Origin of the sequence: Microvirga terricola (assembly GCF_011777495.1) — a bacterium.
GTDB classification, from domain to species: Bacteria; Pseudomonadota; Alphaproteobacteria; order Rhizobiales; family Beijerinckiaceae; genus Microvirga; species Microvirga terricola.
This window is the reverse complement of record NZ_JAATJS010000006.1, coordinates 56782-172124: the sequence shown is the minus strand read 5'-3', so window position 1 is coordinate 172124 and position 115343 is coordinate 56782. Positions and strand designations below refer to the sequence as shown.

Annotated in this window: 100 protein-coding genes, 2 tRNA genes and 2 pseudogenes (2 of these 104 only partly in view); 56 read left to right on the top strand and 48 right to left on the bottom strand. The window is 60.9% G+C overall.

The window, feature by feature from the left end; genetic code table 11:
• On the top strand, positions 1-1296 hold the 3' portion of the coding sequence (locus HB375_RS16370) for a lysine--tRNA ligase (protein ID WP_167674082.1). 429 nt of this gene lie to the left of the window's left edge; only the last 1296 of its 1725 coding nucleotides appear in the window; its start codon lies beyond the left edge, outside the window; it ends in the stop codon at positions 1294-1296.
• 4 nt (positions 1297-1300) lie between these two features.
• On the opposite strand, the gene HB375_RS16365 is transcribed toward HB375_RS16370, so the two are convergent.
• Positions 1301-1933 carry a S24 family peptidase gene (locus HB375_RS16365; protein ID WP_167674081.1) on the bottom strand — a complete coding sequence of 211 codons (633 nt, stop codon included), beginning with the start codon at positions 1931-1933 and terminating at the stop codon, positions 1301-1303.
• Positions 1934-2091: 158 nt separating this feature from the next.
• Between HB375_RS16365 and HB375_RS16360 the strand changes: the two genes are divergently transcribed.
• Positions 2092-2430: a DUF952 domain-containing protein gene (locus HB375_RS16360; RefSeq protein ID WP_167674080.1), complete on the top strand. Its 339-nt coding sequence runs from the start codon at positions 2092-2094 to the stop codon at positions 2428-2430.
• A 2-nt stretch (positions 2431-2432) separates the two neighbouring features.
• Positions 2433-3518, top strand: coding sequence for a quinone-dependent dihydroorotate dehydrogenase (locus tag HB375_RS16355; RefSeq protein ID WP_167674079.1), 1086 nt, complete (start codon positions 2433-2435; stop codon positions 3516-3518).
• On the opposite strand, the gene HB375_RS16350 is transcribed toward HB375_RS16355, so the two are convergent.
• Both HB375_RS16350 and HB375_RS16345 read right to left on the bottom strand, forming a co-directional pair.
• Positions 3515-4849, bottom strand: a complete 1335-nt coding sequence (locus HB375_RS16350) for an MATE family efflux transporter (RefSeq protein ID WP_167674078.1) — start codon at positions 4847-4849, stop codon at positions 3515-3517. The genes HB375_RS16355 and HB375_RS16350 overlap by 4 nt on opposite strands.
• Positions 4850-4861: 12 nt before the next feature.
• Positions 4862-5122, bottom strand: a complete 261-nt coding sequence (locus tag HB375_RS16345) for a DUF6460 domain-containing protein (protein ID WP_167674077.1) — start codon at positions 5120-5122, stop codon at positions 4862-4864.
• A 195-nt stretch (positions 5123-5317) separates the two neighbouring features.
• Between HB375_RS16345 and HB375_RS16340 the strand changes: the two genes are divergently transcribed.
• Positions 5318-6259 carry an alpha/beta hydrolase gene (locus HB375_RS16340; protein ID WP_167674076.1) on the top strand — a complete coding sequence of 314 codons (942 nt, stop codon included), beginning with the start codon at positions 5318-5320 and terminating at the stop codon, positions 6257-6259.
• Between the two features lie 10 nt (positions 6260-6269).
• Here the strand turns inward: HB375_RS16340 and HB375_RS16335 are convergent, their stop codons facing one another.
• From HB375_RS16335 to HB375_RS16315, 5 genes are all read right to left on the bottom strand, one after another.
• A complete protein-coding gene (locus HB375_RS16335; RefSeq protein ID WP_167674075.1) occupies positions 6270-6533 on the bottom strand; it encodes a MafI family immunity protein in 264 nt (87 codons plus the stop codon).
• Positions 6534-6605: 72 nt separating this feature from the next.
• Positions 6606-7316 carry a response regulator gene (locus tag HB375_RS16330; protein WP_167674093.1) on the bottom strand — a complete coding sequence of 237 codons (711 nt, stop codon included), beginning with the start codon at positions 7314-7316 and terminating at the stop codon, positions 6606-6608.
• A 72-nt stretch (positions 7317-7388) separates the two neighbouring features.
• Positions 7389-7841, bottom strand: coding sequence for a secondary thiamine-phosphate synthase enzyme YjbQ (locus HB375_RS16325; RefSeq protein ID WP_167674092.1), 453 nt, complete (start codon positions 7839-7841; stop codon positions 7389-7391).
• A 2-nt stretch (positions 7842-7843) separates the two neighbouring features.
• Positions 7844-9571: a cisplatin damage response ATP-dependent DNA ligase gene (locus HB375_RS16320; RefSeq protein WP_167674074.1), complete on the bottom strand. Its 1728-nt coding sequence runs from the start codon at positions 9569-9571 to the stop codon at positions 7844-7846.
• Complete coding sequence (locus HB375_RS16315; RefSeq protein ID WP_167674073.1) at positions 9568-10599, bottom strand: ligase-associated DNA damage response exonuclease; 1032 nt, start codon at positions 10597-10599, stop codon at positions 9568-9570. Before HB375_RS16315 ends, HB375_RS16320 begins: the two co-directional genes overlap by 4 nt.
• 159 nt (positions 10600-10758) lie before the next feature.
• Between HB375_RS16315 and HB375_RS16310 the strand changes: the two genes are divergently transcribed.
• Entirely contained in the window at positions 10759-11688 is a 930-nt protein-coding gene (locus tag HB375_RS16310; protein ID WP_167674072.1) for a class I SAM-dependent DNA methyltransferase, read from the top strand.
• A gap of 3 nt (positions 11689-11691) precedes the next feature.
• On the opposite strand, the gene HB375_RS16305 is transcribed toward HB375_RS16310, so the two are convergent.
• On the bottom strand, positions 11692-12513 hold the full coding sequence (locus HB375_RS16305; RefSeq protein ID WP_167674071.1) for an SDR family oxidoreductase: 822 nt from the start codon (positions 12511-12513) through the stop codon (positions 11692-11694).
• A gap of 171 nt (positions 12514-12684) precedes the next feature.
• Here HB375_RS16305 and HB375_RS16300 point away from each other — a divergent pair, with 171 nt between their 5' ends.
• Complete coding sequence (locus HB375_RS16300) at positions 12685-15213, top strand: ligase-associated DNA damage response DEXH box helicase (protein WP_167674070.1); 2529 nt, start codon at positions 12685-12687, stop codon at positions 15211-15213.
• Positions 15210-15911: a ligase-associated DNA damage response endonuclease PdeM gene (gene pdeM, locus HB375_RS16295; RefSeq protein WP_167674069.1), complete on the top strand. Its 702-nt coding sequence runs from the start codon at positions 15210-15212 to the stop codon at positions 15909-15911. Before HB375_RS16300 ends, pdeM begins: the two co-directional genes overlap by 4 nt.
• A gap of 3 nt (positions 15912-15914) precedes the next feature.
• On the opposite strand, the gene HB375_RS16290 is transcribed toward pdeM, so the two are convergent.
• The 3 genes from HB375_RS16290 to HB375_RS16280 form a co-directional block, all read right to left on the bottom strand.
• Complete coding sequence (locus HB375_RS16290; protein WP_167674068.1) at positions 15915-16676, bottom strand: TIGR02186 family protein; 762 nt, start codon at positions 16674-16676, stop codon at positions 15915-15917.
• Positions 16673-17602, bottom strand: a complete 930-nt coding sequence (locus HB375_RS16285; RefSeq protein ID WP_167674067.1) for a TSUP family transporter — start codon at positions 17600-17602, stop codon at positions 16673-16675. Before HB375_RS16285 ends, HB375_RS16290 begins: the two co-directional genes overlap by 4 nt.
• 106 nt (positions 17603-17708) lie before the next feature.
• Positions 17709-20870 carry an SEL1-like repeat protein gene (locus HB375_RS16280; protein ID WP_167674066.1) on the bottom strand — a complete coding sequence of 1054 codons (3162 nt, stop codon included), beginning with the start codon at positions 20868-20870 and terminating at the stop codon, positions 17709-17711.
• 380 nt (positions 20871-21250) lie between these two features.
• Between HB375_RS16280 and HB375_RS16275 the strand changes: the two genes are divergently transcribed.
• The 7 genes from HB375_RS16275 to HB375_RS16245 all read left to right on the top strand — a co-directional run bounded on the left by HB375_RS16275 (position 21251) and on the right by HB375_RS16245 (position 28934).
• Positions 21251-21667 (top strand): MerR family transcriptional regulator, encoded by a 417-nt coding sequence (locus tag HB375_RS16275; protein WP_167674065.1) that lies wholly within the window; start codon positions 21251-21253, stop codon positions 21665-21667.
• Positions 21668-21757: 90 nt separating this feature from the next.
• A complete protein-coding gene (locus HB375_RS16270; protein ID WP_167674064.1) occupies positions 21758-22084 on the top strand; it encodes a YnfA family protein in 327 nt (108 codons plus the stop codon).
• A gap of 241 nt (positions 22085-22325) precedes the next feature.
• A complete protein-coding gene (locus tag HB375_RS16265) occupies positions 22326-24119 on the top strand; it encodes an acyl-CoA dehydrogenase C-terminal domain-containing protein (protein ID WP_167674063.1) in 1794 nt (597 codons plus the stop codon).
• A gap of 59 nt (positions 24120-24178) precedes the next feature.
• Positions 24179-25387, top strand: a complete 1209-nt coding sequence (locus HB375_RS16260) for an acetyl-CoA C-acetyltransferase (protein WP_167674062.1) — start codon at positions 24179-24181, stop codon at positions 25385-25387.
• A gap of 20 nt (positions 25388-25407) precedes the next feature.
• Entirely contained in the window at positions 25408-27615 is a 2208-nt protein-coding gene (locus HB375_RS16255) for a 3-hydroxyacyl-CoA dehydrogenase NAD-binding domain-containing protein (RefSeq protein WP_167674061.1), read from the top strand.
• Positions 27616-27692: 77 nt separating this feature from the next.
• The gene (locus HB375_RS16250; protein ID WP_167674060.1) at positions 27693-28241 is read left to right on the top strand and encodes a thioesterase family protein; all 549 of its coding nucleotides are present in this window, start codon (positions 27693-27695) and stop codon (positions 28239-28241) included.
• Positions 28242-28298: 57 nt separating this feature from the next.
• Entirely contained in the window at positions 28299-28934 is a 636-nt protein-coding gene (locus HB375_RS16245; RefSeq protein ID WP_167674059.1) for a 2-hydroxychromene-2-carboxylate isomerase, read from the top strand.
• Positions 28935-28954: 20 nt separating this feature from the next.
• Here the strand turns inward: HB375_RS16245 and HB375_RS16240 are convergent, their stop codons facing one another.
• A complete protein-coding gene (locus HB375_RS16240; protein WP_167674058.1) occupies positions 28955-32464 on the bottom strand; it encodes a hybrid sensor histidine kinase/response regulator in 3510 nt (1169 codons plus the stop codon).
• Positions 32465-32547: 83 nt separating this feature from the next.
• Positions 32548-33462 carry a LysR family transcriptional regulator gene (locus tag HB375_RS16235; protein WP_167674057.1) on the bottom strand — a complete coding sequence of 305 codons (915 nt, stop codon included), beginning with the start codon at positions 33460-33462 and terminating at the stop codon, positions 32548-32550.
• A 105-nt stretch (positions 33463-33567) separates the two neighbouring features.
• Between HB375_RS16235 and HB375_RS16230 the strand changes: the two genes are divergently transcribed.
• The 5 genes and pseudogenes from HB375_RS16230 to HB375_RS16210 all read left to right on the top strand — a co-directional run bounded on the left by HB375_RS16230 (position 33568) and on the right by HB375_RS16210 (position 37495).
• Positions 33568-34002, top strand: coding sequence for a DoxX family protein (locus HB375_RS16230; RefSeq protein ID WP_167674056.1), 435 nt, complete (start codon positions 33568-33570; stop codon positions 34000-34002).
• Between the two features lie 11 nt (positions 34003-34013).
• Entirely contained in the window at positions 34014-34544 is a 531-nt protein-coding gene (locus tag HB375_RS16225; RefSeq protein ID WP_167674055.1) for a VOC family protein, read from the top strand.
• A gap of 57 nt (positions 34545-34601) precedes the next feature.
• Positions 34602-35027: a large conductance mechanosensitive channel protein MscL gene (gene mscL, locus HB375_RS16220; protein ID WP_167674054.1), complete on the top strand. Its 426-nt coding sequence runs from the start codon at positions 34602-34604 to the stop codon at positions 35025-35027.
• A gap of 105 nt (positions 35028-35132) precedes the next feature.
• Positions 35133-36334, top strand: a pseudogene (locus tag HB375_RS18605) (pyridoxal phosphate-dependent aminotransferase).
• Positions 36335-36445: 111 nt separating this feature from the next.
• Complete coding sequence (locus HB375_RS16210; protein ID WP_167674053.1) at positions 36446-37495, top strand: AbrB family transcriptional regulator; 1050 nt, start codon at positions 36446-36448, stop codon at positions 37493-37495.
• Positions 37496-37498: 3 nt separating this feature from the next.
• On the opposite strand, the gene HB375_RS16205 is transcribed toward HB375_RS16210, so the two are convergent.
• Entirely contained in the window at positions 37499-38371 is an 873-nt protein-coding gene (locus tag HB375_RS16205; RefSeq protein ID WP_167674052.1) for a MurR/RpiR family transcriptional regulator, read from the bottom strand.
• Between the two features lie 138 nt (positions 38372-38509).
• On the opposite strand from HB375_RS16205, the gene HB375_RS16200 reads away from it, so the two are divergent.
• The 5 genes from HB375_RS16200 to HB375_RS16180 all read left to right on the top strand — a co-directional run bounded on the left by HB375_RS16200 (position 38510) and on the right by HB375_RS16180 (position 45011).
• Entirely contained in the window at positions 38510-39286 is a 777-nt protein-coding gene (locus HB375_RS16200; RefSeq protein ID WP_167674051.1) for an N-formylglutamate amidohydrolase, read from the top strand.
• Between the two features lie 65 nt (positions 39287-39351).
• Positions 39352-40884, top strand: a complete 1533-nt coding sequence (locus HB375_RS16195) for an amino acid permease (protein WP_167674050.1) — start codon at positions 39352-39354, stop codon at positions 40882-40884.
• Between the two features lie 60 nt (positions 40885-40944).
• Entirely contained in the window at positions 40945-42336 is a 1392-nt protein-coding gene (locus HB375_RS16190) for a glutamine synthetase family protein (RefSeq protein ID WP_246728543.1), read from the top strand.
• Between the two features lie 108 nt (positions 42337-42444).
• Positions 42445-43836 carry an aldehyde dehydrogenase family protein gene (locus tag HB375_RS16185; RefSeq protein WP_167674049.1) on the top strand — a complete coding sequence of 464 codons (1392 nt, stop codon included), beginning with the start codon at positions 42445-42447 and terminating at the stop codon, positions 43834-43836.
• 11 nt (positions 43837-43847) lie between these two features.
• Positions 43848-45011: an iron-containing alcohol dehydrogenase gene (locus tag HB375_RS16180; RefSeq protein WP_167674048.1), complete on the top strand. Its 1164-nt coding sequence runs from the start codon at positions 43848-43850 to the stop codon at positions 45009-45011.
• A 62-nt stretch (positions 45012-45073) separates the two neighbouring features.
• On the opposite strand, the gene HB375_RS16175 is transcribed toward HB375_RS16180, so the two are convergent.
• The 3 genes from HB375_RS16175 to HB375_RS16165 all read right to left on the bottom strand — a co-directional run bounded on the left by HB375_RS16175 (position 45074) and on the right by HB375_RS16165 (position 47271).
• Positions 45074-46225 carry a nickel/cobalt efflux transporter gene (locus tag HB375_RS16175; protein ID WP_167674047.1) on the bottom strand — a complete coding sequence of 384 codons (1152 nt, stop codon included), beginning with the start codon at positions 46223-46225 and terminating at the stop codon, positions 45074-45076.
• Between the two features lie 12 nt (positions 46226-46237).
• Complete coding sequence (locus HB375_RS16170) at positions 46238-46513, bottom strand: metal-sensing transcriptional repressor (protein WP_167674046.1); 276 nt, start codon at positions 46511-46513, stop codon at positions 46238-46240.
• Between the two features lie 155 nt (positions 46514-46668).
• Entirely contained in the window at positions 46669-47271 is a 603-nt protein-coding gene (locus HB375_RS16165; RefSeq protein ID WP_167674045.1) for an NADPH-dependent FMN reductase, read from the bottom strand.
• A gap of 104 nt (positions 47272-47375) precedes the next feature.
• Between HB375_RS16165 and HB375_RS16160 the strand changes: the two genes are divergently transcribed.
• Entirely contained in the window at positions 47376-47774 is a 399-nt protein-coding gene (locus HB375_RS16160) for a winged helix-turn-helix transcriptional regulator (protein ID WP_167674044.1), read from the top strand.
• Between the two features lie 3 nt (positions 47775-47777).
• Here HB375_RS16160 and HB375_RS16155 read toward each other — a convergent pair whose 3' ends face one another.
• From HB375_RS16155 to HB375_RS16135, 5 genes are all read right to left on the bottom strand, one after another.
• On the bottom strand, positions 47778-48440 hold the full coding sequence (locus tag HB375_RS16155; RefSeq protein WP_167674043.1) for an HAD family hydrolase: 663 nt from the start codon (positions 48438-48440) through the stop codon (positions 47778-47780).
• A 116-nt stretch (positions 48441-48556) separates the two neighbouring features.
• Positions 48557-49663, bottom strand: coding sequence for an ABC transporter ATP-binding protein (locus HB375_RS16150; protein ID WP_246728542.1), 1107 nt, complete (start codon positions 49661-49663; stop codon positions 48557-48559).
• Positions 49660-51834, bottom strand: coding sequence for an ABC transporter permease (locus tag HB375_RS16145; protein WP_167674041.1), 2175 nt, complete (start codon positions 51832-51834; stop codon positions 49660-49662). The genes HB375_RS16150 and HB375_RS16145 overlap by 4 nt, the downstream gene beginning before the upstream one ends.
• A 181-nt stretch (positions 51835-52015) precedes the next feature.
• Positions 52016-53062 (bottom strand): ABC transporter substrate-binding protein, encoded by a 1047-nt coding sequence (locus tag HB375_RS16140; RefSeq protein ID WP_167674040.1) that lies wholly within the window; start codon positions 53060-53062, stop codon positions 52016-52018.
• Positions 53063-53291: 229 nt separating this feature from the next.
• Positions 53292-54086 carry an inositol monophosphatase family protein gene (locus HB375_RS16135; protein WP_167674039.1) on the bottom strand — a complete coding sequence of 265 codons (795 nt, stop codon included), beginning with the start codon at positions 54084-54086 and terminating at the stop codon, positions 53292-53294.
• A gap of 65 nt (positions 54087-54151) precedes the next feature.
• Here HB375_RS16135 and HB375_RS16130 point away from each other — a divergent pair, with 65 nt between their 5' ends.
• The 4 genes from HB375_RS16130 (at position 54152) to HB375_RS16115 (ending at position 56348) form a co-directional block, all read left to right on the top strand.
• On the top strand, positions 54152-54694 hold the full coding sequence (locus tag HB375_RS16130; RefSeq protein ID WP_343232428.1) for an NUDIX hydrolase: 543 nt from the start codon (positions 54152-54154) through the stop codon (positions 54692-54694).
• A 110-nt stretch (positions 54695-54804) separates the two neighbouring features.
• On the top strand, positions 54805-55251 hold the full coding sequence (locus HB375_RS16125; RefSeq protein WP_167674038.1) for a hypothetical protein: 447 nt from the start codon (positions 54805-54807) through the stop codon (positions 55249-55251).
• A 16-nt stretch (positions 55252-55267) separates the two neighbouring features.
• The gene (locus HB375_RS16120) at positions 55268-55720 is read left to right on the top strand and encodes a DUF488 domain-containing protein (RefSeq protein ID WP_167674037.1); all 453 of its coding nucleotides are present in this window, start codon (positions 55268-55270) and stop codon (positions 55718-55720) included.
• 85 nt (positions 55721-55805) lie between these two features.
• The gene (locus tag HB375_RS16115) at positions 55806-56348 is read left to right on the top strand and encodes an MOSC domain-containing protein (protein WP_167674036.1); all 543 of its coding nucleotides are present in this window, start codon (positions 55806-55808) and stop codon (positions 56346-56348) included.
• Between the two features lie 6 nt (positions 56349-56354).
• On the opposite strand, the gene HB375_RS16110 is transcribed toward HB375_RS16115, so the two are convergent.
• Positions 56355-56600, bottom strand: coding sequence for an antibiotic biosynthesis monooxygenase (locus HB375_RS16110; RefSeq protein WP_425515191.1), 246 nt, complete (start codon positions 56598-56600; stop codon positions 56355-56357).
• 265 nt (positions 56601-56865) lie between these two features.
• On the opposite strand from HB375_RS16110, the gene HB375_RS16105 reads away from it, so the two are divergent.
• Positions 56866-58791, top strand: a complete 1926-nt coding sequence (locus HB375_RS16105) for a calcium-binding protein (RefSeq protein WP_167674034.1) — start codon at positions 56866-56868, stop codon at positions 58789-58791.
• A gap of 270 nt (positions 58792-59061) precedes the next feature.
• Positions 59062-59391, top strand: coding sequence for a PsiF family protein (locus HB375_RS16100; RefSeq protein ID WP_167674033.1), 330 nt, complete (start codon positions 59062-59064; stop codon positions 59389-59391).
• A 114-nt stretch (positions 59392-59505) separates the two neighbouring features.
• On the opposite strand, the gene hemN is transcribed toward HB375_RS16100, so the two are convergent.
• From hemN to HB375_RS16080, 4 genes are read right to left on the bottom strand one after another with little or no spacing between them, the layout of a single operon-like run.
• Positions 59506-60843 carry an oxygen-independent coproporphyrinogen III oxidase gene (hemN, locus tag HB375_RS16095; RefSeq protein ID WP_167674032.1) on the bottom strand — a complete coding sequence of 446 codons (1338 nt, stop codon included), beginning with the start codon at positions 60841-60843 and terminating at the stop codon, positions 59506-59508.
• Positions 60843-60959, bottom strand: a complete 117-nt coding sequence (gene cydX / locus HB375_RS16090; RefSeq protein WP_167674031.1) for a cytochrome bd-I oxidase subunit CydX — start codon at positions 60957-60959, stop codon at positions 60843-60845. Before cydX ends, hemN begins: the two co-directional genes overlap by 1 nt.
• Positions 60960-60969: 10 nt before the next feature.
• On the bottom strand, positions 60970-62121 hold the full coding sequence (gene cydB / locus HB375_RS16085) for a cytochrome d ubiquinol oxidase subunit II (RefSeq protein ID WP_205800232.1): 1152 nt from the start codon (positions 62119-62121) through the stop codon (positions 60970-60972).
• A 21-nt stretch (positions 62122-62142) separates the two neighbouring features.
• A complete protein-coding gene (locus tag HB375_RS16080; protein WP_167674030.1) occupies positions 62143-63729 on the bottom strand; it encodes a cytochrome ubiquinol oxidase subunit I in 1587 nt (528 codons plus the stop codon).
• A 145-nt stretch (positions 63730-63874) separates the two neighbouring features.
• Between HB375_RS16080 and cydD the strand changes: the two genes are divergently transcribed.
• Both cydD and cydC read left to right on the top strand, forming a co-directional pair.
• Positions 63875-65641: a thiol reductant ABC exporter subunit CydD gene (gene cydD / locus HB375_RS16075; RefSeq protein WP_167674029.1), complete on the top strand. Its 1767-nt coding sequence runs from the start codon at positions 63875-63877 to the stop codon at positions 65639-65641.
• Positions 65638-67302, top strand: coding sequence for a thiol reductant ABC exporter subunit CydC (gene cydC, locus HB375_RS16070; protein WP_167674028.1), 1665 nt, complete (start codon positions 65638-65640; stop codon positions 67300-67302). Before cydD ends, cydC begins: the two co-directional genes overlap by 4 nt.
• Here cydC and HB375_RS16065 read toward each other — a convergent pair.
• Positions 67289-68005, bottom strand: a complete 717-nt coding sequence (locus HB375_RS16065) for a Crp/Fnr family transcriptional regulator (protein WP_167674027.1) — start codon at positions 68003-68005, stop codon at positions 67289-67291. The two genes, cydC and HB375_RS16065, sit on opposite strands and share 14 nt — an antisense overlap.
• Positions 68006-68192: 187 nt before the next feature.
• Between HB375_RS16065 and HB375_RS16060 the strand changes: the two genes are divergently transcribed.
• Genes HB375_RS16060 through HB375_RS16050 form a run of 3 tightly spaced genes read left to right on the top strand, consistent with a single transcriptional unit; the run spans position 68193 to position 72180 of the window.
• Positions 68193-68699, top strand: coding sequence for a GAF domain-containing protein (locus HB375_RS16060; protein WP_167674026.1), 507 nt, complete (start codon positions 68193-68195; stop codon positions 68697-68699).
• Between the two features lie 32 nt (positions 68700-68731).
• A complete protein-coding gene (locus HB375_RS16055; protein ID WP_167674025.1) occupies positions 68732-70849 on the top strand; it encodes an adenylate/guanylate cyclase domain-containing protein in 2118 nt (705 codons plus the stop codon).
• A 38-nt stretch (positions 70850-70887) separates the two neighbouring features.
• Positions 70888-72180: an NAD(P)/FAD-dependent oxidoreductase gene (locus tag HB375_RS16050; RefSeq protein ID WP_167674024.1), complete on the top strand. Its 1293-nt coding sequence runs from the start codon at positions 70888-70890 to the stop codon at positions 72178-72180.
• 124 nt (positions 72181-72304) lie between these two features.
• Here HB375_RS16050 and HB375_RS16045 read toward each other — a convergent pair whose 3' ends face one another.
• Together HB375_RS16045 and HB375_RS16040 are read right to left on the bottom strand one after the other, a co-directional pair.
• Positions 72305-72607 (bottom strand): hypothetical protein, encoded by a 303-nt coding sequence (locus tag HB375_RS16045; RefSeq protein WP_167674023.1) that lies wholly within the window; start codon positions 72605-72607, stop codon positions 72305-72307.
• A gap of 675 nt (positions 72608-73282) precedes the next feature.
• Positions 73283-76387 (bottom strand): SIR2 family protein, encoded by a 3105-nt coding sequence (locus HB375_RS16040; protein WP_167674022.1) that lies wholly within the window; start codon positions 76385-76387, stop codon positions 73283-73285.
• A gap of 525 nt (positions 76388-76912) precedes the next feature.
• Here HB375_RS16040 and HB375_RS16035 point away from each other — a divergent pair.
• The 3 genes from HB375_RS16035 (at position 76913) to HB375_RS16025 (ending at position 79472) form a co-directional block, all read left to right on the top strand.
• The gene (locus HB375_RS16035; protein WP_167674021.1) at positions 76913-77467 is read left to right on the top strand and encodes a recombinase family protein; all 555 of its coding nucleotides are present in this window, start codon (positions 76913-76915) and stop codon (positions 77465-77467) included.
• 146 nt (positions 77468-77613) lie between these two features.
• Positions 77614-78282: a hypothetical protein gene (locus HB375_RS16030; protein WP_167674020.1), complete on the top strand. Its 669-nt coding sequence runs from the start codon at positions 77614-77616 to the stop codon at positions 78280-78282.
• A complete protein-coding gene (locus HB375_RS16025; protein WP_167674019.1) occupies positions 78279-79472 on the top strand; it encodes an AAA family ATPase in 1194 nt (397 codons plus the stop codon). Before HB375_RS16030 ends, HB375_RS16025 begins: the two co-directional genes overlap by 4 nt.
• A 153-nt stretch (positions 79473-79625) precedes the next feature.
• On the opposite strand, the gene HB375_RS16020 is transcribed toward HB375_RS16025, so the two are convergent.
• The 3 genes from HB375_RS16020 to hemA all read right to left on the bottom strand — a co-directional run bounded on the left by HB375_RS16020 (position 79626) and on the right by hemA (position 82649).
• Positions 79626-81203, bottom strand: coding sequence for a DUF6538 domain-containing protein (locus HB375_RS16020; RefSeq protein WP_167674018.1), 1578 nt, complete (start codon positions 81201-81203; stop codon positions 79626-79628).
• Positions 81204-81282: 79 nt separating this feature from the next.
• Positions 81283-81357 (bottom strand) — tRNA-Thr (locus HB375_RS16015).
• Positions 81358-81422: 65 nt separating this feature from the next.
• Positions 81423-82649 carry a 5-aminolevulinate synthase gene (gene hemA / locus HB375_RS16010; protein ID WP_167674088.1) on the bottom strand — a complete coding sequence of 409 codons (1227 nt, stop codon included), beginning with the start codon at positions 82647-82649 and terminating at the stop codon, positions 81423-81425.
• Positions 82650-82802: 153 nt separating this feature from the next.
• Between hemA and HB375_RS16005 the strand changes: the two genes are divergently transcribed.
• Positions 82803-82970 (top strand): hypothetical protein, encoded by a 168-nt coding sequence (locus HB375_RS16005; RefSeq protein ID WP_167674017.1) that lies wholly within the window; start codon positions 82803-82805, stop codon positions 82968-82970.
• Between the two features lie 53 nt (positions 82971-83023).
• Positions 83024-84313 carry a UDP-N-acetylglucosamine 1-carboxyvinyltransferase gene (murA, locus tag HB375_RS16000; RefSeq protein ID WP_167674016.1) on the top strand — a complete coding sequence of 430 codons (1290 nt, stop codon included), beginning with the start codon at positions 83024-83026 and terminating at the stop codon, positions 84311-84313.
• 39 nt (positions 84314-84352) lie between these two features.
• Here murA and HB375_RS15995 read toward each other — a convergent pair whose 3' ends face one another.
• Positions 84353-84634 carry a hypothetical protein gene (locus HB375_RS15995; protein WP_167674015.1) on the bottom strand — a complete coding sequence of 94 codons (282 nt, stop codon included), beginning with the start codon at positions 84632-84634 and terminating at the stop codon, positions 84353-84355.
• Positions 84635-84762: 128 nt separating this feature from the next.
• Here HB375_RS15995 and HB375_RS15990 point away from each other — a divergent pair, with 128 nt between their 5' ends.
• The 4 genes from HB375_RS15990 to HB375_RS15975 all read left to right on the top strand — a co-directional run bounded on the left by HB375_RS15990 (position 84763) and on the right by HB375_RS15975 (position 87536).
• Positions 84763-85203: a DUF2948 family protein gene (locus HB375_RS15990; RefSeq protein ID WP_167674014.1), complete on the top strand. Its 441-nt coding sequence runs from the start codon at positions 84763-84765 to the stop codon at positions 85201-85203.
• Between the two features lie 2 nt (positions 85204-85205).
• Positions 85206-86495, top strand: a complete 1290-nt coding sequence (hisD, locus tag HB375_RS15985) for a histidinol dehydrogenase (RefSeq protein WP_167674087.1) — start codon at positions 85206-85208, stop codon at positions 86493-86495.
• Positions 86496-86573: 78 nt separating this feature from the next.
• Complete coding sequence (locus tag HB375_RS15980; protein WP_167674013.1) at positions 86574-87059, top strand: UPF0262 family protein; 486 nt, start codon at positions 86574-86576, stop codon at positions 87057-87059.
• A gap of 3 nt (positions 87060-87062) precedes the next feature.
• Complete coding sequence (locus tag HB375_RS15975) at positions 87063-87536, top strand: arsenate reductase/protein-tyrosine-phosphatase family protein (RefSeq protein WP_167674012.1); 474 nt, start codon at positions 87063-87065, stop codon at positions 87534-87536.
• Here the strand turns inward: HB375_RS15975 and HB375_RS15970 are convergent.
• The 3 genes from HB375_RS15970 to HB375_RS15960 form a co-directional block, all read right to left on the bottom strand.
• Positions 87510-87836, bottom strand: coding sequence for an AzlD family protein (locus HB375_RS15970; protein WP_167674011.1), 327 nt, complete (start codon positions 87834-87836; stop codon positions 87510-87512). The two genes, HB375_RS15975 and HB375_RS15970, sit on opposite strands and share 27 nt — an antisense overlap.
• Positions 87833-88531, bottom strand: a complete 699-nt coding sequence (locus HB375_RS15965) for an AzlC family ABC transporter permease (RefSeq protein WP_167674010.1) — start codon at positions 88529-88531, stop codon at positions 87833-87835. The genes HB375_RS15970 and HB375_RS15965 overlap by 4 nt, the downstream gene beginning before the upstream one ends.
• A 73-nt stretch (positions 88532-88604) precedes the next feature.
• Positions 88605-89345 carry a TerC family protein gene (locus tag HB375_RS15960; RefSeq protein ID WP_167674009.1) on the bottom strand — a complete coding sequence of 247 codons (741 nt, stop codon included), beginning with the start codon at positions 89343-89345 and terminating at the stop codon, positions 88605-88607.
• Positions 89346-89619: 274 nt separating this feature from the next.
• Between HB375_RS15960 and HB375_RS15955 the strand changes: the two genes are divergently transcribed.
• From HB375_RS15955 to HB375_RS15940, 4 genes are all read left to right on the top strand, one after another.
• Positions 89620-90285, top strand: coding sequence for a tripartite tricarboxylate transporter TctB family protein (locus HB375_RS15955; protein ID WP_167674008.1), 666 nt, complete (start codon positions 89620-89622; stop codon positions 90283-90285).
• Complete coding sequence (locus tag HB375_RS15950; protein ID WP_167674007.1) at positions 90285-91787, top strand: tripartite tricarboxylate transporter permease; 1503 nt, start codon at positions 90285-90287, stop codon at positions 91785-91787. Before HB375_RS15955 ends, HB375_RS15950 begins: the two co-directional genes overlap by 1 nt.
• A 62-nt stretch (positions 91788-91849) precedes the next feature.
• Positions 91850-92821, top strand: coding sequence for a tripartite tricarboxylate transporter substrate binding protein BugD (locus HB375_RS15945; RefSeq protein ID WP_167674006.1), 972 nt, complete (start codon positions 91850-91852; stop codon positions 92819-92821).
• Positions 92822-92945: 124 nt separating this feature from the next.
• Positions 92946-93022: transfer RNA gene (locus HB375_RS15940), tRNA-His, on the top strand.
• 419 nt (positions 93023-93441) lie between these two features.
• Here the strand turns inward: HB375_RS15940 and HB375_RS15935 are convergent.
• The 5 genes from HB375_RS15935 to HB375_RS15915 form a co-directional block, all read right to left on the bottom strand.
• Entirely contained in the window at positions 93442-95016 is a 1575-nt protein-coding gene (locus tag HB375_RS15935) for a nucleoside/nucleotide kinase family protein (protein WP_167674005.1), read from the bottom strand.
• 10 nt (positions 95017-95026) lie between these two features.
• Positions 95027-96529, bottom strand: a complete 1503-nt coding sequence (locus tag HB375_RS15930) for a lipopolysaccharide biosynthesis protein (protein ID WP_167674086.1) — start codon at positions 96527-96529, stop codon at positions 95027-95029.
• 93 nt (positions 96530-96622) lie between these two features.
• Entirely contained in the window at positions 96623-97399 is a 777-nt protein-coding gene (locus HB375_RS15925) for a P-loop NTPase family protein (protein ID WP_167674004.1), read from the bottom strand.
• 198 nt (positions 97400-97597) lie between these two features.
• The gene (locus HB375_RS15920) at positions 97598-99664 is read right to left on the bottom strand and encodes a Calx-beta domain-containing protein (protein ID WP_167674003.1); all 2067 of its coding nucleotides are present in this window, start codon (positions 99662-99664) and stop codon (positions 97598-97600) included.
• Between the two features lie 211 nt (positions 99665-99875).
• The gene (locus HB375_RS15915) at positions 99876-100889 is read right to left on the bottom strand and encodes a radical SAM protein (protein WP_167674002.1); all 1014 of its coding nucleotides are present in this window, start codon (positions 100887-100889) and stop codon (positions 99876-99878) included.
• Between the two features lie 851 nt (positions 100890-101740).
• Between HB375_RS15915 and HB375_RS15910 the strand changes: the two genes are divergently transcribed.
• From HB375_RS15910 to HB375_RS15880, 7 genes are all read left to right on the top strand, one after another.
• Positions 101741-102430 (top strand): sugar transferase, encoded by a 690-nt coding sequence (locus HB375_RS15910; protein WP_167674001.1) that lies wholly within the window; start codon positions 101741-101743, stop codon positions 102428-102430.
• A 178-nt stretch (positions 102431-102608) separates the two neighbouring features.
• Positions 102609-104885, top strand: coding sequence for a Wzz/FepE/Etk N-terminal domain-containing protein (locus HB375_RS15905; RefSeq protein WP_167674000.1), 2277 nt, complete (start codon positions 102609-102611; stop codon positions 104883-104885).
• 35 nt (positions 104886-104920) lie between these two features.
• Complete coding sequence (locus HB375_RS15900; RefSeq protein WP_167673999.1) at positions 104921-106333, top strand: O-antigen ligase family protein; 1413 nt, start codon at positions 104921-104923, stop codon at positions 106331-106333.
• 100 nt (positions 106334-106433) lie between these two features.
• Positions 106434-107834: a polysaccharide biosynthesis/export family protein gene (locus HB375_RS15895; protein WP_167673998.1), complete on the top strand. Its 1401-nt coding sequence runs from the start codon at positions 106434-106436 to the stop codon at positions 107832-107834.
• 57 nt (positions 107835-107891) lie between these two features.
• Positions 107892-109100, top strand: a complete 1209-nt coding sequence (locus tag HB375_RS15890; RefSeq protein WP_167673997.1) for a glycosyltransferase — start codon at positions 107892-107894, stop codon at positions 109098-109100.
• Between the two features lie 86 nt (positions 109101-109186).
• Positions 109187-111265 (top strand): DUF1565 domain-containing protein, encoded by a 2079-nt coding sequence (locus HB375_RS15885; RefSeq protein WP_167673996.1) that lies wholly within the window; start codon positions 109187-109189, stop codon positions 111263-111265.
• A gap of 185 nt (positions 111266-111450) precedes the next feature.
• The gene (locus tag HB375_RS15880) at positions 111451-112080 is read left to right on the top strand and encodes a ParB-like protein (RefSeq protein WP_167673995.1); all 630 of its coding nucleotides are present in this window, start codon (positions 111451-111453) and stop codon (positions 112078-112080) included.
• Here the strand turns inward: HB375_RS15880 and HB375_RS15875 are convergent.
• The 5 genes and pseudogenes from HB375_RS15875 to HB375_RS15855 all read right to left on the bottom strand — a co-directional run.
• On the bottom strand, positions 112077-113045 hold the full coding sequence (locus HB375_RS15875) for a DUF5996 family protein (RefSeq protein ID WP_167673994.1): 969 nt from the start codon (positions 113043-113045) through the stop codon (positions 112077-112079). The two genes, HB375_RS15880 and HB375_RS15875, sit on opposite strands and share 4 nt — an antisense overlap.
• Before the next feature lie 157 nt (positions 113046-113202).
• Positions 113203-113910, bottom strand: coding sequence for an outer membrane protein (locus HB375_RS15870; RefSeq protein ID WP_167673993.1), 708 nt, complete (start codon positions 113908-113910; stop codon positions 113203-113205).
• 295 nt (positions 113911-114205) lie between these two features.
• On the bottom strand, positions 114206-114646 hold the full coding sequence (locus tag HB375_RS15865) for an NUDIX hydrolase (protein ID WP_167673992.1): 441 nt from the start codon (positions 114644-114646) through the stop codon (positions 114206-114208).
• Between the two features lie 40 nt (positions 114647-114686).
• Positions 114687-115133: a phasin family protein gene (locus HB375_RS15860; RefSeq protein WP_167673991.1), complete on the bottom strand. Its 447-nt coding sequence runs from the start codon at positions 115131-115133 to the stop codon at positions 114687-114689.
• A gap of 51 nt (positions 115134-115184) precedes the next feature.
• Positions 115185-115343, bottom strand: a pseudogene (locus HB375_RS15855) (phasin) (its annotated part continues 204 nt past the right edge of the window); the annotation flags it as partial.

Here is a 115343-nt window from a genome sequence, read left to right as displayed (position 1 = left end):
TTCGACTATGAATTCAAGTCGGCGACCGAGTGTTACAAGGCGGGGCTCTTCGACAAGACGCTGCTGACGGTGCTTGAGCGCTACGATGCGGTGATGGCGATCATGCTGCCGTCGCTGCGCGAAGAGCGTCAGCAATCCTATTCGCCGTTCCTGCCGATCCACCCGAAGACTGGCATTGTGATGCAGGTGCCGATCGACGAGCGCAAGCTCGACGCGGGCACCATCGTGTGGCGCGATCCGGAAACTGGGGAGCGCTTTGAGACGCCCGTCACCGGTGGTCATGCGAAGCTGCAATGGAAGCCCGACTGGGCCATGCGCTGGGTCGCGCTCGGCGTCGATTACGAGATGGCCGGCAAGGACCTGATCGACAGCGTGAAGCTCTCGGGCGAAATCGCGAAGGCGCTCGGCGGCCAGTCGCCGGAAGGGTTTAACTACGAGCTCTTCCTCGACGAGAAGGGCCAGAAGATCTCCAAATCCAAGGGCAACGGCCTGACCATCGACGAGTGGCTGACCTACGGCACGTCGGACAGCCTCGCGCTGTTCATGTTCAACAAGCCGCGCGAGGCGAAGAAGCTGCACTTCGACGTCATTCCGCGTCAGGTCGACGACTATCTGACGTTCCTGGAAAAGTATCCAGCGCAGGACATCAAGGCGCGGCTCATCAACCCCGTCTGGCATCTCCATGCCGGCAATCCGCCGGCGGCGGAGCTGGTGTCGTCGAGCGGGCAGGGTGGCACGACGATCTCGTTCTCGATGCTGCTCAACCTCGTCGCCGTGGCGAACTCGGAAGATCCGGCTGTGCTGTGGGGCTTCATCCGGCGCTATGCACCGGGCGTTTCGCCTGAGACGCATCCGCGCCTCGACAGCCTCGTGAAGCGCGCGGTGCGTTACTTCGAGGATTTCGTGAAGCCGCAGAAGACCTATCGTCTGCCGGATGAGGTGGAAGCAGCGTCGCTACGCCGCCTCGCCGATGTGCTTGCCGCCTTCGAAGCGGATGCGCGCACCGCTACGGCGGAAGCAATCCAGGACGAGATCTACAATGTCGGCCGCGCCGAGCCGCGCTATCAGGATCTCAAGGCGAAGGGCGCGACGCCTGAGCGTCCGGGCGTGTCCATCGAGTGGTTCAACACGATTTATCAGGTGCTGCTCGGCGAACAGCGCGGGCCGCGCTTCGGCTCGTTTGCTGCACTCTACGGCGTGAAGGAAACACGCGCGCTGATCGAGAAGGCGCTCTCCGGCAAGCTCGTGCAGGAGCACGAGGCCTTTCTGAAAACGAAGGAAGGGCGCGCGGCTTAAAACGTTACTGGCGCGCCCACATCACCTTCGCGACCCAGGACACCTCTTCTGCGGGGATCGTGCGATCCTCGTGGTCCTTGGTGAGGGGGCCGAGTTCGAGCGCCTTGGCGGAGCGGCGCTTCAACTCCCTCGCTAACACGTCCCCGTTCGTGGTGCGGACCACCACGCGATCCCCTTTGCGCATGTTCGCGGTCGGCGACAGGATGAGGATGTCGCCGTCGCGGTAGAGGGGAGCCATGGAGTCGCCGGACACTTCCAGCGCGAACACCTTCTCCTGTCCGAAATCCGGAAAATCGATCTCGTCCCAGCCAGGGCCGCCAACCGGTAGCCCCTCTTCGGTGAAGAGCTTGCCCGCCCCCGCCTGCGCCAGACCGACCAGCGGGATCATGGAACGACGCAGCGAACCCGACGGTTCGACGAGGCGCAGGAAATCTTCGAGCGTCGCGCCGGTGGCGCGCAGGATCTTCGCAATGGATTCCGTCGAGGGCCAGCGATCCCGTCCCTCGGGACTTGTGCGCTTGGATTTATTGAAGCTCGTCGCGTCGAGACCAGCCTTGCGAGCCAGCCCCGATGCGGTCATGCCGTGGCGTGCGGCCAATGCATCGATAGCAGCCCAGACGCGGTCGTGAGACAACATGTTATGAACCTTCGCAGGATGCGAAAAACGTCCTGAACCCGAAACTATGACTAGGAATTAAGGTTGTTCTATGACTCAGGCAAGCGGCTACTTCCGCTGCGTCAACAAGCCCATATTCCTGTTGCACCCCTTCAAGCACCCGTCTACTCAGCTTGGCTATGCACGTTATCTACAAAATCTGCCCGGAATCCCTCTGGCAGGATGCTGAAAAGGTCGGCTTCTTTGCTGGAGCACCCATCGATATTCAAGATGGGTACCTCCATTTTTCAACGGAAAAACAGGTGCATGAAACTGCCGCGCGACATTTTGCCGGGCAGATTCAACTTCTGCTGATCGCAATCGACGCGGACAAACTTGGCGATGCGTTGCGATACGAGCCGTCGCGCGGTGGCGATCTGTTTCCGCATCTTTACGGGACGCTTCCGCTATCCGCCGTGCTGTGGGTGAAGCCGCTGCCGCTCGGCGCGGATGGCCGCCATGTTTTTCCGGAGCTTTGAACGTGATCGGCAATCTCTTTCCCTTCGCAAAACCCGTGCTGCACGCGCTTGATCCCGAGACGGCGCATCACCTCACCATCAAGGGATTGTCGCTCCTGCCAGCGAAGGTTCCGCCCAAAGACGGTGCTCGCCTTGCGGTTGATTGTCTGGGCTTACATTTTCCGAACCCGGTCGGTCTTGCAGCAGGCTTGGACAAGCAATGCGAAGTGCCGGATCAACTGCTGTCGCTCGGCTTCGGCTTCGTCGAACTCGGAGGCGTCGTGCCGCGCCCGCAGCCGGGTAATCCGCGCCCGCGCCTTTTCCGGTTGGTGCAGGATGAAGCGATCATCAACCGCTTCGGTCTAAACAGCGAGGGGCTCGACGCCGCACGGCGGCGGCTGATTCAACGCCAAGGACGCCCCGGCATCGTCGGCGTCAACATTGGAGCCAACAAGGACTCGACGGATCGCATCGGCGACTATGCCTTGTGCATCGCGCAGTTATGCGGCCTCGTCGATTTCCTCACCATTAACGTGTCCTCACCGAACACGCCGGGCCTGCGCGATCTGCAGGGCGAGGCGTTTCTCGATGACCTGCTGGCACGTGGCATCGAGGCGCGCGACAAGGCGGATGAGGGGCGCAAGAAAACGGCCATCCTCCTGAAGATCGCACCCGACATTTCGCTGGAGACGCTCGACGCCATCGTCGCGACCGCGTTGAAGTGCGGCATCGACGGATTGACCGTGTCCAATACGACGATTGCGCGGCCCGACAGTCTCAAGGAGAAGACGCTCGCGAAAGAAACCGGCGGCCTTTCGGGGAAGCCGCTCTTCGCGCCTTCGACCAAAGTTCTTGCGGAGACCTTTTTACGTGTTCAAGGTCGCCTGCCGCTCATCGGCGTAGGCGGCGTCGATTCTGCTGAAGCAGCATGGGCAAAGATCCGTGCAGGCGCCAGCCTTGTGCAGCTCTACTCCGCGCTCGTTTACAAGGGGCCGGGGCTCGTGAGCGACATCAAGAGTGGCCTTCTGCGTACTCTCGAACGTGAGAAGACCACGCTCGCACAGGCTGTCGGTCGGGACGCCGCTGCGATTGCGGAAGGCCGGTTCTAAGCAGCGGCGAACGTCCGTCGCGTCAGGCGGGGACAGAGCACGGCCTGGCCGATGCCGCGCGAGCCGAGGAAGGCGAGCATCGCCATCCATAGGGCGACATTGCCGAGGTTGCTGATCGCAAAAAGGATGAGCGCGAAGACCGCAAAGGCAACCACCATCAAATCGCGCATAGCCTTGGTCCAGGTCGCGCCCGTGTAGATGCCGTCGTAGGCGAAGGCGCAAGCGCCGACGAGCGGGGTCAGCGCGGCAAAGACCAAGTAATCGCGAGCATAGGCACGCACATCCGGGTTGGTCGTGACGAAGTCGATGAAAAGACCGCCTCCGACGAGGAAGATGGCGGTAATCGCAAGCCCGAAGCCCACGCTCCAGCCCACGCTGAGCGAAATGGACTGACGAAAGGCGCGCTCGTCCCGCGCGCCGACGCTCTGGCCGCAGAGCGTTTCGGCAGCGGTGGCGAAGCCGTCGAGGAAATAACCGCCGATCAGGAACATGTTGTAGAGCACGGCATTCGCCGCCAGCGTCACGTCGCCGTTGCGTGCGCCAAGCGCGCTGAAAATCGTGAAGACCAGAATGAGCGCCACATTGCGGATCATGATGTCGCGGTTGACCGCCATGGTTCGCATCATCGCGGCGCGGTCCAGAACCTCTTTCAGGGTGACCGCAAACGGGTTCGAGCCGAGGCGGCGGAGCACCACGATGCCGAGCCCGACGCCGATCACTTCCGCAATCGCGGTGCCGATGGCTGCGCCCGCAACGCCATAGTGAAAGACGAGCACGAGCGTCGCCGTGAGCGCGATGTTGGCTAGATTAATCGCGACCTGCAGAAGTAGTCCGAGATCGGTACGTCCGCGCCCAAGGGTCGAGCCGAGGATGACGTAGTTCGCAAGTGCGAACGGCGCGGACCAGATGCGCAGGAAGAAGTAGGTCGAAAGCGCGTCCGTCACGGCCTCGCTCGCGCCCACGAGCGGAAACGCGATGAGTGCGATCGGCCATTGCAGCAGCACCAGCAGAAGGCCGATCACAGCCGCGACGAGAAGCGCGCGGGCGAGCGTGCAATCGACCTGATGCGCATCGCCTGCGCCGGTCGCCTGTGCGGTCAGGCCCGCCGTCGCCATGCGCAGCGAGCCGAAGCTCCAGAACACGAAGTCGAAGATGACGGCCCCGAGTGCCACTGCGCCGAGCAGATGCGCTTCGCCTAGCCGCCCGATCACCGTCGCGTCGACGAGGCCGAGCAGCGGCGTCGTCACATGCGACAGGGTCATGGGCAGTGCCAGCATCAGCATGCGCCGATGGCTGATCTCGATGCGGCGGAGCGGATTGGAGCCGTGCATGGGGGCCTCGTGTTAGCGCTGGCTGAAAAGGCGGGTGAGCAGCCAGATCGGCACGACAATGATCGCGCCATAGACGATCCACAGGCCGACTTCCCTCACCGTATCCAGGCTGAGGTTCAACACCGAGCGGACCCAGTTCATGACGCCTTCGATCAGCCCGAACGGCGTCAGGCCGAGAAACGCCATAAAGGCTCCGACCAGAAGCGACAGAAAGATCAGCTTGGCGAGCACCGAGCCCGGCGACCCACCGAGAAACCGATTCATGTTCGACATTATCGCGTCCTTGCCCTCGTCTCGATCAAGATCCGATCCGACGGGATCGGATCTTGCTCTTTGTCTTGCCGCATTTTCCTTCGGCGAACCGGTATCCACTTCGCCGGAAAATGCCCCTAAGGTCGGCTGGACCTTGGCTGTCCTGTGTGCTTCATCGCAAGGGCAGACGATGAATGCAACCTGACCGAGACTTCCATGATCGACCCCGCCCTCTTCGACCCTTCGGCCATCAGCGATGAAATCCGCGCGCAAAACGCCGATATCGTGGCGAAGCTCTCGAAGCTGCCGGATCCGTCGTCAGTGCCGCCCGCTTTGGTGCGTGAGCGCCGCCGCCAGGGTTTGGGGCCGTTTCCGCTGATGCAGGAGAGCACGCGGGCGAAGGTCTTCACCATCGACGGGCCTGGCGGCCCGATTCCCCTGCGCATCATCGCACCGGACAATCCGCGCGGCGTCTATTTTCATATCCATGGCGGCGGCTGGACCTGGGGCACGGCCGACGAGCAGGACCCCTGGCTCGACCGTCTGGCCGAGCGCTGTGGCCTGGCTGTCGTCTCCGTCGAATACCGGCTCGCGCCGGAGGACCCGTTCCCCGCAGGCCCTGACGATTGCGAGGCGGCGGCTTTGTGGGTGATCCGGGAAATGGAAAGCCGCTTCGGCACGTCGCGCCTGTTCATCGGCGGCGAGTCGGCGGGCGCGCACCTCTCCGCTGTGACCATCCTGCGCCTGCGGGACAAGCACGGCCTCAAGCCCTTCCGGGGCGCGAACCTTTTTGCGGGCTGCTACGACCTGTCCCTGACGCCGAGCGTCGTGCGTTGGGGAGCTGAGCGGCTCATTCTGAACACCAGCGACGTCCGCTACTTCACCGACAATTTCTGCGGGCCTGACCGCGACCGCCGCAGCCCCGAGATCTCGCCGCTCTACGCGGACCTGACGGGCCTGCCGCCCGCGCTGTTCTCAGTCGGCACGCAGGACCTTTTGATGGACGACACCCTGTTTATGGCGACGCGCTGGGCGTCCTGTGGCAACAAGACGGACCTCGCCGTCTGGCCGGGCGGCTGCCACGTGTTCATCCGCTTCGACAGCGCCCTGTCGGAACAGGCGCTGTCGCGGATCGATGGTTTTATCGAGGGACTTTGACCGAGGTATCTCAACCTTGACGCCGGTGGAGATCGGCATAGCGACCGGACGATTGATCCAGCCGCATCGCCCCGGCTAGATGAATAATCTCGTCGTATTCCTCGACCACAATAGTGACTTCCTCGTCCTCGAGAAAGTCACATAACATCTCCAGAGCGAGACCACACTCGTTGTGATCGATATAGTCAATCACTTGATCGAGCCTGTCTGACGACAGGCGGCTCCGGAAACGTGCCGCAAGATGTCGTATCCGGTTTTCTAAGTTGCCTATCATAGAGAAAAGCATCCTCTGCGACACCGGAGTGGATTTAAAGCTTGCTGGCTGAAACCAAAAGGCTGATCAGATCTAATCCGCGCTGGCGGCGGAGGGGCGCTGGGTCACGCCGATCTTGGCGGCGGCGATGACGGCCTGCGTGCGGCTGTCGACACCGAGCTTGTCGAGAATGGCCGAGACATGGGCCTTCACCGTTGCCTCGGAGACGCTCAGCTCATAGGCGATCTGCTTGTTGAGCAGGCCCTCCGAGAGCATGGTCAGCACACGGACCTGCTGGGGGGTGAGGGTGCCGAGGCGGCGCACCAGATCGGCGGCTTCCTTGTCTTCAGTGGCGGTCAGGTCCACGTCGGCCGGGGTCCAGGTGTCGCCCGCGAGCACCGCTTCGATAGCCCCGCCGATGTTGTCCACATCGACCGATTTCGGGATGAAGCCCGAAGCGCCGAATTCCATGGCGCGGCGGATGACGGTCGCTTCCTCGTTCGCCGAGACGATGACGACGGGAAGCTCGGGATGCTGGGCCCTCAGCGACAGGAGGCCGGAAAAGCCCTGGACGCCGGGCATCGTCAGATCGAGGAGGATCAGGTCGACGTCCCGTTCCTGGCCGAGCGTGGCGTTCAGCTCGTCCATGCCGTTCGCCTCGACCACCCGGGCCTTCGGCATCACTGAGGCGATGGCCTGCCGCAACGCGCCGCGGAACAGAGGGTGGTCGTCAGCGATGATGATCGTGGCGGTTTGACTTTGCACTCGGTCTTCTCCCACGCAGCCCAAAAGCCTTAGCCGCATCCCTATCGACATGGCAAGGTTGTGATGAAAGCCATGAACACTCTACTTTCAACTGCATGACGCAAGGGAAGATCACGCCCCGATCAGATGAAAGACGATCTCGCGGCGATGCGGCGCATCCCGGTGCTCGACGAGATAGAGGCCCTGCCAGGTCCCCAGCACCATTTGCCCCTCCATGACCGGAATGCCGATGCTGATGCCGCTCAACATGGTCCGGATATGGGAGGGCATGTCGTCCGGCCCCTCGAGGGTGTGGATGTAGTCGCTGTCCCGGGGGGCGAGGCGGTCGAAGGCGGTCATCAGGTCCTGGCGCACGTCTGGGTCGGCGTTTTCCTGGATCAGGAGAGAGGCCGAGGTATGCCGGCAATAGACCGTGAGGAGGCCGTGCAGGATGCCGGTGCCGAAGACCCAGCGGGAGACGGCCTCGGTAATGTCGACAAAGCCCGGCCCCTTCGTTTCGACGAAGAGCCGGCCGTTGGCCTGCTGTGTCACGCTGCCTTCGGTAATGGTGTCGACGGACAGCATCGTCATGACTGTCGGCCCTCCGTTCGCTGGCCTTTCAAGGGGTGAATTTCCTTCTCGCCGCGTGCGAGGATCTTTTCCAGGGTCTCGATCCGGTCCGCCTCAGCGGGCGGCTTGTCCCAGCGAATGCGGTTGATGCGGGGGAAGCGCATGGCGACGCCGGATTTATGCCTCGTCGAGCGCTGCAATCCCTCGAACGCCACTTCCAGCACGAGGCCGCGATCCTTGCCGTATTCCACCTCCCGCACCGGCCCGAAGTGGTTGACGGTGTGGTTGCGGACATAGCGGTCGAGCTTCATCAATTCCTCGTCCGTGAAGCCATGATAAGCCTTGCCGACGGGAACGAGTTCCTCGCCCTCCGGGCCATCGCGCCAGACGCCGAAGGTGTAGTCGGAATAGAAGGACGAGCGCTTTCCGTGCCCGCGCTGGCCATACATCATGACCGCGTCGACGAGATAAGGATCGCGCTTCCACTTGTACCAATAGCCCTTGGGCCGCCCCGGCAGATAGGGACTGTCCGCGCGCTTGATCATGCAGCCTTCGATGGCGTCCGCATCAAGGCCAGCGCCGACGAAAGCGGGGTCGGAGCGGGCGGCTGCCAAGTCATCCCACGAAGCGAAGGGCACCATGGGTGAAAGATCGATGCGCGGATGGTTCAATCGCGCGACCAGCGTCTCGAGCCGCTCACGGCGCTGCATGAAAGGCAGGTCGCGCAGATCCTCGTCGCATTCGGTGAGAATGTCGTAAACGCGTAAGTGGGCCGGAAACTCGCTCATGAGTTTGGCCGTGACCGCTTTGCGGTTCAGGCGCTGTTGCAGCACGTTGAAACTCTGCACGCGCCCGTTGCGGACGATCAGTAATTCTCCGTCGATGGCGGCTTCGAAATCGAGTGCTTCGACGAGATCGGGAAAGGCGGCAGAAACATCCTCGCCGGTGCGCGAATAGATGCGCCGCGCTGGGAGTCCATGGTCGGATATTCCTGCGACAGCTTGCAGGCGGATGCCATCCCATTTCCACTCGCCGACGAAATCCGCGGCATTGAGCTTCGCCATGTCTTCGTCTTCCAGAGGATGCGCCAGCATCGGCGGGCGGAAGGGGGCAGGGTTGCCGGATTCAGGCTTGTCCGCCCGGCCTTCGACCCAGGCGAAAAGGTTCTCGTAAGGCGGCTCCAGTCCGTGCCAGATCAGCTCGATCTCGTCGGGCTCGATTTGCCCAAGTTGCGCGACGGCGGTTTTTGCAAGCCGCGCCGAGACACCGACACGCAACTCGCGCGTGATCAATTTCAACAGTGCCCATCGCCCGGTTTCATCGAGCGCATCGAGCCACGATGCCACGCGCGCGGGGAGTTCGCTTTTGCCGGTGGTGGCGAGTGCCTCGACGACTTCCGCGATGGTCGGAACCGAAGGCGGGTTGTTGTGACCGAGAAGCGCCTCTCCTCCCACTTGCGGCGAGGAGACGTGCGGCGTAGGCCAAATCAGCGCCGCCGTCTCCGCGAGATCGCCCACGTAGTGATAGGACATGCGAAACAGCACCGGATCGGTGCGCTCTTCCACGAGACCGCGGATCAGGCCGGGCTTGGCCTCCTTGAACATGAGTGCGTTCGTCAAAGCCGCGAGCGCATAGCCCCGATCAGGATCGGGCGTGTGACGGAAGTAATCCGTCATCAGCCTGAGCTTCGCGTTGCGGCCAGGCTCGTAGACCAGACGGTCGAGGAGGGCGGCGAAACGGTTCATGCGGCCGCTCCTTCCGCCTCTTCCGCTTCATCGCCATAGCCGAGCATGTGCAAGGGCCGCGCAGCGATACCATGCGGGCGGCACCAATGAACAAGTGCATCCTCCTGTCCATGTGTGACCCATACCTCGCCCGCGCCGGTCTCAATGATCGTCCGGCACAGGTCGTCCCAATCGGCGTGGTCCGAGATGACCAGCGGCAGCTCAACGCCGCGTTGTCGCGCGCGGGCCCGCACGCGCATCCAGCCGGAGGCGAAGCAGGTGACGGGATCCGGGAAACGGCGCGACCAGAGATCCTGAATGGAGGTGGGCGGGCAAATGACGATAGCGCCCGCGAATTGCGCGCGATCCGCGCTGCCGACCTTTGGCGTGTCGCCAAGGGGAATGCCTTCGCTCTTGTAGAGATCGGTCAGACTTTCCATCGCGCCGTGGAGATAAATCGGCTCGCCGTAGCCTTCCTCACGCAGCATTCCGATGACCCGCTGCGCCTTTCCAAGCGCGTAGGCCCCGACGATGTGGGTGCGCTCGGGAAAGAGGGCGACGGAGTTCAGAAGCTTTCGCACCTCGCTTCGCGCGTCGGGATGGCGGAAGACCGGCAGGCCGAAGGTCGCCTCGGTAATGAAGACGTCGCACGGCACGACCTCATAAGGAAGGCAGGTGGGGTCCTGCTCGCGCTTGTAGTCGCCGGAGACGACGATGCGGGTGCCGCCTGCTTCAAGCACGATCTGGGCCGAGCCCAGCACGTGTCCCGCCGGGCTGAAGCGCACGGTCACGTCCTTGATGCGGATGTCTTCCCGCAAAACGGCGGCTTGCGTGGTGCCCGCAAAGCCTTCGCCGTAGCGCTCGCCCATGATGAGCAGCGTCTCCCGCGTTGCGAGCACCGATTTGTGCCCCGCCCGCGCATGGTCCGAATGGCCGTGGGTGATAAGCGCGCGCTGCACCGGGCGGACCGGATCGATGTGAAAATCGCCGAGGGGGCAATAGAGCCCCTGCGAGGTCAGGGTCAGGATATCGGTGGAGCGCAGCGCCATGGTTTCAAAATATAGGATGAAAAGACGTCGATTTCAGCGAGGGTCGGTGGCGTCCGTCGCGGCTGCGCTCACTGCTTTCGGGCGGAACGCCGTGATGAATGGGCTGGTGTTGCATTTGCGTCGTTGACAGGTTGTTTCGTCTGCCTCATTGCCAAGGGAATGGCGCTGACCGCGACCCTCCGATCCTCAGGCGACCTCATAGCTGATCGCCGCTACGAATATGCCCGCGCCGCCTTCGATGAGAAGGACTTTGAGGCTGCGGCCGATCTGGCGCGGCAGGTGTTGGAGCTAGCGCCGCGTTTCGCACCCGCCCACGCGTTGCTCGGGCGGTCGCTGGCGGAGCAGGGCGCGCGGGACGAGGCGGCGGATGCGCTTCGTCAAGCTCTGAAGCTTGAGCCTCAAGATGCGCTCGGCGTCGGGCTTGATCTAGTGAAACTGGGAGCGATGGCTTCGGATCACGCGGTTACTGATGGCTATGTGCGGGCGCTCTTCGACGATTACGCGCCGCGCTTCGACAAGCACCTGACGGAAACGCTCGCCTATCGCGGTCCGGTGCTCGTCGCCGATGCACTGCGTCGCGCCTGCGCGACGAAAGGGCGTGCCGACCGCTTCGGCCTCACCCTCGATCTCGGCTGCGGCACAGGCCTCATGGCGCGGGCGCTGGAAAAGCGGATGGAATCCGTCGAAGGGGTCGATCTGTCCCCGAAGATGCTGGAGCAGGCGCGCAAGACGGGTCTCTATGCCGGGCTGCACGAGAACGAGTTGGCCGCGTTCCTCGCCGGTCGCGAAAGCGCGGAAGCCGATCTCGTCGTCGCGGCGGATGTCTTCGTCTACATGGCCTCGCTCGATGCGGTTTTTCGCGAGGCGCACCGCGTGTTGAAGCCGGGCGGGCTTTTCGCCTTCACCGTGCAGGCGCACCGGGGTGAAGGCGTCATTCTCGGAGCGGATTCCCGCTACGCCCATGGCGAGGGAATGCTCTCTCGCCTCGCCGCAGGCGTCGGGTTCAAGACCGTCCTCTTCGAGGAGGCCTCGACCCGCGAGGACCGGGGTAACCCGGTTCCCGGATTCCTCGCGGTTCTTCAGCGTTAGGATTTAGCTCTGGAAGGGCAGGGACGGGTGCGGGGTCGATTCCCAGCAGCCAAGGACCGACTGGTCGAAGTCGATGATCGAGCCGGTCATCAGGCCCGATTCAGCGCTCGTCAGGAAGGCCACGGCGCGGGCGACCTCGGCCGGGTCGAGCAAACGGCCGAAGGGCTGGCTTTTGACCGCGTTGTCAAGCCAACCGTCCTGGGCGTTGTGATAGGTCCGCATGATACGGTCTTCGCCCGGCGTGTTCATCCAGCCGATGTTGAGGCCGTTCACGCGGATGCGCCAGGGCATCAGGCTGAAGGCCGCGTTCTTGGTCAGCGTGGCGAGCGCGCCTTTCGAGCCGCAATAGGCCGAAATGAAGGGCTGGCCGCCATGGGCCGACATAGACAGGATGTTGACCATGGTGCCCTGGATCTTCTCACGGCGCATGATGGTGGCGGCGTCCTGCATCAGGAAGAAGGGCGCGCGCACGTTCACCGCGAACATGCGGTCAAACAGCTCAGGGCTCGTGTCGAAGACCGTGCCGCGGTCGGTCATGCCGGCGGCATTCACGAGCACGTCGACCCGCCCGAAGGTCTTGTCGGCGCGCTTGGCGATCTGGCGGACGTCGTCCATGTTGGCGAGGTCGGCCTGCACATATTCCGTGCGGCAGCCCTGCGCGGTGATGTCCTTGGCGACCGCCTGGCCCTTCTCGGCATTGCGGCCGCAGATGACGAGGCCGGCGGCGCCGCGCTCGGCGAGCGTGCGGGCGATGGTTTCTCCGACGCCCTGGGTGCCCCCCGTGACGATGGCGATGGCGTTCTTGAGCTGAGATGTCTGCGACATTGGCGTCACTTCTTTTTGGTTTGGCTGATAGCTCTGGATTGTTGCCCGGCTACATTTTCATTGAGATGAAGGCGAGGGATGGTGCAAGCCCGCTCAGGCGGCATCCACACCTTGAGCGTAACAAGTTCCAGCCGGCATGACGAGCGGCGAGGGAGCGCTTATGCTCGTTTCATGCCGAAAGCAGACGCCACCGCTCTCCTGCCCCCGGATTTCCGCCGCTGGTTCGAAAGCCGCGGCTGGGAGCCGCGCACGCATCAGCTCGAGCTTCTGGCGAAGGCGCGGGCGGGGCGCTCCGTCCTGCTCGTCGCGCCGACGGGCGCGGGCAAGACGCTCGCCGGGTTTCTGCCGAGCCTTATCGAGCTTTCGGGAAATGGCCGACCCGGCCGAAAGCGCCGTTCTCTTCACACTCTTTACGTCTCGCCCCTCAAGACGCTGGCAACCGACATCGCCCGCAATCTCGAAACCCCGGTGCGGGAAATGGCCCTGCCTGTCCGCATCGAGACCCGGACCGGGGATACTCCCGCCCACAAGCGCGCAAGGCAGATCGAAAGCCCGCCGGACATCCTTCTGACGACGCCGGAGCAACTAGCACTGTTGCTCGCCCATCGTGAGGCGGGCGAGCTGTTCAAGGACTTGCGCCGCGTGGTGCTGGACGAGCTGCACTCCCTCGTCACGTCCAAGCGCGGCGACCTGCTGTCGCTCGATCTTGCGCGCCTCTTCACAATCGCGCCGCACCTGACGTCGGTTGGGCTTTCCGCGACGGTGCGGGAGCCGGACGATTTGCGGCGCTATCTCGTGCCGCAACGGTCTTCACCCGCCCTTCAAGGGGAGGGTAAAAGCGCCATGGCCGATCTTGTGGTCGTGCAGGGCGGAGCCGAGCCGGATATCCGCATGCTGGAGCTGGATGAGGCGCTGCCGTTGGCAGGCCACACGGCAGCGCTTTCGATGCCGGCGATCTACGATCTCATTCGCACGCACAGGACGACGCTGGTTTTCGTCAATACGCGGCTGCAGGTGGAATACACCTTTCAGGAACTCTGGAAGCTCAACGATGATGGCCTTGCCATCGCGCTTCATCACGGCTCGCTCGACGTGTCACAGCGGCGGCGCGTCGAGGATGCAATGACGGCGGGCAAGCTGAAGGCTGTCGTGTGCACCGCGACGCTCGATCTCGGCATCGACTGGGGCGATGTGGACCTTGTGGTGAATGTCGGAGCCCCGAAAGGTGCCTCGCGCATCATGCAGCGCATCGGTCGCTCCAACCACCGCATGGATGAGCCTTCGCAGGCCTATCTCGTGCCTGCGAACCGCTTCGAGATTCTTGAATGCCGCGCTGCGCTCGATGCGGTGCATGAGGCTGCACAGGACACGCCGGATGCGCGCATCGGCGCGCTCGATGTGCTGTGCCAGCACATTCTCGGCATGGCCTGCGCCGATCCCTTTCGGCTTGAGGATCTCTATGAAGAAATCCGCTCGGCCGCACCTTATGCGTCGCTCACCTGGGAGGATTTCGAGGCCTCCGTCGCCTTCGTCGCGACGGGCGGCTATGCGCTTCGCGCTTATGAGCGCTTCGCCAAGATCGTGAAAGGAGCGGATGGACTGTGGCGCGTGCGCGATGCGCGCATCGCACAGCAATACCGCCTGAATGTCGGTACCATCGTTGAGGCGACGATGATCAAGGTGCGGCTTGGTCGGGCCTCCCGCGCGCGGCCCGGCACGGTTCTGCCGCGTGGCCGGGTGCTCGGCGACATCGAGGAATATTTCGCCGAGACGCTGACGCCCGGCGACACCTTTCTCTTCGCGGGCGAGGTGTTGCGGTTCGAGGGAATTGTCGAGGACGAGGTGTTGGTGACGCGCGCGACGGCGGGCACCGATCCCAAGATTCCATCCTATGAAGGCGGCAAGTTTCCGCTCTCGACCTTCCTTGCCGCGCGGGTGCGCGCGATCCTGGCTGATCCGTTCGAGTGGGACCGCCTGCCGCCACAGATGACGGAATGGCTGTTGCAGCAGCGCCGCCGCTCCGTCCTACCGGGTGCCAACGATCTTCTGGTCGAGACCTTTCCACGTGGCGGGCGCTTCTACATGACGTGCTTTCCCTTCGAGGGACGGTTGGCGCATCAGACGCTCGGGATGCTTTTGACGCGCCGATTGGAGCGTGCGCGGCTGAAGCCTCATGGCTTTGTCGCCAACGATTACGGCCTCGCGATCTGGGGCGCGGGCGACATCGCTGCGCGGGTCGGGCGCGAGCCGGAGTTTCTCGACGACCTCTTTGCGGAAGACATGCTCGGCGACGACCTGGAGGATTGGTTGGCGGAATCGACCCTGATGAAGCGCACCTTCCGCCAATGCGCAGTGATCGCGGGGCTGATCGAGCGCCGCTTTCCGGGCCAGCAGAAGACCGGACGGCAGGTCACCATCTCCACCGATCTCGTCTATGACATGCTGCGCAAGCATGAGCCGGACCATGTGCTGCTGCGCGCGGCGCGGGCGGATGCGGCAACGGGGCTTCTCGACGTGAAACGCTTGAGTATGCTGCTTCGGCGTATCCGGGGACGAATCGTTCACAAGGCGCTCGACCGGGTTTCTCCTTTAAGCGTGTCCGTCATGCTGGAGATCGGCCGCGAGCGCGTCTATAGGGACGATGCGGACGATATTCTGGCCGAGGCGGAAGCGGCCCTTCTCGACGAGGCTTTGGCGTGACGGCGTTGCCCCTCATCAAACAGACGGCGACCGAGATCGGGCTTCAAGACCGCGCGGCGGTGCTCGACCTGACCGGCGCGATGTGCCTTCCCGATGACGGCGTGTTGCTGGTGGCCGATCTTCATTTCGAGAAAGGTTCGTCCTTCGCGCTGCGTGGCATGATGCTGCCGCCGTACGACACCCGTGAGACCTTGAAGGCGCTGACGCGGGCAGTTGCCCGCTTCAATCCGCGCGGTGTCATCGCCCTCGGCGACAGTTTTCACGACATCGGCGGGCCGGGGCGGCTGGGCGAGGAGGAGCGCGCGACGCTCGCGCGCGTGCAGCACGGGCGCGAGTGGATCTGGGTCACCGGCAACCACGACCATCATCTGCCAGACAGCATCGGCGGCGAGGTGGTGGAGGAGATGACGCTGGGCCCCTTCACCCTGCGCCACGAGCCGCAGGAAGATGGCGCAGCCGAGATTGCGGGACATCTGCATCCCGTGGGCAAGGTGGTGATGCGTGGGCGTGCGACTCGCAGGCGGTGCTTCGTGACCGATGGCGTGCGCTGCATCATGCCCGCGCTCGGAGCTTATGCGGGCGGGTTGAATGTGTGCGATGCGGCGTTTACGCCGTACTTTCCAGATGAGTTCACCGCGCACCTCATCGGCACCGAGCGCATCTTCGCCATTGCGCGGTCGATGCTTTGCGACGATTGAGCCTCAGTCGCGCCGGAAGATGACGCTTGCGGTCCAGCCGAAAAAAACGGCGATGAGCGCGGTGAACAGGCCGTAGATCAGCCGCCAGTCACGGGCCGCTTCGCCGACCCGCTGCTCGAATCCGGTCTTGACCAGCTCGAAATGCGTGAGAGTGCGGGCCAGGATAACCGTGTCGGCAAAGAGCGCGACTTCCACGTCGTATCCCCCCGGCGGGGCGATAGCGGGGAGTGAAATGCTCGCGCGGAAAATGTTGGGCGTCAGGAATGTCGCGCCGCGTTCGTCTTCGAGATAAAGGCCCTCGCGGGCTTTCAGGCGAAGGAACGCATCGCGGAACCGCTCGTCGCTCTGCCCGCGGTCGTTGGTGAAGTCCGGTGCGTCAATGATGGCGTGAAGGCCGATCTTCTGGCGCTGGCGCAGTGCATCGGTCGTGATCTCCGAAATGGGGCGCGATGCGAGAACATTCAGATAGGCGGGGGCCATGGGAAATTTCTGCTGCTCGCGATTGAGCCAGACGGGTCCCACCCGGCTCTTCTCGCGCACCACGAGAAATTGCCGCGGCCCGCGGACCGTGACCACGACGTCATAGCCTGAGGCGCGCGCGACGGTCTGCGCATCACGCTCGATGGCCCCGAAAATGGCAATCGACGTGCCGGTATAGTTCGAGTTGATGAGAACGCGATGGTTCGACAGGGACGTAATCAGCGTTTCGGCAATGGAGGGCGTCGCGAGGCCGAGGAGGATCAGAAGCGCGGCAGCGATCCTCATGGGCGCGTCTCCTGAACTGCGATGGAGAAGCGCTCCTCCGGCTTCACTGTCAGTTCCAGCGCGAAGCGCAGGCCGACCGCCAGAAGTAGGACCGCCAGGAGGAATCGAAAGAGGTCTGCCTTTAGATTGCGCCCGGCCCGTGCGCCGAACTGCGCGCCGAACACGCCGCCGACGATGAGCAGAAGGGCCAGAACGATATCGACCGCCTGGTTCGCCACCGCGTGGAGAACAAGCGCCACGAGCGTCGTGCAGATGATCTGAAATTGCGACGTCCCGACTACGACGGTAGTGGGCACGCGGAAGATGTAAAGGAGTGCGGGAACCATGATGAACCCGCCGCCGATACCTAAGAGAGCACCGGCAAAGCCGATGAAGAGGGCAAGGCCCAGAATTGGAATGACGCTGCCGTAGAGCTTGGAGCGGTAAAAGCGCATCCGCAGCGGCCAGAAGAGATAAGGAGCGTGTTGCCCGCCGCGGCGCCGGGGACGAGTGGGGCCGCCATTGCGGTTCGTCCAGAATTCCCGAACGCTTTCCTTCAACATCAGGCCGCCGACGACCATGAACAGCGTCACGTAGGACACCACGATGACGAGATCGAGCTGGCCCGCCCGGCGGGCGGCGGCGAAGAACCAGACGCCGAGCACCGAGCCGATCAAGCCGCCGAAGACCATGACGGAGCCAAGCTTGAGATCGAGCGCATTACGCCGCACGGCCCCAAGCACGCTCGTGGTCGAGGAGGCGACGATCTGAGCCGTTTGGGTGGCCACAGCCACTGCGGGCGGAATACCGAGGAAGATCAACAGCGGCGTCATGAGAAAGCCGCCGCCGATGCCGAACATGCCCGAAATGAAGCCGACCGCCGCGCCCATCGCGAGGATGAGAAGAACGTTCACGGGCATTTCAGCGATTGGCAGGTAAATTTGCACCCCGGTTCCCCTATGGCCGGTGCAGCCATGTTCTCGTTAATGGCGTCGCTCAATGCGACCTTAGAATTGCCGTTCTGAACGAAGGCTGACGGAACCGACCGAAGGGTCAGCTCCGGCTGGCGAAAATCCTGTTCAGGGCGGCGGTTTGACCTTCTTTTGCGGGCGGCACGTCGTTTGCGGTCGGATCGACGGCTCGCGGACGCCACTGCTCGACCAAGGTTTTTGCGGTGGACAGATCGGCGGCGCTGAGCTTGGCTGCCACTTCGTCCCGCTTCTTGGCCGCGTCGGTGTCGCCAAGCGCGGCGGCGAGCGCGAACCACTTGTAAGCCTTCGCGAGATCGGGACGGATGCCGAGCCCGCGGGCGAGCAGGATGCCCATGTTGAACTGACTGTCACGGATTCCGGCCTCTGCCGCCTCGCTGTACCAGCGCAGGGCCGCCGCATAGTCGGGCTTGCCGTTCGCGCCCGAGGCGAGAAGGGTTGCAAGGTTGTGCATGGCGCGGGCGTTGCCGCCCAGAGCCGCCCGCTCATACCAGGTTGCCGCAAGCCTGGCATCGCGCGCCACGCCGAGCCCCTTGTCATGCAGCATTGCCAGACGCTCCTGCGCCGGCACGAAACCGGCTTGTGCGGCCCGCTCATACAAGCGCGCGGCGAGCGCCATGTCCTGCGGAATGCCACGGCCTTCCATGGCGCGGGCTGCGATCTCGTAAATCGCCGTCGCATCACCAGACGAGGCGGCAGAGATTAGAGAAGCGGGAAGCTGCGCCGGCAGTTCCCCGACCGTGGCCGGGTCCACGCCGAATTTCGGCGCAGCGGGTATCATCAGGCTTGCCGACCGGAACAACGCTACGCTGTCCGGCGGCACAGCGGCGTTGAGCGCGCTGACCGCCACCTGCGCAATGGCGGCCTCTGCCTGCGCTTGGGCGGCGATTTCGGGTTGCACCTTGGCCGTGACGCGCTGCGCGGGCTGCCCGCTCGACAGGATCTGCGCCGTTCCAGCGGCCAGGATGAGGAAGGCAAGGCCGAACAACAGGGGGCGGCGATGCGACTCGAAAGACCGGCGGAGGCGTTCGATCAGCGAAGGCGGGGAGAGATCCTGCTCTTCATCGTCGTAGGACACATCGTCGGTCCGCGTCTCCGTAAGCTCCTCCAGTGCATCGACAGGCGCCGTCGATGTCGGCTCTGTCTGCGAAGCGCGGCGCGCCGCGGCGATGAAGGTCGCGCGGACCTGACTGAGGTTCGAATCCGGGGACGGAAATCCCGATGCAGGCGTGCTCTCCGGTTCCGGACCGCGCGCTGTCTCGGCAGAGACTTCCTCCATCTGCGACAGAGCAGCCGCGTGCAGCCTGCGAACCGCCGCTTCAAGTCGGTCGGCAGGCGCGACCTCATCGGCAGGTTGCGCGAACGACGGGTGACGCTGCATCGGCACGTGTTCCGGGAACCGGGACACGAGCGTTTCCAGGGCGTCGTGCACCGCACGCAACGTCTGCTGCGTCTTCGTCTCGGAACGGGTCTGAAGCGCCTTCAGCTCGACGAAGCCTTGCTTGAGCGCATCAAGATCGTTGTTTGCCGGGTTAGGCTGAACTTCTTTCAACGCGGCGCGCACGGCGCGTTCCGCAATGACATCCGCCTCGCTCTGAAGGGTCTTCAGATGCGCTGTGGCCTGAGCGACAACATCGCGTAGCGGTTCCGCAGGTGCGTTTGACCACTGATCTGCAAGCGTCATGAGGCGCTTTTCGAGAGCAGCGAAGGCCGCTGTCGATACGGGTTGTTCCTCCAGCCGTGTGCTGATGGTGCGCAGCATCAGCTCAACGCTCGTCGTGTCGGCCTGCTGGCCGATGCGGCGCATTTCATCCTCAAGCTGGTCGAAGCGCCTGAGCACCGGCTCCTGCGACGGCACAGACTCGGCCACCGATTGAACCTGAGACGACAGTCGAGACATCATCGCGCTCAGCGCATCGTGCTGCTCCTGGCGGCGGTCGCTGACGTTCGCCATGCGCTCAGTTAGAAGCGCCAGCTGTTCGGCGATAGGGTCTAGATTGGCGGGCTCGGGCTCCGGGCGACTCGCCAGAATGTCGATGCGGCGGCTCAAGTCCTGGATTTTTCCCGGTACGTCGTTCGCGTCCTGCGCGGCCACCGTGCGTTCGAGGGCGGAGCAAACATTTTGAAGCGACGTTTTCAGCGTAGCGAAATCGGTGCGCCCCACCTGATGTTCGCGCAACTCCGCGATCTGCCTGCTGAGGGCGGCGACATCGCCGGTCAGGCGCTCGATCTGCTGTGGCTCGGCACGGCGGGCGAGATCGTGACGCATATCGACGATCTGGCTGCTCAAGAAATCAATCACCGTGCGGTCGACACCCGTTTCGGCGATGCCATCGACCTTACGCTTGATGAGATCGATCTCGGCTCCAAGCCGCTTGTGAACGCCCTCGCCCAGATCCTCGGAAAGACCCTGGATCTGCCGCGAGAGCGAGGCCACCGCCCGCGCGATGGTCAGCATGTCCTTAGCAGAAGGGCCTTGGTCCATCTCACCCGCGATGGTGCGCAGGTTGTGGTCGAGTGCGGCGATTTCCTCGCGCGTCGCGAGGCTCCCAACATTCGCGCTTAATCGCTCGATCTCGCTGCGGATACCTTCCACGGCGGGCGTCCAGGCGGGGCTTGCCGGTTGATCGAGCTTTTCGGTGAGGCGCGACATGTCCGTGCGCAGACCGACCAGTGTTTCGGACAAGGGTTCGAGGGCCTTGATGGCCTCGTGCACCGGAAACTCGATCCGCGCGGGGGCCGGGGTCGGGCGCTCGGCGGCGGCCTGCTCGACCGCGTCAAGGCGATCCTTCAGGGCGGAGAGGGCCTGGGACAGGGCGGAGGCGATCCGGTCATGATGGTCTGCGGAGGTGCGGGTGGTCTCGTTCAGGCGCTCTTCCGCGTGTTCGATCCAGCCGGCCATGGATTCGAGTGCGACGGCCGTCCGTTCTGCCTGATCGCGCGCTTTGCGCTCGTTCTGGGCCGCGACCGCGCCCATGAGGACCTCATAGTCGTCCCGGGGGGGCTTGGAGGCGGTTCGCGTGATGCGCGCGACGATGCTCTCGAGATCCTGGAAGGCATGGCGGCGGGTCTGCTGCGGCGCCGGTTCAGGCTCCTCCGCCCGGCTGGCCAGCGTCGCGGCCAGCCACTCTTCCAGGCTCAGTCCTGCCCGGCGCGCGGCGATTTCCGCAACCTCCCGCGCATCGCGATTCAGATCGTCAGGTGTCGGGAGAACGTGTCGTCTCATGGCCGCGCCTGTGGGAAACCCAACAAGAACGAGCCTGTCCCCACGCCGGGATCCCGTCCTGACGGTTCAAAAGGGACGTGCGGCGAATCATGAAAAACCGCCGCCGGATCCTCGAACCGACGGCGCAGTTTTTGGCGAACGTAGTAAAAAAGCCGTTAAGGCGAGGGCGCTTAGCACCGGTGGCACCTCTTGAGGTGAAGTCGCCACCTTCCCCTTCGTCGCCCGCAAAGGAGAGTGCCCCTTCTATCCTTGCGCGTGTACGTGCTGGAGCGCACTTGCTGATAGCATTGCAAACGTTCTATCATTGCAATATTGAATGAATCGACGGTTCTACCGAACCACAAACGCGACCAGTCAAGACTAAGAATACGGGGCATGGCATGAACAAAGAAATTCGGGGGGATTACGCTGTCGTCTCCGACGCTTCGGAAGGTGCTAAATTTTTTACGATCGGCGATCTCGCCCGCGAGTTCGGAGTGACGCTGAGAACCCTCCGCTTCTATGAGGACCGCGGCCTTCTCTCGCCTCGCCGCGACGGCACAGCCCGTATCTATGATGTCCGCGACCGTGATCGTCTCTCGGTCATCCTCAAGGGTAAGCAGCTCGGTTTCACCCTCACCGAAATCCGCGCCATGCTGGCCGAGGATCGGCTGAATGGCGTGCCTGCCGCCAATCTCAAGCTTTCGCTCGACCAGATTGAGGATCAGATCCGCCATCTGGAGCAGCAGAAAGAAGAGATCGAGCAGGCTCTGATCGAGCTGAAGTCTCGCCGTGCGAGCCTGGCCGCCGCGGCGTAAAGCCGGGGGCGCCCTGACGACTTCTTCCGGCGGCAGACCGGTCGGGCTCATTGGCTTGACGCGGTCTCGGCCGACCGGCAGGAGTGGGCCATGAAGACAGTGGCCGCTTATTGCCTTGCAGCGCTGGCGGAAATCGCCGGCTGTTTTTCTTTCTGGGCCTATCTGCGCCAGGGAGCATCACCCTGGCTGTTGCTGCCCGGCCTTGTGGCCCTCTCTCTTTTCGCCTTCCTCCTGACTCTCGCCGACAGTCCCGCCGCTGGGCGGGCCTATGCCGCCTATGGCGGCATTTACATTGCCGCGTCGCTTTTCTGGCTTTGGGGGATGGAGAGCGTGCGCCCCGACCGCTGGGACCTCGCGGGTGCGGCCTTCTGCCTTGTCGGCACCTGCCTCATCCTGTTTGGCCCGCGCCCGGCCTGAAGTCGCATTACCAAGATAGAGACGAAGCCTGTTGCGTTAGGGGCCTGAGTAGGGCTCGCTCCGCGGGTTGCTTCCGCATGACCGGCGGTGGTGCAAAAGGCGCTCTCCCGTGTTCCGATCAACATTTCGCGCCCTACCTCTTCCCCAAGGTGACCAAATAGTTTAGATATGAACCATCCATTCGCCGGCAACCTCGTTTGGAAGGTTCCGCCGGCCCGCGATCCGACCTGGGAGGAGCTCTATGCCGGTCTATAAGGCCCCCGTCGACGATGTGATGTTTCTTCTGAACGACGTCTTTCCTATCGAGCGCTACAACAACCTGCCTGGCTTTGCCGATGCGACGCCCGATGTGGTTGAGGCGATCCTCGGCGAGGGTGCCAAGCTCTGCGAGGAGGTTTTTGCGCCGTTGAACGCAACCGGCGATCAGGAAGGTTGCCGCCGCAATCCCGACGGTTCGGTGACGACGCCGAAAGGTTTCAAGGAAGCCTATGCCTCTTACACCGGCGGCGGCTGGATGGGCCTGTCAGTACCGGAGCAACATGGCGGCCAGGGCCTTCCCTCGGTGCTCAACACCGTCATGCAGGAATTCCTGTCCTCGGCGAACCTCGCACTCGCCATGTATCCCGGCCTGACGCAGGGCGCGATTGCGGCGGTTCTGGTTCACGGCTCGGACGACATCAAGAAAACCTATCTGCCGAAGATGGTCGAGGGCACCTGGACCGGCACCATGAACCTCACCGAGCCCCATTGCGGCACGGATCTCGGCCTTCTCAAGACCAAGGCCGTGCCGAACGGCGACGGCAGCTATTCGATCACTGGCACCAAGATCTTCATCTCCGCCGGCGAGCACGACATGGCGGACAACATCGTCCACCTTGTGCTGGCGCGCATCGAGGGCGCGCCTGCGGGAACGAAAGGCATCTCGCTCTTCGTCGTGCCGAAAATTTTGGTGAACGGCGACGGTTCGCTCGGCGCGCATAACGGGGTGTCCTGCGGCTCCATCGAGCACAAGATGGGCATTCACGGCAATGCCACCTGCGTCATGAACTACGATGGTGCGAGAGGCTGGCTCATCGGCGAGGAAAATCGCGGCCTCAACGCCATGTTCGTGATGATGAACGAGGCGCGCATGGCGGTGGGCGTGCAGGGACTTTCGCAATCGGAAGTCGCCTACCAGAACGCCGTCGCCTACGCGAAGGAACGCCTTCAGGGACGCGCGCTGACTGGATCGAAATTCCCCGACAAACCGGCTGATCCCATCATCGTGCATCCGGACGTGCGCCGCACGCTGATGTCCGTCAAAGCCTTCAACGAGGCGGCGCGCGCGCTGCTGATCTGGACCGCGCTCAAGAGCGATGTGGCGCATCGCTCGTCCGACGCGGCGGAGCGCCAGTCCGCCGACGACCATATGGGTCTTTTGACGCCGGTGGTGAAAGGCGTCCTCACTGATCTCGGGTTCGAGAATGCGGTCAGGGCGCAGCAGATGTTCGGTGGCCACGGCTACGTCGAGGAATCGGGCATGTCGCAATTCGTGCGCGATGCCCGCATCACGATGATCTATGAGGGCGCCAACGGCATCCAGGCCATGGACCTTGTGGGCCGCAAGCTCGCGAAGGATGGCGGCCGCGCCGTCATGGCCTTCTTCAACGAGGTCGGTACCTTCTGTCAGGAGAATGCCAACGACGAGAGCCTGAAGGCCTTCGTCATGCCGCTGCAAAAGGGCTTGGCGGATCTCCAGCAAGCCACCATGTGGTTCATGAACAATGCCATGGCGAAGCCGGACAATGCCGGTGCCGGTGCCACCGACTACATGCATCTCTTCGGTATTGTGGCGATGGGCTACATGTGGGCCAAGATGGCGAAGGCCGCGAATACGAAGAAAGCGCAAGGCAACGGCGCAGCCGACAAAATGGACGCCAAGCTGATGACGGGTCGCTTCTTCATGGAGCGCATGATGCCGGAAACGGCGACACGCCTTGCCTGCATCTCGACCGGCGCGGACTCGACCATGGCAATGCCGGCGGAAATGTTCTGATACCGATCCCGGGGCCGGCATCGCCGCCTCGGGCGCTCGAAGGACTGAGGGAGAACACCATGTCTGAGGCTTTTATCTACGACGCGGTCCGCACACCGCGTGGACGCGGCAAGCCGGACGGCTCGCTGCATGAGGTGCCGACAGTGGATCTCGCCGTGACGGCGCTCAATGCCATTCGCCAGCGCAACAACCTTGATCCGAAATTGGTTGAGGACGTGGTGCTTGGCTGTGTAGATCCGGTTGGCGAAGCTGGTGGCGACGTTGCCCGCGCCGCGGTTCTGAAGGCAGGCTTCGGCAAAGAGGTGCCGGGGGTACAGATCAACCGCTTCTGCGCGTCGGGCCTCGATGCCGTCATGCTCGCGGCTTCGCAGGTCATGGCTGGAATGAAGGACATCACCATCGGCGGCGGCGTCGAATCCATGAGCCGCGTCGGTATGGGTGCATCGGGTGGCGCATGGCCGGTGGACCCTGGTCTCGCGATTGCGAACTATTTCCTGCCGCAGGGCATTTCGGCCGACCTCATTGCGACGAAATACGGCTTCTCGCGCGACGATGTGGACGCTTTCGCGGTTGAATCGCAGAAGCGCGCGGCCAAGGCGTGGGATGAAGGGCGGTTTAAAAAGTCCATCATTCCGGTGAAGGATATCAACGGCCTCACCATGCTCGCCAAGGACGAGCACATGCGCCCGTCCACCGACATGCAGTCGCTCGGTCAACTGAAGGCTTCTTTCACGCAAATGGGAGAGATGGGCGGCTTCGATGCGGTGGCGATCTACGCGCACCCGGATGTGGAAACGATCAACCATGTGCACCACGCCGGCAACTCATCCGGCATCGTCGACGGCGCGTCCGCTGTTCTCGTCGGCTCGAAGGAAGGCGGCGCAAAGGCTGGCCTGAAGCCGCGGGCTCGCATCAAGGCCTTCGCTTCGCTCGGCTCCGATCTCGCGCTGATGCTCACTGGCCCCATCGAGGTGTCGCAGCTCGTCTTGAAGAAGGCGGGCATGACGACCAAGGACATCGATCTCTTTGAGATTAACGAAGCCTTCTCCGCTGTCGTGCTGCGCTACCTGCAGGTGATGGAGCTTGATCCCGCCAAGGTCAACGTCAATGGCGGCGCCATCGCCATGGGCCACCCGCTCGGTGCAACCGGCGGCATGCTCTTGGGAACGGCGCTCGATGAGTTGGAGCGGACGGGCAAGCAGACGGCTCTTGTCACGCTGTGTGTCGCGGCGGGCATGGGCACGGCGGCGATCATCGAGCGCGTTTGAGAGCGGGACGGGAGGACACCATGACGAATTTCACCAACTTCCGTTTCGAAGTCGATAGCGACGGCATCGCGCTCGCGACCTGGGACATGCCGGATCGCTCCATGAACGTCATCACCCCGCAGGTGATGGAGGAGCTGTCGCAGATCGTCGAGAAAGTCGCAGGCGACGCCGCGATCAAAGGTTGCGTCATCACCTCGGGCAAGGAAACCTTTTCCGGTGGCGCGGATCTGACCATGCTGCAAGGCCTTGGCGCACAATATGCCAAGCTCGTAAAGGAGAAGGGGGAAGAGGAGGCGATGAGCTTCTTCTTCGAGGAGTCGCGCAAGCTCTCGCTGCTTTATCGCCGTCTCGAGACCTGCGGCAAGCCGTTCGCAGCGGCGGTGAACGGCGTGTGTCTTGGCGGCGCGTTCGAAATGGCGCTCGCCTGCCATTTCCGTGTGCTGTCGGATTCGGATGCCACCCGCGTCGGCCTGCCTGAGATCAAGGTCGGGCTCTTTCCAGGAGCCGGCGGCTCGCAGCGCGTCTCGCGCCTGATGCAGACGGGCGATGCGCTTCAGATGCTATTCAAGGGCGAGCAGATCCGTCCGCTCATGGCCCGCAACATGGGCCTTGCCCACGCCGTCGCGCCGCGTGACGAGATCGTCAAGACCGCGAAGGAGTGGATCAAGAGCGGCGGCTCGGCGGAAGCACCGTGGGACAACAAGAACTTCAAGCTGCCGTCGAACAAGGTCTATTCTGCCGCCGGCATGCAGATCTGGCCCGCCGCGAACGCGATCTATCGCCGCGAGACGCAAGGCAATTATCCGGCAGCCTATGCCATTCTTGAAGCCGTCTATCAGGGCCTGCAGCTGCCCATGGACCAGGCGCTCAAGGTGGAATCGCGCTGGTTTGCCAAGATCCTGCGCTCGAAGGAAGCGGCGGCGATGATCCGCACGCTGTTCGTGTCCATGCAGGAGCTGAATAAGGGTGCGCGCCGTCCGAAAAAGGTGCCGCCAACCCATCTCAAGAAGGTCGGTGTCGTCGGCGCAGGCTTCATGGGCGCCAGCATCGCGTATGTCACCGCCAATGCCGGACTCGAGCTCGTGCTCATCGACCGCGACGTGGAGACGGCGGAGAAGGGCAAGGCTTACTCGCACAAGCTCATGTCCGACCAGATCATGAAGGGCCGCGCCAAGACGGCGGACCGTGATGCGTTGTTGTCGCGTATCAAGACCACAGCGGATTACAGTGACTTGGGCGATTGCGACCTTGTGATCGAGGCCGTGTTCGAGGATCCCAAGATCAAGGCCGAGGTGATCGAAAAGGTCGAGGCCGCGATCCGGCCTGATTGCATCTTCGCCTCCAACACCTCAACGCTGCCGATCTCCGGCCTCGCCAAGTCGTCGAAGCGGCCGGACGAGTTCATCGGCATTCATTTCTTCTCGCCGGTCGAGAAGATGATGCTGGTCGAAGTGATCGTCGGCAAGCAGACGGGCGACAAGGCGCTTGCGACCGCGCTCGATTATGTTCGCCTTATCAAGAAGACGCCGATCCTCGTCAACGACTCGCGCGGCTTCTTCGCCAATCGCTGCGTTCTAGCCTACATCCTCGAGGGGCACCTGATGCTGATCGAAGGCGTGCCGCCCGCGATGATCGAGAATGCGGGTAAGCAGGCGGGCATGCCGGTCGGCCCCCTTTCACTTAACGACGAAGTCGGCGTCGATCTCGGGTTGAAGATCCTGAAAGCGACGAAAGCTCAACTTGGTGATGCCGCCATCATCCCGCAGCAGGAAGCGCTGCTGATGACTCTCGTGGAAAAGGAAGGCCGCTTCGGCCGCAAGAACCGCAAGGGGTTTTACGATTATCCCGAAAGCGGCCCGAAGTATCTCTGGCCGGGCTTGAAGGATCTGCAGCCGAAGCATCTCGATCCGGAGACGCTCGGTATGCAGGAGATGAAGCAACGCCTTCTCGTGACACAAGCGCTGGAAGCCGCGCGCACGGTGGAGGAAGGCGTCATCACTGATCCGCGCGAGGCCGATGTCGGCTCCATCCTCGGCTTCGGCTTCGCGCCCTTCACGGGCGGCGCGCTGTCCTACATCGACTTCATGGGCGCGAAGAACTTTGTGGAGTTGTGCAAGGCGCTGCAGGCCAAGCACGGCGACCGCTTCGCGCCGCCGCGCATTCTTCTCGACATGGCAGCCTCCGGCGAGACCTTCTATGGTCGGGCCGGGGCCAAGAAAGCGGCGTGAGCATAGCAGATGCTGCGAGAACCCCGGTGCCATGCGCCGGGGTTTTGGCTTGGAGCTGGTGAGGCTTTGGACATCCCATGAACCTGTGGCTGCGCGTTCTGCATCTGATCGTCGCCTCATTCTTCCGGGCGCGGCTCGACCCCGCGCGGGACGTCTCGCACCTGTCCTTCCGTGTCTGGCCGCACGATCTCGACACCTCGCTGCACATGAACAACGGCCGCTACTGGACTCTGATGGATCTCGGCCGCGCCGATCTCATGATCCGTTCAGGGCTATGGCGCTCCATTCTGAAGCATAGCTGGCTGCCGGTGGTGAGCGCGGGGCAGATCCGGTTTCGCCGTGAGATGAAGCTCTTCCAGCCCTTCGCACTCGAAACTCGCATCCTCACCTGGTTCGAGGGCCAGATCGTGATCGAGCATCGGCTGATCTCGAAGGCCAAGGACGGCGCTCCTGTTCTCAGCGCGGTCGCTCTCGTCCGCGTCGGGCTCTATGACCGCAGGGCCAAAAACTTCGTCAGCGTCGAGCAGATGTTCGACGAAATCGGGATTCACGCTCCTGCCCCTCCCGTTCCGCCGGAGGTCGAAGCCTTCCTGGCGGCGGAAGAGACGTTGAAGCGGGCCGCTTGATGGTCCAAGCTGGCGCGGTACCTTTCTCTCGCCCGCCACAACCGTGAAGCTGATTCCATGGCCCGTACTATCGATTATTACTTCTCGCTGCTGAGCCCCTGGGCCTATATCGGCCATGCGCCGTTCATGGGAATCGCTCGGCGGCATGGGGTCGAGGTCAATTACAAGCCGGTCTTCCTTGGTCGGGTCTTTGCGGAAACGGGCGGCTTGCCGCTCGCCCAGCGCCACCCGGTGCGCCAGCGCTACCGTATGGTGGAGTTGCAGCGGTGGCGCGAGAAGCGGGGGCTCTCGTTCAATCTGCAGCCGAAGCACTGGCCCTTTGATGTGAATCTGCCAGATCGGTTCGTGATCGCGATTTCCGTTTCGGGCCAGAACCCCGATCCCTTCCTGCGCCGCGTCTTCGCGGCCATTTGGGAAGAGGAGCGCGACGTTGGCAACCCGGCAGTACTGGCCGAGATCGCGGAATCGGTCGGGCTCGATGGCTCTTCCCTGATGAACCTCGCGACCGGCAGCTCGACGGAAGCGATCTATGCGCTGAACCTGGAAAATGCCGTCGCGGGCGATGTCTTCGGCTCTCCGGCCTACGTGCTCGACGGCGAGGTCTTTTGGGGACAGGACCGGCTCGACCTGCTCGACGACGCTTTGCAGAGCGGACGGCAGGCCTATCGCTCCGAGGTCGCGGAATCGAAGTGACGCCGCCCGCCGTCTAAAACCTATTCCGCCGCCACCCGCGTCGCGCGCCATTGTGTCAGCAGGGCTCGCAGCGCTGCAGGTTTCACTGGTTTGTTCAGAATGTGAACGTGCATCGCCATGGCGGCGTCGCGCACGGTTGGCGTGCGGTCGGCGGTCACGAGTACGGCTGGCGTGTCGACCTGCGTCTTCCAGCGCAGGTTCTTGATAAGATCGAGGCCGTCGCCTTCATCGAGATGGTAATCCGCGATGATCGCATCAGGCGGCGTCTTATGCGATTTGAGCGTTTGCAGGGCCCCGTTGAGGTCGGAAGCCGTCCACACTTCGCAGCCCCAATTGGCAAGAAGCAGCCGCATGCCTTCGAGAATTGCGGGCTCGTTGTCGACCACGAGGATGCGCAGGCCCGACAGCAGCGTCACCGGCGGTTGCGGCGCTTCGGGCGCGGCAGCGGTTTCAGGTAGTGCCGCGACGACCGGTACCTCCACGCGGAACACGGACCCGCGGCCCGCTTCCGATTTCAGTGCAACGGGATGGCCGAGAACGCGGCCGATGCGCTCCACGATGGAGAGGCCAAGGCCGAGGCCTCGCGCCGCTTTCGCGCCTTGATCGAGACGCTGGAACTCGCGGAACACGATCCGCTGTTTAGACGGAGGAATGCCGAGGCCTGTGTCCCACACTTCGATGACGAGGTGCAGTCCATTGCGACGCCCGCCGACGATGACGCGTCCCGCCATCGTATATTTGATTGCGTTGGAGACGAGGTTCTGCAGCAAGCGGCGCAGCAGTCGTCGGTCGGAGCGCACGGTGAGAGAGGAGGGGACGAAGGTGAGCTCCAAGCCCTTGGCACGTGCGATGGGGTCGAACTCACGCTGAAGTTGGCGGAACAACTCGTCGATGCGGAAGCTCGACCATTGCGGCTTCATCGCGCCCGTATCGAGACGGGAGATGTCGAGAATGGCGGTGAGAATTTCCTCGACCGCGTCGAGGGCCGCGTCGATGTTTTCCGCAAGGCTCGAGTCGCCGGCCTCTCGATCGCGCTCCACGAGCGAGGTCGCATAAAGACGCGCGGCATTGAGCGGTTGCAGAATGTCGTGGCTGGCGGCGGCGAGAAAGCGCGTCTTGGAAATGTTTGCTTCGTCCGCTTCCGCCTTGGCGCTGGTCAGCGCTTCATTGAGACGGGTCAGTTCTTCCGTGCGTTCGCGGACACGCCGCTCCAGCGTCTCATTGGCGCGGCGGCTTTCTTCTTCCGCCTCCACCGCTTCGGTGACGTCCGTGTAGGTCGTGACGAGACCGCCATCGGGCAGTTGGTTCGAACGGATCTCGATCACCTTGCCCGAGGGCTGCAACCGTAGGCGCACCGGCTCGAGATCGTGCAGGAAGGAATGGATGCGCGCGGCAATCAGTTGGTTGGTGTCGCCCGGTCCGTAAGATCCGCGCTGCGCGTTGAAGGAGAAAATCGCGTCCATGCCGATGCCGACGCGTACGAGATCGGGCGGAAGCTCGTAGAGATCGACGAAGGCCTGATTCCACGCGAGCAGGTTCAAGTCGCGGTCGAGCACGGTGATGCCCTGTTTCGCGTAGTTGATTGCGTGTTGCAGCAGGTCGCGGCTGTGCTGGATGGCGGCGGAGGCATCGTCGAGGAGCTTAAGCGCCGCCTTGGTGGAAACGGTGCGGCGACGCAGGAGAAGCGACAGGGCCAGGCGCGATGACGCTGTGCCGATGGCGGAGGCGAGCAGGTGCTCGGCATAGCGCAAGAGATGGACATCGGCCTCTGCGCGGGTCTCGAGCGCCTGCCCGCGACTATGGGCGAAGCCTTCGAACGACCGTGTCGTGCGTTCCTCGCCGAGATAGCGCGCGACGGTGGCGCGCAATTCATCGACGGTCACACTCGCCCGAAAGAGCCGGAAGCTCGGAGCGGCGGAGAAATCGGGCTCGCCGACGAAGATCGTGGACTGAATCCGCTCAAGCGCTGTCACCGGCTTCCATAGCGAGCAACCGATATAGGTCAGGATGTTGAGCGTCAGGCTCCACACTACGCCGTGGGTCAGCTGCGGCAGATCAACCCCGAACAAAGCCGTCGGCTTCAGCGCCGAAATGCCGAAGGGGCCGGTAATCACCACGTCCGACCAGAACACGCCATCCCAGACGAGGCTCGGCAGAAGGAGCGTGTAACCCCAGGTAACGAAGCCGACGATAAGCGCGGCGCTTGCGCCGAAGGCGGTGCCGCGCGACCAGATCAACCCGCCGAGAAATGCCGGTGCCACCTGCGCAATAGCGGCGAAGGACAGCAAGCCGATGGAGGCGAGCGCTGCTTCGCCGGACAGGCGATAGTAGACATAGGCCAGAAGGATCACGAGGACGATGGCGGCCCGGCGCATGCCGAGCACGAAGCCGCCGAGATCGACGCCGGAGAAGGCGCGCCGCCGCAGAACGATGGGCATGACGAGATGATTGGAGATCATCACGGCGACAGCGACCGAATCCACGATGACCATGGCGGTTGCCGCCGAGAACCCGCCGAGAAACGCGATGATGGCGATGATGCCGGCATTGTCGTGGAGCGGTAGCGCCAGCACGGTCATGTCGCGGTCGATCGTGCCCTCATTAAAGATCGCGAGCCCGCCGAGTGCGATGGGAACGACGAAGATGTTGATGAGAACGAGATAGAGCGGGAAGAGCCAGGCTGCGCGCTTCACGTCGCCGATGGCACGGTTCTCGACCACCGTCACATGAAACTGGCGCGGCAGCAGAATGGCGGCGCAGCTCGAGAGAAGAATGAGCGTGATGTAGCTGCCAAATCCTGAGGTGCGATCCAGCAGGCTCGCGTCGATCCCCTTGGCGGATAGGCGCTGGGCAATGTCGCCAAAGCCGCCGAACATGATGAAAGTGATATAGCCGCCGACGACGAGAAACGCGATCAGCTTGACGACGGATTCAAGCGAGATCGCCATCATCAGGCCGTCCTGGTGCTCGGTCGCATCCGTGTGGCGCGTGCCGAAGGCGACCGCGAAACCAGCGAGCACGAAGGCGACGATCAGCGCGAGATCGCCGAAGATCGGAATCTGCGGATGGGTGGTGCCGTTCGTTGCGGACAAAAACACGTCGAGTGAGGACGAAACCGCTTTGAGCTGTAGGGCGATATAGGGAATGGAGCCGACGACCGCGATCACGCTCACAATGGCGGCGACGCGCTCGCTCTTGCCATAGCGGGCGGCGACGAAGTCGGCGATGGACGAGATGTTTTGGGTTTTGGCGATCCGCACGATCCGCGCGATCAGTGCGTGGCCGAGGCCGATGACGAGGATCGGCCCGATATAGATGGTGAGAAAGTCGAGTCCGGAGCGGCTGGCGAGCCCGACCGAGCCGAGGAAGGTCCAGGACGTGCAATAGACCGCGAGCGACAGAGCCGCGATGGTGGAGCGCGCGGGCCCTTGGAGGATCCGCCGACCCTCGTTGTCGCCCCAGTGAGCAACCAGGAACAGCAGGCAGAGATAGACCAGCGCCGATAGAATAACCGCCCAGCTGGCGACCATATGCGATCCTCGCGAGAAACTTGCCGAAAAGGTTTAGCCGGTCGGAAGAGCGAATGCCACTGCCGGTTGACCGTCCGCGGTCCTCATAAGTCCCGGTCCCAGGCCGGTTCCGGGGCGAAGCGGTCGGCGAGAAATTCGGTGAAGGCGCGAACCTTGGCCGGAGCCTGGCGGCCGGAGGGCAGCACCGCGTGAACGCCGAGCTCTTGGTTCGGATAATCGGTCAGCACGCGCACGAGACTGCCGTTACGCAGGCTGTCACCCACGAGGAAGGTGGGTTGGCAGATCAGGCCCTGTCCCGCCAGCGCTGCTGCGAGCAAGGCATCCCCGTTGTTGGCACGCAAGGTCCCCTTCACCGGAACGACGATGTCGCCGTCCTTTCCGAAGAGCCAACGGTTGGCATTTGCGGCGCTAGGCAGGGTGTAGCCGAGGCAGTTGTGGTTGCTGAGATCGTCGAGGGTTTTCGGCGTGCCATGCGCCTCAAGGTAGGATGGAGCGCCGCAGACCGCGATGCGGCAGGGCGCCAGACGCCGCACCACGAGGCTTGAATCCTTCAGTCGCCCGATCCGGATCGCGAGGTCCCAGCCTTCTTCGATCAGGTCCACATAGCGGTCGGCGAGGCCCAGATCGACGGTGAGGGCGGGGTAGTGGCTGCTGAACTCGGCGAGCGCCGGCACGATCTGGCGGAAACCGAAGGTCAGCGGCACATTGAGCCGCAGCGTGCCGCGCGGCTCGATGCGGTCGAGGCTGGCGGTGGCCTCCGCCTCTTCGATCTCGGCAAGAATTCGCTCGCAGGCGGCGAGATAGTCGCGGCCGCCCTCGGTCAGGGTCAGGCTCCTCGTCGAGCGGTGCAGGAGCTTGACGCCGAGGCGGCTCTCCAGCGCCGCGACATGCTTCGTCACCATGGTTTGCGACAAATGCAGCGCCCGCGCGGCGGCGGAGAAGCTGCCAAGCGCGGCGACGCGCACGAAAACCTGCATGCTGGTAACGCGATCGAGCATGACTTTTATTTCACTCTCATGGTGTGAGCTGATATTCCGATGCCGTGCTTATCACATCAAGGGTTTGAGGTCATAACGGTGCAGATTTTTCTTTTGGAGATCATCATGATCGATACCCGCACCGCTCCCTATGCCGCCCTGGTCCTCCGCGTGACTCTCGGCGTTCTCTTCCTCGCCCATGCCGGCCTCAAGATCTTCGTCTTCACGCCCGCCGGCACGGCGCAGTTCTTCGGCAGCCTCGGCCTGCCCCCGGCGCTCGCCTACCTCGTCATCCTCGCAGAGGCCGCCGGCGGCGCGGCGCTGATCCTTGGCTTCCTGACGCGCTGGGCGGCTCTGGCCTTGATCCCGATCCTCCTCGGGGCGATCTTTACGGTGCATGGCCCGGCCGGCTTCTTCTTCAACAACCCGAACGGCGGCTGGGAGTTCTTGGCGTTCTGGATTGCGGCGCTCGTCGCCCAGGCTCTGCTCGGTAGCGGCGCTTATGCGCTCAGCACCGGCTCGGCAAAGGCTTCCGGCTCACTTTCGGCTCGCTCGGCTTAAACGGAAAGACCATGAGTGCAACCGTCACCTCATCGGACGCCGCCGGAACTCCGACGACACGTCCCATTCATCCCGGTACACGCATCGGCCACGTTCACCTGAAGGTGGCCGACCTCGACCGGTCTCTCGCCTTCTATTGCGGTGTTCTCGGCTTCGAGCTGATCCAGCGCTATGGCACGCAGGCCGCGTTCATCTCGGCAGGCGGGTACCACCATCACCTGGGGCTCAACACCTGGGAAAGCCTGGGCGGTTCGCCGCCGCCTCCCGGCACGACGGGGCTCTACCACACCGCGATCCTCTACCCGACGCGCGCCGCTTTGGCTGATGCCCTTTATCGGTTGGCCGAGGCCGGCATCCCGCTCGAAGGTGCAAGCGACCACGGCGTGAGCGAGGCGCTTTACTTGAGCGATCCCGACCGGAACGGTGTCGAACTCTATTGGGACCGTCCGCAAGAGCAATGGCCTCGCACGCCTGACGGCAAGCTGCAGATGTTCACCAAGCGTCTGGACATCCAGAACCTTCTCGCTAGCCGCGAGGCTTGACTAAATCCCTCGTTCAGCCAGCTTAATCCTAACTTAACTGGCGGACGAGGGTCGACCATGCTCAACGAGTTCAAGAAATTCGCCCTGCGCGGCAACGTGATGGATCTCGCCATCGGCGTCATCATCGGCGCGGCGTTCGGGCGGATCGTGGATTCTCTCGTCGGCGACATCTTCATGCCGGTCATCGGCGCGATCACCGGCGGTCTCGACTTCTCAAATCATTTCACCGCTCTTTCGAGCAACGTCACCGCTGCCGCCCTGGCCGATGCGAAGAAGCAGGGCGCGGTGCTGGCCTGGGGCAATTTCATTACGATTGCCCTCAACTTCCTCATCATCGCTTTCGTGCTCTTCCTCGTGGTGCGAGCCATCAACAAGCTGCAACGGACCGAAGCGGTGAAGGCTGAAAAGGCGCCGGAAACTCCTGAGGACGTGAAGCTTCTTTCTGAGATCCGCGATCTTCTGAAGAATAGACCATCGGTGTGAGATTCATCACCGGATTCGATCGGTCACTCTCCTTCTTTTCATGGAGACGTTGGGACTGCTTGCATTAAAACCAAGGGGCTCTCCCGTTTGCTCAGGGACGTTTCCATGGATGCTTCCGTCGCGAGTCGTTCGCTCTTGAAACTGCGCCCTGAAGCCGAGGGGGCTCCGGCTAGCGGGATCGTCGACGTTGCGAATTTCGGGCGCGGACGGCCCGGTATCATTCCGCTCTGGGTCGGCGAAGGCGACCTGCCGACGCCGGCTTTCATCTGCGAGGCGGCGACACGCTCGCTGGTGGAAGGAGAGACCTTCTACACCTGGCAGCGCGGCATTCCTGACCTGCGCAGCGCTCTCGCCCGATACCATGAGCGCGTTTACGGCGGCTCCTTCGACCCCGAGCGTTTCTTCGTCACATCGGGCGGCATGCCCGCGTTGCAGATCGCGGTCCGCATGATTGCGGGCGCGGGCGACGAGGTTCTGATTCCCACGCCCGCATGGCCGAACTTCATCGGCGCCATCACCATCGCAGGCGCGCGCACCGTTGAAGTGCCGATGGGCATCGACGCGCGCGGCTGGAGCCTCGATCTGGAGCGGCTCGAAAAGGCGATCACGCCCCCACTCGCGCCATCATCATCAATTCACCCTCCAACCCCACCGGCTGGACCGCGAGCGAGAGCGACCTACGCGCCATCCTGGCATTCGCCCGACGGCACGGACTGTGGATCATCGCGGACGAGATCTACAGCCGCTTCGTCTATGATCCGGCTCTCACAACGGGTGGTCGGTCGCCCTCGTTCAGGGATGTGATGGATGAAGAGGATCGCGTTCTCTTCATCCAGACTTTTTCCAAGAACTGGGCGATGACTGGATGGCGGCTCGGCTGGATCGAGGCCTCGCCCGCTCTTGGAACGGTAATCGAAAATCTGGTCCAGTATCAGACGTCGGGGACGCCGGTTTTCATACAGCGGGCTGGCATTGCGGCGCTGGAGCAGGGCGAGAGTTTTCTCGCCGAGCAGATCGCGCGGGCGCGAGCGGGTCGCGAGATCGTGCAGCGGCTTGCCGCGACGGAGCTTGTCGAGTTGCCTGCTCCAAGCGGAGCCTTCTACGCCTTTCTCAAGATTCGAGGGACTGAGAGCGCGAAGGACATCGCCTTCCGCTTGATCGAGGAAGCCAATGTGGGTCTCGCGCCCGGCGCGGCTTTCGGCGAAGCGGGCCGGGGATATCTGCGCCTGTGCTACCTGCGCAAGACCGAGGACATCGACGAGGCCGTGCGACGCATCGCAGAGGCCTTGCCGCGGATCACCTCTTGAATCCTGCCGTACCGTTGCCTCGCAATGAGCGCATGCCTCGCTCGCGCTTCAGGCAATTGACCTCGGCGCAGTGGGCGTCCATGGAGCGGGCGAGGGGCTTGTTGTCCGGTTATGCGTCTGATCTTCGCTCATTGCGCCCAAATCCTGATTGCCGGTTTGGGCGGGTTGCTCTTTCACGTGCTCGGCGTGCCTGCGGCGTGGCTCTCCGGCGCTGCCATCGCCATCACGCTGTGGGGGCGGACCCGCTGGGCCGTGCCCATGCCCCGCGCTCTTGCCGATGCAGCAATGCTGGTTTCCGGCGCCTCGATGGGGGCTGCCGTGACGCCAGAGGCGCTTGCCGCAATGGCTCGTTATCCGTCGAGCCTCATTCTTCTCATCGTCGCAGTCATTGCGATTTCCTCCGCCTCCACCTGGTGGCTGACGCAAGTTTCCGGTTGGCGCAAGGATGACGCGGTTCTGGCCTCAGTGCCGGGCGCTCTCTCGACGGTTCTTGCCATTGCGGTCGATCGCCGGGCGGAGGTCACCGCCATCGCCGTCGTCCAGAATATTCGCCTCTTTGTGCTGATCGCACTCCTGCCCAGCGCCATCGTCCTAGCGGGAGAGGGCGGAAGCGGCGCCGCGCTCCTCGGACAGGGCCTGCCGGTCGAGACGCCTGCCGGAATGGCCTTCGTGTTCGGTGGCGGGTTGCTGTTGGGGGCGTTGTTCAAACGCCTCAAGGTTGCCGCACCGATCCTCCTGGGCGCGACCGTTGTCAGCACGATCAGCCACGGCACGGAAATGGTGACGGGTGTCATCCCGCCCGTCATCGCGACCGGCGGCCTCGTTCTCATCGGCATTTTCATCGCCGAGCGCTTCCGCGACGTGCGACTCTCAAGCCTGAAGGCGACGCTCGTTGCCGCTCTTGGGTCTCTCGCCATCGGTATGCTGGTGGCAATTGCCTTCGCGATCCTTGCCGCATGGCTTGCCGGGGTCAGCTTCGCCAACGGCCTCATCGCCTTTGCGCCGGGCGGGTTGGAGGCGATGACGGTGCTTGCCCTCATCCTCGGGCTCGACCCGCTCTATGTTGGAAGCCACCATCTGGTGCGCTTCCTCAGCATCGGATTTGTCGTTCCGTTCGTGGTCGCATGGCTGCAGAGAGGCGATCCGCCGAGGGCGGAATAGCCGTTACGGCTCGCCGTTGCGCAGCCGCTCCACCGCCTCCATGCGCGGCTTCGCCGTCTCCCACAGACGCTTCGTCACTGCAGAGACGAGCGCTTCCGTCAGCAGCAGCAGACCCGCGGAGGAATCCCAGTTGGACGGCGCGGTGATGTGCGCCGGCAGAACATGGCGCGCCACCCGCGCTATGGGCGAGAGCCACGGGTCGGTGAGAAGCACGATAGTCGCGCCCTGCCGCGCGGCGGTTTCGCAGAGCGCCGTCACGTCTTCCTGATAGCGGCGGATGTCGAAGGCGACGACCACGTCTTTGCGGCCGATCTCGATCATTCGGTCGCGCCACAGAGCAGGCTGCCCCTCGATGAAATCGACGTGGCTGCGGACGATCCTGAAATGGCTTTCCGCATAACGCGCTAGCGCGCCGGTAAAGCGTCCGCCGGTGAAATGGATGTTACGGCGCTGATCGCTCAACAGGGCGACCACGGCATCGAATTCTGCCGGAGCGATGTTTTCGACGGTCGCCGTGAGGTTTCCGATCACCGCCTGCGCGAAGGCCGCGAGCGCCGGGGCGCCCTGTCCCGGTTCGACCGGTCCTGATTTGGCAAGGGGGGAGAGGAGCTGCGCCTCCAGTTCCTCGCGCAGGTGCTTCTGGAAGTCCGGAAAGCCGCTGAATCCGAGCCTCGTCACAAAGCGCAGGGCGGAGGGAGCAGAGATGCCCGCGCGGGAGGCGAATTCCGCCACCGTATCGAGACCCGCGAAGGGGTAATGACTCAGGAGAAGGTGGGCGGCCCGCTTCTCGCTGGGCGTGAAGGAATCCATGTCATGGCGGATACGCTCCGCGAGACTGGGCTGTTCGGCACTTGGGGGGACGATGTCGTTACGCATGCCAGATCGATCCACACCCCTCCTTGACGAGTCGGAAAAGCTGTATCAAAAATTTCAAAACAATAAAATTACGAATGAACGTACCAAGCGTTCAACAGTGGGAATAAGGCTCGCAAGGGCGAGCCAACGGAGGGCCGCATGACGAATGCGAGTCGCACGGGTGCGCAGGCCGAGGCCGTCGAGGCTGTCGCTCGCGTTGAGAATGCGCAAGGGCGCTCCCCCCTTCTGCTGATTTGCGAGCACGCTTCGCGCCATCTCCCGTCCCGCTACGGCACGCTGGGGCTTGGCCCCGCGGAGCTCGAGAGCCACATCGCGTGGGATCCGGGTGCACTCGGGGTGGCCATGGGCCTGTCGCGGCTGCTCGACGCGCCTTTGATCCATGCGACCGTGTCGCGCCTTGTGCTCGATCTCAACCGGCACCCTTCGGCGCCGGATTCGATTACGACGTTGAGCGAGCTGACCTCGGTTCCCGGCAATCAGGATCTCACCCCTGCCGAGCGCGGGCGACGTGCCGCGGAGGTGTACGAGCCGTTTCACAGTGCCGCCGACGAATTCATCGAGGCGCGCAAAGCGGCGGGGCACGTCACCGCCGTCATTTCGATTCATTCCTTCACCCCGATCTACAAGGGCGTCTCGCGCCCTTGGGAGATCGGTCTCATCTTCGATGAAGACGCGCGCTATGCGCGACACGTGGAAGCTGGCCTGAAGCGCGATGCGTCGCTTAACGTGGGCATGAATCAACCTTACTCTCCCGCGGACCGGGTGTTCCACACTCTCGACCGCCATGCAGTGCGGCGCGGCCTTGCGCCCCTCATGATCGAAATCCGCAACGACCTGATCCGCACGGAAGACGGACAGGCGTCGTGGTCTAACCGTCTTGCGCCTCTTTTGAGGGAGGGGGCGCAGACGCTGTGACGACGGCCACGGCGCGTGGTGTGCCGTAGCTCAGAGGACAGACTTACTTCTTGGAGGAAGAGTCGATGTCAGTCGGACAAGGGAGTACGGGGGCGCAGGCTCCTGCCGGAGCGCAAGGCGCTGCCGGCATTACCTACACTAAAGTAGATGCCAGCTATTTCGAGGCCCGCAAGCTCAAGCGCTATGCACGCGTTTGGTCGCTGTGGGCGCTCGGCGTTGGTGCGGTGATCTCGGGCCATTATTCCGGATGGAATCTCGGCTTGGCGCAGGGCTACGGCTCGATGCTGTTCGCCACCATCATCATCGCCGTCATGTATCTCGGCCTCACGTTCTCGCTGGCCGAAATGTCGCCGGCGCTGCCGCATACAGGTGGTGCGTATTCCTTCGCTCGTACGTCGATGGGGCCCTGGGCGGGCTACATTACGGGCATCGCGGAAAACATCGAGTTCGTGCTGACGCCGGCCGTCATCGTGTTCTTCATCAGCTCGTACCTTTCGGCCATCTTCGGCACGCCGCCTGAGTTCCAGCCGATTTACTGGGTCCTCTCATACGCGCTGTTCGTTGGCCTCAACATCGTGGGCGTGGAATTATCATTCCGCGTAACCGTCACGGTAACCGTGATGGCGCTGGCCGTTCTCGTCGTCTTCTATCTCTCCGTTCTGTTCTCCGGAAAGATCGACTTCGCTCGCTGGGCGCTGAACGTCGGTGCAGATGGTGCAGAACTGGCGAATGGCGGCGGACCGTTCCTTCCGCTCGGCATCAAGGGCATCTTCATGACCATGCCGTTCGCAGTGTGGCTGTTCCTCGCTATCGAACAGTTGCCGCTGGCGGCGGAGGAGTCGCACGATCCGCAGGCGGATATGCCGAAGGGCATCATTCTCGGCATCATGACCCTCATCGTCTCCGCGTTCCTCGTGACCTTCCTGAACACGAGCATCGCGCCGGGCGCTGCGGGCCTTGCCAAATCGGGCGAGCCTCTGCTCGACGGTTTCCGCACCCTCTTCGGTTCGGATATCGCGAAGATCCTTGCGGCCGTCGCAGTGATCGGCCTGATCGCGTCGTTCCACACCATCATCTTCGCGTTCGGGCGGCAGATCTATTCGCTCTCGCGCGCGGGTTACTTCCCGCGGTTCCTGTCCGTGACACACGGCAGCCGCAAGACCCCGCACGTGGCGTTGATCGCGGGCGCGGTTCTGGGCCTGCTGGTGATGCTCATCATCTGGTTCTCGGTTGGTGCCGAGGCGGGTGCGAATATCATCGGCGGTACGCTGCTCAATATGGCGGTCGCGGGTGCGATGCTGGCTTACTTCATGCAGGGCATGTCCTACATCACCTTGAAGAAGAAGTTCCCGAACATTCACCGGCCCTACAAGAGCCCGTTCGGGATCGCGGGCGCGGTCGTCTGCATGGTGATCGCGGCCATCACGCTCTACTTTCAGTTCACGGATCCCGTGTTCCAGAACGGCGTGCTTGGCGTTGCGATCTACTACGCGGTGATGATGGCCTACTTCCTCATCCACGGTCGCCACAAGCTCATTCTCTCCCCCGAGGAAGAGTTCGCCCTCACCAAGGGCGAGAGCGATTACAAGACCCATTGACCGTTCGGGGAGCGGGCATCCGCGCGCTCCCTTCCCCTTCTTTTCGGTTAGGTTTTCGGCATGAACGCCCCCAAACTCCGTATGGATATCCCTAAGATCAAGACGGCCGCCGATGCCGCGGCTTATGTGCGCAGCCGTGACCTGCCCTTCGTGAAGATCGGTATCGTCGATGTCGACGGCATCATGCGCGGCAAATACATGGCGCGCGACAAGTTCGAATCCGCCCTCGAAAAGGGCTTCGGCATGTGTGACGTCGTGCTCGGCTGGGACTCGAACGACCAGCTTTACGACAACACCACGCTGACCGGATGGCACACCGCCTATCCCGATGCGACCGCGCGCATCCTTCCCGAGACGATGCGTCTCATTCCTTTCGAGAACGACCTGCCGTTCTTCCTTGCGGAATTTGAAGGCTATGCGGAAGCCGCCTGCCCGCGCGGCGTCCTGCGGCGTGTGCTGAAGAAAGCCGAGGACATGGGCTATGCTGTGTCGGCCGCGGCGGAATTCGAGTTCTTCATGTTCGAGGAAACGCCACATTCCGTGCGCGAGAAGAACTATCGCGACCTCAAAAACCTGACGCCCGGCTTCTTCGGCTATTCGGTGCTGCGTTCGGGCGTGCACTCGGAATTCTATCACGATCTGCTCGACCTCGGCGCGAAGATGGATTTCGAGATCGAGGGCTTGCACACCGAAACCGGCCCCGGCGTTCTCGAAGCCGCGATCCGCGTGGACGATGCGCTGAAAGCTGCCGACAAGGCCGCGCTCTTCAAGACTTACACCAAGATTTTAGCGCAGCGCCGTGGTCTTATGGCGACTTTCATGGCCAAGTGGTCGCGTGACTGGCCAGGCCAGTCGGGCCACCTGCATTCGTCGCTACGCGATGTGAAGTCCGGCAAGGGCGTGTTCTACGACGCCAAGAAGCCGCACAACATGTCGGACACCATGCGCTGGTATGTGGGCGGTCAGCAGCAGCTGATGCCGGAACTGCTCGCCATGGTGGCCTGCACGGTCAACAGCTACACCCGTCTCATCCCGGGTTACTGGGCGCCGACCGATTCCGCTTGGGGCGTGGAAAATCGCACCACGGCTTTGCGCGTCATTCCGGGTTCGGAGAAGTCGCAGCGCGTCGAGTATCGCGTGGCCGCCGCCGACATCAATCCGTACATTGCGTTGGCCGCCGCCATCGGCTCGGGCCTCTGGGGCATCGAGAACAAGATCGAGCCGGGCGATCCGATCCAAGGCAATGCTTATGCGGTAAAGCATCCGAAGAAACGCGCGCTGCCGCGTTCGCTCGGCGAAGCAGCGGACCGCCTGAAGGCTTCGAAGCCTGCCCGCCAGCTTTTTGGCGACACCTTTGTTGACCACTACGCGGCAACGCGCGAATGGGAGGAGCGGGAGGCCCGAAAGGCCATCACCGACTGGCAGCTCGCCCGCTACTTCGAGATCATCTGATACATGAAAATCGGAGAGACGGCCGCCGCCTCTCCGAAGATATTTTCGACACTTTCCGAGGAGAAGGCTATGGTCCCTTTCGGGATCATCGTCGTTCAAGAGAGCATCATGGCCGAGACCGATATCGTCTGTATTTCCCCCATCGATGGGCGCGAACTCGTGCGCCGTCCGATCATGTCCGAGAGCGCCATCGACGCCGCGATCAAGGCGGCGCGCGAGGCGCAAGCCAAGTGGCGGCATGTGCCACTGGCTGAGCGCGCCGCGAAGGTGCTCGGCATGCTCGATGCGCTGGTTGCCATGAACCAGGAAGTGGTGCCGGAAATCGCGCAGCAGATGGGCCGCCCCGTGCGCTACGGAGGCGAGTTCCGTGGTGTCGAGGAACGCGCGCGCTATATGGTCCGCATCGCGGAGCAAAGCCTGAAGGCCATTCCCGCTGATGATCCGAAGGATGGCTTCCGCCGCATGATCAAGCGCGAGCCGGTGGGCGTCGTGCTCGTCGTCGCGCCGTGGAACTATCCGTATCTCACCGCCATCAACACCATCGCGCCGGCTCTCATGGCGGGCAACGCGGTTCTCTTGAAGCATGCTTCGCAGACCATTCTTGCCGGCGAGCGCTTCCAGATGGCGGCGGATCGCGCTGGTCTACCGAAGGGCCTGTTCCAGAATCTCGTTCTCAGCCACGACCAGACGAGCCGCATTCTCGGGCAGGGCCTCGTCAATCACTGCAACTTCACGGGTTCAGTCTCCGGCGGCAAGGCCATCGAGCGTGCGGCGGCCGGCTCGTTTACCTCGCTTGGCCTCGAGCTCGGCGGCAAGGATCCGGCTTATGTGCGTGCGGACGCGAATGTAGAGAACGCCATCGAGAATCTCGTCGACGGTGCGTTCTTCAACTCGGGCCAGTGCTGCTGCGGCATCGAGCGCATCTATGTGCACGAGAGCCACTATGACCGCTTCGTCGAGGGCGCAATCGACCTCGTGAACAAGTATGTCCTCGGCAACCCGCTCGATGAGGCGACCACGCTCGGCCCGATGGCGCACAAGCGCTTCGCGGATCTGGTGCGCCAGCAGAATGCGGAAGCGGTGGCGAAAGGCGCGAAGGCGCATATCGATGCCAAGCGCGTCGCGGCGGATGTCGGCAACACCGCCTATCTTGCGCCGCAGGTGCTGACGAATGTGGATCACTCCATGAGCGTCATGCGCGAGGAGAGTTTTGGTCCGACCGTCGGCATCATGAAGGTGAAGAACGACGAGGAGGCGATCCGCCTCATGAACGACTCGCCTTATGGCCTCTCCGCCGCGATCTGGACCTCCGACATCGAGGCTGCGGAATCCATCGGCGACCGGCTGGAGACGGGCACCGTCTTCATGAATCGCTGCGACTATCTCGATCCCGCGCTTGCCTGGACCGGCGTGAAGGATACGGGCCGCGGCGCGAGCCTGTCGAAGCTGGCCTATGAGTCCCTTACCCGTCCGAAATCCTTCCACCTCCGTCAGATCTGAGTGACCTTGATATGACTGCTTCTCCCCGCTCCAACTGGAATTACCCCACCGCTGTCCGCTTTGGCGCGGGCCGCATTTCCGAACTTGCCGAGGCATGCAAGTCGGTCGGCATGAGCGCGCCGCTCATCGTCACCGATCCGTTCCTCGCCACGCAGCCGATGACCAAGAATGCGCTGGAGGCTTTGAAGGCTGCAGGGCTCAAGGCCGCGATGTTTTCGGAGATCAAACCGAACCCGGTCGAGACCAATGTCTACAAGGGCCTTGAAGCGCTGAAAGCTGGCGGTCACGATGGCGTCGTCGCCTTCGGCGGTGGCTCGGCACTCGATGCAGGCAAGGTCATCGCCTTCATGAAGGGCCAGACGCGCCCCATGTGGGATTTTGAGGACATCGGAGATTGGTGGACCCGCGCGGATCCCAAGGGCATCGCGCCGATCATCGCCGTGCCGACGACGGCGGGTACGGGCTCGGAAGTCGGTCGTGCGGGCGTCATCACGCAGGAAGCGACCCACACCAAGAAGGTCATCTTCCATCCGCTCATGATGCCCAAGATCGTCATCTGCGATCCGGAACTCACCGTCGGCATGCCGCCCCACATCACGGCCGGAACGGGCCTCGACGCGCTGGCGCACTGCATCGAAGCCTATTGCGCGCCGGGCTATCACCCGATGGCCGACGGCATCGCAGTGGAAGGCATCCGCCTCGTGAAGGAATATCTGCCGCGCGCCTACAAGGACGGCAAGGACATCGAGGCCCGCGCGCAGATGATGTCCGCCGCCGCCATGGGCGCGACCGCGTTCCAGAAGGGCCTGGGCGCCATCCACGCGCTCTCGCACCCGACGGGCGCGCTCTACGACACCCATCACGGCCTCACCAACGCGGTCTTCATGCCCTACGTGCTGGTTTATAACCGCGCGGTGATCGAGAAGAGGATCGAGCGTCTCGCGGCCTATATCGGCCTGCAGCCGTCGTTCCAGGCATTCCTCGACTGGGTGCTGCAACTGCGCAAGGACCTTGGGGTTCCGCACACCCTCGCTGGCCTGAAGGTGGACAGCGCCCGCTTCGACGAAATGTCGGAAATGGCGCCGAACGATCCGACCGCCGGCGGCAATCCGGTGCCCCTCACCAAGGAAAGCGCGCGCAAGCTTTTCGAGAATACCCTGGCCGGCGTGCTTTAAGACGCGACGCCAACGCTGAAAAATTGATGGCGCCTCTGAGAAGTCAGAGGTGCCGTTTCTTTTTAGGAGCTTAGTGCCTGCACGCCCCACCAGCCATGAAGGCCCACATAGAGCCCAACCAAGGCGATCAGCCCGCCGGAGAGATACGGCGCACGCTGCGCTGCCGCATTGAACCACGATGTGCGCTGTGATGCGTAGCGCACGCTCAACGCTGCGGCGGCCCCGACGGAGACAAGGGTGATCGCGAGTCCGATGCTGAAGCACAGGACGAGCACGACGCCGAGCGGGATCTGCTTGAGCTGCAGACAGATCAGCAGCACCGTAATCGCGGCGGGGCAGGGGATGAGACCACCGGTGAGGCCGAAGAGAACAATCTGCCACGTCGTCACGCTGCGGCCTGCGAAGCGGCGGCGGATGTCGTTAGCATGCGCGAGCTCATGCGCGTCCTGATAACCATCGGTCGCCAGTTGCAGCCCCTCCACCTCTTCATGGAGCGGGTCGTGGCCGTGGCCTTCGACGAAGGACACGTCGTAGCGATGGGCGTGGTCGCCATGCGACAGTTTGAGCCGCGCCATGAATTCGTGCGGCTCGGGAATCTCTTCGGCGGATTCCAGACAACCGTTCTTCTGCACGAATGAGAAGGCTTGCACGGTGCCATCGGGGCGTTCGGTTTCGAGCGCCACATTCCCGGCGGCCCACGCGTGCCCGCTCAAAGCCCGGATTCGCCAACGCGGTTTCTCGGCATCCTCGGCGATTTCGAGAGCCAGAACGCCGTGCCCGGTGTCGATATGCCGGACGTCATCGTGATGATGGTGGTCATGGTCATGATGGTGGTGATGATGATGGCCGTCCATCGCGTCTGCGAAACGCCGGTCGCGCCATGTCCGCCAGATCATCCAGGCCGCGACAGCGATGATGATGCCGCCGGACGCGAGCTGGAAATAGGGCTCTGTCGTTTCCGCATTCACATCCCGCCAGAGATACATGCCGGTAAGCGCGATGCCCCAGACCACGACGGTGTGCGAGATCGTCGCCGCGAGGCCGAGCAGAATGGCCTGCCACACGGTGCCGCGTACGGCGATGATGAAGGCCGCCATCAGCGTCTTGGAATGGCCCGGCTCAAGTCCATGCAGCGCACCCAGCGCAATGGCACTCGGAACGAACAGCCAGGCATGGGCGGCGCTCTGCTGGATCAGGTCGGCAAAGGATGGCATCGGCTTCGTCTCTTAAAGATACTTGGTAATGGCCTTGAACTCGTCGATCGATTGGCGCTGCGAGCGCGGCAATTGGCCGACGGTGTTTTCAAGGCAATGGTCCAGATGATCCTGGATCAGCGTTTTCTTCGCCTGCACGATGGCCTTTTCGACGGCGTGAAGCTGCTGCGCGACGTCGAGGCACGGCCTGCCGGATTCAATCATCTCGATGACGCTGCGAAGGTGGCCCTCCGCACGTTTCAAGCGCTTGGCGATCTCGGGGTGGCTTTGATGGGCATGGTTGCTCATACCCAACACCTATCCCCCGGGAGGGGATGAGTCAAATGGGCGGAGGCCTTTGGGGCGGCTTATACGCAATCGGTGCGGGGCTCACGCCCCGGTTGAGGTGCATTCAAGAAAAAAGCCGCCGGTCGAGCCGGCGGCTTTTTTCTGGTTCTGCTTTCTTACGCCGCCGCTTTTGTCGATGCAGGGGCTTTGACGGGGGCACGAAGGGGCTGGAGCACCTCGGCCCAACGGTGCAGCTCATCGAGCATGGCCTTGGCTGACGTGCGATGAATGTCTTCCGCCTTGAAATTCTTCTGTTCGTCGAGCTGGCCAAAAACCATCGGCAGCGGCACACCTTCCGGGATTGCCATCATCTTGAGCGTGCTCACCAGCGGCTTGATGGCTTGGGCAGAGCGAAGACCCCCGGAAATACCGCCGTAGCTCACAAAGCCCACCGGCGCGTAGTGCCATTCGAGCACGAGATAGTTCAGCGCGTTCACAAGCGACGGAGGCGGGCCGTAGTTGTATTCCGGTATCACGAACACGAAGGCGTCCGCCGACTTCACGCTCTCGGACCAGGACTTGGTGTGATCCTTGGTGTATTGCTGCAGTCGCGGATGCGCGGGCTCGTCGAGGATCGGCAGGTTGAAATCAGCCAAGTCTACCAGCTTGGGATCGAATTTACCGTGCTCGCCGACATAGTCGTTGAACCACTTCGCGATGCCGGGGCCGACGCGGCCCGGGCGTGTGCTGGCGATCACGGTGTGAAGCTTGAGCGACATCGGAACTCCTGACATTTGCACTCGGGCGGAACAGTTCTTAAGTTCCGCTTTGTAACCGAGGCTCATTAGGTAACTTTCAGAGCGAGCCGCAAGGAGGCACTTTCTTGTCACCCAGTCACACCCATGTGCCTAGCAATTGCCGGACCGTGACCGAAATTCTCTCACGCGTTGGAGACAAGTGGAGCGTCCAGGTTGTCGCGCAGCTTGGCGACGGGCCTAAGCGCTTCAATGAGTTGCGCCGCCTCGTCGCGGGAATCTCTCAGCGAATGCTCACCCTGACGGTGCGTAGTCTCGAGCGTGACGGCCTCGTGACGCGCACGGTCTATCCCACCATTCCGCCGCGGGTGGATTACCAGCTCACAGGGCTGGGTTGCTCTCTGCTCAAGACCGTGCGTGAACTCGGGGCCTGGGCCATCACAAATCGCGACCAGATTCTGGAAGCGCGCCATCGTTTCGACGAGGCGCATGCTAGCGAGCTGGAGCGGCAATCCGACGCGGCGTGATGCTTACGCGGCGAGTCTGCGCTCCAGCACGTCCCACAACGCGCGGTCCTTGAAAGTCTCGATGGTGCTGTCCGCGCCAAGCGTCAGCAGTTCTTCGGGCGGCACGCCGGTGAGAACGCCGAAGGAAAACAAGCCTGCGCCCTTCGCCGCCTTCATGCCGGAAGGCGAATCCTCGAATGCGATGGCTTCCTCAGCGCGAATGCCGAAGCGCTCCAGAGCGGTCAGATATGGCAGCGGGTCCGGCTTGCCGCGCTCGACCTGGTCGATGGTGATCTTCACCTGAAAGCGATGTGTCAGGTTCAAAACGTCCAGCATATGCGTGGCGTTCAGAAGCGGGGCGTTGGTGACGAGGCCGATCTCGATGTCGCGCTGTTCGGCCCAGTCCAAAAGCTCGGACAGCCCCTCCAGTGGTTCCAAATCCAGGGCGAGACGCCGGAACGCGGCCTCCTTGCGGTCGGCATAGGCCTCATGCTCCGCGATCGGAAGATGCGGCAGCAGCTTGGCAAAAATCGACTCGTTCGTGTGGCCGATGATGGACGAGCGATAAAGCTCGTCAGTGATCTCGATGCCCTCGGGCCCCAGGATCTCGGCAAACGCGCGCAAGTGGACCGGATCGCTGTGCACGAGCGTTCCATCCATGTCGAAGATCAGGGCTTTGAGGGGCATGTCGCCTCGCGAAAGAGTAGGCCGGGCTGTATCGGGGATCTTCTGGGACGCAAAAACACGGACGTCAAATGAAAGCTTTGACGCCCGTTTCAACGCGAAGATGTGTTGGGTGAGCGTTACGCGCCGGGGACGATGGCGACGCCGCGCTGCGTTTCGAACGTCACGCCCACCGCCTTGCCGATTTCGATAGGTTGCGTGCGGCCATACTGGACGACGAAGAGATTGCCGATGGCGGTCTCGACATCATACTCGATCTGCGTGCCGAGATACGACGCCTTCCGGATGTGCCCGGCAATGGCGGAGGGTTGCGGTGTTTCGTTCAGCAGAATGGCATCGGGCCGCACGGCGAGCTTGACCGCACCGGGAGCCGCGCCGCGATGGGGCAGGCTGAGACTGAGCGTATCAATCTTCACCTGCGCGCTAGCGCCCTCAATGCCCGTGATGGTGCCGCCGAGAATGTTCGCATCGCCGATGAAGTCGGCCACGAACAGGTCGGCGGGTTCCTCGTAAAGCTCGCGTGGCGTGCCGGATTGGGCGATGCGCGCGTTGGACATGACGATGATGCGGTCGGAAACGGCGAGCGCTTCTTCCTGATCGTGCGTGACATAAGCCACGGTGAGGTTGAGGCTCTGTTGCAGTTCACGGATGTCTTCGCGCACCCTCCGGCGCAGCTTGGCGTCGAGGTTCGACAGAGGCTCGTCGAACAGCAACACTTGCGGCTCCAGCACCAGCGCGCGGGCGACAGCAACGCGCTGCTGTTGACCGCCCGAAAGTTCGGACGGTGCGCGGCGCTCAAGTCCTTTGAGGCCGACAAGGCCGAGCTTTTCCATCGCCATCGCCTCGGCGTCCTTGCGGGATGCGCCCTGCACGGACGGCCCGTAGGCGACGTTCTCCAGCACCGACATGTGTGGGAACAGCGCGTAGGACTGGAACACCATGCTGACATCGCGGTCGGCGGCGGAAAGGTTCGTTACATCCCGACCGCCGATGAGGATCTGTCCCTCGCTCGCCATTTCGAGGCCCGCGATCATGCGCAAGGTCGTCGTCTTGCCGCAGCCAGAGGGACCGAGCAGCGTCACGAGCTTGCCCGGCTCGATGGTGAAGGACACGCTATCCACGGCGGTTACGCCGCCATAGCGCTTCGTCACATTGCGGAATTCGACCGAGGCAGCCTGCTTCTTGGATGCGCCGGAGCGGGTGGGGGAGGTGTTCATTTGGTTCATGGCGTGGCTTGGACCGCAACAGGAGAGGTGTTGGCGCTGGCGCTGCGGCGCCCGAGGCGCCGCTCGCCGACCGCAAGCTGGATCGCGACGATGGCGAGCAGCATGACGAAGATCAGCGCGGTGGAATAGGCGATTGCGAGACCGAACTCGCCCGCCTCGACGCGACCGACGATGTAAGTCGTCGCCATGTTGTACTCGGCGGTGACGAGGAAGATCACGGCGCTGACCGCGGTCATCGCGCGCACGAAGGAATAAACCAGCGAGGCGACGATGGCCGGGCGAAGCAGCGGCAGCACCACGCGGCGCATGGTGGTGAAGGAGCGAGCGCCCAGAGTGAGCGAGGCCTCGTCCAGGCTCTTGTCGATCTGGCTCAACGTGGCGATGCCTGAGCGCACGCCGACCGGCATGTTGCGGAAGACGAAGCACATCACGAGAACGAAACCGGTGCCGGTGATCTCGATGGGTGGCACGTTGAAGGCGAGAATGTAGGACACGCCGACAACGGTGCCCGGAATGGCGAAGCTCAACAGTGTGCCGAACTCGAACGCGCGCTGGCCGGAGAAGCGCTGGCGCGTCAGGAGATAGGCGGTCAATAGGCCGATGGCGGCGGTAAGGGGGGCTGAGAGCGCGGCCACCTTCACCGTAGCGAAAAACGAGTTCCACGCCGAACCGGAGAAATAGATACCCCAATCCGCGCGCTCGACGCGGAACGCCGTAATGAAGTGGTCGAGCGTCGGCGTGTAGTCGCGGCCCATGGAGCGCACGAACGCGCCGATCACGATGATCGCATAAATCGCCACCGTGAACAGCGCCCACGGGATCGCCGTGAGATAGGACGCGGCGGCGACGCGGCGGGGGAGGGGCAGCGGAATGCCCGCGTCGCCCTTGCCGGTGACGGTGGTGTAAACCTTCTTGCCGAGCCACGCATGCTGCAGCCAGAACGCACCGAGCGTGAAGGCTAACAGGATGATGGAGAGCACGGCCGCGCGCCCCTGATCCTGCTGTGCGCCGACGACGGCGAAGAAGATCTTGGTCGACAGCACTTCATAATTGCCGCCGAGAACCAGCGGGTTGCCGAAGTCTGCGAGGCTTTCCACGAAGCCGAGGAGGAACGCGTTGGCGAGGCCGGGGCGCATCAGCGGCAACGTGACGGTAATGAAGGTCGTCCAGCTCTTGGCGCGCAGCGTTTGCGAGGCTTCCTCCAGCGTCGGGCTGATGCCCTGCACGACGCCGATGAGAACAAGGAAAGCGATGGGTGTGAAAGCAAGAAGCTGCGCGATGAAGACGCCCGGCAAGCCGTAGATCCAGCGAGAACGCGGAATGCCGAACCATTCGTAAAGCGCCGCCGATAAGGCGCCGGAGCGCCCGAACAGCAGAATCAGCGCAAGGCCGATTACGAAGGGAGGCGTGATGATGGGCAGGACGCTCATCACGCGAAGCAGCTTCTTGAATTTGAAGCCGGTGCGGGTCGCGATCAGCGCGAAGGCGAGGCCGAGCAGCGTCGTGCCGAAGGCGACGAGAATGCCGAGAAAAAGGGTGTTCCACGCCACGCCACAGCGCAGGTCGCTGGTCACGCAGTCAAGACCCCAGATCGACCGGTCAAGAAACTTCGCGACGAATTCCATTGGGGCGAAATTGCCTTTGTTGTCGGCAAATGCGCTCGCCAGAATGGTGCTCACGGGGAAGAACACGAAGACGATGATGAGTGCGAGGACGATGCCGATAGACGACGTTACGAAGGCGTCGCCGCGGCACCAGCCGCGCGCCGCAAGGCCGTGACAGAGAACGATGAGGAACGCGGTCGAGGAGAGTGCGCCACCGTAACCCATGCCGGCCTGGCGCGGCCCCGGCGCACCGAAGAGGTTTTTGAGAAGATCGAGCGTCCAGCCGTTGAGGCCGATAGTGAAGCCCTGCAGGATCACGAGGGCGAGGCCCAGAACGCCGGACGCGATGAGCCAGTCGCTCTCGGAACGAGGCGCGGAGCCGAAGGTCGGCCGCAGCGCCATCAGAAGTGGCGCGATGATCGGTAAAAGCCACCACGCGCCCTTTACTCCAAGCACAAGCCCCGATCCGGTGAGGCCGGGAACGTCGGCGCGCTCAAAACCGTACCAGGGAAGGAGGGCGTACCCGATCCAGCCCAGGACGACCCAGCCAAGTGCGGCTCGTGACATATCAATTCTCGCGTAACAGCCAGAGCGGCTTCAAATCAGAACCCGTTCTGGAATGAACCTTATGCGGAAGCGCCAGTCGGCGGCCGATAGGGCTCGCTGACAACGCCTCCTCTGACGATGCAAAAAGAGATCGGCGAACCGGATCGAAAATCCGGTTCGCCGGGAATGCAGTCGAAACCGACTATTTCGGCAGGTTCTTCACCTCGTTGTCCCACTTGGACAGGAGGCGCTTGCGCTCGTCCGACGAGCCGTACTTCGCGAAGTCGAAGTTGATCAGCTTGATCTCGCTGAGCTTCGGCGCTTCCGGCGGGACCGGCGTCGCCTTGTTGGACGGCACCTGATAGGATTTGGCTTCCGCGCCAAGCTTCTGCGCGGCCGGGGTCAGCGCCCAGTCATAGAACTTCTGCGCGTTTTCGAGGTTCTTCGCACCCTTGACGATCGACATGGAGCCGATCTCGTAGCCGGTGCCTTCGCACGGCGCGACGACCTTGATCGGGGCCTTGTCCACGACCATCGTGACGATGTCGTGCATGAAGGCGACGCCGACGGTGGTTTCACCCAGCGCCATTGCCTTCGCCGGAGCCGCGCCCGACTTGGTGTACTGGTTGACGTTCTTGTGCAGGCCCTTGAGGTATTCGAAACCCTTGTCCTCGCCCATGAGCTGAATGACCGTCGCGAGAAGCGTATAGGCCGTGCCGGACGAGTTCGGGTCCGCCATCTGCACCTCGTCCTTCAACTTCGTGTTGAGGAGGTCGGCCCAGCACTTCGGCTCCGGAACGCCCTTCGACTTGATGAGTTCGGTGTTGTAGCCGAAGCCGAGGGCGCCGGAGTAAATGCCGATGGCGCGGTTCTTCGACTGCTCCCACTGGCGCACGGCCCAGTCCTGCAACTCGCCGAGCTTGGGCGACTTGTACTCCTGGGTCAGGCCTTCCTCGGCCGCCTGCATGTGCGGGTCGCCGGTGCCGCCCCACCAGATGTCTGCACGCGGGTTGGCGGCTTCCGCCTTCACCTGCGCATAGATCTCGCCGGAGCTCTTGCGGGTCATGGCGACCTTGATGCCGGTGTCGCGCTCGAAGGCGTTCACCATGGCGCGGCACCATTCCTCCTGGACGCCGCAATACATGACGAGCGCTCCCTGAGCCTGCGCCGCACCTGCGGACAGGAATGAGAAGGCGCTCACAGCGCCCGCGAGCATCGTCGCGGCTACGAATTTCGTGCGAAGTTTCATTGTCATCCTCCCAGCGTCACAATGACTTTTCTTTTCTTGTGTCGGCTAAGCTCCATCCAATGCGCCCTCGGGTCAAGGGATTTGCGAAGGTTTCCGACACATCGTTGAAATCAAAGGATTTTTGGCGGTAGCGCTTGTGGATCGAAGCGCGCCGATCCGGCCCCGAATTTGGTGCATGGAGCGTTCCATCGTGTTCCAAATTCGGGCCGCTTCGACATTCGTGAATCGTTCACGGTTCCTTGGCGATGCCCGTCGCGGCGATCACGGCTTCCGCGAGTTCCGGCGTGCAAGCCAGCACGGGGTTGCCCTTGCGCAACCCATCCTTCGCCAGGAAGTTGTTGGCCCAGCCGCCAGCCTCTTCGATGATGAGCAGGCCTGCCAGCACGTCCCACGAATTGATGTGCAGTTCGCAATAGGCGTCAATGCGCCCGTCCGCGACATAAGCGAGGCCGAGCGTGCCCGAGCCCGCGCGGCGCACGTTGACGCCTGCAGCCTTCAGCCGATCGACGAGGGCGATGTAGGGATCGCGCGGCAGGCGGGTGGACCACCCGGCCTCGACGGTGGCCTGGCGGATGTCGGCAAGGCCGCTGACGCGGATTTTCTCGCCGTTAATGAAGGCGCCACGCCCTCGCTGCGCCGTGTAAAGCTCGTCCTGCATGACGTTGTAGACCACGCCGATCTCGGTGCGGTTGTCGCGCACGAAGGCAATGGAAATCGCGAAATGCGGGATGCCGCGTGCGAAATTCGCCGTGCCGTCGATGGGGTCCACCACCCACACATCGCGCTCGAACGAGCCGCCGCCTTCCTCTCCGAAGAACGCGTCGTTCGGCAGAAGTTCATTCAGGCGACCGCGGATGAGTTGCTCCACCTCCGCGTCGGTCGCAGTCAGAAAATCCTGCGGCCCTTTGAAGTCGGGACGTTGTGAGCGGGGCCGTTCGAGAAAGCGCTTGCGCGCCAGAACTCCCGCCTCGCGGGCAATGGCGCAAGCCGCGGCAAATCTCGTTTCCAAGCCGTCATGCATCATGGATTCCCCCATCCGGAATGCCCGCGGTCTGTCGCGTGACATTCATCTTTGTCTGTTAAAATGCAGTGGACCAAGCGCACGGAAGGCGCAAAAGCCGTCACATTGGTTCAATTGATTCTTTATTAGCCGGCTCCAATCAACTAGGCTCGACCGCTGCACACCATAAATCCCCATCTTATCGAATGCCACGGACACCAAAAGAAGAATTCAGCCAGGTTGCCGCGCTGCCTTTCCGGATCAAGGACGGAAGGATCGAAGTGCTGCTCGTGACGTCACGCGAGACGCGGCGCTGGCTGATTCCCAAGGGTTGGCCGATGAAGGGCAAAAAACCCTACAAAGCAGCGGAGCAAGAAGCTGCGGAGGAAGCAGGCGTTAAAGGCGAAATCAAGCAGGAGCCGCTCGGCTTCTATGATTATTGGAAACGCCGCTCCAAGCATTTCGACCTGTGCCGTGTCGAGGTTTATCCGCTCGAAGTCTCCAAGCAGCTCGAGTCCTGGCGCGAAAAAGGCCAGCGCCAGACGCAATGGTTCGAGGTGGAAGAAGCGGCGCATCAGGTGCTCGAACCTGCCCTCGCCGAGTTGATCCGCAGCCTGCCTGCGCGCGTTTAAAGGCGATTTTTCCGCTCCGCTGACGGAACGCAATGCTGTGTTGAAAAGTCTTCTCTCGGGAGACGGCCCGCACACAAGCTTGGCCGTGACAGCGAATCATCGGTTTCGCGATGGCTCAGATCAGCAAGGACATCTCGCGGTCGCACAAGGCGAGCCTCGTCAGTCCTCGCACCATCGGCTGGCTCAGCCTGGCGCGAGGGACAGTTGAGCTGCTCGCCGCGCGCAAGTTGGCGCGCTGGTTCGGAATGGAACGAAATGAAACGCTGATCCGCGCTTTCGGAGCGAGTCGGATCGCGGCCGGCATCGGCCTTCTGGCACGTGATGATCCGACACCCTGGATGCGCGTGCGGCTCGTAGGCGACGCGCTCGATCTCGCAGTTCTCGGCCGCGCTCTGATGGATCGGAATGCGGAGCGAGACCGCGTGGCGATTGCGTTCTACGCGGTCGCGGGCATCACGCTCGGCGACGCGTTGCGCCTGAGAAAACTAAGACGCGGCGGCTACCATCGCCACAACATCCCGAAATGGGCGACTTTGCGCGAACGCCCCAACATGTAACGGTGGTTCCCCGGCCATGAAGAAGCCGCACGTTTTTACCATCGGATACGAGGGTGCGGATCTCGACCATTTCGTCACCACGCTGAAGGATGCGGGCGTCGCGGTGCTTGTCGATGTGCGGGCGGTCGCATCGTCCCGCAAGCGCGGTTTCTCGAAATTCCTTCTGCAAGACGAATTGGCTCATCACGGCATCGGCTATCGCCACTTCATCGAACTCGGAACGCCGAAAGCGGGGCGGGAAGCGGTCCGCGCCGGACACCCGGAGCGGATGCGAAAGATCTACTGCGATGAAGTTCTTTCCACCAAGCCCGCACAGGACGCGCTTGAAGAGGTGGCGGACCTCGCAAAGCATCAGCCGATCTGCCTTTTGTGCTTCGAGCGGGACCCGACCACCTGCCATCGCCACATCATCGCCGAGCGCCTAGCAAAGCGCGGCATAATGGTGACTGACCTTTTTGTGATGCCTTGAGCGCGAGCTCACCCCACTTCTCCCGATCTCTTGTAAGGTTGCCAGCGCTTGATAGTGTTGGCGTCACGTATCGAAGGGGGCATGCATGGGTAGAATCGTGACTGCGGTAAGCGCAAGTTCCGAGCATCGGTTCAGCAAACATAACCTCGCCGAAATCAGCCTCGTCGCCGGTCTGGGCGTGGAAGGCGATGCGCATGCCGGAAGGACGGTGAAGCATCGCTCGCGCGTGGCGAAAGATCCGACGCAGCCGAATTTGCGACAGGTTCATCTCGTTCATGCCGAACTGCACGATGAACTGCAGGCTGCCGGGTTCTCAGTGTCCGCGGGTGACATGGGGGAGAACATCACGACGCGCGGGCTCGATCTTTTGGGTTTGCCGACGGGGACGCGGCTGCTGATCGGCGAGGGAGCAGAGATCGAGGTGACGGGCCTGCGCAATCCGTGCGCTCAGATCGATCGCTTTCAGGCGGGCATGATGGCGGCTGTTCTTGACCGCGACGAGCACGGCAATCTCGTTCGCAAGGCCGGCGTCATGGGCATTATTCTCGCTGGCGGTGCGATCAGGCCCGGCGATGCGATCCGCGTCGTTCTGCCACCCGAACCGCATCACACACTTCAACCGGTCTGATGTGCTCTAACCCGGAAGCTTGAAGGCCAGCACTTCCGCTTTCCGGATGTCGGGGGCGACGGCAAGCAGCTCGCCTGCTTTTGCTTTCAGCGCGGCGGCGACTTTGCCGGAGAGATGGGCATCGCGGGCGCTCTCCGTGGGAAACGCGTCGAAGATGGCAAAGCTCGTCGGGCCTAGCCGCACGCCGAACCACGCGGCCGTGCCGGGTTCGTCCTCCACCAGCGGCTGCCCCTGGCGGAGAAACTCTGCCACGGCTTCCTCCTGACCTGGCTTTGCTTCAAGGGAGACATAAAGAGCGTATTTCGGCATGGGATTGCTCGCTGCTGTCCGGCGCCCCCTATTCAAAGCGGGCGTGTCGAAATCGATCCCGGGCAGCCTACGTTGGAACGAAATCCTAGGCCAGGCAACGCAAATTTAAGATTACAATATGATATATCAGGGCTAAAAGGCTCCTTGGCTGGCATCCTGGCGGACCGGCGGCCTGCCTTCGATCTCTCACTCATCTGATGTTGTTCCCATGACCATTCTGACCCCCTGGAATTCACCATTCGCCGTCAATGCTGACAGTGCCGGCGATCAGCAGGATTCGGTGCTCCAGGCCCTCAGCGACGGAACCTTCGTTGCTGTCTGGTCGAGCGATCAGGCCATCTTCATGCGGTTCTTCGGGGCCGATGGCACGCCGAAGGGTACCGACGTCAAGGTCGAGCGGAAAACGGGGGATGGGGGAAAATACTTTCCCTCGGTCACGGCGCTGAACAACGGCAACTTCGTCCTCGCCTGGGAGGATTCCAGCGATCCCGATACCGATCCCGACCAAGGCTTGAGAGGGCAGGTCTTTACCTCGAATGGCACGAAGGTCGGCGCCGATTTCCACATCAACTCGAATGTCACTGACGCCCAAATGGAAATTTCCATCGCGGGCTTGGCCAATGGCGGCTTTGCGGTCGTTTATACGGATGTGTTCGGCGACGGCGACGGGAGCTGCGTTCGTACCCGCGTCTTCAGCAACGAGGGGGTTCGGCTGGGCACCGATGAGGACCCGATTGCAAATTCCACGAGCGCGAACGGGCAGGTCGCGCCGGCTACGATCGCGTTGAAGGATGGTCGCTACGCGATCTTCTTCCACGATTACAGCCTCAGCGACGATGACAAGAATCAGACCATCCGGGGGCGCCTTTTCAAAGCTGGTGGCACGCCGGTTGACTTGGACTTTCTGGTACCGAGTTCGGAAGGGAATAAGAGCGCCCCTGCCGCCGCCACGTTGAGCGATGGCCGGTTTGTCGTCGCTTGGACGGCGGACATTGGCGATGATTCCGGGAACTGCGTCAAGGCGCAGCTCTTCAACGCTGACGGCTCGAAAATCGGCGGCGAATTTCTCGTTAACGAGCGCGCTACGAGCGGGCTGCAGTCGGACGCTGTTGTCGCTGCCTTGCCGGATGGCGGATTCGCCATTGGCTATTTGAGCCGCGATGCGACGGAGGAGGCTCGCGTCGCGGTGTTTTCACGCGACGGCAGTTTGATCGACGACGGTTCCGTCGGCCCTGCCCCGGGAAGCGTCATGACAAGTTTCTCTGGCATGACAGTTCTGGCCGATGGCCGATTGGTGACCTCCTGGTCCGATTGGCTCGAAGAAACAGAGGACGTCGACGTTCATGCGCAGATGTTCGATCTGCGCCAAGGGCCCGTCTCCCTCGGTGGAACGAGTGCGAATGATGAATATGTCGGCACGCGGTTCAACGACTATCTGGGCGGAGCGGGCGGAAACGATCACTTGTGGGGTGGTGAAGGCCATGACGTCCTCAGCGGCGGAATCGGCGTCGATACGATGGAAGGTGGTGCGGGCAACGACACATACTATGTCGACGACTCGAACGATGTGATTGTGGAGACTGTATACGGCGGCACCGATACGGTGTTCACCAGTGTCAGCCATGCTTTACGGGCTTTCGTGGAAAACCTGACGGCAACCGGCTCCAGCTCCATCAGCCTGACCGGCAACGAGCTGGCCAATGCGATCATGGGCAACACGGGCAAGAATAAGATTTCCGGCGGGGCAGGGAACGATACCGTCAACGGCGGCCTCGCCAATGACACGCTCACCGGCGGCAGCGGTCGGGACACATTTGTTTTCGACACAAAGCCGAACGCCAAAACGAACCTGGATCGTGTCGTCGACTTCAGCGTGAAGGACGACACGATTTGGCTCGACAACAAATACATGCCGAAGATCGGCAAGGGCACGCCTGCGAAGCCCGTCCGGTTGGACAAGAAGATGTTCTGGATCGGCTCCGCAGCGCATGATGCGGACGACCGCATCATCTATGATAAGGCAAAAGGCATTCTCTACTATGACCCCGATGGTTCGGGTCGGGCGAGCCAGGTCGCTATCGCGACTCTAACGAAAAACCTTAAGCTGACGGTGGCGGATTTCTACGTCATCTGATCGAAGCCGCGAGGGGAGACGAGCTGCCTCTCGTTCTTCCGGCGGCGCCGACAAGGCGGTCGAGATTGCCCTGTTGAAGAAGTGCCTCAAGATGACCGCTGCCGAGTTTCTTCGTGATCTAGCGGTCAAGCCTGCTGATTTGCGATAAGGGCTCCTTCGGGAGCGAAGGGGCCCTTCGTTTTTCAGGGGGCTGGCGTTTCGCCGTTCTTTACGAAGCCAGTTTCGAGATTATCTCACATGGGTGGGGGCGTGTTGCGATGGGAGACTCCTATGCGGACCATCCTCGCCGTTGCCTCGGCCTTTCTCGCACTCTCACTCATGCCAGTCTCTGCGCAGACGGCGACAAGCCCGTCTAGCCACGGCCTCAGCTCCCAACAGGAACGCATGAAGTCCTGCAATACCGAGGCGGGAACTAAGAAGCTGTCTGGGGACTCGCGCAAAACTTTCATGTCCGATTGCCTATCCGGAAAAACCGGATCGGTCTCGTCCGATCAAAACATGTCGCCTCAGCAGATGAAGATGAAGGAGTGTAATGTGAAGGCGAAGACCATGAAGGGCGATGCGCGCAAGAACTTTATGAGCAATTGCCTGAAAGGCTAAACGCCATCTTCCGATTGATCCTCGCTGAAAGCGAGGAGACGCTTGAGGGCAGAGCCCTCAATAACGCAAGCCGCCGGTGAAGCACTCCGGCGGCTCAGTTTTTGCACGGCCGCGTTAGATCGCCGGGCTGAAGCGGGCGACATCGTCCGCGCGGAATTGGTCAAAAACCGCTGCTGCCACGCGGACGAACGGGCGACCTTCTTCCGTGACCGACAAGGTTCCGTCGCTCAAGGTCACGAGACCGTCTGCGATGAGGGGCCGCAACAACGCCAGCTCGTCGGCGTAAGTGGCGTTCTCGCCCAGCAAGCTCAGATCAATGCGGAAGTTGCACATCAGCGCCTCGATGATAGAGGCCCGGACGCGGTCATCGGGCTTGAGGCGATACCCACGGGCCGAGGCGAGCTTCCCTTCGCCGATGGTGCGCATGTAGGTGCCGATGTCGGCTGCGTTCTGCACGTAGCCGTCGGGCAGCTGCGAAATCGCGGATGCGCCGAAGGCGAGCAAGGTTGGCCTGCCGTCATCCGTATAGCCCTGGAAATTGCGATGCAGTTTTCCGGCGTGACTGGCGACGGCGAGCGGATCGTCGGATCTGGCGAAGTGATCGAGGCCGATGGCGACATAGCCGTTCTGCTCGAAAACCTCGGCGACCTTGCGAGCCTGAAGAAAGCGCGCATCGGAAGCGGGCAGGGTACTCTCGTCGATCAGGCGCTGATGTGCCTTGCGCCGGGGCATATGGGCATAGCCGTAGCAGGCGATGCGGTCAGGCTGCAGCGCCAGAACCTGGGTGCACGTTGCCTCGACGGAGGCGATGCTCTGGCGAGGCAGGCCATACATCAGGTCCACGTTGAGGCTCTTGATGCCGGCAGCGCGCAACATGTCGGCCGCTTTTGCGACAACCTCCAACGGCTGCACGCGTCCGATGGCGACCTGGACATCGGAATCGAGATCCTGCACACCCAGGCTGACCCGATTGACGCCGATAGAGACGAGGCCGCGCGTGAGCGTTTCATCGACGAAGCGCGGGTCGAGCTCAATGGCGTGCTCGAATCCGTCATCGAAGCTGCCGTGCCGGTCAAGCACCTCCATCACGGAGGCGAGGCCATCCGCCCCAAGGATGCTGGGTGTGCCTCCGCCCCAATGTAGACGCGCGATCTTGAACGGCCCCTGCAAATGGCGCGCAACGAGCCAGATCTCGTCTTCCAGCCTCTCCCGATAGGCCTGGATGACCTCATCGCGCCGCGCAACCTTGGTGTGGCAGCCGCAATAATGGCAGAGCTGCCGACAGTAAGGCACGTGCAGATAAACCGATACGCTGTCCCGCAGATCGAGCCGACGCAGCCACGCCTCGTGATTGGACGAGCCGACGGCCGGGGTGAACTCCGCCGCAGTCGGATAGGACGTATAGCGGGGAACCGCCAAGCCACCGTAGCGGTGGATGAGAGCATCCGACATTAGCGCGCCCTCTTTTTCTCGAGCCGGCGGTCTTCACGCATCTCAAACCACATGGCGTTGAGAATGGCGAAGGCGCATGCGAGGCCGACGCCGAGGATCCAGGAAAAATACCACATCGTTCATTCCTCAATATGCGTTGGGGTTCCGGCCGATTGTTTCCGTCGTCACCGTTCCGCGCATCACGCGATAGACCCAGGCGGTGTAGGCGACCACGATGGGCAGAAGCACGCCGGTGACGAGCAACATCGTCCACAATGTCAGCGGGCTCGACGAGGCGTCCCACACCGTAAGACTCGCGTTAGGTTGCAGCGACGACGGCAGCAGGAACGGGAAGAGCGAGAGCCCAGCGGTCGAAATGATACCGAAGATGGCAAGGCTCGTGCCGACAAGCGCGATTCTCCAGCCATTCACGGTCATGCCGAACCAGGCAAGCGCGCAGCCGGCGAAGCCGAGGGCGGGCGCAATCATCGTCCAGGGCCGCGCCGAATATCCCGCCAGCCACGCGCCAGTCGACTGAGCAACAGTCTTCAAGAGCGGGTTCGACGGGCCCGAAGGATTCTGGACGCTCGTCACGGAATATCCGGCGATGCCGTAGGCGATCCACAAGCCACCGAAGGCGAAGAGAACGGCCGCCGTCAGCGCCGCGATGCGCCCATAACGGCGCGCGCGGTCCGACGGTGCTCCTTGGGTGCGAAGGCCGATGACGGCTGCGCCATGGGCGACGATCATCGACAGGCTCAACAGTCCACAAAGCAGGGCGAAGGGTGTCAAGAGGCCGAAGAAGTTGCCCGCATAGCGCGGACGCAGCGTGTCGTCCAAGCCAAAGGGGATGCCGAGCAGCACGTTGCCGACCGCGACGCCGAGAATGAGGGACGGCACCGAACCACCAATGAACAGTGCCCAGTCCCAGACATTGCGCCACCGCAAATCGTCGATCTTGCCGCGGAATTTGAATGCGACGGGCCGCAGGATCAGCGCAACCAGAATGACGAGCATGGCGAGGTAGAAGCTGGAAAACGACACGGCATAAAGCGGAGGCCACGCAGCGAAGACTGCACCACCGCCGAGGATCAGCCACACCTGATTGCCTTCCCAGACCGGGCCGACGACGTTGATGAGCACACGCCGTTCCGCATCGGTGCGCGCGACGAAAGGCAGAAGCGTCCCGATGCCGAGATCGAAGCCATCAGTCAGTGTGAACCCGATCAGAAGAATGCCGATCAGCAGCCACCAGATCAGTCGGAGGATCTCATAGGAGAGGGGAATGAGGTCTATCATGGAAACGGTCCTCAAGCGGTGTTAGCGGTTCGCGTCGGCAGGCGCGGCCGCCGATGCGTAAGGCGCACCTGTCATATCCTCGAGAACCGACCGATCCGCCGGCCCCTTCTTGATGACGCGGATCATGAGGATCAGCTCGATGATCGCGAGCACGGTGTAGATCGCCAGGAACACACCAAGGCTGATGGCGAGATCGACGAGGGTCAGGCCGGATGCGGCGTAGAAAGTCGGCAACACGCCTTCGATGACCCAGGGCTGGCGGCCATATTCCGCGACGAGCCAGCCGAGTTCGATGGCCACCCATGGCAGCGGCAGGCTGAGCAGCGCGATCCATAGCACCATGCGGTTATTGCCGAGCGTATGCCTCGACGCGAGCCAGAAGCAGAGAGCGAAGAAGGCGATGAGGTAGAAGCCGATGCCGACCATCACCCGGAAGCTCCAGAACAGCACGGGCACGTTCGGTACAGTATCGAAGGCCGCCTTCTCGATGTCGGCATCCGTCGCCTTCGCCACATCGTCACGATAGCGCTTGAGGAGAAGCGAATAGCCGAGATCCGGCCATGTCGTGTTGAAGGTCTTCCGCGCCGTCTCATCCTGCGGGTTCGCGCGAAGGGCCTGCAGAGACTCGTAAGCCGTAATGCCATTGCGGATGCGAGTTTTCGCGTGATCAACGAGGGGCAGGATTCCCGGCACTTCCTGAGTCAGGGACCGTGTCGCGATGAGACCGAGTGCATAAGGAATTTCGATCTGAAAGCTGTTCTCACGCTTCTCCACGTTCGGGATCGCGAAAGCCATGAAGCCTGCGGGCGCGGGCTCGGTGTGCCACATCGCTTCCATCGCGGCGAGCTTCATCTTCTGATGCTCGGTCGTGACATATCCGCTCTCGTCGCCAAGCACGACGACGGAAAGTGCCGAGGCAAGGCCGAAGCTCGCGGCAACCGCCATGGAGCGGCGCGCGATGTCGAGGTGGCGCCCGCGCAGCATGTAATAGGCGCTGATCGACATGATGAACATGGCGCCGGTGACATAGCCGGCGCTGACGGTATGCACGAACTTCGCTTGCGCCACGGGGCTGAATAGCACCGCCACGAAGTCCACGACTTCCATGCGCATGGTCTGCGGATTGAAGATCGAACCGACCGGATTCTGCATCCACCCATTGGCGATGAGGATCCAAAGCGCCGAGAAATTCGCGCCGATGGCTACGAGCCAGGTCACTGCGAGATGGCTGACCTTGGAGAGTCGATCCCAGCCGAAGAAGAACAGGCCGATGAAGGTGGCCTCAAGGAAGAAGGCCATCAGGCCCTCGATGGCGAGAGGTGCGCCGAACACGTCGCCGACATAATGGCTGTAATAGGCCCAGTTCGTGCCGAACTGGAATTCCATGACGATGCCGGTGGCGACCCCCATGGCGAAGTTGATGCCGAAGCATATTCCCCAGAAGAGGGTCATGCGTCGCCAAACCTCACGCCCGGTCATCACATAGACGCTTTCCATGATGGCCATCAGGAAAGACAATCCGATCGTCAGGGGCACAAAAAGGAAGTGATACATGGCCGTCGCCGCGAATTGCAGCCTCGACAGGTCAACGACGGTGAAATCGATCATGATCGGTCGCCTTTTGGGGGCCCGCGAAGCACCGGGCCGCGTCACGGATTACGCCACGCTTGCGCCACCCGCTTTGATCGCAATCAATGCGGAAAATCGCGCCGTCACACCCTAAATAGAGCTTGAGTTTGAGGGATGTAGAGGCATGGAGAATGATGCCGCAAAGGGCATTGGCGGCCCCAGCGGGGCCCCTGACAGGCGTCAGGCGCGCTGGATGTCGGGCCTCTGGCGGCAGGCGCGCGCCCTTGTCGCAGCCTCCGTCCTCGCGCCCCTGATCGGCGGCGCGCTCCTTATCCTCCAGGCCAGTCTGCTCGCGTCCGTGCTGCATGACGCAATCATCGGGCGGGCCGACCGTGTAACTCTGCTGCCGTCGATCTTGGCTATTGGGGGCCTCATCGGCCTGCGCGCCGCTTTGGCTTTCGTCAGCGAGCGAGCGGGGGCGAGTGCGGCCGAGACTATCAAGTCCCGCTTACGGGCGGCGCTTTTCACGCGGCTCCTCGATGAAAGCCCGGCCTGGACGGCGGCGCGTCCCTCCGGGGCCATTGCCAGCATGATCGTGGATCAGGTCGAGGCGTTAGAGGGGTTCTTTGCCCGGTTCATACCCGCGCTGGTGGCCGCCGCAATCCTGCCTCTCGCCTTTGCCGTCGTCGTGCTTCCTGTCGAGCCGGTGGTCGGCCTGCTTTTCCTCGTGACCGCCCCGCTTATTCCTGTCTTTATGGCGCTTGTCGGGTGGGGGGCAGAAGCGGCGAGCCGCAGTCATGTCCGGGCCATGGCGCGATTGTCGGGCCTGTTTGCGGACCGGCTGCGAGGCATCGTGACACTCAAACTTTTCGGCCGGGCGGAGGCCGAGGCCGCGCATGTCGAGGCCGCGAGTGACGAATTGCGGCGGCGCACGCTTGGTGTGCTCAAGGTCGCGTTCCTGTCCTCGGCGGTGCTGGAATTTTTCGCCGCGCTCGGCGTTGCGGGCGTCGCGGTCTATGTCGGTTTGACCTATCTCGGGCTGATCGATTTTCGCACGACGCCACTGACCTTGCAGGCCGGTCTCTTCTGCCTACTCATGGCACCGGAAGTCTATTTCCCGCTGCGCCAGCTTGCCGTGCACTATCATGATCGCGCCGCGGCCAAGGCGGCAGTCGCGGAAATGGCGATCCTGTTCGATGCGTTGCCCGATCTGAGTGAACGCGAGGCACCGGTCAGACCCGCGGGTGATGCTGCACTCGTACAAGCCATATCGGTTGCCGTTTCCAGCCTCACGATGAAAACACCTGATGGCCGACATCTCGTGTTCGATGAAGCGGGTTTTTCGATTTCTTCTGGCGAGCAGGTTGCGATCCTGGGCCAAAGCGGCATCGGAAAATCGACCCTACTCGAAGCGCTGGCGCGCTTGCGCACCTATGAGGGAGGCATCGTTCTCGGCGTTCAGGATCTGCAGGATATCAAAGAAGAGGACTTACGAAACCGCATCGCCTTTCTCGGTCAAAGGCCGCGTCTGTTTCAAGGTTCCATCGCCGACAATATCCGCTTAGGGCGTCGCGATGCGTCCGATGAGGAGGTGCGCACTGCCGCCGAGAAGGCCCAGGTCCTCGCATTTGCCGATCTCTTGGATCAGGGCCTTGAGACCATCATCGGCGATGGCGGCGTCGGCCTGTCGGGCGGCGAGGCGCATCGCGTGGCGCTGGCGCGCATCTTCCTGCGCGATCCCGCCCTCATCCTGCTCGATGAGCCGACCGCGCATCTTGATGTGGAAACGGAGGCGCGTGTCATCGACGCGATCCGCGTTTTCGCCAAGGGCCGCACGCTGATCGTCGCGACGCATTCGCAAAAGGTCGCGGCCGTCGTGGATCGTGTGTTCCACATCGCGGATGGAAAAGTCGTTCCAGCAAAGACCGACATGCGGAGGAGCGCCGCATGAAAGCGCTTTTCTCCTTTTCGCCCTTCTTCGCCCATCGCAGTGGTGCGTTTCTGCTGGCGATCGCGTTGTCTGTGCTAACGCTTGGGGCAGGCGTGGGCTTGCTTGGCGTCTCGGGTTGGTTTCTGACCGGTGCGGCCCTTACCACTGCAGGCGTCGCCTTCAACCTCTTCGGCCCTTCGGCGCTGGTGCGCGGCTTTTCGTTCCTGCGTATCGTGTCGCGCTATGGCGAAAAACTGGTGGGTCACGACGCGACTTTGCGTCTTCTCGCGGATCTGCGGGGCTGGCAGTTCCGTCGCCTTATTCCTCGCGTTCCGCTTCAGGGCAAGGCTTGGCGACGTGGTGATCTCGTCTCGCGCCTGACCGCCGATATCGATGCACTCGACACGGTTTTTCTTTCCGCGCTCGGCCCCATCGCAACGGCACTGGTTCTAGGCACAGCGATGACGGCAGTGCTCGCGTGGTATTTGCAGGGCGCAGGCCTCGTTTATGAGCTTGGCTTTTTCGGCGCGTCTCTGGTTTTACCCGCTATTCTTGTTCTCGCCGCGATAGCGCCGGGCGAGGCAGCGGTGGGCGCATCGGCCGATCTGCGCATGGCGGTTCTCGATGGCGTCGAGGGGCACACGGACCTGCGCGCTCTTGGCGCGACCGCCTGGGCGCAGCAGACATTCACTGATGCAAGCGCCCACCTTCAACGCGCGAAGACACGGCAGGCGACTATCGCTGCCATCGGCAACGCGCTCGTGCAGCTTTTTGCTGGCGTAACGCTGGTGGGCCTCTTGTGGATTGGTCTCGATGCGCACAGCGCCGGCGCGCTTGGTGGCCCGCTGCTGGTCGGGTTGTTGCTGGCGTCGTTGGGGAGCTTCGAGGTCGCCCTCTCCATCGTCAGGAGTGCGAGCCGCTTGGGCGCAGCGCAAGCAGCGGCGCAGCGCGTGAAAGCGCTGTCGGAAACGGCACCCGCCGTTCGGGATGTGGATGCGCCGAAGGAGCTGCCTCAAGGCGGCAGCGTCACATTCGAGAATGTGTGCTTCGGCTACGTTCCTCATCGCCCCGTGCTCGACGAGGTGAATCTGCAAGTGGGCGCTGGCGAACGCGTCGCACTCATTGGTGCGAGCGGCAGCGGCAAGTCCACCATTCTCAGCCTTCTCCTCAGGCTTGCAGATGCCCAGGCTGGAACGGTGCGTGTTGCGGGCGAAAACGTCGCTCAGGTTGTGCAGGCCGATCTGCATCGGCGCGTGGCGCTGCTCAGTCAGGATACGCCGGTCTTTCTCGGCACCATCCGCGATAATCTTTTAATCGGAAAGCCTGATGCAAATTCGGAGGATTGCCGGCGCGCGCTCACGGCCGCGCGGCTCGATGCCTTCGTCAGCACGCTGCCCGATGGGCTTGAGACTTGGCTAGGGGAGGCGGGGCGTACGCTCTCGGCGGGACAAGCGCGGCGTCTCTGCCTCGCGCGGGTTCTTCTGTCGCAGGCCAGCATCATCGCGCTTGACGAGCCGACGAGTGGACTCGATCCCGAGACCGAGCGGGACTTCCTGTCCGACCTCTCGGCTGCAACGAGCGGACGGACGGTGCTGATCGCCACCCACGCGAAACTCGCGCCTGGCATGGTCGAGCGCGTCTATCGGCTGGACAATGGACGTTTGTCTCTCAGTGAAGCGTAATGCCCGCGACTGTCGCGAGCCGGGCCTTGTCGGCGATTTCGACGGAATGCGGATCGGGCAGGTGGATAAGCCCTTGCGTCTTCAGCTTCGTGAAAGTGCGACTCACCGTTTCGATGGTCAAGCCGAGATAATCCGCGATGTCGGTGCGGGTCATCGGCAGATGGACCGGGCTTTCCGGCAAGCCATGCGCGGCAGCGCGGTTCGACATGATGAGCAGGAAGGACGCGACTTTTTCAGATGGCGCGAGCCGCCCCAAAATCATTTGTGTTTCCCGTGCCTGGCGAAGGGCTGCCCGCGTCATAAGATGCAGCCGATCCTTCAGATGGGGGAACCGCTCCATCAGTTGGTCCATGTCGCGCACGGAGAAGGAGCAGAGGCCGGAGGGGATGACTGCCTCTGCGGTCTGCGAATAAGTATCATCATCGGCAAGGCCCAGAAAATCGCCGGGCATCAGGAAGCCGGTGATCTGGCGGCGGCCATCGGGCAGGGCAAGCGACAGACGCAGCATGCCGGAAGTCAGGCTGTAGACCCGGCGGCGCGGCTCGCCTTCCTCCAGCAGGATCTGGTTCGCCTCGAGCTTGACGAAGCTCATGACGCGCTCGAGTTCGCCTACCTCGTCGTCCTTCAGGGCCGAGCAGACCGCTTTGCGCCTCACATCGCAGTTCAGGCAGGCCTTACAAGGATCGCGATAGGGTAATGACATAATGGAGCCGGGCGGACGGGACTCAGAGCGGTTGGGCAGGTATCTTTTCCACTATTCGGGCCGTTCTGTCTCGCAACAAATGACCGCAGGGTCTGTTTTGCCGAGCAGAGCCGATAAACCGGCCGGTGTCAGGTATCTGCGCTTCACGCGCCTGGACAAGGCCGGGGGATCTCCATAAATCAACGGAATGTTTGCAACGACTGCCCTTCCCCTGTCCGGCAACAAGCAGGACGCCTATGCATCCCTTGCCCAGCAGCTTTCGGGGTTGCTGGAGGGAGAAACCGATCCCATCGCCAACGCCGCCAACATGTCGGCGCTGCTCTATGACCTTCTTCCGGATCTGAACTGGGCTGGGTTCTATATTCTGCGTGGGAAGGAGCTCGTTCTGGGGCCGTTCCAGGGCAAGGTCGCCTGCGTTCGTATCCCCATCGGACGCGGGGTCTGCGGCACGGCGGTGGAGCGCGAGGCGTCGGTCCTGGTGCCTGATGTCCATGCCTTTCCGGGGCACATCGCCTGTGACAGCGCCTCCCGTTCGGAACTGGTCGTGCCGCTGATCAAGCAGGGACGGACCTTGGGCGTCCTTGACCTCGACAGCCCCTCGCCATCCCGGTTCGACGAGGCCGACCGGGAGGGATGTGAAAGACTCGTGCAGATCTTTCTCGAAGCCACCGATTTTTCGGGGCATGGATTTTAGAGGTGGCCGAGACGCCACCGCATGGATGAAGAATGATGCGGCGCGCGGACGGTCAATCTTTTCGTTGGTCTCTGCAGGCGGTCGTCGCCCTTGTCTTCACTCTCGTCGTTCTGGCGATCTCGTCGGCCCTGATCGGCTTCAACCATTACCAGCTGACGAAGCTGACGGTCCGCGACGCGGAAGACGATTTCCAGCGCATCTCCAACAACGTTCGCGATGAAATCTCCGGCAGCTTGCACATTGCAGGCTCCGTCCTGGACACGGCATCGCTCACGCTCGATCCGAACCTGCCCTCCGAGCAATTGGGCGGGCTCCTCATTTCCATTCTGAAAGACCTGGACGATGCGCTTCCCGCAGCCATGGGCATCTTCATCGGCCGTGGCGACGGAAGTCATATCGTCGTCCAGAGCCTCACGGGGAAATGGCCGCACGAAATCGGCACCGGCATAGAAGGCGCTGCCTATGCCTTCATGATCATCGAGAATTCTTCGAGCCAGCACACCGCGCGCTGGGTCGTAACCGATCGTGAGGGAAAAGAGCTTCGGCGCATTCCGCCCCAGCCGTCCGAATTCGATCCGCGTCGGCGGCCCTGGTATCGGGCGAGCCTGCAAAGCCCCGGCATGATCATCACGCCGCCTTACCGCTTCGCCAGTGTGCCCGAGGTCGGCATCACGCTGGCGCGCCAGTCGCGACAGCAGGAGGATGCGGTCTTCGGCATCGATATGACGCTGGCGAGCCTCGACCTCTATCTCGAGAAGCTGCGCATCCCGGCCGAACTCGAATTGCTGGTCTTCGACAATTCCGGTGTGTTGATCGCTCATCCGAGGGGCGCGGCCTATCGAGCTGCGCTGCCGGACCGGTCGGGAAAGCTTCTGACGGTGGACGATGCCCGGTCACCACTGCTCACCGGCATGTTCAAAACCTTCCAGCAGAATCATGACAGCTTGGGCCAAAGCGCTTCCTTCTCGGTGAATGGCGACGAGTATTTCGGACGGACGGAGCGAGTCGGGGAGGGCGTCGACAACCTGTTCGTCAGTCTTGCGATCCCTTACGACATCATGATCGGTCCGGCGCAGCAGATCCGTTCGGGCCTGCTCCTCATCAGTGCGGCCTCCGTCCTTTTGGCGCTGTTGATCGTTCTTTTGGCCTCCCGGCGTCTTGCTTTGCCATTGCGCAAGGCGACTGAGGATATCGGCCGCATCATGAAGTTCGAATTCGGTCACACGCGCCGCGCCCCATCGCGCATCATTGAAGTCGGGGAATTGTCGCGGGCCATCGACACGCTTGAAATCGCGTTGATGAATTTCATGCGTTATGTGCCCGACGCCCTCGTGCGGCGCATCATCGGGCGCAAGTTCTCGGCGGATCTCGGCGGCAAGCGCCAGCCGGTCACGGTGCTATTTTCGGACGTCGCCGGTTTCACCACCATGGCGGAGGGGCTCGACCCTGAAGAGGTCATGGCCAAGACCTCGCGCTATTTCAGCGAGATCGGGAATGAGCTCGTCCGCTCCGGCGCGACCATCGATAAATATATCGGCGACAGCATCATGGCGTTCTGGAACGCGCCTGACGAGCGGCAGGATCATGTCGCCGCCGCGTGTCTCGGCGCGTTGCGGGCTTCGCACCGGCTTGAACGGCTCAATGCGAAGTTCGTGGCTGAAGGCGGAGCGCCCATGCGCACCCGCTTCGGCATGCACACGGGCGACGCGGTTGTCGGCAATGTCGGCTCGGTTGACCGGGTCAACTATACGGTGCTCGGCCACACGGTGAATATGGCCTCGCGCTTCGAAAAGCTGAACAAGCGCTACGGCACGACGATCCTCGTCAGCGAGGATGTCTGCGCGGCGGCGGGCGAAAACTATCTCTTCCGCTTCGTCGACCGCACGGTCCCGGAAGGCGCGCATCGTCCCATGGCGGTTTACGAGCTTCTCGGCGCGATGCGTCCGGACGAGCCGGAACTTGCGCCAGTCCCCGAACGTCTCGAAACCCTGGAGGCTTGGGAGGTCGTGCGCGCGCTCTGCGAAGCCGGCGATTGGCAGACGGCTTTGGGGCTCCTTGAAAAACTGGTTGAAGCCGCACCTGACGATATTCTGTTTCGCGTTTATCTCGACCGGTGTCGTGCTAATCTCGGAACGCTCCAGACCACATGAGCTTCCGTCACTCTTCACGCGCCAAAGCCATTTTTGAAATGAACGCCCCGTCTTACATCGATTGCTATTACAGCCGGACCCTCGCGACACCAGAGTCGTATCCCAGCGCCGTAGGCCGCCTCGAGGCGGATGTCTGCATCGTCGGCGGCGGCTTGGCCGGCCTGACGGCGGCGCTGAAACTCGTGCGCGCGGGGCGCTCCGTCGTACTGCTCGAGGCGCAGCGCGTCGCGTGGGGAGCCTCCGGGCGCAATGGCGGCTTCGTCTCTGCCGGCTACGCGACGGGGCTGAATGCCATCGAGCGCAAGGTCGGGCCGGATCAGGCTAAAGAGCTTTTTCGGCTCTCCATGGAAGGCGTCGACATCGTTCGCCGCCATATCGCCGATCTCGGTATCGTCGAGGCTCAGCCCGTTCCTGGTATCGCCAAGGCCCTTCGCTACGATTCGAAAGGGGCTCTTCGCGCCGCGCGCGATCGGCAGGAACGGGACTTTGGACAGACCACGCGCTATCTAACTCGCGAGGAAACGAGAGATCTTTTTGCCTCTCCGAAATATCACGAGGCTCTGCTCGATGACGGGGCGTTCCATTTCCATCCGCTGAACTACGGCCGCGCGCTTGCCCGCGAGGCGGTTCGCCTCGGCGCTGCGATCCATGAAAATTCGCCCGTCCTATCGGTGCATCTCGATGGGCCGCGCAAGATTCTGAAGACGAAGGATGCGGAGGTCGAGGCGCGGGATGTGCTGTTCACCACCGGCGGCTATACCAGCGGTATCCTGCCAGCATTGAAAGCATCCTATCTGCCGATTGCGACTTACGTGCTTCTGACCGAGTCCGCGCCGGATCTCGTGCGCAGCGCCATTCGCACCTCGGCGGCGGTGCTCGATGATCGCCGGGCAGGGGACTATTATCGTCTCGTCGATGGCGGAAACCGTATCCTCTGGGGCGGTCGGATCACCACGCGGACGACGGACCCGGCCGACATCGCCGCGCTGCTGCGGCGGGAAATGGTGACGACCTATCCGCAACTTGCCGATCTGAAGGTCGATGTCGCGTGGTCCGGCCTCATGTCCTACGCACGACATCTCATGCCGCAGATCGGGCAGTTGAAGCCGGGCGTGTGGTTCTGCACTGCCTTCGGCGGTCACGGCATGAACACGACGGCGATTGGTGGCACGGTGATTGCAGAGGGGATTGCCGGGGAGAGCGACCGCTACCGGCTCTTCAAGCCCTTCGGCCTTGCGTGGAACGGTGGAATTTTCGGGCGCGCCGCGGTGCAGTTGACGTATTGGTCGTACCAGGCGGCGGATGCGTTGAGAGAGCGGGGCTCCGCATGACAGGCTGAGGCCGTCACGTCATCGCAGACATTTTGCAGAATTCGTTTGAAAACAGTTGGTCCAATCCGGAGCCTCAGCGTGCCGGACCTCATGTCCGTACACTCTGGGTGTTCGTCCGGGGACGTTAGTTTATTTTTTTGGTCCCGCCGGCGCGTCGTAATGACGGCTGGTCGAGTTCTTTGGCTCTGAGCATCTCCGCGACTCTCTCGCGAAAATGGCGCGCGATGGCTTCAGACAACATCGCGGTTTGTTCTTCCGACGGCGTATGATCCTGCGCTGAATGGATCATGGCGATGGCGCAGACGACGCCATCATAGATTTCATGTTCATTGAGGCGAATCATGCCATCTTTCACCGAGGCGTCGAGGATTGCCTTGAAGCACCCCTCTCGGACTCGCCGTGCATAATCGTCGTCGAACTTCTTCATTAAGGCCCCCCTCCCGTGGCAAGGGCTGGCTCCAGTGTGACGCAGCGAAAGTTTTTTCTCAAGCCACGTATGGGACTCATGCACTTCATAGGATAACTATCCTCCATGCCGGGGGCTGTCAAAGGTGCGTCCCCGATCAAGAGATCGGTCAAACGCGGCAGATTCGTGTCGGGGATGGATCGCTTGGGGAGCCAGAAAGGCCGGAGGAGCGTTTGCGCAAAACGTACCGCTTCAGCCCCAGATTCTGGCGATGTTCCATGCGCTGAATTGAAGAGAGGACATTGCGGTTCCTCCTGAGAGCCCGCAATCAAGGAAAGTCGATGGTGCTGCCAGAGAGGATTGAACTCTGACGAGCAGTCACATTTCAATTGAAAAACAAAGTCTTTTTCGACCGCGCATCTCGGCTTGTGTACCAGCGGCGTGTATCAAGATCAACATCGCAATACAGGCTTCGTCAAAGGCGACGCATGCGCCGCGCCTTTCGGAACGTTAGCTAGTCTCGGACAGGAAGCCCGAGAAACTGGGTCCTGTAGGTAACGAGAGCTTACTGCCCAGGAGAGTACTCGCCACCTCCCCTGGCAAGTGATTGATTCGGCTTGTCGCCTTGACCCCTCCGGCGAGAGGTTGTGCCTCCGTCAAGCCAAAGCCAGTTCTGAGGGCTTGCATCCTGCATCTCTAGTCCGCCGACCCGCTCGGCTTGTCCTTATTGGGCTCGAAGGCTTTCTGATCTTCTAGCTGTCCAAGCACATTTTTGACGAGCTTAGCACCAGGATTGTCTTTCTTGAGGTCCCTTTTAGCACGGATGAAAGCGACAATTCTCTTCAACCGTTCTCGGTCCTGTCCTGTATTCACCTCACTATGGAATTGCCGGAATGTGGTTCCAAGCATTTTACGGAGATAATACGATGTTCTCGGTGTATTCGTTAGGATATGTTCAACGGATTCGTTCCAATTACGAGGTTTTGATCTTAGCAAACAAGTAAAATTGACATACTGCTTATAAGCAGAAACTTTATTTTCTACCCCGATTACCCTGAACACCTCGCTTAGCTTGCGGGTCCCGGTAGTATTGGCAAAGCCCTCAGCGAAGGAATGAGCCAGCGACATCAAAACAATAAAAGTTCTCTTTTCTTGATCATCTCTATCTTCAGGGCTATACTCAATCGTATTATGAAATACTATGCCGTTCCAGATGTACGTACGGTACTTTGCAATGAGAGGAGCGTACATTATTCCTACACGATAGACCACGAACATTGAATCTAGCAGAGACTCAACAGCGTGCTTTTTGAGGCTGCCATCAATAGTATCGCTATTTTTCAGTGCTTCTCTAAGTTCGCTGCAATAGGCAACTAACCTCCGTTCCATTTCATCAAATTTACGGAGGACCACTGTCTGGTCGTGTGTTCTCTTCTCTGCCAAGAGCGATCTTTTTACCTGATCTAGTTCGGCTTGGCTTGCAGGCCCCGCCTCTATCCTTGCAGCGAGCGGTTGCCAGAGCTCCTCCTCCTCCTTTGTATGTACTGGCCACACAAGCTCTTCAAACGGGTCTACATTCTCTGAGCCGTAAGTGCTGTTGAACTCCGAGATGCAGCTGTCGAGTTTAGTTACTAAATCAGTGACGAGTGCCGTATTATCAGCGCCGATTCCAGAAATCACCTCGACTAGGCTCTCTGCTGAGAGATAGGCCTCCTGTTTGATAAAATCAGCGAGGACTGTCGGCCTGTTCGCAACATAGTAACCTAAGAAATAGCTGTAGAATAGCCTGTATTTAAAATAGTAATGTGCGCCGATCTTGGTGACAACTCTAGATTGGACAAGGTCTAACAAAAGGGACTTATCGTCAAATCCCATTAGTGCTTTATTCTTGTACTTTTGGCAGAAGCTCGTCCAGTCAGCGTCGCTGAAGTACGTCTTATAATTTAGGTGCAGATCGTAGACGAATGCAGAGACGACGTCCAACTTGTTCTTGGTGTTGAAAGATTCCGCGTAGGCGTCGCTTGGCCTCCTCAACAGCTGCTGAATGTACCGCTCGATAATCTGGACACGGCTTAAGGGATGGAAATCTCCCTCATGACCCTCACGGTGCAGAATAGTGAGATACATCACCACATTGCCGGGGGTCAGGGGTATGCAGAGATCTAAGAGGTCACTGTAGACTTTGTCCACCACAGTGGAGACGAGATCTTGGTCGGAGGTATTGTATAGCGCCGAAGCCAAACTCCGTATGTCGGTACGGTCAAGATGCTCAAGAATAAGAACATCTGCCTTCATTGGGAGGGCGTCGGCAGAAGCTCCTGCCCCACTGCGCCCTCCTTGCGATTGCGAGCAAAGAATAAAGCGCCTGAAATAGTTCAGTCCAACTAACTCTTTTAGTAGTCTCTCATGCCTTTCTTGATCGAAATTATCTAAGATTAGTACAGCTTTGGGAGGCTCGTTCCCTTTTGAGCCTGAGAATTCCTCTTGAAGCTTTTTCTTATAGTTTGGAAGGCTCTCTGCGTCCCTAAGATGGGCCTCAGCCGACATAAGAAGTAGATCTTTATAAAGGCGCCGGCAGAGCGTGCTTAGACCATACTCTGGTCTGGCTGAGATCAGGTAGGAAGCATCAGACTTAAGCACATCAGCGATACTGACCGGCGCGTACTCTGCCGCTCCAGTGTCGGATGCAGCGTGTTCGGGTTTAACCAGTCTGGGCTCAACATACAGTAGTCTCCCCGACGGGGCGAAGTGTAGGTGCTGCTCGAACTCACGCCGAACATTCTGAGCAGAGGCGCTGACAGACGTTGAGCCAGATTGCACCGTTATGACTGAAGCACCCGAACCATCCGTGCCTTTCGTTTCTGCGCTTTCCAGAGACCCGCCACGGCCTACGTTCGTTAGTGCCTCCAGGATGATTTGAAGATCCGAATGATCAGTATTCTCCCCGCGCTCGCTATCACGAACTTCATAGAAGATCGGGTCAAGCCTGTATTTTCTAGCGAATTGCTTCCGGGCAAGATTGGAAATTGGCTCTTTTCCGGTATGTCCGATGATAGCAAAATGGCGAGTGTCCGTTGGAAGCCTAAGCAGTGTGTGCTCCGCAACTCGAGTCAAAAACGGATCGGCAAACCCGAACCCGATAGCCACGAGGCTCTCTGATCGCCACAACTGCTCAACGAGGGTTTGTGTGTCCTTCTCGGAATAAAAGCGGTCGTAGTCCTCAAGCGTGAAAATCATCTGATCTGGATTGGATGGAGTTCCATGCAGATGGAAGATCGGCAAGCGGCCTTCACCGAACGCTCGGTTTTGAACCCAACGTGTCAATTCGGACTTTTCATGCGCACGCATAGTCACGGGCGGTCTCGCTGTGTACTTGCTGAACGCGACATCGAGCCCATTGTCGTAGTTAGTCGTCACGATACCCTTCGCATTGAGCCGAACAATTAGTTCGTGACTGGCTGTGCATTCTTGGTCATGCCCGCGAAACATATCTGCAAGGCGAGCTCGGAAAACAGGCTTACCGAAGTAGTCTTCCAGCATGCTTGCAACATCGAGCGGCTGGGTTGGGACTTGGGCCCGAAGTTCCGCAGCCTCTGTCGGGTCCGACATGCGACCTTCGACCTGAGCTTTTGTGAGAAGCTCGCTCAGCGCAGCGGTCCACGTTGGGTAGAGCGGAGCACTGGCTCCCGCCCCAACTAGGCAGATGATGTTACCGCTAGCGCATTTTGCTTTCAGACCCGAAAAGGCAGCCCTATTTCCAGGAAACAAAGTTTCATTTAGAGCTTCTTCTATCGTTCTCATTATTAGCTTCATCTTTGCACATAGCGGGAAAGGGCCGAGTTTCTCGACCCGCAGCATCTCATGGAAGGGTAAATTCCGGTGATCAACCTTAGGATTGTTTGCCAGAGTAGCGTGCACCCGAGCCGGGAGTAAAGCGTCACCGCTGCCAGGATGTGAGTCCGCTCCGTCCTCAATGAGTGGATGAGCCCTTTTCAGATTTGTCAGAAAAATTTCTAATCCCTAACCGATGCTCGGCTTGTAGAGTTTTCCCCCCGTGGGGGAGATCCTCGGCTTTAAATTTCTGCGGCAGCTGATCGGAGTTTCGGGAGTCTAGGCGGAACGGAACGATGGGCTTTGAAGCTTCACCATTTTGATTGCTAATCCAGCATTTTGCTTCAAGCACTAAGAGGCTTCTGTCTATTAGATGACCTTGGCCTAGTGATAGGTCGTTCAATCCTGCCTACAACCTATCACATGCGTTGACTTTCCTATTTTGATAGGATCATATCTCAATGTCTATGACGATATTGATAGGGCGAGGCGCGGATGATTATCGGATATGCCAGGACAAGCACCACGGACCAGAAGGCCGGATTAGAGGCTCAGGAGCGTGATCTAAAGGCCGCTGGCGTTGAACGGCTCTATCAAGAGCAGACAAGCGCCACAGGGCCCCGCAAGGCACTGGCTGAGGCTATCGACTATGCACGAGACGGCGACACTCTGGTTGTAACAAAGCTCGACCGGCTTGCGCGTTCTGTTGCCGATCTCGTCAGCATCACCAAGCAGCTTGAAACCAAAGGCGCATCCCTACGGGTCCTCAACCTCAACCTCGATACGGAAACGCCGACCGGCAAGTTGATGCTGAATATGCTCGGCTCAATTGCTCAGTTTGAGCGTGAGCTAATGCTTGAGCGGCAACGTGAAGGCATCGCTAAGGCGAAGGGTGAGGGCAAATATAAGGGTCGTAAGCCTACGGCTAGGGCTATGGCTGACGAGATTGTACGTTTCGTTGATAAGGGCATGACCCGCGAGGCTGTAGCCAAGGAGTTGAATATAGGTGTTGCAAGTGTATATCGAGTGTTGTCATCGTTGAAATCTTAGTATGTCTTAGCAATTGAATTGGAGCTTGGCTTACAAATCGCATGGAAGCTAAGTTGAAAATTGTATATTGACTCAATTTTACTTGTCGTGGCAATCCGCGTTCGCGCCTGTTCTGTCTGTTCGGGCGTGGATACGGAAAACTGAGAATGAATTACATTTGTCGAGCGCCGGGATGCGGCTCCCGCGCTGCTTCTCGCTTCGGCGTCTATTGCTCGTCGCACAAGGCTCAACTCCGTCGACATGGAGCCATCGGGCAACGGGCGATCACCAAGGCAGACTTGAAGCTCTATCGGGCTTTGGTCGTGGCTCGCTTTGCGAAGAACCAAGGGACAGTTCTGCGAAGCCAGTTTGAAGCGCAATGGAAGGCTCTTGTCTCTCGCGCTGAGGCAATCATTCAGGCTTTCAAGGCGGGGACGCCGATGGTGCGGTTTCGCCGTGAGGCGGCGAGGGAGGTCCTCAAGCTCAACAAGGGCGTGAAAGTTGCGGACCTCATTGAGACGGTGTTGGCGATCTATGTGATGCAGGACCAAGAGCCGCGTCGCTTCAAGAACGAGAGTGCCTTTCGGACGCAGATGGTGCGGCGCGTTCGCGGACTGACGCCTCTTAACTCCGATGCTTGGACGGATTGCAAGACCGGCAAGGCGAAGCGCGTTTATCGTGACCTTGCGCCAAGGACAGTAGCAGTCATCAGCCAATGGCTTGCCGAGGCGTTGGGCGTCGCTGGCTTGCACTTTGCCAAGTTGGAGCGGCGCGACCATGAGCGGAGGCAAGAGGCGCTGAAAAACTACCGTCAAGCCTTGGGGGATATGCAATGAGCGCGGTTGCCGTGAAGCATGTTGAGCCTGAGGAAAATGGAGCGGTCCAAAGCAGTCATCCCATCGCGGTTTGGAAGAGCCGGAGGAATGAGCACAGGCTGAAAGTGCCGACGCTCGACTTGCTTCTTTCAAGCTCGTTTCCGGAGCGGCAACACCTTCTGTTTCCGTGGTTGCGCGAGCAAGAAAGCTGCATGATCTATGCCGACACTGGCGTGGGTAAGTCGCTGTTTGCGCTGTCGCTCGCCATTGCGGTTGCGGGAGGTGGAGAGTTCCTAGGCTGGAAATCAGACCAGCGTGAAACGGGAGAGCCTTGGCGTGTTCTTTATGTCGATGGCGAAATGCACATTGGAGACATTCAGGAAAGAGCAAGAGCACTCATCGAAGCTGTTCCCGGCATCGACAAAACTCAAGCCGGTAAAAACCTGTCGTTTCTCGCTCGCCAGCACCAAGACCCCGGTACGCCGTTTCCGCTCATCACTGACGAGGACGGGATGAAGTTCGTCGTCAGACAGGTCGCGGAGCGGAGGCTTGATCTTGTGATCCTCGATAACTTTTCGACGCTTGGTGAAGTGGAGGATGAGAACAGCGCGGCGAGTTTCAACGCCATTCAACAGTTTCTGCTCAACTTGAAGGTTCAAGGCGTGGCGACGATCCTCGTCCATCACGCGGGAAAAAGTGGTGACTTCCGTGGTTCATCGAAGCTTGCCGCGACGTTCGAGACCATCATCAAACTTGAGCGGATGAAAGAAGAGGCTGAGCACGGTGAAGCCCAGTTTCGTGTGACATGGGACAAGGTGCGAGCCGGTGGACCGAAGAAGCGGGTGCGCGACGTTGTGGCGAAACTCGTCAGCAGCGATGAGGAAGGCGAGCAGTCACGGCAGGAATGGGAATACGAAGCCGGAAGTCTGAGCAGGCTCGACGACATGAAAGAGCGTATGGCGAACGGGGAGTTCGTGACACAGAAGGAAATGTCGGACTGCTATGGTCTGTCCAAGACCATGATCGGCAAGGATATTGAGAAGGGTATCAGGATCGGGCTTTGGACTGACCGACAGGTGAACCAATGGCTAACGAAGGGCAAGCAGTTTCGGAAAATTGGCAAAACGTTTGCGCCTATCCCAGAGGGAGGGAGTTGGCGAGATGAGCCGGATGAAGCCTTTCAAGCCTTCGAGGAGCCGCCCGATTTTTGAGCCACTTGGCGGCCTGAGTAAACCTAGGCGAAACCCTTGTCGGGCAACGGTTTGCCGACGTTGATGAGGGCGAAGTAAACCTGTTTGTTTTACCTTTAGGTTTACTTCGTCCTCAAATCCGTTGTCCCGGTTGCATTTGTGACGGTTTACATTTCAAACTTCATACCACGGCAGCTTCCCTATCTCCGCCGAAAGCCCGGCCATATCGCCATAGACGCTCCCGAGGCCGGGAAGACGATGACCGACAATGTACTCACGCTTCTCGTGGTCCATGGAGACCGCGCGAGAAACGGTGGTGAACCTGTGCCTCCAACCGTGATTGGGCTGGACACGCGGATCATCAATGCCGAGTGAGCGTACCCACTTCGCAAGTTTCCCAGATTGAGATTCCGGGCCGCGCCCCTTTTGATCCTTCTCGCTGTAAAACAAGGGGCCGGATGAAGCTTGCCGAACGAAGTTCAACAGTCCGACAGCTTCAAGCTGCGGATGGAGCGGTACATCGCGGTAGGAACCCGTCTTCGTTCCGAAGATACGGACTACAGAAACGTCACCCTCGGATCGAAAGCTCTCCTTCCTCAGAGCAGTCACTTCTGAGACTCTGGACCCTGTGAACGCGCAAAGCCAAGGAACCCACTTCTTGGCTACCGCGAGACCTGCGCTCTCCTTCGGCGTCTTGCTGTAGGCGAGGGCGGCCTTGAGAATATGCTTGGCCTCTTGGTCATTGAATCCTCGCTCACGCTCAAGTTTTCGTTTCGCCACTCGCACAGTGAGTTCAGCCGCAGGGTTGGAGGGAAGACGCTTATTCTCTGCGGCCCAACCGAGAACGGATTTGAGAGCCGCCAGGTCGCCGTCTTTGATGGTCTTGCCTGAGATTCCCTCAGCCAGCCTCGCATCCTTGAAGCGGACAAGGTCCTCAGCCGTAATCTTCGTGGCGTCATCATGCTTGAGGAAAACACGCAGATTCGTGAAGACCGAGCGATAACGGTTAATTGTAGCCTTCGCTCGATGAAGATGCGTCGCCTCTTTCTCCCACGCATCGAACAGACCGGAAATGGTTAGGGCAGCGATTCGCCTCTGTTTCTCTGTCTGGAACTCACCGAACCGGTCAGCTTTTGGATCAGCGGTATAGTCGCCATCCGCATAGTTCTTGAGTTGATGCGCGGCCTGATCCAGCGCCTCGCCGACCTGCACCATGACGCGGTGGCGGCTCTTATCGTCAATGACCAAGCCCTTTGCACGTAACACGGCGTCCGCAATCGGCCCAAAACGACGCTCCATGGCGTAGTCGACCTTCCCAACTTCGCCGATCATCAGCGCGGTTCTCCCGTAACTGCCGGTTCTTGCCGCCTCATTGTCATCGAGCACGGTGGCCCAACGCTCGTATGATCCCGGCTCGTCCTCAAAGGCAGAGGTAAACGCGCGATAGACTTCGCCAGAGAGCGCAACGGCTTCCTTGTGGTAAAGCTTCCGTGGCCCTTTCCGAATCGACTCCCAATAAGCCGAGAGAGCCGCGTTTGCGGCGACGAAGTATGTTTTGGCCTTGCGCGGATCGCGGGTGCGCAGTGACAATTTCACCACATCAGAGGCCGTTACTGAAACCAAATCCTCGCCAACTGGGAGAGTGACGGTTTGGCCTTTGATTCGAGCGAGCAAATCAGTTGGAACGCGGACGCGGAAATAAAAGATGCCGCTCGTCTTGTCGGGGATTGGAGAAGCCATCCTGAGAACCATGTGTACCGCCCATGTGTACGAGTGGGGCGGCCTCAAAGCCTTGTTCTACAACAAGATCTTGGTTTCTCAAGGGAAATGATGGTGCTGCCAGAGAGGATTGAACTCTCGACCTCTCCCTTACCAAGGGAGTGCTCTACCACTGAGCTACGGCAGCGCGCCAACGAAGAGGGCCGCTTACTGCCACAGGGCGGACCTCGACGCAAGGTTTGAAATCGATCTTTATTCGGCCGCCTGCGCTTTTGGCCGGAGGGGCAGCCCGAGAGCGGTCCAGACCTCGACGAGGGCGGCGGCGAGCGCGTCGATATGGGCATCCGTATGGAATGGCCCGGCGGTGACCCGCAGGCGCTCCGTTCCCTTGGGAACCGTGGGATAGTTGATCGGCTGGATGTAGATGCCGTGTTTGTCGAGAAGCCGGTCGCAAGCCGCCTTGCAGGCCTCGGCGTTGCCGACCATGACCGGGATGATGTGGGTCGCCGTCTCGAGCAGAGGTAGGCCTGCACTCGCCAGGACGGCCTTGGTCCGGGCGACCTGGCGCTGCTGCTTCTGCCGCTCGACGTCGGACGCCTTCAGGTGGCGAATCGAGGCCGTGGCGGCGGCGGCGATGGCCGGGGGCAAGGCGGTGGTGAAGATAAAGCCGGGCGCGAAGCTGCGTACCGCGTCCATCACGGCCTTGGAGCCGGTGAGATAGCCGCCCATGACGCCGAAGGCCTTGCCGAGGGTGCCCTCGATCACGTCGACCCGATGCATGGCCCCGTCGCGCTCGGCGATGCCGCCGCCGCGCGGGCCGTACATGCCGACCGCGTGGACCTCGTCGAGATAGGTCATGGCGTTATAGCGCTCGGCCAGATCACAGATCGCGTGGATGGGCGAGACGTCTCCGTCCATGGAATAGACGCTCTCGAACACGATGAGCTTGGGCCGGTCTCCGGCGGCCTGAAGCAGTTCTTCCAGGTGCGCCAGGTCGTTGTGGCGGAAAATGGCCTTGTCGCAGCCGGATTGGCGAACGCCCTCGATCATCGAATTGTGGTTCAGGGCGTCCGAGAGAATCAGGCAATTCGGAATGAGCTTCGCGAGCGTGGAAATGCCAGTCTGATTCGACACATAGCCCGAGGTGAAGACGAGGCCCGCCTCCTTGCCGTGGAGGTCGGCGAGTTCGGCTTCCAATTCCACCATGGGGTGGCTGTTGCCGGAGATGTTGCGGGTGCCGCCTGCGCCCGTGCCGAGCCGCCAGGCGGTTTCCACCATGGCGCGGGTCACGTCGCGGTTCTGGCCCATGCCGAGATAATCGTTGGAGCACCAGACGGTGATGGGGAGCTGACCCTCAGGGCTGTGCCAGATCGCATCCGGGAAATGGCCTGCCAGACGCTCGATGTCCGCGAAGACGCGATAACGGCGCTCTTCCCGGAGGCGGTCGAGGGCTGACGTGAAAAAGTCTTGATATTCCATCATCTCACCGATGCGGCGACCCAATGCCCGGGATTTAGGGCGGCGGGGACCAGAGGACATTGATCCTGCTCAAAGTCTGGATCACTGATATTCTGATTGAGAGCCGATTGCGAAGCCTTTAATTGATCATGGCGACGATGGGTCGCGTGAACCATGTCCGACGTGAAATCGCAAGAGAAAGCGGACCGTCTCAAGGCGGCGCTGAAAGAAAATCTTAAACGGCGCAAGGCTCAGGCGCGCGGACGGCAGCAGGCCGGATCCGCCGCGTCTCCCACCCGCGAGCCCGGTGCCTCCTCCGACCGCGACAAGCCGTCCGACTAGCCCGGCAGGGCCGCGGCGGCATAGCTCGCGTTGATATTGCAAAGGAACGATTCATGGATCGCATTCGCATCCGGGGCGGCGCGCCTCTCAACGGCTTGATCCCGATCTCGGGCGCGAAGAACGCGGCCCTGCCGCTGATGATCGCGAGCCTTCTGACCGATGAAGCCCTGGAACTCGGCAACGTGCCGAGGCTGGCGGATATCTCCTCGCTCCTGCGCATCATGAGCAATTTCGGCGTGGACCACTCCATCGCCGGGCGCCGTCCGGGTCAGACCTCTGAGACGGGGCAGACGATTCGCCTGACCGCCCGTTCGGTCATCGACACCTGCGCGCCTTACGAGCTGGTCTCCACCATGCGAGCGAGCTTCTGGGTCATCGCCCCTCTCGTCGCCCGTTTCGGTGAGGCGCGGGTGTCCATGCCGGGCGGCTGCGCCATTGGCACGCGCCCCGTAGATCTGCTTCTCATGGCGCTGACCAAGCTCGGCGCGACCATCGAGATCGATGGCGGCTATGTGGTCGCAAAAGCCCCCAAGGGGCTCATTGGCGCGGAAATCGAGTTCCCGAAAGTGACTGTCGGTGGCACCCATGTGGCGCTGATGGCGGCGACGCTCGCCCGCGGCACGACCGTGATTCGCAACGCCGCCCGCGAGCCGGAGGTGATCGATCTCGCCGACTGCCTCATCAAGATGGGCGCGAAGATCGAAGGCGCGGGCACCTCGGAAATCGTGGTGGAAGGCGTTGCTCGCCTTGGCGGGGCCTCCCACGAGGTCCTGCCGGACCGCATCGAGACCGGCACCTACGCCATGGCCGTCGCCATGACCGGCGGCGACGTCACGCTGGAGCATACCCGGCCCGAACTTCTGCAATTCGCCCTCGACGTCCTCGGCCAGACCGGTGCGGAGGTATCCACGACCCCCGGCGGTATCCGGGTGAAACGCAATGGTAACGGCCTGACCTCCGTCGACGTGACGACCGATCCGTTCCCCGGCTTCCCGACCGATCTCCAGGCCCAGTTCATGGCTCTCATGACGCGGGCGAACGGCGTCTCGCGCATCCGCGAGACGATTTTCGAGAACCGCTTCATGCACGTGCAGGAACTGGCCCGCCTTGGCGCCAAGATCCGCCTCGATGGCGACAGTGCCTATGTGGAAGGTGTTCCGGCGCTGAAGGGCGCCCCCGTCATGGCGACGGACCTGCGAGCCTCGGTGTCTCTGGTCATCGCCGGCCTCGTCGCCGAGGGCGAAACCACGATCAACCGGGTCTATCACCTGGATCGCGGCTTCGAGGCGCTCGAGACCAAGCTCGCCCGCTGCGGAGCGGAGATCGAACGGCTGCGGGGCTGAAAAAGAAAGCGGAGGCCAAGGCCTCCGCACTCTGCAATCTCAATAAAGAATCGCCCCACGCTTCATGCCGAAGCCGGGGATATCGCACCGGCAAGGCGTGTTGATCGGGAAGTATTGCGGGTATTCGCAGCTTCCGCGCGAGGTGTAGCAGACATTCCCGACGCGCTGGCGCGGCGCGGGGCGCCGCCATTCATGGCGATAGCCCGGAGGCGGGCCGCCCCATTCCGGGGCAGGCGGCGGCGGATAGGGATTGCCATAATATTGGGCCGAGGCTGGAGCCGTGAGGGCCAGGGCCAGGGCCGCAAGGGCGATGCGTTTCATCCAAATTTCCTTCAACACCGCGACCATGGTCGGCCCCAAAAGATGAACCGGCGCTGAGCGGGAAGGTTGCGCTTGCCGCGGCGGCTCTCTACCTAGTTTTCAACGCTTAACAACAGGTTGGCAGCCCCATGGACCTCCTGAAACTCGTTGCCCTCGATCCTGACGATCTGGCCGTCGTGTCGGCTCACCTGCAGGACGCGATCTTGCATGTCGGAGACATCGTCTATCTGCCGAAGGAGCACCGCTTCGCCATCGAAGCCCGTCGCTTCGACTGGGAGGCCCCGGCGGGTTCCCCTCAGCGGCGTCTCGCCTGCATGCATTTCGAACATGTCACCGGCGTGCGCGTGAGGGGCATCGACCAGAGCAACAAGGATGCGGTGCTCAACCTCCTTGCGATCTCTTTCGAGGAACGCGATGCGCCTTCCGGCACCGCGACCTTGATCTTCGCCGATGGCGGGGCCATTCAGGTCGATCTGGAGTGCATCGAAATGCAGATGAAAGATATCGGCCCCGTCTGGGCTGCCGAAAGCCGCCCCTCTCATAACGGCCAGCCGTCGGAGCGCGGCTGATGGTGCAACGGCTCGACGCGCGGGACGCCTCGTTCCCGCAGGCTTTCGCCGATCTTCTGTCCGCGAAGCGTGAGATTTCGGAAGATGTGGACCAGGCCGTCCGCGCGATCATCGACGATGTGGTGGCGCGCGGCGACGAAGCGCTGATCGACTACACGCGCCGCTTCGACAAGCTCGAATTGAGCGCGCAGACCTTGCGCATTTCGGATGCCGAGATCAACGCGGCGGAAGCGGAATGTCCGCGTGAGGCATTGGACGCGCTGGCGCTCGCGAAGGAGCGCATCGAAGTCTATCACCGGGCGCAGCGGCCGCACGATTCCATGACGACGGATGCGCTCGGCGTCACGCTCGGCTGGCGCTGGACCGCGCTGGAATCGGTCGGCATCTATGTGCCGGGCGGCCGCGCGAGCTACCCATCTTCCGTCCTCATGAACGCTGTGCCCGCGAAGGTCGCGGGCGTGCCGCGTGTGACCATGGTGGTGCCGACCCCGCATGGGGAAACGAACCCGCTGGTGCTCGCCGCAGCGCGGTTGGCCGGTGTGGATGACGTCTTCCGTGTCGGCGGTGCGCAGGCGGTTGCGGCGCTCGCCCATGGCACTGCTTCGATGCAGCCGGTCGCCAAGATCGTCGGGCCGGGCAATGCCTATGTGGCGGCGGCGAAGCGCCGGGTCTTCGGGCAGGTCGGCATCGACATGATCGCCGGCCCTTCCGAGGTGCTGGTGATTGCGGATGGTCACGCCAATCCCGATTGGATCGCCGCTGATCTTCTGGCTCAGGCCGAGCATGATCCCGTGGCGCAGGCGATCCTCCTCACGGACAATGCCGGCCTCGCGAACGCGGTCGAGAAAGCCGTCGAGCGGCAGCTCGAAACTCTGCCCAAGGCGGAGATCGCCCGCGCGAGCTGGCAGGATTTTGGCGCGATCATTCTGGTTGAGCGCCTGGACGACGCCGTTCCTCTGGTGGACCGGCTGGCACCCGAGCACCTGGAAATCGAGACCGAAAACCCCGAGGAACTGGCCGCCAAGATCCGCAACGCCGGCGCGATCTTCCTCGGCAGCCATACGCCCGAAGCCATCGGCGATTATGTCGGCGGTCCCAATCACGTGCTGCCGACGGCCCGTTCGGCGCGTTTCTCGTCCGGCCTCGGGGTGCTTGACTTCATGAAGCGAACCTCGATCCTGAAATGCGACGCGGATGCCCTGCGGGCGCTCGGCCCGGCGGCCATTGCCCTCGGGCGGTCGGAGGGTCTGGAAGGTCATGCACGGTCTGTGGCGATCCGCTTGAATCTGTGATGGTGTGAGGTCGCATGATCTTTTCGGAAAACCGGACACCACTTTTCCGGATCATGCGCGGGTGAGGCCGAACGAGGCATGGCGAGCGAACCGAAGGAGCGCAGCAAACTGGTCGCCGTCACGCTCGACGAGACGTCGATCGGGCGCGGCAATCCCGACCAGGAACACGAGCGCGCCATCGCCATCTACGACATTCTCGAGGCGAACTCTTTCGCATTGCCCGATTATGAAGGCGGGCCTTATGCGCTGCATATCGCGCTGATCGAAAAGCGCCTCTGCTTCGAGGTGCGCACGGAAAGCGGCGCGCCGCTCATCACCCATCAGCTTTCGCTCTCACCCTTTCGCAGGGCGATCCGCGATTATGAGCTGATCTGCGACAGCTATTATCAGGCGATCCGCTCCGGCTCGCCCTCCCAGATCGAGGCCATCGACATGGGGCGGCGCGGAATGCACAACGAGGCGGCGGAGCTTTTGGTGGAGCGCCTCAAGGGGAAGATTGTGGTCGATTTCGATACGGCGCGGCGCATCTTCACGCTCATTTTCGCTCTTCACTGGCGAGGCTGACGGGTGGAAATCGCTCGCGCCAAACGGGTTCAATCGGTCCTGTTCGTCTGCGCCATGAACGCGGTGCGCTCGCCGATGGCGGAAGCGATCACGCGGCACTATTTCGGCAAGTCGATCTACGTGCAATCGGCGGGCGTGCGCCCGAGCGAGCCGAACGGATTCATCGTCTCCATCCTCGATGAAATCGGCATCGACGTGTCGAAGCACAAGCCGCGCACGTTGCACGAGTTGGAGGAATGGGAGGGCCTGAATTTCGACCTCATCATTTCACTCTCGCCCGAGGCGCATCACGCCGCACTCGAATTGACGCGAACGGTCGCGGCGGAAGTGGAATACTGGCCGACGCCGGACCCGACCTTGGTGCAGGGCGCGCGCGAGCAGGTTCTCGATGCCTATCGCCATGTGCGCGATGGTCTGGTGGAGCGCATTCTCGACAGGCTTAAAGTCGTCTCAACCGCCAAACAGGCGGATGAGTGACAGCGTCCCGAGGCCTGCCGCAAGGCCTATGAGTTCGAACCGCGTCAACGCCATGGCGACGATCGTCGCCGCAAGCGCCATGATGGCGGGCCAACCCTTGTCGATTACGACGGGTAGGATCGTTGCGAGAATGATCGAGCCCGGCAGCGCCCGTAAACCCCGCTCGACGCGCGGCGTGATGCGCACGCGGCTCATCACCACCATGCCTGCGATGCGGCACAGAAAGGTCGCTGACATCATCGCGCCGATAGCAAAGGCCGCGCCCCAAGGTCCGGCGATGACGGATTCCAAGCCGCTCATTCGATCAGCATCCCTGCGACGACGCCCGCCAGCGCACCGGCAAGAATGAAGAGATAACCCGGCACGAGCGCGTGGAAGACAAGCGACACAGCGCCCGCCACGAGCCAGGGCAGGGCAGGTCGCGGCCCTTTCCAGAGAGGCACCAGCATCGCACCGAAAAAGATCGGCATGACGAGATCGAGGCCAAAGCGCGTGGGCTCCGGTACGAGTGCGCCGGCGAAGAACCCTATGAAGGTCGCAACGAACCACACTGCCCACAGCGTTAGCCCTGAGCCGAGCAGAATGCCGACATCGCGGCCGCCGTCGCTGTGATAGCGGGTGCTGATGAGCCAGCCTGCTTCCGTGATGAGAAAGAGATTGAGCGCGGTGCGCGGCTTCGGCTCGTCCTTGAGCCAGGGATGCAAGGTTGCACCGAGGAGGATCATGCGCGAGTTCACGACCGCCGTGACCGTCATGATGGTCAGGATCGTCGTCGGCGACCACACCCTCTGCCAGATCTCGAGGCCCACCATCTGCGACGCACCGGCATAGACGAAGGCGCTGAGGCCCAACGCTTCAGCCAGCGACAATCCTTTTTGGGATGCAGCCGTGCCGAAGGCCATGGCGAACATGATGAAGCCGGGAAAAGCGGGCAACGCGGCGCGCGCGCCTTGGCCAAGGCCGGCAAGGGAGAAATGAGAGCGCAGGGCGGACATGAGCCTGTGCTCTGTGCCCGCCCTGCGCCGATGCGTCAACCGCGCAGTGGCGCGCGGTCGCTATCTTTAAGTCTTAGGCCGCTTTTGCAGACTTGCGTGACAGGACGAAGCCGACCGCGACCACGAACAACGCGCCCAAAGCGGCCGCGCTGTAGAGAACCGCGCCGATGGGCTTGATGTCGAGCGGCGGATGACCCGGATCAGGCATCACGAAATGCGGGTATTGGCCCGACAGCCAGCCGAGAACGGCCGGATCGGTGACGATCATTTCCGCGGCGATGTAGCCGAGCAGAGCAGCGCCCGCCCAGACGAAGATCGGGAAGCGCGTGATCAGGCTCGTGATGAGCGACGCACCGACCATGATCAGCGGGATCGAGAGCAGAAGACCGAAGATGAAGAGTTCCGGGTGGCCGCGCGAGGCGGCGGCGATGGCGACCACGTTGTCGAGGCTCATGACCGCGTCCGCGATGGCGATGGTGCGCACGGCTCTCCACAAGCTGGTGCTGGCCTCGACGTTGCCGTGACCTCCGTCATCCTCGCCCTGGATCAGTTTGACGGCGATCCAGAACAGCAGCAGCCCGCCGACGATGCGCAGGAAGGGGAGGCCCAGAAGCTCGGACACGAGGAAGGCGAAGACGATGCGCAGGCCGACGGCCGTGCCGGCGCCGAGCAGGATGCCGAGTTTGCGCCGGTTCTCGGGCAGCGAGCGGCACGCCATGGCGATAACCACCGCATTGTCGCCCGAGAGCAGAATGTCGAGCCAGATGACCTGAAGCAGCGAGACGAGAAATGTGGTCGAAAGAATATAGTCCATGACGGCCTTGGGAAGGTTCAGGTCGGGAATGGAGAGTCGAGCTTAAGTATATACGGCTCTCCAGAATTCAACCGCAGACGGCTGTATCTTGCGTGGAAAGTCAACTCTGCCTGTGGAGCTTCGACAAAGGTCTTAGCCGTTACGCCCACATTTTCCCGATGAACGCCTCTAATTTAGGCGTCGCTTGCTTGATCCGACCGCCGGCCTTGGGCACAACACACAGAAACAGAACAAGTCTCGGGCGCGAGGCACGCGCCCGTTCGGGAGGCCGCCTATGTCTGCTGCTCACCACCGTCCCGGCTCTCCGGGGCGACGTTGGGTTATCCGTGCGCCGCAAAATTTTGCCGGCGGCAGTTTGTTGATAGCCTTGGCCATTCTGGCCCTGTCGCTAACGCAGGGGCTCCCGCAAGGAACATTGCGTTCCATGGGCCCGGCCATGCTGCCCGATTGGCTCGCCGTCGGCGTTGGGCTCTCGGGCCTCGCGCTCGTCGCCTCCTCCTTCCTCACGGATGGAGAGCCGTTGGAGCGCTGGAGCCTGCGCGGTGTGATCTTCATTATGCTCGCGATCATTGGGTTCGCGATCACGATCAGGCCCTTCGTTCTCGGGCCCATTGCGATTCCGGGCCTCGGCCTCGTCGTGGCTGGTCCGCTCGCGATCATCGTCAGCGGCTATGCTACGAACGAGGCGCGGCTGCGCGAACTGGTGATCCTCGCGCTCAGCCTGACGCCGTTCTGCATGCTGTTGTTCGGTGATCTCCTGAATCTCCCCATTCCGATTTTTCCGCAGAGCCTCGTTGGTCTGTTTCCTGCTGACTGGTCGCAGAAGGATGTACTGCGCGCGACGGCGGTGATCATGATCGTCGCGGCGGCCGTCGTGTTTTTTGTCGGACGTCGCAAGCATGCGCAGGGCGGTGTGGCAGCTCAGGGTGGGAGCGTTTGATGGGTGATTTTGTTTCCAATCTGAGCCTCGGCTTCGGCGTCGCGCTGTCGCTGCAAAATCTCGGCCTCGCGTTCCTCGGCTGTCTTGTCGGCACGCTCATCGGCGTGCTGCCGGGCGTGGGCCCCATCGCCACCATCGCGATGCTGTTGCCGATCACCTTCGGGCTCGATCCGGTTGGCGCGCTCATCATGCTCGCGGGCATCTACTACGGTGCGCAATATGGCGGCTCGACCACGGCGATCCTCGTCAACATTCCGGGCGAAGCGACTTCGGTGGTCACAGCGCTCGACGGTCACCAGATGGCGCGCCAGGGTCGCGCCGGCGTTGCGCTCGGCATCGCCGCTATCGGCTCGTTCTTTGCCGGGACGGTGGCAACGCTGGTCATCGCCGCGCTCGGCGCGCCGTTGACCAAGCTCGCCCTGGTGTTCGGTTCGGCGGAGTACTTTTCGCTGATGGTCATGGGTCTCGTCTTTGCGGTCGTGCTGGCGCGCGGCTCCATCCTCAAGGCCATCGCGATGATCCTTGTCGGCGTTCTGCTGTCGACCGTCGGCACCGATCTCGAAACCGGCCGGGAGCGCATGACCTTCGGTCTGTCGTTCCTGTCCGACGGCATCGATTTCGCGGTTCTCGCCATGGGTATCTTCGGCATCGCTGAAATCATGCGCAATCTCGAGAGCACGGAAGCACGCGACATCGTGCACAAGGCCATCGGACGGCTTCTGCCGAACAAGGACGACTTCAAGCAATCCTATTGGGCGGTGATCCGCGGCACGGTGATCGGCGCGATCCTCGGCATTCTGCCGGGCAACGGCGCGGTGCTGGGGCCGTTTGCTTCCTATACGGTGGAAAAGAAAATCGCGAAGGATCCGCGCCGCTTCGGTCGTGGCGCCATCGAGGGTGTGGCGGGACCTGAATCCGCCAACAATGCCGGCGCGCAGACCTCGTTCATTCCGCTTCTCACCCTCGGCATTCCGCCGAATGCGGTGATGGCGCTGATGGTTGGCGCGATGACGATTCACGGCATCGTGCCCGGTCCGCAGGTGATGACCAAGAACCCCAACCTGTTCTGGGGCATGATTGCCTCCATGTGGGTCGGCAACCTGATGCTGCTCGTCATCAACCTGCCGCTGGTCGGCATGTGGGTGCGGTTGCTCAAGGTGCCTTATCGCCTGATGTTCCCGGCGATCCTGATGTTCTGCGCCATCGGCATCTATTCCATCAATTCGCTGCCGACGGACGTGATCTTCATCGCGCTGTTCGGCCTCGTCGGTTACCTGCTCATCAAGTTCGGCTTTGAGCCCGCACCGATGCTGCTGGGCTTCGTGCTCGGCAAGCTGATGGAAGAAAACCTGCGCCGCGCGCTCATCTTCTCGCGCGGGTCACTCTCGACCTTTATCGAGCGCCCGGTCAGCGCCGGCCTTCTGGCGGTGGCGGTGCTCCTCTTGGTGCTGGCGCTTCTGCCGTCGATCCGGAAGGGCAGGGACGAGGTGTTCACGGAATAGGCTTGCATTCCGACGACCTGTTCTCAAGTCTCAAGACAAGGAAATTTTTCCAGGAGGAACCAATGAAAAAGATCGTACTCGGCCTTGCGGCCCTTGGACTGGCCGTGTCGGCGGCACAGGCGCAGACCTATCCGCAGCGGCCGATCACCATGATCGTGCCCTTCGCAGCGGGTGGCCCGACGGACGTGATCGCCCGCATCGTCGGCGATCACATGTCCCGCACGCTCGGCCAGCAGATCGTGATCGAGAACGTGGCGGGCGCCGGCGGCACCACAGGCATCACCCGCGCGGCGCAGTCGCAGCCGGACGGCTACACCATCATGATGGGCCACATGGGCACGCATGGCGCTGCGCCCGCGCTCTATCCGAGCCTGAAATACGACCCGACGAAGGACTTCGCGCCCATTGGGCTCGCGGCCGGCACCCCCATCATCATCGTGGCGAAGAAGGATTTTCCCGCGAAGGATCTGAAGGGTTTCGTCGATTACATGAAGGCCAACGGTGAGAAGGTGAACATGGCCCATGCAGGCGTGGGCTCAGTCTCCCACATGACCGGCATCTTCTTCAGCTCGGTCATCAAGACCAAGCCGACCATGGTGACCTATCGCGGCACGGGGCCAGCCCTCAACGACCTGATGGCGAACTCGGTCGACTACATGACCGACCAGATCGTCAACGTCGCGCCGCAGATCCAGGGCGGCACCATCAAGGCCTTCGCCATCGCGACGCCTGAGCGCTCGCCCGCCCTGCCGAACCTGCCGACCACCAAGGAAGCCGGTCTCGACGGTTTCGAGGTCAGCGCTTGGAACGCGGTCTTCGCGCCCAAGGGCACCTCGCCGGAGATCGTCAAGAAGCTCAACGATGCGCTGGTCAAGGCTTTGGACGACGAGAACACCAAGAAGCGTCTGCTCGACCTCGGCGGCGTGATCCCGACCGGCGCCGAGCGCACCCCGGCAGCGCTGCAGAAACTCGTCGAGAGCGAGGTCGCCCGCTGGACCCCGGTCCTCAAAGCGGCGGGAGCCACGGCGGAATAAGGCTTTTTCCGGCTTTTCCGGACAAGGGTGGCGGGCCCCACGGCCCGCCATTCGCTTTTGAGAGCCCGCGGCGACAAAGAAGCCTTGAAATTGATCGCCGAGGCGATTACACCCTGCCGCGAGTGCAGCCGTAGCTCAGTTGGTTAGAGCACCAGATTGTGGATCTGGGGGTCCCCCGTTCGAGCCGGGGCGGCTGTACCATATAAAATAAGGGTTTTGGCCGAGTGAGCCCTAGCCCTGCTTCTTAGGAAGTGAAATTGGGAAGCATATGGGAAGCAGAGCTTCCAAGCTCCCCTGGTTACCTCGATAGTTATCATTTCCTACAGTCGGCTCATGCGGTTGAGTCGCATATAGGCCCTGCAGTGTTGTTGGGGATCCTTTTCGAGGGTTAGTTCATGCCTGCAATCGACAAGCGAATCCTCAACTAGAGCTTCACTTCCACGCCCAAGGCCATCAGCACAGAGGCCTGGGATCTATGTTGAGAGCTTTCCCCTGAGCAACTCTCCTGTCACTATCAATGTGACTGCCCTGTGCGTGTCAGCCATGCCAATGCTGCCTCATCTCCTCAGGACCTGGGATATCGGACATCGCCCGAGGGACACTTCCCCAAGTTAAAGCCGCTAGATTTCATCCCAGACGAGCCGTTTCGCGGCGAGAGCAACTTCGTCGAGCGGAACGTCAGTTCCAATCTCAACCACTCTTGCCGGCTCCTGGAAGCGGAAACTCTGCACGGCCTGCACGCGGCGGCGTATCTCTTCGAGACTCATCTCGGGCCGGCGACCCAGTGCAACCTCCGGCGTGACATTCAGCTTAATGACAAGGTCCGGCGGATCAAGCTTGGCGTCGGCATAGGGTTTGGCTTCCCAAACGGCCAGGGCCCGGCAGATCCGCCAACGGGAACGCCGCCAATGGGCCAGTAGAGGACCGTCGTTGAAACCCGGAATATCCGCCTGCGCAAACCGGTCGCATACGACGATCATGCCCCGATTACGAGCCCGGGTCATTCGCCGCAGCTTACCCCTTTTTTCCAAGCTAAGGGTCAGAGCCCATGGGATGAGCGCCGCCGCACGCAAAGAACTCCGGACGCGCATCCAAAGGCGCTGATGATCGAGGCCATTATCGTCAACAGATCGCGACTTCTTTCCATTGCCAATGACCGGCGATAGGAGCCGGTGTGCGAGCCGTAGGGGCAGCCGGTAGAAGGAGCTAGGGCCGTCACCGCTGCCGAAGTAAATGGGCATCACGTCGAGCTTGACTCCGAGCCAGGAGACAAGGGTTTTCGCGAGGCTGGATTTCCCCGAGCCGTCTGATCCGAGAAGGACAATGACAGTGCCGCCTCGGGGCGAGATCCGTCGCAGCGGCACTGGGCGATGGAGGTAGCGACGGTTTACTGCATCTGCGGCCCACTGCAGTTCCCGCAGCCAGGCACGCAGTGGGGCAGCCAATGGTCCATAAGTTCGGTATCGCCGCAATGCGGGTCGGACAGCTGCTGAAAAATCGGTCAGACGATTAGATATGGCTTGATCGTCGAGCAAGCGGCGCAAAGGCTCGTCAGCGATCGAGCCGAGAAATCCGTGCGCCGTTTCACACACGGCATTGTCGTCGACGCGCTCACGCAGCCATGCGAACTCGCGATGGAAATCCGCCACGGCGCCTTTGAGTCTCCTCTTTGATCTGAGGCGCAACCGATCGCGAATGCGTTGCTTCAGGGCCGCGCGGACCAGGAGAAGCACCAGCTCGGTGGCCGGATCCGCGACATAAATGCCGTATTGGGGATCCAGGATGCGCCTAGCAAGCACCTGATGCTCCCAAGGCACACGATAACCCTTGAGATGCCGCTGCCCGAGTGTGAGCTGATAGTGAAGATGAAGATGCACGAGATGCCCGGTACCGTCATCGAAGCCGAGGTAATCTTCAACCGCGGGGTAGGCGCGTAGCGGCGGGGCTGCGAAGCGCCTGAATCCGCTCTCGGCAAGGATGCGCTGCAGATCCGAGGCACGGCGCTGATCGACCAAAACGTCAAGATCTGTGAGACCTTCCACTGCCGCGCCCAGATGCTCGTTGCTCTTCCAGTGACAATAAGCGAGATCCGCTTTGTGGAGTCGCGTAAACAGGTTCTGTACGATGGGAAGCCCCTTGGGCGGGGTCGGGAGAGTCGAATAGCTGGTTTGGGTTTGAGCTTCTACATCTGACATTGTCTCTCCATCATCTGAGAGAACGGCGTTGCAGCTTCGCTGGCATCAACGCACTGAGTGCGCGAAGCAGTGATTGTGAATCCTGCCCAAGAAAGAAGGTTGGCATAAGCCAGCACAGCAACAGGCTTATTGTGGGCGCGAGAAGCGCGATTTCAAAGAGGATCACGACCGGCGAGGTTTGTTGCTCCCGAAGCCAGCCAGCCAATGCCCAGGCACCGAAACCGAGAATTGCCGCGAGCGCAATTCCCGGTAAGTGTGCCCGGCAGAATTCCGACCCGCTCATTCCAGTCAGACGGAGACTGAGGTGCGCCATCAGAACAAAGTTGAGGCCAATGGCGGAAAACACTCCGAAAGCCACTCCGCCCAATCCCCAGAGCTGTCCAATCAATGAACCGAGGACGACCGCGCCTGCAAAGACGGCTTGTCGCCAGGCTCGAGCATAGACTGCGCCGGTCGCGCGCGCGATCGAGTCGCTTAGCTTGTAGCTGGTGCGGAACAACATCCCGAATGCTAAAATCCGAAGTGGGAAGATCACGCCGGACCACGCGGGTCCAAGCAGGACCAGTACAATTTCATCCGCGACGATCCCCACGATGACACTTGCCGGCAGGATCACCAGAGCACAGGCGGAAATGCCGCTTCGATACGCGCGGGCCAGACGCTGTGGCTCAAGCTGGACGAGCGCCATTGTGGGAAACAGTACGCGGTCCAGAACCTGGCCGACGAGAACCGCTGGCGCGGCCATCAGCTGGTAGGCGTGGGTATACAGACCCAGGGCTTGGGGACCTAGCCACCGCCCTACGACGAGATTATCCCCTTGGTTGGCGAGGTAATTTCCGATCCGGGCTAGAGTGAAGCCGCCTCCGAAGTAGAGTAACTCTTTGATGGCGCGGCGTTCCAGGAGTAGCCGCTTGGAGTGTGGTTGGCCGACCAGCAGAATGATCATACGCAAGCCCTGCTGTGTCAGATAGGCACCGACCAGTGCCCATATGCCGAAGTCAAACCAGGCAAGCACCGGAGCAACGATAACGAATCCTGCGGCGAAGGCACCGGCGTCGATAGCTGCAAGCCAGCGGAAGCGCAGGTCACGCTGGGCGAGAGCTTGAGCTACCATGGATACCCCTTGAAGAGGGAACCCAAGGGAGATTGCGCGAACGACTTCAGCCAGATCAGGAATTTGGAAAAACCGCGCGATGTATGGAGCGGCAGCCCAGACCAGACCTCCCGCAACAAAGCTGAGAAGCACAGATAGCGTGAATCCGACCCGGATATGACGCTGCTTCAACGTCGGTCGCTGCACGATCGCCGGGCCGACGCCCAGCTCGGAGAAGATGGCGCAAAAGCTGGTGACGATCAGCGCCGCTGCAAACACGCCGAATTTGCTGGGTGGCAGCAGCCTCGCCAGCATGATCAGCGCAACGAGTTGCATTAGCGCCTGAGCGCCCATGGCCAGAGAAGTCCAGACCAGGCCCAGAACGGTGCGCTCAGTCAGTCCGCGGCGCATGTTGCTCATGGCTGATTCCTGCGGTGTTCTCTGCCGGAGCGGATCGCATACTGTCTCCTTTGGTTGCTCGTCCATGGGTGGCGGATCCTTGGGTGCTTAGCATCAGAGCCCACGTATTGGCGAAGCTCTCTTTTGGGGGGCGGATAACGGAGCCCCTTGCGGCCGCTCTCTCGATGCGGCTGTCTGCTCGTTCACGAACGCTATGATAATGTCGGTGACAAGCCGCGCGTTGGACGCCAATTGCTCAGGGTCATCGTTGTGAACTTTAATGATTGGCACGCCGGCGGCCTCGAATCTCAGGCTGATCTCATCGCAGTGATCTTGGGCGTGCTGTAACACCGAGTGGTTCTGTACGAGGCTTTCCAGGCGACTGATGCGTTTCTTGCGGGAGTCCAGCCGGACGCTAACTGTCTCAAAGCTCGCTTGGACCTGTATAATCAGGTCCGGTTTTGGCGTCCTTTCGGACGTAGTATTCATGTGAAGGTCAAGCCAGAGCTCTTGCTCAGCCGCGAAGCCAATCGACCAAACGGCCTGTGCGACGCCTTGATCGAGAAGGATGATTCGATCGTCGGAACGCCTGCGCGAGACGAGGGATGCCACATACAGCCAGTTGGGAATGGATTTCTTGATGTCGGCGAGTGTCGCTTGCCGTGTGGCCAGGATGCTGCTCACGTTGGACAGCGCGCAACGCGGATGCGTGCAGAGGTAGCGCGCGATATGTGCGAGCTTTATGACAGATCGCTCGAATTTTCCGAAGCGGCGATCGAGGTCGTAGGTGGTCTCCTCAACGGTATATCGGCGTTCCAAAAGGAGGTTCGCTACAAGATGCGACAGGGTCGATTTTCCGGCACCTGGCAAGCCAAGGAACTCAACCAGCATTGCATCCCCCTGGGGCAAGTTTCGAGATTCCCTCACGCCGAGGTCTGGCAATGATATCATCCGCGCGGCTGAAACCGCAGACACTTATCCTGATCATTCGGGGTAGTGTTGGGATAATCCTAGATGGTGCGGCCGGATTAGGACATCTTTTCGCAGCAGTCAGAAAAATCAGAGAGCCTCCCTCTGCCGCACCGTCGCCTACGCCCAGCTTACCCCAAGGCTAATCTCGAACAGGCGTCCGTCGGCTTTTTGATCGACGCCGTAGTCCGCTGCATAAAGGCTCAGCCGATTGCCGTCATTCGGATCGCTGCTCAGCGCCAGCTCAAGCCCTTTGATCTTGGGCTTTGACCCGGTGATTGGATTAACATAGGTGGATGCATTCAGGGTCGTGATGGTTTCCAGCACATTGCCGTCGCGATCCATCTCGAAGATCGTTCCACGCGTGGCGCCGGACGCGATGAAGAACACATCATGGCTCGAGTCATAAGCCAATGCCTCCGCATCCGTCATCACGGACGGCAGAGTGAAGGATTTGACTAGCTGACCTGTATTGGTGAGCTCGAAGAAAGTGCGCGAGAGGCCATCCAACATGTACATATGGCCGGTGACGGGATCGAACTTGGGGTCCTCCGCGTCGGTGATCCCGAGGGCTTTGACGCTGAACTCGCCAACTTTCACGGAAGGGTTAGCCGGATCGACCCAGAAGACCTTCCTTTGATCGTCATCAGTGATGTAGAGATAGCCGTTCTTGGGATTGTAGGCGACGCCCGTCGGTTCTTTGGTGAAGCTCGTCAGGCTGTATGACTGCACATGAGTACCGTCAGGTCTGATCGCAAACAGATTGGTGGGGCTGAAGTAGGGGCTCTCGTCGTGCTCGGAATCGGCGATGAACAGAAGGTTCAAACCCGGTACATAGGCCAGCCCTGACGGGTCTCCGCTGCCGTAGCCCGTCGGATCTCCAGCTTTGTACTGGGTCGTATCATGGACCCTGACAACCGTGGCATTGATTTCGGGCGGCGCGGTGGAATCATTGTCAAAGATCGTTCCGGTGGCCGTGGCGGTACCGATCGTGGCGTTGGTAGCGGAGTTGAGCCTGAGGGTGAAGGTTTCGGTGCTTTCCGCGACGGTGTCGTCCTTGAGGTTGACCGTGATGGTCGCCGTGGTTTGTCCAGCCGCGAATGTGGTGGTTCCGGATGTGATCCCGACAAAGTCGTTTGCGGCGGTGGCGGCCCCATCGAGGGTGGAGTAACTAACCACCACGTCCTGCGTTGCTGCCGTGTCGAGGGTCAGCGTGAACGTGATTTGCGCGTTCGGTCCTTCCGTCGCGGAGGCGTTTTGCATCGTGACGACAGGCAGCACAGGAGGAGGGGCATCATTGTCGAAGATGGTCACCGGGACCGGCGCGATGCTGAGGCCGTTGTACTGGGGATCTGTGCTGGAGACGGTCAGTGTGACGTTGCTGGTCTCGGTTCCTTCCACCAAGGTATCGTCTACCGCGGTCAGCGTCACGGTCTGAGGTGTCTGCCAGTTCGTGGGTGTGAAGGTCAGCGTGGCCGGTGCGCGGTCGATATCGGCATTGCCTGTGATCGTGATTATCACATTGGCCGTAGGAGCACTGGCAAGAGCCACTCTAAACGTATCGCTTGCTCCGCCCTCCGTGACGGCGGTTGAACCACCGCTTTCCGTTACCGTCACGCCAGCCGTGGGAGCGGGCAATTCGTAGGTGACGGTGAGCCTCGGCGCGACTGTTCCTTCAGACGAATTGAAATCCCAGCCATCGGGACCGGCCGGGTTGAATGCCCAACCGTAGTTGGCGGCGCCGGCTGCCCACGCCTGCAGGCTCTGCGTAACATTGAAGCTCTGGCTGCCGAGCCCCACGGCCCCAGTAATGAGGTCGGCCGTCGCGGAGGCTTCCGTGCCATCGAACTGGATGCCATTGCCGAACGAATCCCAGGTCCAGGTCGGAAGATCCGTCCAGTTGGTCAACATGCGGTGGAGAGAGACGCCGTCGCTTGACTTGTCGGAGACCTGCAGCGTGAGTGTCGCCGAGGTGATCGTCGCCCCCAGCGGAATTTGCCCAGGGCCTGAGCCAAACAAGTTTGCGAAATACAGCAGTGCCACATTGTGCTTGCCGGCAGAGTCAACGCTGTCGACATTGAGGTCCGTCGCCGTGGCATAATCCTTTGTCGGTCGACTTTCCCGCAGCATTGTGTCGACGGTGCCGCTGTAGGTGCCCACATTTTGCTGAAAAGTGACGGTCGTCATCTTCGTCTCCAAATATCGAGGCGACAGGCCGACTACACCCGAGCCAATTTACAGGAGTGCGATACCTCTCGCCAGAAATCTTTGGGGTGATCCACCTTCTGCGCCCAATGAGCGTTTCCGCCTTCGCTGGGTGCTTTCATCGCACGGCAGATGCGCAGTCCTCACCAGCCTGCTGGACCCTTGGTTCTGCGGCGAGAGTATCAAAGTCGCGCTAAAACACATCGAAGGCCGCCGTTTGAGCGGCGGGGAGTGAGGCTTGGCGGTGCGGCTGGATGATCTGGCGAAGCAGCATTTTCCTCCAGCCTATGCGGTTACAGTAATCCGCCAGCGATTCATTGCGCCAATCGAAGTCTTTGGTCCAGACGAATTCGGGACTAACAGCTCTGAGAAATGCTGTTCGATACACATGAGCAAACACATTCCCACCCTCATGAGTGGGATCGCTTACATTGGCAAGTACATGCACCCGGCGATTGGCGCCTTCGCGAATGATATCGGCCGTGATGGCTCGATATCGGTCGAGATATTTGGACAAATCGTTGTTGCGGTACTCGGTGTCAGCAAAGTCGAAGACGGGTCGCAGCTGCAGCGTCGTAAGGTTGTACGCGCCATAAACATCGAAGAAACTCTTGAGCTCCTCCAAGTTGTCCGGGTTGATGGTGAAATTGATTCGCAGCCTCGGTAGCTTGTTCAGGGATCTTACACTCGCAAGGTCGCGCAGGGTCTCGTGATGTTTCTCGAATGAGGCCCCTCTCATCAGGCGCTCATAAGTGTCCTTGTGGACGCCATGGCTTGAGATTGTGATCTCATCTAATCCTGCGGCGGCAAGTTGGCGGATGCCGTCTGACGTGAGTAGTTGTGCATTTGTCGTGAACCCGACGAAGGGTACTTTGTGCTGCTTCGCCAGCCTGACGAGCCAAGGATAATCCTTGAAGGTCGTTGGCTCCATGGAGGCTCCGAAGTGAACCTGGATCGCCAGAGGAAATAGCATCGACGCGATGCGTTCGAGTTCTGATTTCGTGAGGCGCCCTTTGGCGTGTTCCGTTCTCCAGGTTGCGCTTGAGAAGAAACACATTCCGCAGCGCAGATTGCATGCGCCAACCGGATCAACACGCACAATGGTGTGTCGGATACGGGCAATATCGGCGAGCAGCGCAGCCCCGAACTTGATTCTTTGACCGCGGACAAGTCGGTTTATGCGATGAAGCGTCTCGGAAGTTGCCATAGCTACATCCCTTTTGATCGGAGGGAATTGAGCGTCCTCGGCTGGCGTCTTGTTGGACCGACGTCGGTTAACTGAAATACGGAAATCAGAGGGCTCTATATCGTCATCAACGGAAGCGCGGGGAAGTCGCAAAGAAGAGCACTTAGGGCCTAAAAAGGAGTATGATGGTCACAGTTGCTCCGGCGTTCCCGGCCTTGGCGTTGTGATATCCATCATATCATCCAGCGGAAATCCAAGCGCCAAGTTCTTCGACGCGTCCTTTCTGGTGATGCTCGCCTTGATGAGCTTCGGCTTGAAGAGGACCACCCACCTGTAAGAGCGACCGCGAAACGCGTGGTTACGTCGAAGTTGGCGCTGAGCGCCGCGTCCAAAGCCTTGGCGATCAGTTATCGCGCCTCACGTGCTCCGTTCGCCACCTCATAATGCACAGAACATGTCACGCCAATGCGTTGCGTGATCAGCGAGTGTGCCGTGCCATAACGCGGTATCCCGAACAGACACTTCGCGGATCGCCCTAAAATTCTGCATGGGTAATACAACTTGGTGAGTTGGCGATCTCGCGAAGGTCAGATTCGCCCTTGTAATCGCATCTCGCCGGTCTGGAGTCGATATGACGGCATCTATGCCGAAAGAGGTATTTTGGCAATGAAGCTGCTGGCTAAGCTTGTATACTCTCCTCGTCGTAACTGACTTCGAGCGTTGACGTGCCGGCTAACTAAGCATAGTTTTTTGCGCTCATGGCGGCGTTAATTCAGCCACAGATTTCCAAGTCAGACATATTTTCGAACGTTGAGAGTGCGCGCTGAGGGCTCGACAGGGCTCCCTAATTTTATCGCTAGGTGGAGGGGTCCATGTCTAGTGACATTCATTTGCGTCCCGCGCTCGCGCGAGTTCAAGAAGCTCCGCGGCCATCATTCCAACATACTTCATTTGAAGGTGCATGTAAGAGAGTGCTGGATGTTAACATCGCGGCGTTGATGCTCTTTCTCCTCCTACCTCTCATGGTGTGTATCTATGGGCTGATCAGGTTTGACTCTGGAAGGCCCATCCTGTTCAGGCAGCAGCGTGTTGGATTGGGAGGGAGGTCGTTCGCATGCCTGAAGTTTCGCACGATGACTCCGAACGCGGACAAGGTACTGCAGGAACTTCTGGAAAGATCTCCGGAGGCGCGACGTGAATGGGAGCAGAGCTTCAAGCTCAGGAACGACCCGCGTGTTACGCCACTTGGGAAATTCCTGAGAAGATCGAGTCTCGACGAACTTCCGCAACTCTTCAATGTGCTCGCAGGCGACATGAGCCTTGTTGGCCCGCGCCCGATCGTGGCCGCCGAAATGTCGCGATACGGTGAGGCACTCCCCCTCTATCTCTCTGTTAGGCCGGGTCTCACGGGGTTGTGGCAAGTCAGTGGGCGCAGCGACTGTTCTTATCCAGAACGGGTAGCGCTCGATGAGCATTATGTGCAGACCTGGAGTTTGTGGAATGATGCAAAGATAGCGCTGCGAACCATCAATGCGGTCTTGAGCAGACGGGGTAGTTTCTGACCGCTCGCGTTGGAAGTCCTTGGTAGGGACTGATCTGTTTAACTTGCCGCTGTCACGTCGCTCTGTTTGTTCAATTTCGTGGTGCTGTTTGGTTCTTGTGCGAGGATCGATACACAGGTCGGGTTCCCTAGTGCCGGCTCCTACGTCAGACGGTTGATCAGTTGCAGGAAGGCCGCAGATGCTGATGATCCAACCCTCTCAAACCCCTCCGGGCGGTCCACAAGGCGAGTGGTTTGAGCCTCCGGGACGAAGCATCGATCTCTCTAGCATTCTGGCGATGACGCGTCGCCAGATCTGGGTTTTTGTGGCGGTCACTTGTCTAAGTCTCGCAGTCGGTGTGGCTTACATTCTTCTCGCGGAACCTCAGTACACCGCGGCCTCAAGTATTCTTATCGACACGCGGGCAACTCGTGCCGTAGAGGGAGCGTCGGGGCCATCCGTGCTCGGCTCTGACAAAAGCGACAATTACATCGATAACCAGGTGGAGGTCATCAAGTCCGACTCCATCGCGCTCGCTGTCGTTCGTAAGCTCGATCTCACAAACAATCGTCTGTTTCTTCAGGACAGTTTGATGGGATTGGTCATCAAGGCCGTAACTTCCGTCCTTAATCAGTGGTTCAACTTCCCGATGCCGGCTGCTCCCACGGGCGATGCGCTGAGGATGACAGTGGTCTTGCGTCTGCAAACGGGCCTCGATGTCCACCGCGTACCGAACACAAGCGTCATCGCTGTTAATTACACTCTTTCGGATCCCGCTCTCGCTGCACGCATCGCGCAGGCTTATGCGTCTGCCTACCTTGAGAACCAGTATGCCGCGAGAGAAGACACGTCGAACCGCGCCAGGGCCTGGCTCGAGGAGCGCATTGAGGAACTCAGCAGGAAATCTCTTGAAGCTGGCCTCGCCATTCAACGTTTCCGCACGGAGAACAATCTTGTCTCAGCTGGTGGTAAGCTCATAACCGATCAGCAGCTGTCTGAGTTGAATACGCAGTTGACCCTCGCCCGTGCTGAAACCGCACGCATGCAAGCACGCTATCTGCGCATTCAGGATATTCTGGATGCGGGGCGGACAGACGCGCTAGTTGGAGCGGCACTCGAGGATACTGTCATCAACGGGTTGCGCTCAAAATTCCTTGACGCTGCCAAGCGAGAGGCCGAGATATCGTCGCGCCTTGGTCCTGATCACACGCAAGCCGTCAGTCTGCGGGAGGAAATGCGGCAATACGACAAGCTGATCTTGGCGGAGCTTAAACGCATCGCGGACAGCTATCGCAACGACTTCGAGGTTGCGAAAGCTAGGGAACAGTCCCTGAAGGACGGTCTTGCAAGTTTGGCTGGCGTCAGCGCAGCGGAGAATGTTCAAACGCTTAAACTGGGAGAGCTCGAACGTCGGGAAGAGACTCTCCGCATCCTTCATAGGAGCCTTCTGCAACGCGTCCAGGAAGCCAACCAACTCGAGTCTTTCCCGATTGCGGAGGCGCGCATTATTACCGATGCAGCGACGCCCTTGATTCCCAGTTATCCGCGCAAGGTTCTGACACTGGCGGTATCCTTGATCGGAGGTGCCATGCTGGGGGCCGGCCTTGGTCTCTTGCGCGACTTCGGCGACCACAGCTTGCGGACTGGTATGCAGATCCGCGACATCGTCGGCACGGAATTTCTCGGCAACTTGCCGCAAGTGGCTCCGGCAATGGAACGTGCCCCACCTGATCGGGTTCAGTTGGCCGAAGAGCGCGAGTTTCACTCCCCGCCGATGATGCGCTACGTCGCGCAAGCTCCGCTTTCGAGTTATGCGGAGACATTGCGCGGGGTAAAGGTTGCTGCTGATCTTTCCTTGCAAGACGGAGCGTCTAAGGTGATTGGCGTCACCTCCGTTCTGACTGACGAAGGCAAATCAACCACTGCAAAGAACTTTGCGAGCCTGTTGGCCCTGCAAGGCGCGCGCACGCTTCTTATCGACGCTGATTTGCGCAATCCAGGCCTGACGAGCGCGATAACGCCTCTTGCTGAGGGCGGGCTTGTGGAAGCGCTGCTTGCAGAGGCATCCCTCAATTCGCTGATTCTGCGGGAGACAGATACAGGCCTCCTGTTCTTGCCGGCTTCCGGAAATCGTCGATTGACCGATACAAGCAATCTTCTCACCTCGGCGCGTATGCGAGATCTACTGCGCTGGGCTCGCGAGCGGTTTGACTATGTCGTGCTCGATCTGCCACCGCTCGGGCCGGTGGTCGACGTCAGAGCCGCCGCACCATTGTTGTCGGGGTTGCTTGTCGTTGTCGAATGGGGACGGACACCGCGTAAACTCGTGCGCGAGATGGTGCTGTCGGACAAGATTATTCGCGATTGTTGTCTCGGCATCGTATTCAACAAGGTGAATACGAAGATACTTTCCAAGTACGAGCAACTCGGATCTCGGCAGCGTGAGAGCTACCGAAGATACTACTACGATGCCTGAACCGTGGTTTGACAGTGCAAGGGATCGAAACAGAGATGCCATCGGCATTCGATCAAAGAGGGATTGTTAACTTTCCGACTGGAGCCGCCGGTCGCTCTCTCTATTGCGCGAAAGCTGCCTATCTGTGTCTGGGCATCACAGTCGTACTGATCTGGTTCCCCGAACCCTTGGCGTTGCCGGGAGGGATGTCGGTCGTTACGCCTTTCATGGCCGTAGCCGTTTGCATTGCGTTCAGAGGCGCGCGGTTGAGGGCCTATCCTGTTCTTGACAGGGCGTCTACCCGCTTTGTTGCGGTTGCGCTGGCTAGCAGCGCATTCGTCCTGTTCTGGTCGAACATTTCGATTCTGAATGCGCCGGAACCGCTTCGCTCCGGAAGGGTGATCGTTACGCACTTTTCCGGCGCAGCGCTTCTCGTCCTGCTCTATGCCACTTTCACAGTGGAGCGCGCCCGCAACCTTGTGGGCCTGCTTCTGATCCTTGCGTCTGTCATCTCGGCCCTGAGCTTTGTTGCGTACTTCAATAGCACTCTGTTTGCGATTCTATTCGCGGATCGAGATAGGTCGAACGGCTTCTTCAAGCACGCAAACCAGTATGGCATGGTCCTGTCAACCGTGGCTCCCGTTGGGCTCGCGCTGGCGCTATCAAGTCAACGACGCCTGTGGTGGCTTGCCATAACCGCCGCAACAGCCTTCGGATTCATTGCGGCAGGGTCAAAGACGAATCTGCTCATATTTGCGGCAAGCTCATCTCTTTTGCTTTTGTTTGCCCCCCTCCTGGAGGAGGAGGCAGCACGGAGCGTGTTTAATTTTTTCAGAAATCTCGGGATCGGCATAGGCGTGGCGATCATTGGCTTCGCTAGCCTCATCTCCTTCAATCCTAGGGCCGTTCGTCTCCTCACCCAGTTTTTTTCGGATGAGGCCGAGGTCAAGTCTTTGCTGAGTCGAAAGGCGCTTTGGGATTACAGTTTCGAGCAGTTCTATAACAACCCGATTTTCGGCCAGGGCGCAGGCCAGATGTTGAACGTTGATTTCGGTGACGGTCCTGTACCTCACAGTCACAATGTCATCATTGATTATATGCGCATGCTCGGCGTTCCTGGATTAGCCGTCTGCCTTATCTTTCTCACGGCTGCAATCATTGTCCTGTGTTCGACAATCATGCTGGCGTACCGGGCGAAGAATGCGAGCCATAGCGATCGAATGATGGCGGTCGGGCTGGCTTTGGGAGGGTTAGCGTATATCGCCGCCAATATGTCGAGCGATTCATTCGGGCCGTCGACGAGTCCGTTTTTTTGGCTTGTAACCTACCTCGCTCTGTTCATGCGCACAGTCCTTTCCCGAGATAGCCGCGCACGTTCCGTGCGACGTCCTAGGATACCGGATGGACGCCATCGGGTATCCCAGATCAGTGCATCAAAAACTTACCAACAGAGATCGCCCTCTCTTTGATGGAGCCCAGCGCACGTTCGGGGACATACAAATGCGACAGACACCTAAGCCCGTGAACCTAGCGAGGCGCAGATACGGTCCGATTCCGCAGACAGGCGACATGAGTCTGATCCAGCACATTTTTTCAAACACCCCTCGTCCGGGGAAGATGGTGGTGAAGGCAATGCGAGCCAGGGCGCATATCTGTCACGAGGGCATGCGAATAATGAGCGAGGGAGAGCGTGTACGAAAACTTTCGCGAGGATTGTTGCATCTGATTGCATTGTCGATCGTTTGTTTACTCCCGGCCGTTCCGACCTTGGCCTCTGAGTATCGTCTCGATGTTGGTGATGTCCTCGAACTGTCTATCATGGGATCGCCTGAAGTTCGGCAGCGCATTCCGATCGATCTCAATGGCGACGCGTCGTTCCCGCTTATCGGCGAGATGCAAGTGGTTGGGATGTCTTTGCCGGAATTGCGATCCCGGGTCGGGGAGCGGTTGCCCAATTTCGTTTATAAAAATCGCAGCATCAGCAGTGGTGGAGATGCTGCTCAAATCATCGAGCCCCACGAGATTTCGCTCCGCATTCTGGAGTACCGACCAGTCTACTTGAACGGGGATATAGCCCGCCAGGGAGAGATCGCTTATCGGCCCGGCCTGACGATCAGGCAGGCGATATCTATTGCCGGCGGTTACAACATAATGGGTTCCACGGCGGGGAATTCACTCTTGGAGGTCCTTGAGCTTCAGAAGCAGCGAACCACCCTTGCAATCAATTTCGCCAAAGAAAGCGCGCGTGTCTGGCGTCTCCAGAACGTGCTTGGCCGGCAAAGTGTGCTCAATCGAAACGAGCTGCTGGCTAATCTCAATCCCGAGGTCGTGAATCAGATCATCGATCTGGAGGCGGAGCATCTGAAAACTGCACTGAATGATTACGAGGTGGAAAAAGCTAATCTGCTCAACACAATTGCGCAGGCGAAGCAAAGAATCGAAAATCTTCTGGCGCAAGCAAAAAGCGAAGAAGAAGGCGCCAAGCTTGACGCCGAGGACATGGAGAGGGTGAACGAACTGTTTAAGAAGAGTCTTGTGCCTGCCAGCCGTGTGACCGATGTGCGCCGGACGGTCCTTTTGTCCTTAAGCCGCGCTCAGCAAACGAACGCCGCGGCCGACAATGCGAAAAAGGATCGCGATGAGGCAGATGCTAAGTTGCAAAGATTGCTTCTTATTCGCCGTATCGAAGCAGCACGCGAAATGGAGGAGGCAAATGCGAGGGTGGAGTCGCTGCGAGGGGAACTTGATACGATAAAAAAGAAGGTTCTTTTGGCTGGATCGACGACGACAAGCCTTCTCAAAGCGCGAAACGCCAACATGCACATCTGGATCTTCAGAAAGAATGACCGCGACCGGTCGCGTATCGTTGCTGAGGAGGATACGGAGCTCGTCCCGGGCGATGTTGTCGAAGTGAGCCTGGGTCTCAGTGATTCCGTAGGTGTGCCCCAGGCTTTGGATGTGCCGAAATAAAGCGGCTTGGTTTTGAAAGGGGGGAACGACTCAACCGGATAGAAGGGACCGTTAGCCATGCTCCAAGCCGGGAAAAAGCATCGTATGTGCGTTATGTGCACTCATAGCTTCACCCTCGCAACCCTTTACAAGGGCCTCCTCCCGTTCCTGGAGAACCACGGCTACGAAATTCACGTCGTCGTCGGGGATCGCGAATACACAGAGTTCGATTCTGCCCTTTTCGGGAACCCTCGGATTTCGGTGCTCCCGATGAAACGTCTTCCGTCTCCGTTCGATTTGATCTCATTAGTGAGAGTGGCTCACTTCTTTTTCAGAAATAGATTCGACGTCATTCATCTCTCTACTCCTAAGGCAAGTCTTTTGGGATCTGTTGCGGCCCGTCTTACGGGGAACGGCAGGATCGTGTTCGTCAATCGGCGCCGGGTCTATGAGATGATGTCAGGTCGCAAGCGACGTTTTTATGCGGCGGTCGACCGCCTCATTTGCGGATTGTGTGATGTCGTAGTGCCCGTCAGCCGAGAAATGGGCCATCAGTTGGTCGAGGAGGGCATCTGCAGCGAAAGCCAGCTGCGGATCCTCGGATATGGCTCAAGTAACGGCATCGATACGGATCGATTTTCGCCTCGTGATGAAGCGCTGAATGCCGGTCAGGAATTGCGCCGAGAACTCGGGATTCCTGCTGATGCACCCATTCTGCTCTTCATCGGAAGAATATGTAAGGAGAAAGGCGTGGATCACCTTGTACCCGTCTTCCGACGGATCAGAGATGTCGTCCCGCACGCGCATCTGATCATTCTAGGCCCGGACGACCCGCGGGATCCGATCAGCCCTCAGTCCGAAGAAACATTTGCGACGGATCCGCAGGTGCACCGGTTCGGCTTCATAAACGATCCTCGTCCATTCTATGCATGTGCCGATGTCTTCGTTTTTCCTTCCTTCTTCGAAGGGCTGCCGAACGTGCTGTTGGAAGCAGCCGCAATGGAGAGACCTGTTGTCGGCTTTGATGTTCCTGGTGTTCGCGAAGCCGTTGAAGATGGCGTTTCAGGCTTTCTTGTTCCCTGTCGCGACGATGACGCCATGGCAGATCGTACGATCCATCTCCTGAACCACACAGAAGAGCGGCTGCGCTTGGGCCGCCAAAGTCGAGAGCGAGTCATGAGGCTTTACCGCCGGGAAGTCACTTGGGAGAACCTGCTTGCTATCCTCAACGATCTCGCAACGACGTCCATCGGTTCCATCGCCAACACTAGGTATCGACGCATTTAGCATAAGCCCAGGTGGATCTCGGGCCTATGCATAATCGGCTCGAGATCTCTGCCATCCCGAACAATGGAAGCTCAAGGGTAGGGTCGATGTTTACTCGTGCATTTGAAAGGGGTCTTCAGCCGCGCGCTCGACACGGCCGGACGGTGAGGGAACTCGGCCGCCTGTGGGTCATCGGCGTTGCCATGCTCTCAGCGGCTCCAGTTGGGGCGGCCGAATACTACGTTTCCACCACAGGTAACGACTCGAACCCCGGCACTTTGAATGCCCCTTTTAAGACGATTAACCTTGCAGTCGGGAAGCTGCAGCCTAGCGACACGGTCTATCTTCGGGGCGGTACGTACTTTGAAAGCGTCAAAGTGCATGTCAGCGGAACAAAGGACGCGCCCATCACGATCCGCTCATATCCTGGGGAAATGGCTACGATCGACTCTGGGGTTCCCGACTTTCGCCAGGTCGGCAATGGCGATTGGGAGCTCATAGATGAGTCCCTCGGCGAGTATAGATCGGTTCGCACTTTTCCGGCGGCCAATCACCCATATGCTTACATCGACGGTATCCCAGGTTACGAGAACCAAAGGGTCCTTCTCGTGCCCTACAAGGATCCGCAACCTTTTCGGGCTTCCAGTGAGACCTATGTCGAGCCGACTACCTCATTTTACATAGGTCCTGGAGTCTATTACGAGCCTTCTGATGGCAGAATTCATATTCGCCTTTCAAAAACAGCGGATCTCAAGGGGGCAGAAGCCCGGTACGGACCCGTATTCAACGCGGATCGTCCCGATCCCAGGAACTACGCCATTCTTCTCTCAATGGCCCGTCACACTCTGGATGTGGCAGGGTCATACCTGACGTTTAAAGATCTCACGATCAATCAGGCGAACAGAAGCGTTGGAATTTCTGCCAGCGTTCATGATCTTCAATTCGATGGACTTACAATTTGGAACGGCGCGAAGGGCATTGTCGCTGACGCGGACAATGTGTCCAATGTGTCGATCACCCGCTCAAAGATTTATGGTGACAATCCGTATTGGATTTTTTGGAGCGATATAAAAGACGAGCCCTATCCCGCCCAGCTTATGCGGGTGACTTCACTCGATCTTCGAGGCGGAGCTCACGATTGGGAGATTTCCTACAATCACATTCGAGGCTCAGGCCAGGATCTAGTGAGCACGAACACCAACGAGGACAGGATCTTTGTCCATCATAATCGGCTTGAGAATTGCGCCGATGATGCCTTCGAGATCGAGGGTACGATCAATGTCGGCCTGATATCGATACACGACAATTACATTTCGAACTGTCTGACCGCTGCGGCTCCGGGACAAGACACGCCGAAATTCAACGGCCCTTTGCTGTTCTACCGCAATGTTGCGTCGCTTTTGCGAAATCCCCCCATAAACCGGGCCATCGGGATCAACTCCTGGAATGGCGGCAGCCGATTCGGATTTATGGAGATGTTCAAAAACAGCGACAGCTCACGCTATTCAACGAGGAACGCACATTTTTATCACAATACCCTGATCCTGCTCGGCAGTAGCAAGGGCCGAGGCATCAACATCACACCGAAACATCCCGAAGACGGCCGGATCGCCAATAACATATTGATTACAATAAATGGTCCGGTCATGGACAAATATCGATTGGGAGAAGGTCAGGTCGTCGACGGTAATCTGTATTGGAAGCTCAACACGGTTGATAGTGAGTCTCTGGCCTGGAAATTCAACACCGTTAGACAACTTTATCAAGCGAAGGGTATTGAGGCCCAGGGTATTGGAGACACGCCGCACCGAGGAACCGATCCTCGATTGACCGGGCTTGTTTTCGACTTTCTCGATAAGGGCAACTCCGTGTGGCAGTTGACGCCCGGCAGCGAGATTCGGAGGATCACTGATTTCGCATTGTGTGCCGGAAGCCCGGCCATTGGCGCCGGGATCGACATCCCACTTCACCCGGTGCTCGGCAAACTGCCGGATAGTCACTCCTCCCGCGATATAGGTGCCATACCTTTTGGGACGCCTGCCGCCGAATACAATGCGTTTCCTTTTGTTGTCGATGCTCCTTCGCAGCCACCGAGCGGAAGGGTGGGGGGATGTGGGAGCACTTCGCTGCGTGCGCAGGATGCCGCTTCGCTAGGCCGCCCGGAGTTAAGGATGCACGTTAAATGACGCAGAAGCCTCATTGCGGCGACCTAGGCTCAGGGCCATTAATTTGAGCTGAGTTGTGATTCAGAGGCCCCTTTCGAGGAGGTTCTGAATGAGTGATGGTTTGCCCCTTGGAAGTGGTCCTCCCTGATGTATCTTGTCACAACGGCTGCGGTGCCCGAATTATCGTCAACGAAGAGGGCACGAACATGCATGATGTCTTGGAACCGATCCTCAAACCGACATTGCTCACGGATCTTCGGCCGACGCAGATCACGGTCGGCATGAGGGAGGTCGAGGAGAAGCGGCGTCGGTGGCGGGAGAAAGGCACCAAGGGGAAGAAGGGTTCTGAGTTCCTTGGCACGCATATGATACCCGTCGTCATCGGGCCGAAAGGACGGGATTACATCCTCGACCATCACCATCTCGCGCTCGCTCTACATCTCGAAAAGGTCGAGCATGTTTTCGTTTCCCCCGTGGCGGACTTGAGCGCGCTGGACAAGGAGGCGTTCTGGGTTGTGCTGGGCCACAAGAACTGGATGCATGTTTACGACAGCGACGGAAAGCTGAAGACCCACCGCGACATTCCGAAATCCATCGAAGGGCTTGTTGACGATCCCTATCGTTCGCTTGCGGGAGAGCTGCGGCGAATAGGCGGGTACGCCAAGGACACGACGCTCTACAGCGAGTTTTTGTGGGCCGATTTTCTCCGCCGGAACGTGAAGAGAAAATTGGTCGAGGAGAATTTTGCGCAGGCCTCGGAACAGGCGCTCGAACTCGCCAAGAGTGCTCAGGCGGAATACCTGCCGGGCTGGTGCGGGCCGCACAGTTCCGACTAGTCACTCAACTGTCGGCAATGTCCCGGCGATCCGAAGGCGCATTCGAGAGCGTGGCGATCCCATTTCGCCGTGTCCGCGGCGGCTTGATAGGTGGATTGCAGAAACGCCATCAGCGCGTCGTCCGGCGAGGTATCGAGTCTCACCGCGTCATAGGGCAGAATGAACTCTCCCAATTGCGGATTGAACGAAGCGGCCGAAGGCAGGATCGCGCGGTCGCGGAATCCGGGCGGTTCGGGATAGGCATATGAATAGAACGCCGCCTGCGGAAACGTTGCATTGCCCGGCCAGAACCCGGCGCTGCTGACCTCGTGTGAATAGGCTTCCCGCGCCACGTCGTCCGGGAGATTTGGGACGCCGCCGGGATGAGGCGGGGCCGTGCGCCCTGAAAAGCGCGTCACGGCGAGATCGAAACTGCCCCAGAAGAAATGGACCGGGCTGCACTTTCCGATAAAGCCGGTGCGGAAGCGTTTGAGCACCCGATCTACTTGAACCAGAGCGCGCCAGAAACGTTGCGCCGCATCGGCGTCGTAGGCTCGGTGCACATGGTCGTCGGGGAAGGGGATCGCGTCTGCGATCTCGTTCGGCATCGGATCGATGGCGATGGGAAGGCCGATATCGTCCAGCGTCGAGAAGACGGCGCGATAGAAAGCGCTGATGGGCTGGGCTTTAAGCGGAATCGCGCGGCGGTCGCCCCGGCTCGTGCGGAAATGAAGCTGCTGCGAGAGAAAGTCGAACTCGATTTCGAGAACGGTTCCGTCGACATAGATCGGCGATGTCGCGAGTCCCACGGCGGAGACGTAAAGCGTGACGTGCCAGGAATGGTTGAGCCAGGGCGTGCGCGCCAGACGGATCTTGCCGACGATCTGCGTCATGAGCTGCAGCGTCGTTGCCGTGTCGTTCCACTCGCCATAAGGCAGCGCCGGCCACAACTCGGTCGCGCCAGTCGAAGTATGTTTGACGTTCATGTGCTTGCGCCGGGTTAGAGCGTGCCGAGGAGGGCAGGCCTCTCGGAAATGGGGCGAGGACACAGCGCATCAAGCGCTCATCACTCCATCGCGCGCGCATGAAAAAGCCCGGTGTTTCCACCGGGCTTCCAAAAAGTTTGTTTCGGCAGAGTCGCGATTAGTTGAACTTGTAGTTCACGCCTGCGCGGAGGACGCCGAATTCGGTGTCGCGGCGGCCGCTGTAGCGCTCACCGAGAGCGTAGTTGCTCTTGGTGTCGAGGTTGACATAGAGGCCCTCGACCTTGGCGGTGATGTTGTCCGAGACAGCGTATTCAGCGCCGGCGCCGAGCGTCCAGCCGCCGTTGGTGCCGCCGTCGCGACGATAGCCGAGGAGCTGGTCATAGGAGTTGTTGCCGCCGACGTCGCCATAAGCGAAACCGCCGGTGCCGTAGATGAGCGCGCGGTCGAAGGCGACGCCGAGACGGGCGCGGATGGTGCCGAAGTAGCCATCCGAGTTGCCCGGATAATAGGCCCTGCCGTAGGAAGCGCCCTTGTTGCCGACCGAGGCATACTGAATGTCGGTTTCGGCGCCGAGCACGAACATGCCGAACTGGTAGTTATAGCCGAGCTGTCCACCGCCGACGAAACCGCCCTTCTTGCTGCTGCCGACATAACCGAAAGCCGGGTCATAGTAGCGGCTCGTGCCAGTGCTCCAGCCGTAGCCGGCATTCGCGCCTACATAGAAGCCGGTCCAAGTGAAGGCCGGGACTGCCGCGTAAACCGGCGCCGGGCCACGGCGCGAGGGGAGGTCAGCCGCCTGGGCGGTTGAGGCGGCGACGACGAGAGCTGCGGTTCCAGCGAGCAATCCGAGAAGAGAGGTGCGCATAACTATTTTCCGTTCATAAAGGACACAAAGAGCACGAGGTCTCATGGGTCTGGCGGAGTATTTATGAGGGATGGGCAAGTCATGCAACATAATTGCTATAACGTGATACTCGTATGATTGATGATTTATGAATGTTTACTTTCCATAAACCATGAAGGGGTGGTTGAATTGACCTCAATATGGATCTCATGCGCAGATGGGTAACGCTTTATTGGCCTCCTGACCAAGGCGAGAGACAACCGAAACTTGGCCCTGCCTGGAAAGGCAGGGCTCTTTCGTTTTTGGGCCCGGCTCCTCAGGGATCCAGGCGCGCCAGGTCCTCGGCGAGGCGGGCAATTCTCTCCACGTCCGCACTCATCTCGGCTGTCTTTGTGTGAAGGTCCGCGATGGGGAACCAGCGCGCCTCGAGCGCATCGTCCGCGGCTTTCGGCACGCCGCCGCGCGACGCGCAACGCACCGCGATCAGGATGAAATGCTGGCTCGGTTCGCCTGTGGGGGAGCGCTCGATGATGTCGAGGGTGGTGATGACGCCGCGTGCTTCCCCCGTGATGGAGGTTTCCTCAAAAAGCTCGCGGAGGGCGGCGGCTTCGACGGTTTCGCCGTATTCGATCTTCCCGCCGGGAAAGCCCCAGAGGCCCGCATCGGGCGGGTTCGCGCGCCGCACGAGGAGCGTCATGCCCTCGTGAACGATCACAGCGATGACGGCGGGGATGGGGGAGGAGGCTTGGCCTGACATGACCAAGCCTTATCGCAAGGCGCCTGTCTCCGACAGGGGATCAGCGGTCCTGACGGTGCAGGGCCGATTGCAGCGGCTCAAGGCTCTTGTGGACCAACCGCGCGGTGGTTTCCGTGATGTCCTTCCAATGCGCGGAGGCCGTCTCGTAGGCTTCCCGGACGCCGCTCGTCTGCGCCAGGATCGCCTCCGAGAGGCGGGGCGCGTTCAGCGTGCGCCGCCATGTGTCGAGGACCGCATGCCCCTGGGCCTGCAGCGCGTCGAGGATCTTCTCGTTAAGTTCAAGAGCCCCGCGCGCCGCTTCGCTCACGCTCGCGCGCAGGACCTCGTTGGGGTCCTTTGCGGAAGCCTGAGCGGTCTCGGCGGCAGGAGGCGGCTCGACCGCCCTCACCGTTTCCCTTGCCTCGGCGAGGGCGGCCGGCTTGGGGGTCTTAGACTTTCGCACGCTCTTCGTACTCGTCCTGGCTCCGGCCTTCTTGGCGTCCGCCATGCATGCCTCCTCGCGAAGGTTTTTGGATCGGGCTTACTTCTTCGAGCCGGGCTGCTTCACGGCGGCCTGAGCCATGGCGCCGAGTTCCTTCATCTGGGTCTGCATCGCCTCGAACTGCGAGCGGACGAACTCGGCCTGATACTGCATGGCCTCCTGCACGTCCTTGGCGCGAACGAGCTTCTGCGCCAGGTCGAAGGCGGCGGCGATGTT

Coding starts and splice junctions, on each gene's coding strand:
- HB375_RS16365 (WP_167674081.1), bottom strand. CDS start 1,933: ATGTTGTCTCACGACCGCGTCTGGGCTGCTATCGATGCATTGGCCGCA.
- HB375_RS16360 (WP_167674080.1), top strand. CDS start 2,092: ATGCACGTTATCTACAAAATCTGCCCGGAATCCCTCTGGCAGGATGCT.
- HB375_RS16350 (WP_167674078.1), bottom strand. CDS start 4,849: ATGCACGGCTCCAATCCGCTCCGCCGCATCGAGATCAGCCATCGGCGC.
- HB375_RS16345 (WP_167674077.1), bottom strand. CDS start 5,122: ATGTCGAACATGAATCGGTTTCTCGGTGGGTCGCCGGGCTCGGTGCTC.
- HB375_RS16340 (WP_167674076.1), top strand. CDS start 5,318: ATGATCGACCCCGCCCTCTTCGACCCTTCGGCCATCAGCGATGAAATC.
- HB375_RS16335 (WP_167674075.1), bottom strand. CDS start 6,533: ATGATAGGCAACTTAGAAAACCGGATACGACATCTTGCGGCACGTTTC.
- HB375_RS16330 (WP_167674093.1), bottom strand. CDS start 7,316: ATGCGGCTAAGGCTTTTGGGCTGCGTGGGAGAAGACCGAGTGCAAAGT.
- HB375_RS16325 (WP_167674092.1), bottom strand. CDS start 7,841: ATGCTGTCCGTCGACACCATTACCGAAGGCAGCGTGACACAGCAGGCC.
- HB375_RS16320 (WP_167674074.1), bottom strand. CDS start 9,571: ATGAACCGTTTCGCCGCCCTCCTCGACCGTCTGGTCTACGAGCCTGGC.
- HB375_RS16315 (WP_167674073.1), bottom strand. CDS start 10,599: ATGGCGCTGCGCTCCACCGATATCCTGACCCTGACCTCGCAGGGGCTC.
- HB375_RS16310 (WP_167674072.1), top strand. CDS start 10,759: ATGGCGCTGACCGCGACCCTCCGATCCTCAGGCGACCTCATAGCTGAT.
- HB375_RS16305 (WP_167674071.1), bottom strand. CDS start 12,513: ATGTCGCAGACATCTCAGCTCAAGAACGCCATCGCCATCGTCACGGGG.
- HB375_RS16300 (WP_167674070.1), top strand. CDS start 12,685: ATGCCGAAAGCAGACGCCACCGCTCTCCTGCCCCCGGATTTCCGCCGC.
- HB375_RS16290 (WP_167674068.1), bottom strand. CDS start 16,676: ATGAGGATCGCTGCCGCGCTTCTGATCCTCCTCGGCCTCGCGACGCCC.
- HB375_RS16280 (WP_167674066.1), bottom strand. CDS start 20,870: ATGAGACGACACGTTCTCCCGACACCTGACGATCTGAATCGCGATGCG.
- HB375_RS16275 (WP_167674065.1), top strand. CDS start 21,251: ATGAACAAAGAAATTCGGGGGGATTACGCTGTCGTCTCCGACGCTTCG.
- HB375_RS16270 (WP_167674064.1), top strand. CDS start 21,758: ATGAAGACAGTGGCCGCTTATTGCCTTGCAGCGCTGGCGGAAATCGCC.
- HB375_RS16265 (WP_167674063.1), top strand. CDS start 22,326: ATGCCGGTCTATAAGGCCCCCGTCGACGATGTGATGTTTCTTCTGAAC.
- HB375_RS16260 (WP_167674062.1), top strand. CDS start 24,179: ATGTCTGAGGCTTTTATCTACGACGCGGTCCGCACACCGCGTGGACGC.
- HB375_RS16255 (WP_167674061.1), top strand. CDS start 25,408: ATGACGAATTTCACCAACTTCCGTTTCGAAGTCGATAGCGACGGCATC.
- HB375_RS16250 (WP_167674060.1), top strand. CDS start 27,693: ATGAACCTGTGGCTGCGCGTTCTGCATCTGATCGTCGCCTCATTCTTC.
- HB375_RS16245 (WP_167674059.1), top strand. CDS start 28,299: ATGGCCCGTACTATCGATTATTACTTCTCGCTGCTGAGCCCCTGGGCC.
- HB375_RS16240 (WP_167674058.1), bottom strand. CDS start 32,464: ATGGTCGCCAGCTGGGCGGTTATTCTATCGGCGCTGGTCTATCTCTGC.
- HB375_RS16235 (WP_167674057.1), bottom strand. CDS start 33,462: ATGCTCGATCGCGTTACCAGCATGCAGGTTTTCGTGCGCGTCGCCGCG.
- HB375_RS16230 (WP_167674056.1), top strand. CDS start 33,568: ATGATCGATACCCGCACCGCTCCCTATGCCGCCCTGGTCCTCCGCGTG.
- HB375_RS16225 (WP_167674055.1), top strand. CDS start 34,014: ATGAGTGCAACCGTCACCTCATCGGACGCCGCCGGAACTCCGACGACA.
- mscL (WP_167674054.1), top strand. CDS start 34,602: ATGCTCAACGAGTTCAAGAAATTCGCCCTGCGCGGCAACGTGATGGAT.
- HB375_RS16210 (WP_167674053.1), top strand. CDS start 36,446: ATGCGTCTGATCTTCGCTCATTGCGCCCAAATCCTGATTGCCGGTTTG.
- HB375_RS16205 (WP_167674052.1), bottom strand. CDS start 38,371: ATGCGTAACGACATCGTCCCCCCAAGTGCCGAACAGCCCAGTCTCGCG.
- HB375_RS16200 (WP_167674051.1), top strand. CDS start 38,510: ATGACGAATGCGAGTCGCACGGGTGCGCAGGCCGAGGCCGTCGAGGCT.
- HB375_RS16195 (WP_167674050.1), top strand. CDS start 39,352: ATGTCAGTCGGACAAGGGAGTACGGGGGCGCAGGCTCCTGCCGGAGCG.
- HB375_RS16190 (WP_246728543.1), top strand. CDS start 40,945: ATGAACGCCCCCAAACTCCGTATGGATATCCCTAAGATCAAGACGGCC.
- HB375_RS16185 (WP_167674049.1), top strand. CDS start 42,445: ATGGCCGAGACCGATATCGTCTGTATTTCCCCCATCGATGGGCGCGAA.
- HB375_RS16180 (WP_167674048.1), top strand. CDS start 43,848: ATGACTGCTTCTCCCCGCTCCAACTGGAATTACCCCACCGCTGTCCGC.
- HB375_RS16175 (WP_167674047.1), bottom strand. CDS start 46,225: ATGCCATCCTTTGCCGACCTGATCCAGCAGAGCGCCGCCCATGCCTGG.
- HB375_RS16170 (WP_167674046.1), bottom strand. CDS start 46,513: ATGAGCAACCATGCCCATCAAAGCCACCCCGAGATCGCCAAGCGCTTG.
- HB375_RS16165 (WP_167674045.1), bottom strand. CDS start 47,271: ATGTCGCTCAAGCTTCACACCGTGATCGCCAGCACACGCCCGGGCCGC.
- HB375_RS16155 (WP_167674043.1), bottom strand. CDS start 48,440: ATGCCCCTCAAAGCCCTGATCTTCGACATGGATGGAACGCTCGTGCAC.
- HB375_RS16150 (WP_246728542.1), bottom strand. CDS start 49,663: ATGAACCAAATGAACACCTCCCCCACCCGCTCCGGCGCATCCAAGAAG.
- HB375_RS16145 (WP_167674041.1), bottom strand. CDS start 51,834: ATGTCACGAGCCGCACTTGGCTGGGTCGTCCTGGGCTGGATCGGGTAC.
- HB375_RS16140 (WP_167674040.1), bottom strand. CDS start 53,062: ATGAAACTTCGCACGAAATTCGTAGCCGCGACGATGCTCGCGGGCGCT.
- HB375_RS16135 (WP_167674039.1), bottom strand. CDS start 54,086: ATGATGCATGACGGCTTGGAAACGAGATTTGCCGCGGCTTGCGCCATT.
- HB375_RS16125 (WP_167674038.1), top strand. CDS start 54,805: ATGGCTCAGATCAGCAAGGACATCTCGCGGTCGCACAAGGCGAGCCTC.
- HB375_RS16120 (WP_167674037.1), top strand. CDS start 55,268: ATGAAGAAGCCGCACGTTTTTACCATCGGATACGAGGGTGCGGATCTC.
- HB375_RS16115 (WP_167674036.1), top strand. CDS start 55,806: ATGGGTAGAATCGTGACTGCGGTAAGCGCAAGTTCCGAGCATCGGTTC.
- HB375_RS16105 (WP_167674034.1), top strand. CDS start 56,866: ATGACCATTCTGACCCCCTGGAATTCACCATTCGCCGTCAATGCTGAC.
- HB375_RS16100 (WP_167674033.1), top strand. CDS start 59,062: ATGCGGACCATCCTCGCCGTTGCCTCGGCCTTTCTCGCACTCTCACTC.
- hemN (WP_167674032.1), bottom strand. CDS start 60,843: ATGTCGGATGCTCTCATCCACCGCTACGGTGGCTTGGCGGTTCCCCGC.
- cydX (WP_167674031.1), bottom strand. CDS start 60,959: ATGTGGTATTTTTCCTGGATCCTCGGCGTCGGCCTCGCATGCGCCTTC.
- cydB (WP_205800232.1), bottom strand. CDS start 62,121: ATGATAGACCTCATTCCCCTCTCCTATGAGATCCTCCGACTGATCTGG.
- HB375_RS16080 (WP_167674030.1), bottom strand. CDS start 63,729: ATGATCGATTTCACCGTCGTTGACCTGTCGAGGCTGCAATTCGCGGCG.
- cydD (WP_167674029.1), top strand. CDS start 63,875: ATGGAGAATGATGCCGCAAAGGGCATTGGCGGCCCCAGCGGGGCCCCT.
- cydC (WP_167674028.1), top strand. CDS start 65,638: ATGAAAGCGCTTTTCTCCTTTTCGCCCTTCTTCGCCCATCGCAGTGGT.
- HB375_RS16065 (WP_167674027.1), bottom strand. CDS start 68,005: ATGTCATTACCCTATCGCGATCCTTGTAAGGCCTGCCTGAACTGCGAT.
- HB375_RS16060 (WP_167674026.1), top strand. CDS start 68,193: ATGTTTGCAACGACTGCCCTTCCCCTGTCCGGCAACAAGCAGGACGCC.
- HB375_RS16055 (WP_167674025.1), top strand. CDS start 68,732: ATGATGCGGCGCGCGGACGGTCAATCTTTTCGTTGGTCTCTGCAGGCG.
- HB375_RS16050 (WP_167674024.1), top strand. CDS start 70,888: ATGAACGCCCCGTCTTACATCGATTGCTATTACAGCCGGACCCTCGCG.
- HB375_RS16045 (WP_167674023.1), bottom strand. CDS start 72,607: ATGAAGAAGTTCGACGACGATTATGCACGGCGAGTCCGAGAGGGGTGC.
- HB375_RS16040 (WP_167674022.1), bottom strand. CDS start 76,387: ATGAGAACGATAGAAGAAGCTCTAAATGAAACTTTGTTTCCTGGAAAT.
- HB375_RS16035 (WP_167674021.1), top strand. CDS start 76,913: ATGATTATCGGATATGCCAGGACAAGCACCACGGACCAGAAGGCCGGA.
- HB375_RS16030 (WP_167674020.1), top strand. CDS start 77,614: ATGAATTACATTTGTCGAGCGCCGGGATGCGGCTCCCGCGCTGCTTCT.
- HB375_RS16025 (WP_167674019.1), top strand. CDS start 78,279: ATGAGCGCGGTTGCCGTGAAGCATGTTGAGCCTGAGGAAAATGGAGCG.
- HB375_RS16020 (WP_167674018.1), bottom strand. CDS start 81,203: ATGGTTCTCAGGATGGCTTCTCCAATCCCCGACAAGACGAGCGGCATC.
- hemA (WP_167674088.1), bottom strand. CDS start 82,649: ATGGAATATCAAGACTTTTTCACGTCAGCCCTCGACCGCCTCCGGGAA.
- HB375_RS16005 (WP_167674017.1), top strand. CDS start 82,803: ATGTCCGACGTGAAATCGCAAGAGAAAGCGGACCGTCTCAAGGCGGCG.
- murA (WP_167674016.1), top strand. CDS start 83,024: ATGGATCGCATTCGCATCCGGGGCGGCGCGCCTCTCAACGGCTTGATC.
- HB375_RS15995 (WP_167674015.1), bottom strand. CDS start 84,634: ATGAAACGCATCGCCCTTGCGGCCCTGGCCCTGGCCCTCACGGCTCCA.
- HB375_RS15990 (WP_167674014.1), top strand. CDS start 84,763: ATGGACCTCCTGAAACTCGTTGCCCTCGATCCTGACGATCTGGCCGTC.
- HB375_RS15980 (WP_167674013.1), top strand. CDS start 86,574: ATGGCGAGCGAACCGAAGGAGCGCAGCAAACTGGTCGCCGTCACGCTC.
- HB375_RS15970 (WP_167674011.1), bottom strand. CDS start 87,836: ATGAGCGGCTTGGAATCCGTCATCGCCGGACCTTGGGGCGCGGCCTTT.
- HB375_RS15965 (WP_167674010.1), bottom strand. CDS start 88,531: ATGTCCGCCCTGCGCTCTCATTTCTCCCTTGCCGGCCTTGGCCAAGGC.
- HB375_RS15960 (WP_167674009.1), bottom strand. CDS start 89,345: ATGGACTATATTCTTTCGACCACATTTCTCGTCTCGCTGCTTCAGGTC.
- HB375_RS15955 (WP_167674008.1), top strand. CDS start 89,620: ATGTCTGCTGCTCACCACCGTCCCGGCTCTCCGGGGCGACGTTGGGTT.
- HB375_RS15950 (WP_167674007.1), top strand. CDS start 90,285: ATGGGTGATTTTGTTTCCAATCTGAGCCTCGGCTTCGGCGTCGCGCTG.
- HB375_RS15945 (WP_167674006.1), top strand. CDS start 91,850: ATGAAAAAGATCGTACTCGGCCTTGCGGCCCTTGGACTGGCCGTGTCG.
- HB375_RS15935 (WP_167674005.1), bottom strand. CDS start 95,016: ATGTCAGATGTAGAAGCTCAAACCCAAACCAGCTATTCGACTCTCCCG.
- HB375_RS15930 (WP_167674086.1), bottom strand. CDS start 96,529: ATGAGCAACATGCGCCGCGGACTGACTGAGCGCACCGTTCTGGGCCTG.
- HB375_RS15925 (WP_167674004.1), bottom strand. CDS start 97,399: ATGCTGGTTGAGTTCCTTGGCTTGCCAGGTGCCGGAAAATCGACCCTG.
- HB375_RS15920 (WP_167674003.1), bottom strand. CDS start 99,664: ATGACGACCGTCACTTTTCAGCAAAATGTGGGCACCTACAGCGGCACC.
- HB375_RS15915 (WP_167674002.1), bottom strand. CDS start 100,889: ATGGCAACTTCCGAGACGCTTCATCGCATAAACCGACTTGTCCGCGGT.
- HB375_RS15910 (WP_167674001.1), top strand. CDS start 101,741: ATGTCTAGTGACATTCATTTGCGTCCCGCGCTCGCGCGAGTTCAAGAA.
- HB375_RS15905 (WP_167674000.1), top strand. CDS start 102,609: ATGCTGATGATCCAACCCTCTCAAACCCCTCCGGGCGGTCCACAAGGC.
- HB375_RS15900 (WP_167673999.1), top strand. CDS start 104,921: ATGCCATCGGCATTCGATCAAAGAGGGATTGTTAACTTTCCGACTGGA.
- HB375_RS15895 (WP_167673998.1), top strand. CDS start 106,434: ATGAGTCTGATCCAGCACATTTTTTCAAACACCCCTCGTCCGGGGAAG.
- HB375_RS15890 (WP_167673997.1), top strand. CDS start 107,892: ATGCTCCAAGCCGGGAAAAAGCATCGTATGTGCGTTATGTGCACTCAT.
- HB375_RS15885 (WP_167673996.1), top strand. CDS start 109,187: ATGTTTACTCGTGCATTTGAAAGGGGTCTTCAGCCGCGCGCTCGACAC.
- HB375_RS15880 (WP_167673995.1), top strand. CDS start 111,451: ATGCATGATGTCTTGGAACCGATCCTCAAACCGACATTGCTCACGGAT.
- HB375_RS15875 (WP_167673994.1), bottom strand. CDS start 113,045: ATGAACGTCAAACATACTTCGACTGGCGCGACCGAGTTGTGGCCGGCG.
- HB375_RS15870 (WP_167673993.1), bottom strand. CDS start 113,910: ATGCGCACCTCTCTTCTCGGATTGCTCGCTGGAACCGCAGCTCTCGTC.
- HB375_RS15865 (WP_167673992.1), bottom strand. CDS start 114,646: ATGTCAGGCCAAGCCTCCTCCCCCATCCCCGCCGTCATCGCTGTGATC.
- HB375_RS15860 (WP_167673991.1), bottom strand. CDS start 115,133: ATGGCGGACGCCAAGAAGGCCGGAGCCAGGACGAGTACGAAGAGCGTG.